102 protein-coding genes, 6 tRNA genes and 2 pseudogenes (2 of these 110 running past the window's edge) are annotated in these 115,343 nt (G+C 34.5%); 54 read left to right on the forward strand and 56 right to left on the reverse strand.

The window, feature by feature from the left end; all coding sequences use genetic code 11:
* The 3 genes in view from ISP73_00825 to ISP73_00835 are tightly spaced (at most 5 nt apart) and all read right to left on the reverse strand, a layout consistent with a single transcriptional unit that may run on beyond the window.
* Window positions 1–239, reverse strand: the 5' portion of a protein-coding gene (locus tag ISP73_00825; protein MBL6657131.1) for a transketolase family protein. Its footprint begins 697 nt before the window's first position; the window shows 239 of its 936 coding nt (coding positions 1–239); its start codon is at window positions 237–239; its stop codon lies off the left edge, out of view.
* Window positions 240–242: 3 nt separating this feature from the next.
* Window positions 243–1,622, reverse strand: a complete 1,380-nt coding sequence (locus ISP73_00830) for a VWA domain-containing protein (protein ID MBL6657132.1) — start codon at window positions 1,620–1,622, stop codon at window positions 243–245.
* 5 nt (window positions 1,623–1,627) lie between these two features.
* Window positions 1,628–2,467 carry a transketolase gene (locus tag ISP73_00835; protein MBL6657133.1) on the reverse strand — a complete coding sequence of 280 codons (840 nt, stop codon included), beginning with the start codon at window positions 2,465–2,467 and terminating at the stop codon, window positions 1,628–1,630.
* Between the two features lie 112 nt (window positions 2,468–2,579).
* Here ISP73_00835 and ychF point away from each other — a divergent pair, with 112 nt between their 5' ends.
* The 6 genes from ychF to ISP73_00865 all read left to right on the forward strand — a co-directional run bounded on the left by ychF (window position 2,580) and on the right by ISP73_00865 (window position 9,886).
* Window positions 2,580–3,677 carry a redox-regulated ATPase YchF gene (gene ychF / locus ISP73_00840; protein ID MBL6657134.1) on the forward strand — a complete coding sequence of 366 codons (1,098 nt, stop codon included), beginning with the start codon at window positions 2,580–2,582 and terminating at the stop codon, window positions 3,675–3,677.
* A 36-nt stretch (window positions 3,678–3,713) separates the two neighbouring features.
* Window positions 3,714–4,871 (forward strand): GlmU family protein, encoded by a 1,158-nt coding sequence (locus tag ISP73_00845; protein ID MBL6657135.1) that lies wholly within the window; start codon window positions 3,714–3,716, stop codon window positions 4,869–4,871.
* A gap of 118 nt (window positions 4,872–4,989) precedes the next feature.
* A complete protein-coding gene (gene lon, locus ISP73_00850) occupies window positions 4,990–7,386 on the forward strand; it encodes an endopeptidase La (GenBank protein MBL6657136.1) in 2,397 nt (798 codons plus the stop codon).
* 46 nt (window positions 7,387–7,432) lie between these two features.
* Entirely contained in the window at window positions 7,433–8,089 is a 657-nt protein-coding gene (locus ISP73_00855; GenBank protein ID MBL6657137.1) for a DUF3575 domain-containing protein, read from the forward strand.
* 110 nt (window positions 8,090–8,199) lie between these two features.
* Window positions 8,200–9,234: a type IX secretion system protein PorQ gene (gene porQ, locus ISP73_00860; protein ID MBL6657138.1), complete on the forward strand. Its 1,035-nt coding sequence runs from the start codon at window positions 8,200–8,202 to the stop codon at window positions 9,232–9,234.
* A complete protein-coding gene (locus tag ISP73_00865) occupies window positions 9,209–9,886 on the forward strand; it encodes a (d)CMP kinase (GenBank protein ID MBL6657139.1) in 678 nt (225 codons plus the stop codon). Before porQ ends, ISP73_00865 begins: the two co-directional genes overlap by 26 nt.
* Here ISP73_00865 and ISP73_00870 read toward each other — a convergent pair.
* Window positions 9,873–11,099, reverse strand: a complete 1,227-nt coding sequence (locus tag ISP73_00870; GenBank protein MBL6657140.1) for a 4-hydroxy-3-methylbut-2-enyl diphosphate reductase — start codon at window positions 11,097–11,099, stop codon at window positions 9,873–9,875. The two genes, ISP73_00865 and ISP73_00870, sit on opposite strands and share 14 nt — an antisense overlap.
* Window positions 11,100–11,159: 60 nt before the next feature.
* Between ISP73_00870 and pdxH the strand changes: the two genes are divergently transcribed.
* The gene (gene pdxH / locus ISP73_00875) at window positions 11,160–11,792 is read left to right on the forward strand and encodes a pyridoxamine 5'-phosphate oxidase (protein MBL6657141.1); all 633 of its coding nucleotides are present in this window, start codon (window positions 11,160–11,162) and stop codon (window positions 11,790–11,792) included.
* On the opposite strand, the pseudogene ISP73_00880 reads toward pdxH, so the two are convergent.
* The 6 genes and pseudogenes from ISP73_00880 to ISP73_00905 form a co-directional block, all read right to left on the reverse strand.
* Window positions 11,781–12,454 (reverse strand): annotated as a pseudogene (locus tag ISP73_00880) (RNA methyltransferase). The gene pdxH and the pseudogene ISP73_00880 sit on opposite strands and share 12 nt — an antisense overlap.
* Window positions 12,454–13,398 carry a methionyl-tRNA formyltransferase gene (locus tag ISP73_00885; protein MBL6657142.1) on the reverse strand — a complete coding sequence of 315 codons (945 nt, stop codon included), beginning with the start codon at window positions 13,396–13,398 and terminating at the stop codon, window positions 12,454–12,456. The pseudogene ISP73_00880 and the gene ISP73_00885 overlap by 1 nt, the downstream one beginning before the upstream one ends.
* Window positions 13,399–13,419: 21 nt before the next feature.
* Entirely contained in the window at window positions 13,420–15,324 is a 1,905-nt protein-coding gene (locus tag ISP73_00890) for a RecQ family ATP-dependent DNA helicase (protein MBL6657143.1), read from the reverse strand.
* Window positions 15,325–15,341: 17 nt separating this feature from the next.
* Complete coding sequence (locus tag ISP73_00895; GenBank protein ID MBL6657144.1) at window positions 15,342–15,848, reverse strand: ATP-binding protein; 507 nt, start codon at window positions 15,846–15,848, stop codon at window positions 15,342–15,344.
* On the reverse strand, window positions 15,848–16,558 hold the full coding sequence (locus tag ISP73_00900) for a ZIP family metal transporter (protein ID MBL6657145.1): 711 nt from the start codon (window positions 16,556–16,558) through the stop codon (window positions 15,848–15,850). The genes ISP73_00895 and ISP73_00900 overlap by 1 nt, the downstream gene beginning before the upstream one ends.
* Window positions 16,555–17,280 carry a class I SAM-dependent methyltransferase gene (locus ISP73_00905; GenBank protein MBL6657146.1) on the reverse strand — a complete coding sequence of 242 codons (726 nt, stop codon included), beginning with the start codon at window positions 17,278–17,280 and terminating at the stop codon, window positions 16,555–16,557. Before ISP73_00905 ends, ISP73_00900 begins: the two co-directional genes overlap by 4 nt.
* A gap of 77 nt (window positions 17,281–17,357) precedes the next feature.
* Between ISP73_00905 and ISP73_00910 the strand changes: the two genes are divergently transcribed.
* A complete protein-coding gene (locus tag ISP73_00910; protein ID MBL6657147.1) occupies window positions 17,358–18,509 on the forward strand; it encodes a class I SAM-dependent RNA methyltransferase in 1,152 nt (383 codons plus the stop codon).
* Between the two features lie 35 nt (window positions 18,510–18,544).
* On the opposite strand, the gene ISP73_00915 is transcribed toward ISP73_00910, so the two are convergent.
* The 5 genes from ISP73_00915 to rfbC are packed head-to-tail and all read right to left on the reverse strand — an operon-like array spanning window position 18,545 to window position 25,776.
* Window positions 18,545–20,674, reverse strand: a complete 2,130-nt coding sequence (locus tag ISP73_00915; protein ID MBL6657148.1) for an outer membrane beta-barrel protein — start codon at window positions 20,672–20,674, stop codon at window positions 18,545–18,547.
* A gap of 55 nt (window positions 20,675–20,729) precedes the next feature.
* Window positions 20,730–21,431, reverse strand: a complete 702-nt coding sequence (locus ISP73_00920; protein MBL6657149.1) for a TIGR00730 family Rossman fold protein — start codon at window positions 21,429–21,431, stop codon at window positions 20,730–20,732.
* A gap of 12 nt (window positions 21,432–21,443) precedes the next feature.
* On the reverse strand, window positions 21,444–24,269 hold the full coding sequence (gene uvrA, locus ISP73_00925; protein MBL6657150.1) for an excinuclease ABC subunit UvrA: 2,826 nt from the start codon (window positions 24,267–24,269) through the stop codon (window positions 21,444–21,446).
* The gene (locus tag ISP73_00930; GenBank protein MBL6657151.1) at window positions 24,262–25,233 is read right to left on the reverse strand and encodes a lytic transglycosylase domain-containing protein; all 972 of its coding nucleotides are present in this window, start codon (window positions 25,231–25,233) and stop codon (window positions 24,262–24,264) included. The genes uvrA and ISP73_00930 overlap by 8 nt, the downstream gene beginning before the upstream one ends.
* Window positions 25,234–25,776 carry a dTDP-4-dehydrorhamnose 3,5-epimerase gene (gene rfbC / locus ISP73_00935; protein ID MBL6657152.1) on the reverse strand — a complete coding sequence of 181 codons (543 nt, stop codon included), beginning with the start codon at window positions 25,774–25,776 and terminating at the stop codon, window positions 25,234–25,236.
* Window positions 25,777–25,948: 172 nt separating this feature from the next.
* On the opposite strand from rfbC, the gene ISP73_00940 reads away from it, so the two are divergent.
* Window positions 25,949–26,536, forward strand: a complete 588-nt coding sequence (locus ISP73_00940) for an FKBP-type peptidyl-prolyl cis-trans isomerase (GenBank protein ID MBL6657153.1) — start codon at window positions 25,949–25,951, stop codon at window positions 26,534–26,536.
* A gap of 72 nt (window positions 26,537–26,608) precedes the next feature.
* Here ISP73_00940 and lpdA read toward each other — a convergent pair whose 3' ends face one another.
* Together lpdA and mnmE are read right to left on the reverse strand one after the other, a co-directional pair.
* Window positions 26,609–27,997: a dihydrolipoyl dehydrogenase gene (gene lpdA / locus ISP73_00945; protein MBL6657154.1), complete on the reverse strand. Its 1,389-nt coding sequence runs from the start codon at window positions 27,995–27,997 to the stop codon at window positions 26,609–26,611.
* Window positions 27,998–28,134: 137 nt separating this feature from the next.
* Window positions 28,135–29,487 carry a tRNA uridine-5-carboxymethylaminomethyl(34) synthesis GTPase MnmE gene (gene mnmE / locus ISP73_00950; GenBank protein MBL6657155.1) on the reverse strand — a complete coding sequence of 451 codons (1,353 nt, stop codon included), beginning with the start codon at window positions 29,485–29,487 and terminating at the stop codon, window positions 28,135–28,137.
* A gap of 91 nt (window positions 29,488–29,578) precedes the next feature.
* Here mnmE and sucD point away from each other — a divergent pair, with 91 nt between their 5' ends.
* From sucD to ISP73_00980, 6 genes are all read left to right on the forward strand, one after another.
* Window positions 29,579–30,457 (forward strand): succinate--CoA ligase subunit alpha, encoded by an 879-nt coding sequence (gene sucD / locus ISP73_00955; GenBank protein MBL6657156.1) that lies wholly within the window; start codon window positions 29,579–29,581, stop codon window positions 30,455–30,457.
* An 85-nt stretch (window positions 30,458–30,542) separates the two neighbouring features.
* A complete protein-coding gene (gene fabG / locus ISP73_00960; protein MBL6657157.1) occupies window positions 30,543–31,289 on the forward strand; it encodes a 3-oxoacyl-[acyl-carrier-protein] reductase in 747 nt (248 codons plus the stop codon).
* A complete protein-coding gene (locus tag ISP73_00965) occupies window positions 31,289–33,313 on the forward strand; it encodes a hypothetical protein (protein MBL6657158.1) in 2,025 nt (674 codons plus the stop codon). Before fabG ends, ISP73_00965 begins: the two co-directional genes overlap by 1 nt.
* A gap of 21 nt (window positions 33,314–33,334) precedes the next feature.
* Window positions 33,335–34,180: a prohibitin family protein gene (locus tag ISP73_00970; GenBank protein ID MBL6657159.1), complete on the forward strand. Its 846-nt coding sequence runs from the start codon at window positions 33,335–33,337 to the stop codon at window positions 34,178–34,180.
* Between the two features lie 28 nt (window positions 34,181–34,208).
* Window positions 34,209–34,571 (forward strand): hypothetical protein, encoded by a 363-nt coding sequence (locus tag ISP73_00975; GenBank protein MBL6657160.1) that lies wholly within the window; start codon window positions 34,209–34,211, stop codon window positions 34,569–34,571.
* A 29-nt stretch (window positions 34,572–34,600) separates the two neighbouring features.
* Window positions 34,601–35,005, forward strand: coding sequence for a hypothetical protein (locus tag ISP73_00980; GenBank protein MBL6657161.1), 405 nt, complete (start codon window positions 34,601–34,603; stop codon window positions 35,003–35,005).
* Between the two features lie 2 nt (window positions 35,006–35,007).
* Here the strand turns inward: ISP73_00980 and uvrB are convergent, their stop codons facing one another.
* The 10 genes and pseudogenes from uvrB to ISP73_01030 all read right to left on the reverse strand — a co-directional run bounded on the left by uvrB (window position 35,008) and on the right by ISP73_01030 (window position 44,357).
* On the reverse strand, window positions 35,008–36,996 hold the full coding sequence (gene uvrB, locus ISP73_00985; protein ID MBL6657162.1) for an excinuclease ABC subunit UvrB: 1,989 nt from the start codon (window positions 36,994–36,996) through the stop codon (window positions 35,008–35,010).
* Window positions 36,996–38,783 carry a DUF349 domain-containing protein gene (locus ISP73_00990; protein ID MBL6657163.1) on the reverse strand — a complete coding sequence of 596 codons (1,788 nt, stop codon included), beginning with the start codon at window positions 38,781–38,783 and terminating at the stop codon, window positions 36,996–36,998. Before ISP73_00990 ends, uvrB begins: the two co-directional genes overlap by 1 nt.
* Before the next feature lie 58 nt (window positions 38,784–38,841).
* Window positions 38,842–39,561, reverse strand: coding sequence for a shikimate dehydrogenase (locus tag ISP73_00995; GenBank protein MBL6657164.1), 720 nt, complete (start codon window positions 39,559–39,561; stop codon window positions 38,842–38,844).
* Entirely contained in the window at window positions 39,558–40,538 is a 981-nt protein-coding gene (locus ISP73_01000; protein MBL6657165.1) for a DUF368 domain-containing protein, read from the reverse strand. Before ISP73_01000 ends, ISP73_00995 begins: the two co-directional genes overlap by 4 nt.
* Before the next feature lies 1 nt (window position 40,539).
* Window positions 40,540–40,836, reverse strand: a complete 297-nt coding sequence (locus tag ISP73_01005) for a rhodanese-like domain-containing protein (protein ID MBL6657166.1) — start codon at window positions 40,834–40,836, stop codon at window positions 40,540–40,542.
* A 12-nt stretch (window positions 40,837–40,848) separates the two neighbouring features.
* On the reverse strand, window positions 40,849–41,607 hold the full coding sequence (locus tag ISP73_01010; GenBank protein MBL6657167.1) for a phosphosulfolactate synthase: 759 nt from the start codon (window positions 41,605–41,607) through the stop codon (window positions 40,849–40,851).
* 5 nt (window positions 41,608–41,612) lie between these two features.
* Window positions 41,613–43,013, reverse strand: a complete 1,401-nt coding sequence (locus ISP73_01015; GenBank protein MBL6657168.1) for a hypothetical protein — start codon at window positions 43,011–43,013, stop codon at window positions 41,613–41,615.
* A gap of 83 nt (window positions 43,014–43,096) precedes the next feature.
* Window positions 43,097–43,357 (reverse strand): gliding motility-associated C-terminal domain-containing protein, encoded by a 261-nt coding sequence (locus tag ISP73_01020; protein ID MBL6657169.1) that lies wholly within the window; start codon window positions 43,355–43,357, stop codon window positions 43,097–43,099.
* A gap of 93 nt (window positions 43,358–43,450) precedes the next feature.
* Window positions 43,451–43,678: pseudogene (locus ISP73_01025) on the reverse strand (PKD domain-containing protein).
* Window positions 43,620–44,357 carry a hypothetical protein gene (locus ISP73_01030; protein MBL6657170.1) on the reverse strand — a complete coding sequence of 246 codons (738 nt, stop codon included), beginning with the start codon at window positions 44,355–44,357 and terminating at the stop codon, window positions 43,620–43,622. Before ISP73_01030 ends, ISP73_01025 begins: the two are co-directional and overlap by 59 nt.
* 106 nt (window positions 44,358–44,463) lie before the next feature.
* Between ISP73_01030 and glmM the strand changes: the two genes are divergently transcribed.
* Window positions 44,464–45,846, forward strand: a complete 1,383-nt coding sequence (gene glmM / locus ISP73_01035) for a phosphoglucosamine mutase (GenBank protein ID MBL6657171.1) — start codon at window positions 44,464–44,466, stop codon at window positions 45,844–45,846.
* Between the two features lie 10 nt (window positions 45,847–45,856).
* Window positions 45,857–46,987, forward strand: coding sequence for a cysteine desulfurase (locus tag ISP73_01040; protein ID MBL6657172.1), 1,131 nt, complete (start codon window positions 45,857–45,859; stop codon window positions 46,985–46,987).
* Here ISP73_01040 and ISP73_01045 read toward each other — a convergent pair.
* Genes ISP73_01045 through ISP73_01055 form a run of 3 tightly spaced genes read right to left on the reverse strand, consistent with a single transcriptional unit; the run spans window position 46,963 to window position 50,177 of the window.
* Window positions 46,963–47,973: a glycosyltransferase family 2 protein gene (locus ISP73_01045; GenBank protein MBL6657173.1), complete on the reverse strand. Its 1,011-nt coding sequence runs from the start codon at window positions 47,971–47,973 to the stop codon at window positions 46,963–46,965. The two genes, ISP73_01040 and ISP73_01045, sit on opposite strands and share 25 nt — an antisense overlap.
* Window positions 47,955–48,806 carry a lysophospholipid acyltransferase family protein gene (locus tag ISP73_01050; GenBank protein ID MBL6657174.1) on the reverse strand — a complete coding sequence of 284 codons (852 nt, stop codon included), beginning with the start codon at window positions 48,804–48,806 and terminating at the stop codon, window positions 47,955–47,957. Before ISP73_01050 ends, ISP73_01045 begins: the two co-directional genes overlap by 19 nt.
* Before the next feature lie 6 nt (window positions 48,807–48,812).
* Window positions 48,813–50,177 carry a GWxTD domain-containing protein gene (locus ISP73_01055; protein ID MBL6657175.1) on the reverse strand — a complete coding sequence of 455 codons (1,365 nt, stop codon included), beginning with the start codon at window positions 50,175–50,177 and terminating at the stop codon, window positions 48,813–48,815.
* A gap of 154 nt (window positions 50,178–50,331) precedes the next feature.
* Here ISP73_01055 and ISP73_01060 point away from each other — a divergent pair.
* A tRNA-Ser gene (locus tag ISP73_01060) sits at window positions 50,332–50,416 on the forward strand.
* Window positions 50,417–50,446: 30 nt separating this feature from the next.
* Here the strand turns inward: ISP73_01060 and ISP73_01065 are convergent.
* Genes ISP73_01065 through ISP73_01075 form a run of 3 tightly spaced genes read right to left on the reverse strand, consistent with a single transcriptional unit; the run spans window position 50,447 to window position 53,947 of the window.
* Entirely contained in the window at window positions 50,447–52,654 is a 2,208-nt protein-coding gene (locus ISP73_01065; protein ID MBL6657176.1) for a gliding motility-associated C-terminal domain-containing protein, read from the reverse strand.
* A gap of 42 nt (window positions 52,655–52,696) precedes the next feature.
* Entirely contained in the window at window positions 52,697–53,185 is a 489-nt protein-coding gene (locus ISP73_01070) for a 6,7-dimethyl-8-ribityllumazine synthase (GenBank protein ID MBL6657177.1), read from the reverse strand.
* A 33-nt stretch (window positions 53,186–53,218) separates the two neighbouring features.
* A complete protein-coding gene (locus ISP73_01075) occupies window positions 53,219–53,947 on the reverse strand; it encodes a tetratricopeptide repeat protein (protein MBL6657178.1) in 729 nt (242 codons plus the stop codon).
* A gap of 73 nt (window positions 53,948–54,020) precedes the next feature.
* Between ISP73_01075 and recF the strand changes: the two genes are divergently transcribed.
* Together recF and ISP73_01085 are read left to right on the forward strand one after the other, a co-directional pair.
* A complete protein-coding gene (recF, locus tag ISP73_01080) occupies window positions 54,021–55,115 on the forward strand; it encodes a DNA replication and repair protein RecF (GenBank protein MBL6657179.1) in 1,095 nt (364 codons plus the stop codon).
* Window positions 55,099–55,392, forward strand: a complete 294-nt coding sequence (locus ISP73_01085) for a DUF721 domain-containing protein (protein ID MBL6657180.1) — start codon at window positions 55,099–55,101, stop codon at window positions 55,390–55,392. Before recF ends, ISP73_01085 begins: the two co-directional genes overlap by 17 nt.
* A 49-nt stretch (window positions 55,393–55,441) precedes the next feature.
* On the opposite strand, the gene ISP73_01090 is transcribed toward ISP73_01085, so the two are convergent.
* A complete protein-coding gene (locus tag ISP73_01090; GenBank protein MBL6657181.1) occupies window positions 55,442–55,861 on the reverse strand; it encodes a nucleoside-diphosphate kinase in 420 nt (139 codons plus the stop codon).
* An 86-nt stretch (window positions 55,862–55,947) separates the two neighbouring features.
* On the opposite strand from ISP73_01090, the gene ISP73_01095 reads away from it, so the two are divergent.
* The 4 genes from ISP73_01095 (at window position 55,948) to ISP73_01110 (ending at window position 58,503) form a co-directional block, all read left to right on the forward strand.
* A complete protein-coding gene (locus ISP73_01095; GenBank protein ID MBL6657182.1) occupies window positions 55,948–56,943 on the forward strand; it encodes a bifunctional oligoribonuclease/PAP phosphatase NrnA in 996 nt (331 codons plus the stop codon).
* Window positions 56,944–57,048: 105 nt separating this feature from the next.
* Complete coding sequence (locus ISP73_01100) at window positions 57,049–57,633, forward strand: FKBP-type peptidyl-prolyl cis-trans isomerase (GenBank protein MBL6657183.1); 585 nt, start codon at window positions 57,049–57,051, stop codon at window positions 57,631–57,633.
* On the forward strand, window positions 57,633–58,370 hold the full coding sequence (locus ISP73_01105; protein ID MBL6657184.1) for a DUF1295 domain-containing protein: 738 nt from the start codon (window positions 57,633–57,635) through the stop codon (window positions 58,368–58,370). The genes ISP73_01100 and ISP73_01105 overlap by 1 nt, the downstream gene beginning before the upstream one ends.
* Before the next feature lie 59 nt (window positions 58,371–58,429).
* A tRNA-Met gene (locus ISP73_01110) sits at window positions 58,430–58,503 on the forward strand.
* A gap of 38 nt (window positions 58,504–58,541) precedes the next feature.
* Here ISP73_01110 and ISP73_01115 read toward each other — a convergent pair.
* The 3 genes from ISP73_01115 to ISP73_01125 form a co-directional block, all read right to left on the reverse strand.
* Entirely contained in the window at window positions 58,542–58,976 is a 435-nt protein-coding gene (locus ISP73_01115; protein ID MBL6657185.1) for a hypothetical protein, read from the reverse strand.
* A gap of 74 nt (window positions 58,977–59,050) precedes the next feature.
* Window positions 59,051–59,830, reverse strand: a complete 780-nt coding sequence (locus ISP73_01120; protein MBL6657186.1) for a class I SAM-dependent methyltransferase — start codon at window positions 59,828–59,830, stop codon at window positions 59,051–59,053.
* The gene (locus tag ISP73_01125) at window positions 59,830–61,104 is read right to left on the reverse strand and encodes a serine hydroxymethyltransferase (protein MBL6657187.1); all 1,275 of its coding nucleotides are present in this window, start codon (window positions 61,102–61,104) and stop codon (window positions 59,830–59,832) included. The genes ISP73_01120 and ISP73_01125 overlap by 1 nt, the downstream gene beginning before the upstream one ends.
* Before the next feature lie 43 nt (window positions 61,105–61,147).
* On the opposite strand from ISP73_01125, the gene ISP73_01130 reads away from it, so the two are divergent.
* From ISP73_01130 to ISP73_01170, 9 genes are all read left to right on the forward strand, one after another.
* Window positions 61,148–62,095, forward strand: coding sequence for a nitronate monooxygenase (locus ISP73_01130; protein ID MBL6657188.1), 948 nt, complete (start codon window positions 61,148–61,150; stop codon window positions 62,093–62,095).
* Window positions 62,096–62,115: 20 nt separating this feature from the next.
* Window positions 62,116–63,609, forward strand: a complete 1,494-nt coding sequence (locus ISP73_01135; GenBank protein ID MBL6657189.1) for a gliding motility-associated C-terminal domain-containing protein — start codon at window positions 62,116–62,118, stop codon at window positions 63,607–63,609.
* A gap of 63 nt (window positions 63,610–63,672) precedes the next feature.
* The gene (gene guaB / locus ISP73_01140) at window positions 63,673–65,136 is read left to right on the forward strand and encodes an IMP dehydrogenase (protein MBL6657190.1); all 1,464 of its coding nucleotides are present in this window, start codon (window positions 63,673–63,675) and stop codon (window positions 65,134–65,136) included.
* 33 nt (window positions 65,137–65,169) lie between these two features.
* A complete protein-coding gene (locus tag ISP73_01145) occupies window positions 65,170–67,272 on the forward strand; it encodes a peptidylprolyl isomerase (protein ID MBL6657191.1) in 2,103 nt (700 codons plus the stop codon).
* Between the two features lie 17 nt (window positions 67,273–67,289).
* A complete protein-coding gene (locus tag ISP73_01150; protein ID MBL6657192.1) occupies window positions 67,290–68,135 on the forward strand; it encodes a hypothetical protein in 846 nt (281 codons plus the stop codon).
* Complete coding sequence (locus ISP73_01155; GenBank protein ID MBL6657193.1) at window positions 68,122–69,447, forward strand: peptidylprolyl isomerase; 1,326 nt, start codon at window positions 68,122–68,124, stop codon at window positions 69,445–69,447. Before ISP73_01150 ends, ISP73_01155 begins: the two co-directional genes overlap by 14 nt.
* Window positions 69,448–69,453: 6 nt before the next feature.
* A complete protein-coding gene (locus ISP73_01160; GenBank protein MBL6657194.1) occupies window positions 69,454–70,407 on the forward strand; it encodes a MoxR family ATPase in 954 nt (317 codons plus the stop codon).
* Complete coding sequence (locus tag ISP73_01165; GenBank protein ID MBL6657195.1) at window positions 70,407–70,973, forward strand: peptide deformylase; 567 nt, start codon at window positions 70,407–70,409, stop codon at window positions 70,971–70,973. The genes ISP73_01160 and ISP73_01165 overlap by 1 nt, the downstream gene beginning before the upstream one ends.
* A 111-nt stretch (window positions 70,974–71,084) precedes the next feature.
* Window positions 71,085–71,158, forward strand: a tRNA-Arg gene (locus ISP73_01170).
* A gap of 53 nt (window positions 71,159–71,211) precedes the next feature.
* On the opposite strand, the gene ISP73_01175 is transcribed toward ISP73_01170, so the two are convergent.
* The 3 genes from ISP73_01175 to ISP73_01185 all read right to left on the reverse strand — a co-directional run bounded on the left by ISP73_01175 (window position 71,212) and on the right by ISP73_01185 (window position 75,328).
* Window positions 71,212–74,979: a gliding motility-associated C-terminal domain-containing protein gene (locus ISP73_01175; protein MBL6657196.1), complete on the reverse strand. Its 3,768-nt coding sequence runs from the start codon at window positions 74,977–74,979 to the stop codon at window positions 71,212–71,214.
* 128 nt (window positions 74,980–75,107) lie between these two features.
* Window positions 75,108–75,182 (reverse strand) — tRNA-Pro (locus tag ISP73_01180).
* Between the two features lie 59 nt (window positions 75,183–75,241).
* Window positions 75,242–75,328: transfer RNA gene (locus ISP73_01185), tRNA-Ser, on the reverse strand.
* Between the two features lie 149 nt (window positions 75,329–75,477).
* Here ISP73_01185 and ISP73_01190 point away from each other — a divergent pair.
* The 3 genes from ISP73_01190 to ISP73_01200 are packed head-to-tail and all read left to right on the forward strand — an operon-like array spanning window position 75,478 to window position 80,067.
* Window positions 75,478–77,232, forward strand: coding sequence for a hypothetical protein (locus ISP73_01190; protein MBL6657197.1), 1,755 nt, complete (start codon window positions 75,478–75,480; stop codon window positions 77,230–77,232).
* A 12-nt stretch (window positions 77,233–77,244) separates the two neighbouring features.
* Entirely contained in the window at window positions 77,245–78,741 is a 1,497-nt protein-coding gene (locus tag ISP73_01195) for an ABC transporter permease (GenBank protein MBL6657198.1), read from the forward strand.
* A 6-nt stretch (window positions 78,742–78,747) separates the two neighbouring features.
* Complete coding sequence (locus tag ISP73_01200; GenBank protein ID MBL6657199.1) at window positions 78,748–80,067, forward strand: ABC transporter permease; 1,320 nt, start codon at window positions 78,748–78,750, stop codon at window positions 80,065–80,067.
* Here the strand turns inward: ISP73_01200 and ISP73_01205 are convergent, their stop codons facing one another.
* A complete protein-coding gene (locus tag ISP73_01205; GenBank protein MBL6657200.1) occupies window positions 80,068–80,844 on the reverse strand; it encodes a TIGR00159 family protein in 777 nt (258 codons plus the stop codon).
* The gene (folP, locus tag ISP73_01210) at window positions 80,844–81,704 is read right to left on the reverse strand and encodes a dihydropteroate synthase (GenBank protein MBL6657201.1); all 861 of its coding nucleotides are present in this window, start codon (window positions 81,702–81,704) and stop codon (window positions 80,844–80,846) included. The genes ISP73_01205 and folP overlap by 1 nt, the downstream gene beginning before the upstream one ends.
* 23 nt (window positions 81,705–81,727) lie before the next feature.
* Between folP and ISP73_01215 the strand changes: the two genes are divergently transcribed.
* The 12 genes from ISP73_01215 (at window position 81,728) to ISP73_01270 (ending at window position 95,159) form a co-directional block, all read left to right on the forward strand.
* A complete protein-coding gene (locus ISP73_01215; GenBank protein MBL6657202.1) occupies window positions 81,728–82,261 on the forward strand; it encodes a DUF1599 domain-containing protein in 534 nt (177 codons plus the stop codon).
* Window position 82,262: 1 nt separating this feature from the next.
* Window positions 82,263–83,393, forward strand: a complete 1,131-nt coding sequence (locus ISP73_01220) for a DoxX family protein (protein ID MBL6657203.1) — start codon at window positions 82,263–82,265, stop codon at window positions 83,391–83,393.
* 1 nt (window position 83,394) lies between these two features.
* The gene (locus ISP73_01225; GenBank protein ID MBL6657204.1) at window positions 83,395–84,471 is read left to right on the forward strand and encodes an ABC transporter permease; all 1,077 of its coding nucleotides are present in this window, start codon (window positions 83,395–83,397) and stop codon (window positions 84,469–84,471) included.
* Between the two features lies 1 nt (window position 84,472).
* A complete protein-coding gene (locus ISP73_01230; GenBank protein MBL6657205.1) occupies window positions 84,473–85,225 on the forward strand; it encodes a triose-phosphate isomerase in 753 nt (250 codons plus the stop codon).
* Window positions 85,225–86,049, forward strand: coding sequence for a 50S ribosomal protein L11 methyltransferase (prmA, locus tag ISP73_01235; GenBank protein ID MBL6657206.1), 825 nt, complete (start codon window positions 85,225–85,227; stop codon window positions 86,047–86,049). The genes ISP73_01230 and prmA overlap by 1 nt, the downstream gene beginning before the upstream one ends.
* 3 nt (window positions 86,050–86,052) lie before the next feature.
* Complete coding sequence (locus tag ISP73_01240; protein MBL6657207.1) at window positions 86,053–90,480, forward strand: hypothetical protein; 4,428 nt, start codon at window positions 86,053–86,055, stop codon at window positions 90,478–90,480.
* 27 nt (window positions 90,481–90,507) lie between these two features.
* On the forward strand, window positions 90,508–91,137 hold the full coding sequence (gene plsY, locus ISP73_01245) for a glycerol-3-phosphate 1-O-acyltransferase PlsY (protein ID MBL6657208.1): 630 nt from the start codon (window positions 90,508–90,510) through the stop codon (window positions 91,135–91,137).
* Between the two features lie 56 nt (window positions 91,138–91,193).
* Window positions 91,194–91,267 (forward strand) — tRNA-Arg (locus ISP73_01250).
* Window positions 91,268–91,458: 191 nt separating this feature from the next.
* Window positions 91,459–91,689, forward strand: a complete 231-nt coding sequence (locus ISP73_01255) for a hypothetical protein (GenBank protein ID MBL6657209.1) — start codon at window positions 91,459–91,461, stop codon at window positions 91,687–91,689.
* A 101-nt stretch (window positions 91,690–91,790) separates the two neighbouring features.
* On the forward strand, window positions 91,791–92,468 hold the full coding sequence (locus ISP73_01260; GenBank protein MBL6657210.1) for a toxin-antitoxin system YwqK family antitoxin: 678 nt from the start codon (window positions 91,791–91,793) through the stop codon (window positions 92,466–92,468).
* Entirely contained in the window at window positions 92,461–93,549 is a 1,089-nt protein-coding gene (gene mnmA, locus ISP73_01265; protein MBL6657211.1) for a tRNA 2-thiouridine(34) synthase MnmA, read from the forward strand. The genes ISP73_01260 and mnmA overlap by 8 nt, the downstream gene beginning before the upstream one ends.
* A complete protein-coding gene (locus ISP73_01270; protein MBL6657212.1) occupies window positions 93,546–95,159 on the forward strand; it encodes a S8 family serine peptidase in 1,614 nt (537 codons plus the stop codon). The genes mnmA and ISP73_01270 overlap by 4 nt, the downstream gene beginning before the upstream one ends.
* A gap of 2 nt (window positions 95,160–95,161) precedes the next feature.
* Here ISP73_01270 and ISP73_01275 read toward each other — a convergent pair whose 3' ends face one another.
* From ISP73_01275 to ISP73_01295, 5 genes are read right to left on the reverse strand one after another with little or no spacing between them, the layout of a single operon-like run.
* Window positions 95,162–95,773 carry a fumarylacetoacetate hydrolase family protein gene (locus ISP73_01275; protein ID MBL6657213.1) on the reverse strand — a complete coding sequence of 204 codons (612 nt, stop codon included), beginning with the start codon at window positions 95,771–95,773 and terminating at the stop codon, window positions 95,162–95,164.
* A gap of 4 nt (window positions 95,774–95,777) precedes the next feature.
* Window positions 95,778–96,089 carry an SdpI family protein gene (locus tag ISP73_01280; protein ID MBL6657214.1) on the reverse strand — a complete coding sequence of 104 codons (312 nt, stop codon included), beginning with the start codon at window positions 96,087–96,089 and terminating at the stop codon, window positions 95,778–95,780.
* A gap of 46 nt (window positions 96,090–96,135) precedes the next feature.
* Window positions 96,136–96,900, reverse strand: coding sequence for a ribonuclease H-like domain-containing protein (locus tag ISP73_01285; protein MBL6657215.1), 765 nt, complete (start codon window positions 96,898–96,900; stop codon window positions 96,136–96,138).
* Window positions 96,901–96,909: 9 nt separating this feature from the next.
* Window positions 96,910–98,253 carry a 2-oxo acid dehydrogenase subunit E2 gene (locus ISP73_01290; GenBank protein MBL6657216.1) on the reverse strand — a complete coding sequence of 448 codons (1,344 nt, stop codon included), beginning with the start codon at window positions 98,251–98,253 and terminating at the stop codon, window positions 96,910–96,912.
* Window positions 98,254–98,307: 54 nt separating this feature from the next.
* Window positions 98,308–99,171: a glycosyltransferase family 2 protein gene (locus ISP73_01295; protein MBL6657217.1), complete on the reverse strand. Its 864-nt coding sequence runs from the start codon at window positions 99,169–99,171 to the stop codon at window positions 98,308–98,310.
* Between the two features lie 102 nt (window positions 99,172–99,273).
* Here ISP73_01295 and recR point away from each other — a divergent pair, with 102 nt between their 5' ends.
* The gene (gene recR, locus ISP73_01300; protein ID MBL6657218.1) at window positions 99,274–99,888 is read left to right on the forward strand and encodes a recombination protein RecR; all 615 of its coding nucleotides are present in this window, start codon (window positions 99,274–99,276) and stop codon (window positions 99,886–99,888) included.
* A 4-nt stretch (window positions 99,889–99,892) separates the two neighbouring features.
* A complete protein-coding gene (locus ISP73_01305) occupies window positions 99,893–101,299 on the forward strand; it encodes a sodium:solute symporter (GenBank protein MBL6657219.1) in 1,407 nt (468 codons plus the stop codon).
* Between the two features lie 52 nt (window positions 101,300–101,351).
* On the opposite strand, the gene ISP73_01310 is transcribed toward ISP73_01305, so the two are convergent.
* From ISP73_01310 to mtaB, 3 genes are read right to left on the reverse strand one after another with little or no spacing between them, the layout of a single operon-like run.
* The gene (locus ISP73_01310; protein ID MBL6657220.1) at window positions 101,352–102,335 is read right to left on the reverse strand and encodes a patatin-like phospholipase family protein; all 984 of its coding nucleotides are present in this window, start codon (window positions 102,333–102,335) and stop codon (window positions 101,352–101,354) included.
* Window positions 102,336–102,349: 14 nt separating this feature from the next.
* Window positions 102,350–103,510 carry a prolipoprotein diacylglyceryl transferase gene (locus tag ISP73_01315; protein ID MBL6657221.1) on the reverse strand — a complete coding sequence of 387 codons (1,161 nt, stop codon included), beginning with the start codon at window positions 103,508–103,510 and terminating at the stop codon, window positions 102,350–102,352.
* 9 nt (window positions 103,511–103,519) lie between these two features.
* The gene (gene mtaB / locus ISP73_01320; protein ID MBL6657222.1) at window positions 103,520–104,836 is read right to left on the reverse strand and encodes a tRNA (N(6)-L-threonylcarbamoyladenosine(37)-C(2))-methylthiotransferase MtaB; all 1,317 of its coding nucleotides are present in this window, start codon (window positions 104,834–104,836) and stop codon (window positions 103,520–103,522) included.
* Window positions 104,837–105,165: 329 nt separating this feature from the next.
* On the opposite strand from mtaB, the gene ISP73_01325 reads away from it, so the two are divergent.
* Complete coding sequence (locus ISP73_01325; GenBank protein MBL6657223.1) at window positions 105,166–106,743, forward strand: ABC transporter substrate-binding protein; 1,578 nt, start codon at window positions 105,166–105,168, stop codon at window positions 106,741–106,743.
* On the opposite strand, the gene ISP73_01330 is transcribed toward ISP73_01325, so the two are convergent.
* The 5 genes from ISP73_01330 to ISP73_01350 are packed head-to-tail and all read right to left on the reverse strand — an operon-like array spanning window position 106,740 to window position 111,446.
* A complete protein-coding gene (locus ISP73_01330) occupies window positions 106,740–107,729 on the reverse strand; it encodes an endonuclease/exonuclease/phosphatase family protein (GenBank protein MBL6657224.1) in 990 nt (329 codons plus the stop codon). The two genes, ISP73_01325 and ISP73_01330, sit on opposite strands and share 4 nt — an antisense overlap.
* A gap of 34 nt (window positions 107,730–107,763) precedes the next feature.
* Entirely contained in the window at window positions 107,764–108,594 is an 831-nt protein-coding gene (locus ISP73_01335; GenBank protein MBL6657225.1) for a rhomboid family intramembrane serine protease, read from the reverse strand.
* Between the two features lie 45 nt (window positions 108,595–108,639).
* A complete protein-coding gene (locus ISP73_01340; protein MBL6657226.1) occupies window positions 108,640–109,353 on the reverse strand; it encodes a rhomboid family intramembrane serine protease in 714 nt (237 codons plus the stop codon).
* A gap of 31 nt (window positions 109,354–109,384) precedes the next feature.
* The gene (mutL, locus tag ISP73_01345; protein MBL6657227.1) at window positions 109,385–111,187 is read right to left on the reverse strand and encodes a DNA mismatch repair endonuclease MutL; all 1,803 of its coding nucleotides are present in this window, start codon (window positions 111,185–111,187) and stop codon (window positions 109,385–109,387) included.
* 1 nt (window position 111,188) lies between these two features.
* A complete protein-coding gene (locus ISP73_01350; GenBank protein ID MBL6657228.1) occupies window positions 111,189–111,446 on the reverse strand; it encodes a hypothetical protein in 258 nt (85 codons plus the stop codon).
* 328 nt (window positions 111,447–111,774) lie between these two features.
* Between ISP73_01350 and ISP73_01355 the strand changes: the two genes are divergently transcribed.
* Genes ISP73_01355 through ISP73_01365 form a run of 3 tightly spaced genes read left to right on the forward strand, consistent with a single transcriptional unit; the run spans window position 111,775 to window position 114,007 of the window.
* A complete protein-coding gene (locus ISP73_01355) occupies window positions 111,775–112,107 on the forward strand; it encodes a helix-turn-helix transcriptional regulator (protein MBL6657229.1) in 333 nt (110 codons plus the stop codon).
* A gap of 32 nt (window positions 112,108–112,139) precedes the next feature.
* The gene (locus ISP73_01360) at window positions 112,140–113,174 is read left to right on the forward strand and encodes a quinone-dependent dihydroorotate dehydrogenase (protein ID MBL6657230.1); all 1,035 of its coding nucleotides are present in this window, start codon (window positions 112,140–112,142) and stop codon (window positions 113,172–113,174) included.
* Window positions 113,171–114,007, forward strand: a complete 837-nt coding sequence (locus ISP73_01365; protein MBL6657231.1) for a hydroxymethylglutaryl-CoA lyase — start codon at window positions 113,171–113,173, stop codon at window positions 114,005–114,007. The genes ISP73_01360 and ISP73_01365 overlap by 4 nt, the downstream gene beginning before the upstream one ends.
* Window positions 114,008–114,020: 13 nt before the next feature.
* Here the strand turns inward: ISP73_01365 and ISP73_01370 are convergent, their stop codons facing one another.
* Window positions 114,021–115,343, reverse strand: partial view of an Ig-like domain-containing protein gene (locus ISP73_01370; protein ID MBL6657232.1) — the 3' portion only. It continues 567 nt past the right edge of the window; 1,323 of the gene's 1,890 nt are visible here — the last part of the coding sequence; its start codon lies beyond the right edge, outside the window; its stop codon occupies window positions 114,021–114,023.

Genomic DNA, 115,343 nt, shown 5'->3' on the forward strand with positions numbered 1-115,343 from the left:
AAGTTTGCAAATGTTCCAGTAAACGGAATATGACCTCCGATAGTTAATCCAGCAGCAATGCCCATCATATTGGCTTCGGCAATACCAACTTGGAAAAAACGATCTGGATGATTTTTAGCAAAATCATTCATCTTTAATGAACCGGTTAAATCCGCACACAAAGCCACGACTTTATCGTTGGTTTTTCCTAGTTCGCTTAGTCCTGCTCCAAAACCTGAGCGTGTATCTTTCATTTCCATTTATTATAATTTTACTGAAACCGTTTTTATTGAACTTACTCTAAATATTTTTTCTTTGGTATAGGCACTTTGTAGGGCATTTTTAGCTCTGTACACTATCTTGTATTTCCCAGGTAAAAGGTAAACGTTTTGTCTGCCTTTTTTGGGCTTTAAATCGCATATCCACTTTAGCTCATTACCCATTTCGAAGATGCTTCCATAGCCCTGTGAGGAAAAGGATAGTACTACCAAGCCTGACTCAGGAATTTTCACTTCTGTTGTTTGGCTTTGTACGATATCTACTGTTTGGTGAATTCGTGGCAAAGTCAGTATTTCTAGGTCATAACTTCCTGTAATATATTTTTGGCTAGTGTTTAAATCCTGAATATTTAGGGTTTCCATTTCTCCTGATTTTCTAACGATGCAGCTCAAATTCGATTTATTATTTGAGGTTGAAATGGTGAGTTCTCCTTGTGGCGATTTAATGGGTATTATAGTATGCTTTCCTGGTGTTAATTTCCAATCGCCTTTAGCTTCAGTCTGCGGTATGGTATGGGCAACAACTCTATAACTAAGTACTGGGTCAATCGTTAAAGTATCAGGGTTTCCTTTACTGTTAATGGTGTGAATGAAATTGTATTGTAAAATACCTGAATAGGCATCGTAAAAACTTAAAGGTACATTCGTTTCAGTTGGTTTATCGTATTCATCCAATAAATTGACTTGAACTGTGGTGGAGTTAAGCACTTGAGAAATTACGACATCCAAAATGTTTTTAAACTGTTCAGGGTTTCTAGCATCGTAGAATGTTCCTACACACTCAAAATTCTTTTTGTATTCCTCACTTAATCCAATTCCAATGACAAAAGGTTTAAGAATAATCTTTTTTTCTTGGTATAATCTTGAAACTGCACATGGGTCGCCGCCACATTCTTCAATACCATCGGTGATGAGTATAACAACATTCCTACTGTCATCTGTATTGGCAGGGAAGTCAAGTGCTCCAGATTCTAACGCTTTTGCGATAGGGGTGGTGCCTCTTGGTCGTAAACTCTCTAGCCTTTTTTTTATAGCAGGAATATTATTTTTCCCAAACTTAACTTCCAGTCTTGTATCTCTACAGTCTTGTGGAGGCGAGGGCTTTTGGTGACCATAACACCTTAATCCTACTTCTATATTATCTCTATTGTCGAGACTGTCAAGCATATTAGAAAGTAGTTCTTTAGCAATCTCCATTCTGCTGTTTCCTTCCCACTGGGCATACATGCTTTGTGAGGCATCGAATATAAATAACACACTAGTAAGTGATGGAGATGCGTTTTGAGCAGTAGTAGGGATACAAGTAAAAACAGACAGAAAAGCAATTAATAAAGATGTAGCGATATGTCTGTGAAGTAAGCCCATTAAATTTAGTAATCTCCTAAGGTTTCGGCGTTTTGTGATAAAGCAATTTCTAATTCTTCATCGTTTGGAGCAACTCCATGCCATTTGTGTGACCCCATCATGTAATCAACTCCATTGCCCATTTCTGTGTGCATAATGATGCAGATAGGTTTGCCATTTCCGCTTAGGCGTTGTGCTTCAGTTATAACGTTAATAACTGCTTCGATGTTATTCCCTTCTTTTACTTCCAATACCTCCCAGCCAAAAGCAGTGAACTTTTCATTTAAATTGCCAAGAGAAAGCACTTCGTCTAAAGAACCATCAATTTGTTTTTGATTGTAGTCAATAGTAGCAATTACATTATCAATTTTGTTGGCAGCAGCATACATTACAGCTTCCCAAATTTGACCTTCTTGAAGTTCTCCATCACCATGAAGGCTGAAGACGAAAGAATCATCATTATTAAGCTTTTTGCTTTCAGCAGCACCAATGGCTACAGATAGTCCTTGACCTAATGAGCCTGAAGCTATACGTACACCAGGTAAATTATCATGTGTTGTGGGATGGCCTTGCAGTCTTGAGTTAATTGTTCTGAAAGTGGATAGCTCACTTACCTCGAAATAACCGCTTCGAGCAAGAACACTATACAGTACAGGTGAAATATGACCGTTGGAAAGGAAGAACACATCTTCGCCAATAGCATCCATTTTGAAGTTTTTGTCGTGATTCATAATTTTGAAGTACAGTGCTACTAAAAATTCAACACAACCCAAAGACCCACCAGGATGACCTGAACTTTGAGCATGAACCATACGAACAATGTCTCTTCTTATCTGAGAACAAATTGCATTTAAGTCGTTTTCCATCTGTAAAATATTATGTTTCAAATGTAAGTTTTTACAATAGGCAAAAAACAATTGTTAATATTTTTTCAAAAATGTTTAATTAGCTGATTATATTTGCCAAAAATCTAGAGATATGGCATTGAAATGTGGAATTGTAGGATTACCTAATGTTGGAAAGTCAACCCTGTTTAATTGTTTGTCTAATGCTAAGGCACAATCGGCTAATTTCCCCTTTTGTACTATAGAACCAAATGTAGGAGTGATTACCGTTCCTGATGATAGACTTACTCATTTAGAAAATTTGGTGAAGCCACAACGAGTAATGCCCACTACAGTGGAAATTGTGGATATTGCTGGACTGGTAAAAGGTGCTAGTAAAGGTGAGGGTTTGGGAAATAAATTCTTAGCTAATATTAGAGAAACAGATGCCATTATTCACGTTTTACGATGCTTTGAAAATGATAATATCGTTCATGTAGACGGTTCAGTTGACCCTATTAGAGATAAAGAAACCATTGATATTGAATTGCAATTGAAGGATTTAGAGGCTGTTGAAAAGAAACTTCAGAAGTATGAAAAACTGTCGAGAACGGGTGACAAAAACGCTAATGTTGTGGTTGATGTGCTGAAAAAGTATGTGAAGCATTTAGAGCAGGGTAAATCAGTAAGAAGTATTGAATTAGAGGAGAAAGAGAAAGAACATATTTCAGATTTAATGCTATTGACTGATAAGCCTATCATGTACGTCTGTAATGTTGATGAAGCGTCTATCAAAAATGGCAATGCCTATGTTGATAAAGTTAAGGAGATAGTAAAAAATGAAAATGCTGCCGTATTAATGATTGCAGCCTCTACTGAGGCAGATATTGCCGAACTGGAAAGCTACGAAGAAAGGCAAATGTTTTTAGAAGATATGGGACTAGATGAGCCAGGTGTTAGTAAACTAATCCGTTCGGCCTATGAGTTACTAGACTTGTCAACCTATTTTACGGCAGGAGAAAAAGAAGTAAGAGCTTGGACTATTAAGGACGGTATGAAGGCACCACAAGCCGCTGGCGTTATTCATACTGACTTTGAAAAAGGATTTATTAGAGCGGAAGTTATCAAGTATGCCGACTTTTTAGAGCTTGGCTCTGAATTAGCATGTAAAGAAAATGGTAAGATGTCCGTTGAAGGGAAAGACTATGTAGTTTCTGACGGAGACATTATGCACTTCAGATTCAATACCTGATAGAGTCATTGCCATCCTAATTGTTATATTTGTTTTATGAATTACATTCTATTTGATGATAATAGGCAACATTTATTGCCTTTGACATATACTCGACCAGTTGCTGAAATTCGTATAGGAATTCTCACGATTTCAGAAAAATGGCAAATTGCATTATCGTCAACAGTATCCCATTCAACCGAGGAGTATTTAAGCACTAAGTTTCCTTTGTCAATTAGTGATGATAATACATGGATAAATGGTAGTATTTGTCCAAATGAAAGCTTACTTAAAGCGATACATTCTTTAAAAAGTAATCAATCCTTAAAAAAGGATGATTTAATTCTAGCATATAGGTCAACAGACAACACTATTCCTCAAAACAATATTGATTATAAAGAAGATATTTTTCAATTAAGTAGATTGTGGCAAATATTCCAGTTTAATGCTGCTTGTATACATTCTGATTTTGAAATGCTAACAAAAGGAAGACAATCGCAAGCTATTAGTTCAACCAATTCTACAATATGTCCGGAAAAAATATTTATTGAAGAAGGTGCAGTAGTTGAACACGCTGTATTAAATGCTTCATCAGGCCCAATATATATTGGTAAAGAAGCTGAAATAATGGAGGGCAGTTTAGTTCGAGGACCTTTGGCAATGTGTGAACATTCTGTACTGAAAATGGGTGCAAAAATTTATGGCGCTACAACCTTAGGCCCTTATTGTAAAGTAGGAGGTGAGGTCAATAATTCTGTTCTTCTAGGTTATTCCAATAAAGGACATGACGGCTTCTTAGGTAATTCAGTAATAGGTGAGTGGTGCAACCTTGGAGCCGATACCAACAACTCTAACCTCAAGAATAATTATGCTGAGGTAAAACTATGGAACTATTCCATCAACAGATTTGAAAATTCCGGTCTTCAATTTTGTGGTTTAATTATGGGTGACCATTCTAAATGTGGAATAAATACCATGTTTAATACAGGGACTGTAATTGGTGTAAGTGCTAACATATTCGGAGCAGGTTTCCCTAGAAACTTTGTGCCTTCTTTTTCTTGGGGAGGATCTTCTGGTTACTCTACCTATCAATTAAGAAAAGTATACGACGTTGCTGAAAAAGTTATGGAGAGGCGATCAAAAGTATTCGATGAGGTTGAAAAAGACATAATTGATTCCGTATTTGAACTGACAAAGTCGTACCGAAAAGACTAGTATTGTCATACTATTACGCCAAAACCATTTGTGGCACGTTTCTTGCAACAGTTACCAATGAATATATACAACAAATAATCTGTCATATTGGCACAACATTTTTCAATGAAAAAAAAATATGTTTTTAGATTCTTATGTAGCAACTAACTTTGAAGACGAATCGGATTTTTTTCCTCTTCTTAGCAGTGTAGATGAAGACAAAATTAATAAAGAACAAATTCCTGATGTTTTACCTATTCTACCTTTAAGAAATACCGTCTTATTTCCTGGAGTAATCATTCCAATCACAGTAGGGAGAGATAAGTCTGTAAAGCTCATAAAAGATGCCAATAAAGGGACTAAAACTATTGGTGTTGTTTCACAAAAAAATCGAGATATAGAAAACCCTTCTTTCAACGATTTAAATAAAGTTGGAACAGTAGCTCACATTATGAAAATGTTGAGAATGCCTGATGGTAATGTTACTGTTATTATTCAGGGTAGAAAATTAATGCAAGTCAATGAGTTTGTTCAGCAAGAACCATATATCAAATCTACTGTTCAAGAACTGACGGAAAATAAGCCAGCCAAAGACGATGAACAATTTGTTGCTTTGGTAGATTCTATTAAAGATATTGCTTTGCAGATAGTAAAAGAATCGCCAAATATCCCTTCAGAAGCTCAATTGGCTATTCAAAATATTGAATCACCTTCCTATCTAGTTAATTTTGTTTGTTCCAATATGGATGTTGGCGTTGATAAAAAGCAAGAACTCTTAGAAGTTTTTGATTTGAAATTACGTTCTGAAAATACGCTTGAAATCATTAGTAAAGAGTTGCAACGCCTAGAGATGAAGAATGAAATTCAGCATAAGGTAAAGCACGATTTAGACCAGCAGCAAAGAGAATATTTCTTAAACCAACAGCTAAAGGCCATTCAAGAAGAATTAGGTGGCTCTGCAGACCAAGAAATTGAAGAGATGAGGTCTAGATCCAAAAATAAAAAATGGGCTAAAGAAATTTCTGAAAATTTTGAAAAAGAATTGAAGAAATTACAGCGTATGAACCCGGCCATGGCTGACTATTCTGTTCAACGTGCATATTTAGAATTGGTGTTGGATTTACCTTGGGGTGAATACACAAAAGATAAGTTTGACTTAAAACGTGCCAAAAAGATTTTAGACAGAGATCATTTTGGTCTTGAAAAAGTAAAGGAACGTATTCTTGAACATCTTGCAGTACTTAAGATAAAAGGAGATATGAAAGCACCTATCCTATGTCTATATGGACCTCCTGGAGTTGGTAAAACTTCTTTGGGTAAAACCATTGCAGAGGCTTTAGGAAGAAAATACGAGCGTGTTTCTTTAGGTGGGCTTAGAGATGAATCTGAAATTAGAGGTCACAGAAAGACCTACATTGGAGCTATGCCAGGTCGTATTATCAAATCGATTAAGAAAGCAAATTCCTCTAACCCTGTCTTTGTTCTAGATGAAATTGATAAGGTTAGTCGAGATTCACATGCAGACCCTTCTTCAGCCATGCTCGAAGTACTTGACCCTGAACAGAATAACTCCTTTCACGATAATTATTTAGAAATGGGTTACGATTTATCTAAAGTGATGTTTGTAGCTACGGCGAACTCTCTAAACACTATTCAGCCGGCTTTAAGGGATAGGATGGAAATTATCGAAATTACGGGATACACTCTTGAAGAAAAGGTTCAAATTGCAAAAAAGCATTTATTACCAAAACAGCTGAAAGAACACGGTTTAAGCAGTAAAGACCTTAATTTATCCACTAAAGTATTACGTGCGTTAGTTGAGGGTTACACTAGAGAGTCAGGAGTAAGAGGATTGGACAAAATGGTAGCGAAATTAGTGCGTTATGTTGCCAAATCCATTGCTATGGAAGAAGAGTACAAAATTGTTGTTGAGCCAATAGATTTGAAATCCATTATTGGTGCACCAACATTTGATAAATCAAAACAGCTCAATAATGATATTCCTGGAGTAGTTACAGGTCTTGCCTGGACACCTGTAGGAGGCGATATACTCTTTATTGAATGCAGTAAGAGTCCTGGTAAAGGAAATTTAACAATTACCGGTAATCTCGGAAAAGTAATGAAAGAATCATCAACCATTGCTATGCATTACATTAAGTCCCATGCCAAACAATTTGGGATAAAAAAAGAAGACTTAGATACTTATGACATACATATCCACGTTCCTGAAGGTGCTACTCCTAAAGATGGACCTTCAGCTGGTGTAACTATGTTGACAGCATTGGTTTCATTATTTACCAATAAAAAAGTCAAAGCAAAAATTGCAATGACTGGTGAAATAACTTTGAGAGGTAAGGTATTACCAGTAGGTGGTATCAAAGAAAAGATACTTGCAGCAAAACGTGCTGGTATCAAAGAAATTATTCTTTGCGAACAAAATTTAAAAGATATCGAAGAGATAAACGAACACTATTTAAAAGGCTTGAAATTTCACTATGTTTCAAAAATGAATGATGTGATAAACATAGCTTTGTAGTAGAACAAAATTTTTATACATTTGCTAACCAAAATAAATTAAAATTATGAAAAAAAATCTTTTGCTTACTTCAGCGCTATTTATAGCTTTTGCTTCTTTTTCACAAGATGCATTAGTAAAGATTAGCCCTTTCCATTTTGTTGATGGAACATTTCACACGACTTATGAGCGTGCTTTATCAAATAACAATTCTTTTGCTTTGTCAGGAGGTTACAACCTTACTGAAAATGGTGATGAATACGGATGGATGGGTGAACTCCAATTGAGAAAATATGTTTTTAAACCAGCTATAAACAGTTCTAGTGATTCACCTCTTTCAGGTATTTATGCAGGACTTTACGGAAACGGTAAGTACTTTGTGCAGCAATACGATCGTTACGTTTCTTCATGGGTAGTTGAGCCATATTATGAGTCAAATTACGATAGTAATGGAGACTACATAGGTTCTACTTATCATCCTGGTTCAGGGTATTCTAGCGATAGAAAAATCGATGAGTATGAGGTAAAACAGATTGAAGGTGGTGTCGTTATGGGTTTCCAATTAATTTTTGCTAAAAATCTTTCTCTTGATTTATTCGTTGGGGGTGGCTTACGTTCTTCTGTAATTGAAAATAAACCAGAAGGAATTGAGTTTTATGCACCAGAAAGAGGGTATACAGGTATAGTTCCAAAAATTGGATTTGATATAGGTATCTCATTCTAAATTAGTTATAATCTTCAACATCAAAAGAAAAGCACGGATTATCCGTGCTTTTTTTATATAATAAGTTCAAAAAGGTTCGTTATATCTAATAACATTTGTTTCTTTGTGTAATGAGAATTTTGGCTCTTTTTGTATGTGTGTTTTTGCTTAATGTTTCTACATTAGCTCAGTACGAAAATAACGCTTTCCAATCACTAGATTTATCATTGTCATCTAGACAAGCAGTACTCAATCAGCCTTTATCTATTTATGATGGAGATATAGAGAACGGTATAAACAATCCATCTATGCTGAATGACGGGATGTACAATAAATTATCCTTGAATTTTGTCGATTACTTTTCAGACATAAATTTTATTTCTGCCTCATACGCATTTCCTTTAAAACAATTCGGAACAATTGGTGTTTCAGTAAAGTCCTTGGGTTACGGAGAATTTACTCAGACAGATTATACGTCTCAAAACCTGGGAACATTTAACGCAAGCGAACAAATAGTTTCATTTGGAATTAGCAAAAGAGTTTCTGAAAAATGGGTTTTAGGTGCCAACTTAAAGACATTATTCTCAACTTTTGAAACTTACCAATCTTCTGCAATAGCTTCTGATTTAGCCTTAGCTTATACAGATGTAAAAAAGAATCTTTTCATGTCTTTAATAGCTAAAAATTATGGAAGACAATTGAGTACGTATTCAAGTTTAAAAGAAGAACTACCATTTCATCTTGATTTTGGTATGTCCAAACAATTAGAACATCTTCCGTTTCGCTTCTCTCTTGGCTATAAAAATATTGAACGTTGGGACTTAACTAATTCTTACGAAGAAAGTTCAAATGTCAGTGAAACTGCTTCTGAGAAAGGTTTTGGCGCTAAATTATTCAGACATGTTGACTTAGGTGGTGAATTGAGTATTGGAAAACGTATTCAATTACGAATGGGATATAATCCAAGGAGAAGGCAAGAGCTTAAAGTAAATTCTTATTTAGGTATGGTTGGTTTTTCATGGGGTGTAGGTATAAAATTATCACATTTTACAATAAATTACGGAAGATCAACATATCACTTGCACGGCTCACCAAATTACTTTTCCTTTATAACCGATTTTTCCAAGTTCTATAAAAAAGATGAAAAAAATAAACATAGCAATTGACGGACATTCCTCTTGTGGTAAGAGTACTATTGCCAAACAACTCTCCAATCACTTAGGTTACATATACATTGATACAGGAGCTATGTATAGAGCGATTTGTTTGTATGCTCTACGAAATAATATTATTGGTGATGGCATTATTAATGAAGAACTTTTATTGGAAAAGCTAGACGATGTTAGCGTCTCTTTTGAATACGATAAAGTAAATAACCTATGCCAAACCTATTTAGATGGTCAAAATGTAGAAAGTGAGATTCGTGGCTTATGGGTTTCTGAAAACGTTAGTAAAATCAGTAAAATAAAGGCTGTAAGGCAAAAGATGATTTCAATTCAAAGAGAAATTGGACGAAACAAAGGCGTAGTAATGGACGGAAGAGATATCGGTTCTGTAGTATTTCCTAAAGCTGAATTAAAGCTATTTATAACTGCTTCAGCAGAAGAACGTGCCAGAAGACGGTCATTGGAGTTAAAAGGTGTTAGTTTTGAGGATGTGCTCATGAATTTGAAAGAACGTGATGAGGATGATAGTACTAGAAAAGAAAATCCACTCATAATTTCTGAAAATGCTATTGTTATTGACAATACCAATATGACCAAAGAGGAACAGTTTGAAAAAGTTCTAGAATCTTATGAAAAGGCTATTTTGAACTAAAATCGTTCAATACTTCCTCAATAGGGTTTGCATCATCAAAAAACGTTAATAGTTTATTAAGGACTTTATCCACTTCTGAATCAGGGCAGGATGCACCTGAGGTTAAAATAATTTTTACATTCTTTTTATTAGGTAAAAAGTTAGTCGTTTCAATGATTTCTTTATTATCGTATTTGAAATGTCTAATGGTATCTTTTGATAATATTTCTTTGTATGATTTAATGAAGAATGTTGGAAGTTTATGTTCACACAACTCAACCAGGTGAGAGGTGTTAGAACTATTATATCCACCAACAACAATAGCAATATCTGCTGGTACATTTAGAAGTCCGTAAGTTGCTTTCTGATTTTCATTAGTAGCATAGCAAAGAGTATCTCTAGTATCAGCAAAATAGTCTTTATAATTTTCTTCACCGTGTTTATTGATGATGAAATCTTTCAAAAAATTAGAAATTTCTTCCGTTTCACTAGCCAGCATGGTAGTTTGGTTGACAACACCAATTTTTTGCAAGTCCCTTTGTAAATCAAAACCTTCAGAGTACTTATCTTTAAAGACGGTATAAAACTCCTCTTCAGGAAGTTTACCTTCAATAAATTCAACTAATTGTTTCGCTTCGTTCAAATCCTTAATGATTAGAGACGGAGCGTTTTGCATTGAATGTGAAAAAGTTGCTTTCGTTTCTTCATGCCTGTGTTTACCATGAATAATAATCGAATAATCATTTGTACCTATACTACTGGCTTTTTTCCATACTCTAGTTACAAAGGGGCAGGTGGTGTCGTATTTTTCGAGCTTAATATTTTTTTCTTCAAGCAATTGTTTGATTTCAATTGTGGTTCCAAATGCAGGCGTAATTACAACATCATCAGAATTAATTTCGTCCCAGTCTATTAGTTGATTTCCTTCAGTGTCCATTATAAATCGCAAGCCTCTGGAAATCAAATCCTCATTTACAATGGGGTTGTGAATCATCTGACTCAACAGGTAAATGTTTTTATCTGGATTTTCCTCAATAGCTTTATACGATATTTCAATTGCATTTTCAACGCCATAGCAAAAGCCAAAGTGTCTTGCAAGGTGAAATTTTACCGATCCAAAATCGACAATAGAAGGTGTGAAATCTTTCTTTTTAGGGTCAAGATTTCGTCGTTTTTCTTTAATTGAAGCAATTATAGAAGAACGGTAAAATTCTGGTACATCGAATTTTTTCATTTTGAGTAAAAACTAATGAATTAGTTAATTAAGCTCAACAAAAATAGGTAATTTTGATATATGAAAAGTATTAAAAATATCAGAACCGATTACGTCAAAAATGAGTTGAATTTTGACGATTTGACTACCCATCCTTTTGAACTTTTTAAATTATGGATGACTGATGCTCTTAAACAGGTTTCTGAACCAAATGCTTTTGTTTTTTCGACAGTAAATCCTGAAGGTAGGCCTAGTTCAAGAGTGCTTTTATTAAGGGATTTAGATGATAAAGGATTCAACTTTTTTACTAACTACAATAGTCAGAAATCACAAGATATTGAAAGTAATCCTTTTGTTTGTATGAACTTCTTTTGGTATGAATCAGAAAGACAAGTAAGAGTTAGTGGGCGTATTGAAAAGTTGCCAGTTGAGGCTTCTGATGACTACTTTCAAAGCCGTCCTTATGATAGTAAAATTGGTGCTTGGTCATCTCCTCAAAGCTCTGTAATCGAGTCAAGAGAGATTTTAGTTAAAAATGTAAAAGATTTCTCTTCTCAATACTCTGATGATGTACCTCGCCCTCCTCATTGGGGTGGATACTGTATTGTTCCTGATAAAATTGAATTTTGGCAAGGTAGGTCTAGCCGTTTGCACGATAGATTTGTATACAGTCTTGAGGGTGAAGAATGGAAAATAGAACGGTTAGCTCCTTAATCGATTTCTTATAAAATCTTTTTCTACAATTTCAGATTGGTCAATACTATAACGCAACCAGTTGAGAAGAATATGGTCTTTTTCTTCTTCATTTAGTTTCCAGTCAATTGTTTTTTGTTCTAATTTCATTCGCATTTGATATAGGTAAATGGCTGCCGATACGGATAAATTAAAGCTTTCAGTAAAGCCATACATGGGAGTGGTAATGCATTCATCGGCTGATTCCAGTACAGTATTGCTTAGTCCATCAACTTCGGCACCAAAAAATAGGGCTGTTTTACCTTCTGATAAATCAAACTTTTCAATTGGTTTTTTAGTGCTATCTGGACAGGCGGCTACAATTCTATAGCCTTATTTTTTAAGCAATGCAATACATTCTTCTGTGTTATTTTTTTCTTATTGTACCGATTAATGCTTAACCAGTTTGACGCTCCCATACCTACTTCTGTATCCGGCGAGAATTCGTTGTAATTTTCAATAACATGTACATCTTGAATGCCAAAGCAATCGCAAGATCGCAATACTGCACTAGCATTTAACGGTTGGTAAATATTTTCTAGAACTACCGTTATGTATTTAGTTCTCTTTTCTAAGTTTGAAAGAAACAGCTCTTTTCTTCTGTCAGTAACAAGATTTAATAAATGATGTGTTAAGGCTTTCATTATTTTAAAATTAAATCCTCGTCAAACCGATAACCTCTTAAAAAGTCATGGGTTTTCATTTTTTTCTTTCCAGAAAGCTGTATTTCATGAAGGTGAATATAACCACCATTTACTGCTACTTTTAATTCATTTTTTCCATCCGTAAAGATTTTTCCCACACGTTCAGAATGGCTTACTTTTTCGATAGAAGATTTGAAAACTTTTATGTTTTTTTTCTGCTCTTCATCAATAAATGTCCAAGCAGTTGGGTAGGGAGAAAGCCCTCTAATAAAATTATGAATGTCTTCTAAGCTATCTGTCCAATTAATTTTACAGTCTTTTTTAAATATTTTTGGTGCTTGTGTTGCCTTCCCTTTTTGGCTAGTTCCATCGGTAGTGCCTTTACTTATTTTGTCAATAGTTTTACAAACTAATTTACCACCAACGTCCATTAGTTTATCGTGAAGTTGCCCAGCATTGTCATCTTTCTCAATACTTACTTTTTCTTGTAAGATGATGTTTCCAGTGTCTATTTCTTTTTCAATGAAAAAAGTAGTTACACCACTTTCATTTTCGCCGTTTATGATTGCCCAATTAATGGGTGCAGCACCTCTGTATTTTGGTAATAATGAAGTGTGTAAATTAAGTGTGCCTATGGATGGCATATTCCAGATTATTTCAGGTAACATTCTGAATGCCACAACGACTTGAATGTCTGCCTTCAAGGTTTTTAATTCTTCTATAAAATCTGAATCTTTTAGGTTTGTGGGTTGCATAAGGTATAAACCCTTTTCAACAGCATATTCTTTCACTGAGGAATAGTTGATTTTCTGTCCTCTACCAGATGGTCTGTCTGGAGCAGTTATCACACCAACCACATTATATCCAGATTCTATGAGCAATCTCAAGGAATGGGTAGCAAATTCTGGAGTACCCATGAACACAATTCTAAGGTTTGATTTCATATGTTGACGAAATTACACTTTTTATGATACCCAATACAGTTTCTTTTCCTCGTTAAATGCGATTTGCCCGTTATCACTTAAAAACTGTAATACTTCTATCATTTTATCTTCTCTAAATTCTACAATTTTTAAGATGATTTGATCAACCGACATAGGCTCTTTTTCAATCAATTCCTTTATGGCATTCATAATGATATCAAATTCTTGGTTACTGATTTTCAACTTGTTTTTTTCAAGGCAAACATCGCACTTTCCACATTTCTCCAAAGTGTCATCTCCAAAATAATCTTGAAGAAAGCTACTTCTACAATAGTGTTGATTGCTGACATACTCTATAACCGAATTTGCTTTATATTCTTCGTTATTTTTTCTCTTTACTAAAGACTCTTTAGAAATGCTAAGGTTTTTTGCTTCAACTCTTTGTTTTAGGAATAGTATTTTGGGGTTGCTGTTTTGTGGTATATAATCCAAAATATCCATTTCCTTTAATTTCTTCAAAAGGCTTTTTACTTCTTGGGTAGTGAGTTGTGCTCGTTTGGCAATAATGCTCTCTTGTATTTTTGTGAAGGCTTCAAATAGCGTTCCATATGAACGAAGCAATATTTTAAGCATTAAATCATACGCTTTGTTAGCAATTTGAAATTGGTATAGTTCAGAATGAGAAACTTTAAAATGTATTCGTGAAGGTTGATTTATTGCTTCACTTAACTTAATATATTCTTCCCTTTCTAATAGTTTGAGCGTATTAAACGTTTTGAGATAATTTAAAGAATATTTTTCGCAGAACTCACTAATGTGGAAGGGGTGTTCAGAGTACTGTCCGCTACCACTTGCAATTCCATAGTAGTTTGCTAATTGTTGATAGACATTCCTTATTTCTTCAATATCAGGATAATGATTTTCAATGTCTTTTTTTAATTCGTGTACATCTAGTTTATTGCATATTACGATAGCATAGGAAAGTTTTTTATCTCTTCCAGCTCTTCCAGCCTCTTGGTAATATGCTTCCAAAGAAGAAGGGATGAAGTTATGTATAACGAGTCTGACGTCAGGCTTATCAATTCCCATTCCAAAAGCATTGGTAGCTACCATAACTCTGACATGATTAAGTAGCCATTGTTTTTGTTTTGACTCTCTATCAACGATGTCTAAGCCTCCATGATAGAAATGGGATGAAATCCCATGTTCTGATAAAAGAGTGTGAACTCTCTTAGTTTCCTTTCTAGTTCTACAGTAAATTATTGCTGACCCCTTTACTCTGTTCAAAACCTGAATAATCTTACTATCTTTCTCTTCTTGATCAAGTACTACATATGAAAGTTCTTTCCTGTAAAAACTACTTTTAACAACTTTTTTAGTTCTAAACTCTAGTTTCTCTTGTATATCTTCTACAACAGTTTTTGTTGCTGAAGCCGTTAAAGCCACTATTGGAGCGTCGCTTATCTTTCTAATGTTTGAAATTTTGAGGTACGATGGTCTAAAATTATAGCCCCATTCTGAAATACAATGGGATTCGTCTACAGCTATGAGGTTAATATTCATTTTTTCAAGCCTCACTTTCACCATTTCATTTTCCAGACGTTCTGGAGAGAGGTATAAAAACTTATAGTTTCCATAAATGCAGTTATCTAGAGTGATATCTAATTCAGAATGAGACATTCCAGATGTAATAGCAACAGCTCTAATGTTTTTAGATTTAAGTGTATTAACTTGATCATTCATAAGGGCTATAAGAGGTGATACAACTATACAAATACCTTCCATCATCATAGTAGGGACTTGAAAGCATATGGACTTTCCTCCTCCAGTAGGTAATAGCACAAGAGTGTCATTACCTTCAAGAATTGAATGAATAACATCAAGTTGAGAACTTCTAAAAGAATCAAAGCCCCAATATTGTTTCAATATTTTTTCTGGACTTAACATCTTTACGAAGATATGAATTAGATTCTATTTAGAATGAAATCAATTCGTTCTTCTAGTGTAGTTTTTGGAACCTCTATTAAAGAATAGTCGTATTTGGTGTAAGCTTCTATCAGATAACTATGAATATCAACGGCTTCCTTATAATCTTCAACCCTTTCATTGTCGGTTTCATAAATATCATGCCAAGGGGGTAAAATGAAAATTTTTGTAAAGTATTTGTGTTGTTTACAATCTTTGTGCATGTTTTCAGAAATGGTAAGCTTGTTTTTAGTCAAATAAGCTAAGTTATCAATCATACTTCTATCGTAGAATTGAAGTTCTTTTGATGCATCTAAAAAATCTTTTTTTCTATGGTTAAAGACTTCATCTTCAAAGTTAAAATCTTTGAAAGATGTTGATATTTCCATTCGTTTAATAAGCTGTCTTGAAACTTCTTCATAGCAAGGGTAACCTTTTTGTTTTAACTCGTCTATAAGACTAGTTTTACCACTACCAGGACATCCTGTGATAACTACCCTTTTCATTATAGGAATGTACTTAATAGGGCAATGCTTGTTCCTAATATAATAGCTAATATTTTTTGACTATTGAAGTGATGTCCTTCACTGCTTTCAAAAAGAATTGTAGTAGAAATATGAAGAAAAATTCCAATTACGATTGCCATTATTTCATGGTAATAACCTGAAATATTACTAATGTATTGACTAAAAAAAGAACCAAGAGGTGTTGTTAAAGCAAATATTACTACGAAAAGAAATATTCTAGCTTTACTCATTTTACTTTGTATGAGCATATGGGTTAGGACAATGCCTACAGGTATTTTATGTAATACAATTGCAGAAAGTAGAGAGTCGTGAGTGTGGGCATTTACATGGTTGTGGTGTGGTGTTCCTAAAGGCATTCCTTCAATAAATGAGTGAATACACAAGCCTATCATTATACTAATTGGTATACTTCCATGGATGTGTCCATGTCCGTGTTCAACACCTTGAGAAAAGTGTTCTAGTATTATTTGAATGAAAAAACCAATTAAAACGAAAAGACCAATGACATGGTTATTCTCATTATTAAATGTCTCAGGCATAAGATGAAGAACAGTTATAGAAAACAAATATGCTCCACTGAACGAAATCAACAATTTTGTTGTTTTATTTGAGATGTTTTTAAAATAGAAAGCAATAAATGCTCCTATAAAAACTGAGAGAAAAAGAACTATATAGTTGGTTAAACTCATTTCTGTAAAAGTAATATTAGTCGTTGTGAATTAATTGCGTCAAAGTCATTAAAATCATAATCACCCCACAAATTTATAAATTTTAATCCGGCTTTATCTACTAAATCTTTGAAATCGTTCAGTGTCAGAGCTCTAACCTTTTCCTCAAAGTGATACGATTGATTATTATCGACGAATTTTATGTCTTTTATGATGTAGCCCTTTTCCACTTTTCTGTTAATTTTAAACAGAAGATGTTCGACTTTTTTATCTTCTTTTTCAACTAAATTGGAAATGACTTTTTTTGCATTCATAAAGTCAATGACTATTCGGCCTCCCTTTTTAAGGTTCTCTGACATGGCTTTTATAGCATCTTCATTCTCTTTATCACTCTTGAAATAGCCAAAACTTGTGAATAGATTTAGGATAAAGTCAAACTCTTCTTTTTTGTAGACTTTTCTCATGTCATGAACATTAAAATGAAGGCGTTCATTAGAGAATGAGTTGGCGTAATCTATACTTTCCTTTGATAAATCTATTCCTTCTACTTTAAATCCTTTTTCATTAATAGATACAGAGTGTCTGCCTTTACCGCATGCAATATCTAAGAAAGAATGATTAGGAGAGGGGTTTAATTGCTCTATTAGATTAGAGATAAATTTATCAGCTTCACTAAAGTCGCGGTCTTTATAAAGAAGGTGATAGTATGGGCTGTTAAACCAAGTGTCGAACCAATTTTTCATTCCTCAAATATAAATTTATTAACGTATTATTTGACTAACTTCGCCCAATGATAAATATTACAAGAAATAACTTTCGGATGATTGCTAAAACTCAACTCGGTTTAGAGGAGGTTTTAGCAGATGAGCTTAAGCAGTTAGGGGCAATGGATGTTGAAGTTTTAAATAGAGCCGTTAGTTTTGTTGGTGATATTGGCTTTATGTACAAAGCAAATCTTAATCTAAGAACTGCTATTCGAATTCTTAAGCCAGTTTTTAACTTTACTGCTCGAAAGGATGTGGAGTTGTATGAAAAAGCTCTAGAACTTGATTGGCAAAAATATATAAGTGTTGATAATACTATAGCTGTAAGTGCTGTGGTTCACTCTGATTTTTTCAATCATAGTCATTATGTAGCTCTTAAAGTAAAAGACGCTATCGTTGATTATTTTAGAAATTTAACTAAGGGGAGAAGACCTGATGTTGATACTAAAAATCCTGATATCAGAATTAATATTCACGTGTCTAACGACAAATGCACATTGTCTCTTGATAGTTCGGGAGAATCTCTTCATAAAAGAGGGTATAGGCATGCAACTAATGAGGCTCCTATTAGTGAAGTGTTAGCAGCAGGATTGATTTTACTTAGTGATTGGGATAGACAAAGTGACTTTTTAGATCCAATGTGTGGTTCTGGAACGATTTTAATTGAAGCAGCTATGATTGCTTGTAACATTCCTCCAGCACTTCATAGAAAGAAATTCTGTTTTATGAATTGGAATGATTTTGATGAACCTTTATGGGAAAAGATTAAAGAAGTTTCCATGAAAAAGGTCTCTGATTTCGAGGGTAGGATTATTGGTTGTGATAGAGCCTTTGCTTCAGTTAGAAAAGCACAGGAAAACATTAAAGATGCTATGCTTGATGATATTATTGAGATTAAGCGATCTAATTTTGTGAGAAAGCCTGAGTTGCTTCCTAATGGTGGAACTATATTATTTAACCCACCATATGGCGAACGACTAAATGTGGACACTCATGAGCTTTATGCGAGTATTGGGGATACCTTTAAAAAGAATTATGCCGGTTGCTCAGCATGGTTAATTACATCCGATTTGGAAGCCGTTAATAGTATACATCTAAAGCATACTAGACGAATTAAAATATTCAATGGCAATTTAGAGTGTCGTTTCTTAAAATACGAAATGTATGATGGCTCTAAAAAACTAAGCAAACAAAAAGCGACTGAATAGTCGCTTTTTTATTTGCTTATAATTTTGATATAGGATTATAAACCAATTAATTCTTTAGCTTTTTTGATAGATATTTGCTCATTATTGTAGAATGCAATTGGGTAACATCCGTCATAGCCCATTTTAGTTACTTTCTCAAGTCTTAGCATAGCTGCCTGAATGTTTGTAAATGTGCCTGTAGTATATCTGAAAATACCATCTGATATTTCTGTTTTCTCAACACCTTCCAGTTCATTTATTTTGGCAATTTCTACAACTTCTTTATTACTGTAAATCCCAAGTTGTACCTTAAAGATTACATCACCATATACTGATGCGTTTTCTTCAGTATAACCGATATCCATATATTCTTTAGCATCTACTAATTCACCTTCTTTGATAGCTACAACTTTAGCGTTTTCATAGCTCATGAAGTAAAGCTCATTTCTTCTTTCTAGGGCTTCTTCATACGATGAGTAACCTTCAGTAAATACATGCTTGAATCCTTCATTATCTTCAAAGATGACTAATTCATCTAAATCATAGAAATCAAGGTCAACTTCTTTTAATACATCCAATTGAACTCGGAATACGATATCCTGAAGTGGAGGTAAGTCTTCAAGTTTAGCTGATGCTCTTAAGTTTTTCTCTCTTTTAATCTCTTCAGAGGTTACTTTTCTCAAATCACCTTGTCTGTCTTCAACAATATAGGTATTTGAATAACCACTATTGATTAGTTGTTTTTGACGTTGATAAGCCTTCATTAAATCCTCGAATTCACCAGAGTAGTAAGAAGTATGATCGCCTTCGATAGTACTCTTAATGTTGCTGATACTCATTAATCTATTTATCTCTGAAGCATCCATTCCTTTTGAATGTTTAGCCATTTGGATTTTGTAGTATGTTTTTGAGTTTAAATCAACGAATTGAGAAGGGGTTATTGTTTCTTCAAATTCTTTTTGTTGTTCAAAAATTTGCTGGAAAACTTTTGGTTTGAAAATATCTACTAATAGTGTATCTCCTTCAATATTTACGACCTCTTTTGTAATTTTAATGAATTTATCAGTAGGGTAGTTTTCATCAAAATAAGATGATGCATCTTTTCTAGATGTTGCGTTTAGGTAATTTAAATAAATAGCTTCACTCATTTTGTCTGTTAGCTGAACTCCATTAACACTAACTACCGCTCCTTTAGGAGTATTTGGTTCTTTATCTAGGTAATCTGGAACATCATCATTATCTGTGTCAATAGGGCAACCAACGGCATCCACTTTAACTCTTGATGGTGTGCCTATACAAAAGTCGTCAATATCTGGAACTCCATCACCATCTTCATCTTCTCTGTCTAAGCTTTCGAAATTTACTAGATAGTCGTCGTGCACTTGAGGAACGTAATCTTCTTCTTCACAGTTTTTACAGTATAAGTCATAAACTGCATGTACTGAATTAACGAAGTATTTATCTGATGAGCCATCAACAATATTATCAATATAATCAGAATTTGTATAGTGATATGCAGAACTAAAGTTTAGGTTTAATCTATCGTTTATCTTAAATTTTACTCCTAAAGTGACGGGAATTTCTATTGCTGTTTGGCTATATGCCTCTGTATTTTCAGGGTTTAAAAGCCAGTCGCCTAGTAAATCAATTTCATATTCATTATTACTATCATCATTTGAGCCCTTTGAGTCAAATTTTAGATAGTTTAAACCTAGACCAATGTAGGGGGTCAGTTTATTTTGTGAACTAGATTTATTTAAATTATAGTTAAATCTAAAACCAATTGAATTTAGTGTACTCTTGAAGTTTTTTGGTAAATCATCTCTGGAAATGCCATCTACTCTTACAACACCTTCTTGCATGATTAATGCTGCATCTAAATTCTCATTTAAACTAGCAGCTAAACCAATTTGAAACCCTGATTGCCCAATAAGTCCTGAATTACGTGTGTCAGAAATATCTCCTCTAAAGTTAAAATTACCAAAGCCAATATATAGTTTTGGTTCTAGTTTTTTAGGCTCATTAGGATTAGCATCAGTATCTAAAGCTTGGTTTGAAACACTGTCTTCAGAATTTTCTGAAACTCCAGATTGGTATTCAGAGGGTATATATTCTGGGTCTGGAATTTGTGCCCACGCAAGCGTAATTAAAGTACTTAAAATTGCTGTTGAAACGAATTTTTTCATCTAAATTCTTATTAGTTGTGATCGTCTGTAAAACTAAGAAAATTTCTATTATGAACTAGAAGTTTGGCTTCAGCAAATATTTAAAATAAAAGTTGTCAATACATTCAACGGCTTCATCAGCTGTGTCTACTAGATTAAAAAGGTCTAAATCTTCTGGGCTAATATTTTGTTCTTTTGCTAGCATTACTTCTCTTATCCAGTCAATTAATCCACTCCAATATTTTTTTCCGACCAAAACAATTGGAAAAGGAGCTATCTTTTTTGTTTGTATCAGCGTAATAGCTTCGAAAAGTTCATCTAAGGTTCCAACACCACCAGGCATTACAACAAAACCTTGTGCGTACTTTACAAACATCACTTTTCTCACAAAAAAGTAGTCGAAGTTAATGAGTTTGTCGTTATCTATGAAGCTGTTTGCCTCTTGTTCGAATGGAAGGTCAATGTTTAATCCAACAGATTTTCCAGCACCTTGTTTTGCGCCTTTATTACCAGCTTCCATAATACCAAAACCACCACCGGTTATTACTCCATATCCTTTTTTTGTTAATTTTTCAGCTATTTCTTCAGCTTGTTTATAGTAAGGATTTTCCGGCTTAGTACGTGCTGAACCAAAAATTGACACACAAGGTCCAATTTTTGATAGTGTTTCAAATGCCTTAACAAACTCAGCCATTATTTTAAAAATTTGCCAAGAATCATTTGTCTTAATTTCGTTCCAACTTTTTAATTTAAACGCTTTTTCAATTTTTTTCTTCATGTTTTATATGTGTTAGTTTATTAATTCATCTTTAAGAAAAGGTGCCGTATGCCCTTTTGTTGATTGTATAAGTTCTTCAGGTGTTCCTGTATTTATTACATTGCCACCATTTTTACCACCATCAGGGCCAATTTCAATTATGTGGTCAGTCATTTTTATAACATCAAGATTGTGTTCTATAACGACCACTGTATTTCCTTTATTTACTATTTTTTCTATTACTTGAAGAAGTACGTTTACATCTTCAAAATGAAGTCCTGTTGTGGGTTCATCAAGAATGTAAAATGTATTTCCAGTACTTTTCTTTGCCAATTCACTAGCTAGTTTTACTCTTTGGGATTCACCACCTGAAAGAGTAGTGGATTGTTGTCCGAGTTTTACATAGCCCAATCCAACATCTACTAAAGCACTTATTTGTCGTTTAATTTTCGGATGATTATCAAAAAATTCTAAGGCTTGGTTGAGAGTCATTTCTAGAACGTCTGAAATAGATTTTCCTTTATATCTTATTTCTAAGGTTTCTTTGTTGTAGCGTTTACCATTGCAGCTTTCACAATTGACATATACATCAGGCAAGAAATTCATTTCAATAGTTTTTACGCCAGCACCTTTGCAGTCTTCACATCTGCCACCACTTACATTGAATGAAAATCGACCAACTTTATACCCTCTTGCTTTTGATTCTGGGTGATTAGTATAAAGGGCTCTTATCTCTGAAAATACACCAGAATATGTAGCGGGGTTTGAACGAGGTGTTCGCCCAATAGGCGACTGGTCAACTTCAATGACTTTATCAATGTGTTCTAGTCCACTTATAGAATCATATTCAAGAGGTTTTTTTACACTATTATAAAAATACTGATTGAGAATAGGATATAGTGTTTCATTTACTAATGTGCTTTTTCCACTACCAGAAACGCCTATTACTCCTATAAATTTAGCTAGTGGGAAGTCAACATTAATGTTTTTGAGATTGTTTCCTCTTGCTCCTTTTATTGATAGTTTTTTGCCATTACCACTTCTTCGTTTAGAGTTTGGCTGAATCGATTGTACTCCTGTTAGATAGTCTATTGTTAAAGAACCTTTAGAAAGAAACTCTTTGATATTTCCTTGAGCAATAATTTCCCCACCATGAATTCCTGCGCCAGGTCCAATATCAATAATGTGGTCAGCGGATAGAATCATATCCTTATCATGTTCTACCACAATGATTGAATTACCAATATCTCGTAGTTTCTTTAAAGATTGAATGAGTTTATGATTATCCCTTTGGTGTAATCCAATGCTTGGTTCATCTAAAATGTAGAGAACATCTGTTAACTGAGAACCTATTTGTGTAGCTAGTCGAATTCTTTGGCTCTCACCACCTGAAATGCTTCTTGATGAACGGTTTAAAGAAAGATAATTTAGACCAACGTCTATTAGAAACTGTATTCGCTTGCTTAATTCTTTGATAATTTCGTTACCAATTATTTTTTGTTTTTCATTGAGTTTGCTCTCTAGACTATCAATCCATTTTTTTAGTTCAATGATATCCATCTCAGCGACTTCAGAGATGTTTTTCTCATCTATTTTGAAAAATAATGATTCCGTTTTTAATCGAGAACCATTGCATTTTTTACATTCTTTTTTAATCATGAATTCACTTGCCCAACGTCTTAATTTTGTGGATGATGAGTTCTTGAATTGGTCTTCAATGAAATTGATAATCCCTTCAAAGTTAATTTTATACGATTTGCTAAGTCCAGCTTCTTTTAGTTCAACATCAAATGTTTCATTTGATCCATATAGAATAGCGTCCATCCCTTTTTTAGGAATATCTTTTATTGGTGTGGATAAAGTGAAATTGTATTTTCTTCCAATAGTTTCAATCTGACCAGTAATCCATGTATTAGCATTCTTGGCAATGGGAGTTAGGCCACCATTATTGATGCTTAGATTTTCATTAATGATTTTACTTTTATCAATAACTGACTTAACGCCTAAGCCGTTACATTTTGAGCATGCCCCTTTCGGAGAATTAAATGAAAAACTGTTTGGTTCTGGTTGTGCATAAGAAATGCCTGTTTTGGAACACATTAAGTGACGACTGAAATAACGTTCATTACCACTTTCAATATTAAGAGTCATTATCAATCCATCTCCGTACTTCATAGCGGTTTCTATGGATTGTTTTAAGCGTTTTTCATTTTCTTTTTTGATGATAAGCTTATCGATAACAATTTCAATATCGTGAGTTTTAAAACGATCAAGCTTCATTCCGGGTGTTATTTCGGTTAGCTCACCATCGACTCTTACTTTCAAAAAACCTTGTCTGGCAGTTTGCTCAAAAAGTTCCCTATAATGTCCTTTTCTTGAAATAACAACAGGGGCAAGGATAATGGTTTTCTCTTGACTTAGTTCATTTGTAATGATGTCATTAATTTCATCATTGGTGTAAGAAACCATTTTTTCACCAGTATTGTAAGAATATGCATCAGATGCTCTTGCGAAAAGTAATCTTAAAAAGTCATAAATTTCAGTAATTGTTCCTACTGTAGAGCGTGGGTTTTTATTAGTCGTTTTTTGTTCAATAGAAATAACAGGGGAGAGACCACTGATTTTATCGACATCGGGACGTTCTAAACCGCCAAGAAATTGTCTAGCATAAGCGGTAAACGTTTCAATATACCTTCTTTGACCTTCAGCATAAATAGTATCAAAAGCAAGTGATGATTTTCCGCTGCCACTCAAGCCTGTAATGACTACCAATTCATTTCTAGGAATAGTAATGTCAATATTTTTAAGGTTATGCTCCTTCGCTCCAAATATTTGAAGTGTTTCTTTACTTTTACTCATCTAAAGGGTTACTTTCTGAACTTGTTTTCTGATTGTTTAAATTGTAAGCCCCGCTTAAGGGAATCTTAATATCATAAACTTTTCTAGAGGCATTGGTTAAGTAACTTTGCCTTAACCAAGGGTTATGAATTTTCAAAATTTTATAATTTAAACCTAAGTTATTTGAAAAGTCTGCCCAACTACCAACGCTTGAATCTACTTTTACAGTATATGTTGGTATATTTTTATAGAGGTCTTCATTTCTAAATTGAAAGCCATATTTTTTTGGGTTTTCAATAATTTCTTTGATGGCTAAAATTCTAAATACATATCTAGAAGTTTCATCATTTAACAATAAATTATAATAACCCTCACATTTTTGTCTGTCGAGTTGCTTTTGAAGTCCTGACCTACCCATATTGTAGGCAGCTGCAGCTAAGGTCCAACTCCCAAATTTTTTTTTGGCAGAAGATAAAAAATCACAGGCAGCTAATGTGGATTTTTCTAGGTGATAACGTTCATCAATTTCTGAATTCACCTCCAGTCCGAATTCTGTAGCCGTTGATTTCATGATTTGCCAAAATCCTTTTGCACCGGCTGGTGAGGTTACGTTTTCTAAGCCACTTTCTATTAATGCCAAATATTTAAAATCATCAGGAATATTGTTTTCTTTAAGAATAGGCTCAATTATAGGAAAGTATTTAGCAGCTCTTTTGTGTAGTAGCAAGGTGTTGGATTGCCAATAAGTATTTTTTAGAAGTTCTTTATCATACCTTTCCCAAATATCAGGATTTTCTATTGGTGCTCTTTCGTTCGCAAAATAAAGATTGTTTACAGGTTTTGGTAGGGCAAAAATTGAGTACTTTTCTTTGAGATTCTCAAGAATTGATAAATTATCTGCATGCTCTTTTGATGAAAAGGTAAAAAGAGAGAGAATAAGTACAGACACTAGAACTATTGAACTGAAAGTGATGTATTTTTTCATTTAGAAAGGGCTTTTAAAATGTTTAAAGTTTTGGGCTAGTTGGTCTTTTTCAGAAACAATAGGAGAAGAAACATTCCAATCTATATTTAAGTCCTCGTCGTTCCATAAAATTGATCCTTCAGACTCTTTGGAGTAAGGGCCAGTGCATTTGTAACTAAAAATCGTATTATCTTCAAGTGTTAGAAAGCCATGGGCAAAACCAGGGGGTATCCAAAACTGTAAATTATTTTCTCCACTAAGCAGGATACTTTTGTATTGTCCGTAAGTTGGTGAGTTTTTACGAATATCTACAGCAACATCTAACACACTTCCTTGAATGACTCGAACTAATTTTCCTTGTTCAAAGGGTGGGTTTTGAAAGTGTAATCCTCTTAACACGTCTTTGTGTGACATGGATTGGTTATCCTGAACGAAAGTAACAGTAGGTACTTCAGTATCAAATTTGTACTTATTGAAGCTTTCAAAAAAATAGCCTCTGTTGTCACCAAATACAGTTGGTTCAATAGTTAGTAATCCTTGAATATGACATTTTGTAATTTCCATAGAGTTAAATCTAAGGGTTAAAGATACAAAACTACAAGCAGAAATTACTCTAAACTATCTATATTTAAAGTATATTTGCCCCTCAAAATTAACTACGATGAAGAATATATTTTTATCCCTTATTGTGCTATTGGGATTTTCAAGTATTAATGCACAAAATTTAAATACCGAGATGGAAAAAGTAAGTTATAGTTTGGGTGTAAACGTAGCCAAAAGCGTTAAAAACCAAGGTCTAGAAAGCATTGATGCAGATGCAATTGCTAAGGCTTTTAAAGATGTTTTTGAAGGTAATACATTAGAAATTTCTGAAGAAGAAGCTAATATTGTTCTCCAAGACTATTTTGGAAAACTAGCTAATGCACAACAAAAGGCTAATGTTGAAGCTGGTCAGAAATTCTTAGATGAAAACGCTAAGAGAGAAGGAGTAGTTACTACTTCAACTGGTTTACAGTACGAAGTTCTTCAAGAAGGTAGTGGAGACTCTCCTAAAGAAACAGACAATGTAACTGTACATTACCATGGAACATTAATTGATGGTACTGTTTTTGACAGTTCTGTTGACAGAGGTCAGCCGGCTACATTCCCAGTAAATGGTGTTATTCCAGGATGGGTTGAAGCATTACAGTTAATGAACCCGGGCGCTAAGTACAAATTATTCATTCCTTCTAACCTAGCTTATGGTGAAAGAGGTGCAGGTGGAGCTATTGGACCAAATGCTACTTTGGTATTCGAAGTTGAATTAATTTCAATTGGTGGATAGTTTACTAACACAACAGTAAATAAAAAAGCCCCGCATTTGCGGGGCTTTTTTATTGTTTTAAGTATGTGTAAATTACATATGTATCACTTCGCCGTATGCTGCAGCAACAGCTTCCATTACCGCTTCACTCATAGTTGGGTGAGGGTGGACTGCTTTTAAGATTTCGTGACCTGTTGTTTCTAATTTACGAGCTACAACAGCTTCTGCAATCATTTCAGTTACATTGTATCCAATCATGTGGCAACCTAACCACTCGCCGTATTTTGCATCGAAAATAACTTTTACAAAACCGTCTTTGTGCCCAGCTGCAGATGCTTTACCTGAGGCAGAGAATGGAAATTTACCAACCTTTACATCATAACCAGCTTCTTTGGCAGCTTTTTCAGTATACCCAACGGATGATATTTCAGGTGAACAATACGTACACCCTGGAATGTTTCCGTAGTCCAAAGGCTCTGGATTATGACCAGCTATTTTTTCTACACAAATAATTCCTTCAGCAGAAGCTACGTGAGCTAATGCTTGAGTAGGCAATACATCACCGATAGCGAAGTATCCAGGGATATTTGTTTGGTAGTAATCATTCACAAGAATTCTTCCTTTGTCAGTAACGATACCAACTTCTTCTAGTCCAATGTTTTCAATATTAGCAGTAATACCAACTGCTGAAAGAACCACATCGCATTCAATTGTTTCTTCGCCTTTTTTAGTCTTAACGCTAACAACACATCCTTTTCCTGAAGTAACAACACTTTCTACTGAAGAATTAGTCATTACTTTAATACCAGCTTTCTTGAATGTACGAGCGAGTTGTTTTGAAACGTCTTCATCTTCAACAGGAACGATATTAGGCATGTACTCAACTACTGTTACGTCAACACCCATTGCATTATAGAAGTATGCAAATTCTACGCCGATAGCACCTGAGCCAACTACTACTAATTTAGATGGTTTTTTCTCTAATGTCATCGCTTTTCTATAGCCGATAATTTTCTTACCGTCTTGTGGAAGGTTTGGTAGTTCTCGTGAACGAGCACCTGTAGCAATGATGATATTTGAAGCACTGTATTCTGTTGTTTTACCATCAGCATCAACTACATCAATCTTCTTGCCAGCTTTTACGGTAGCGGTACCCATTATGACTTCAATTTTATTCTTTTTCATTAAGAAGTCAATACCTTTACTCATACCGTCTGCAACATCTCTGGAGCGAGACACTACATTATTGAAATCTGCTTCAGCACCTTTTACTGAAATTCCGAAATCTTCAGCATGGTTTATGTATTCAAATACTTGAGCAGATTTTAAGAGTGCTTTTGTTGGGATACATCCCCAATTTAAGCATACACCTCCTAAAGATTCTTTTTCAACAATAGCGGTTTTTAATCCTAATTGTGAAGCACGAATGGCAGTAACGTATCCGCCAGGTCCACTTCCTATAACAATGACATCAAAATTCATATTTTTCTTTTGTTTAAAATCGACCACAAATCTAATAAATTCTGTAACAGAAAACGAAGTAATTTATCAATACTTATATTAACAATACTCAATTGTTAAACTCCTCATTTTATATTAAAAGTTTAGTAAAGGATTGATTACTTTCCGATACAGAAATTTGAAAAAATATTATCCAGTAAATCGTCGGTTGAAATTTCACCTGTAATCTCTCCAATATGAAAAAGCGCTTGTCGGATATCCATAGCAATAAAATCACCACTTATTCCACTATTTAACCCTTCTGAAGTTTTTATCACAAAGTTTAGTGATAATTGTAGAGCTTCAAGATGTCTATTGTTACTGACTAAAGTATCGTTTCTGTCAAATTCATTGTCATGAACACATTCTAATAGTTTCTTTGAGAAAGCATCAATACCTTTTTTGTTTTTTGCTGAAATGGTTAATGCTTTTGGTAATTCATATGAAATACTTGGATTTAAGTCAACCTTATTTGCAATAATTAAAGGTTCTTTAAGTCCATTGGCTTTTAACTTTTCTAACTCATCAAGTTGTTCGGAAAGTTTTTGTGAGGCATCAATGATAAAAATAATGATTTGAGCATTTTGAGCTTTTTCAATGGCTTTTTTTATACCAATATTTTCAATTACATTATCCGTTTCCCTAATGCCAGCAGTATCAATAAAGCGAAATTGAATGCCATCAATAATTATGGTGTCTTCAATAGTGTCTCTAGTTGTTCCTGCAATCTCTGAAACAATGGCTCTATCTTCATTGAGTAGAGCATTCAATAGTGTAGACTTTCCAACGTTAGGTCGACCAATGATGGCTACTGGGACACCGTTTTTCATTACATTACCAACAGTAAAGGAGTCAATTAGTCGCTTTAAAACAACTTTTATTTTTTCAAGTAAAGCATTGAATTTCTGTCTATCGGCAAATTCTACATCTTCCTCACCAAAATCCAATTCAAGTTCTATTAATGAGGCGAAACTAATTAGTTCATCTCGTAATACTTTTAGCTCATTAGAGAAGCCACCGCGCATTTGATGCATGGCTACTCTGTGTGCGGATTCATTTTCTGAAGATATTAAGTCTGCAACTGCTTCAGCTTGCGATAAATCCATTTTACCATTCGAAAAGGCACGTAAAGTAAACTCACCTGCTTTTGCCATTCTAGCACCAGCACCAATAAACAGTTGGATAAGCTGATTTTGAATGTATTTAGAGCCATGACAAGATACTTCAATAACATCTTCACCAGTGTAGGAGTGAGGGTTTCTGTAAACACTAACCACTACTTCATCAATAATTTGTTGTTCTTTTCTAATAGTTCCAAAATGAAGAGTATGGCTTTTTACTGCTGAAATATCTTTTGAAAAAAAAGAATTACAGATGTCAATGGCTTTACTGCCGGACAGTCTTATTATAGAAATAGCACCTTTTCCAGATGAAGTTGCTAAGGCACAAATGGTATCATTGTTAATAAACATTTGACAAAGATAGAAAGTCTTTTACTTTTTTGTTTTCCTAATTCATATTTCATTTTAAATTTGCAAAAATAAATTTTACCAAAAAATCAATATGAGTGTATTAGTTGATAATCAATCGAAAATTATTGTTCAAGGTTTTACTGGAAGTGAAGGTACTTTTCATGCCGGTCAGATGATTGAATATGGAACCAATATTGTTGGTGGAGTAACACCAGGAAAAGGGGGGCAAGTTCATCTAGAAAAACCAGTATTTAATACTGTTGCAGAAGCTGTTGAAAAAGTTGACGCTAATACATCTATAATATTTGTGCCACCAGCATTTGCTGCTGATGCCATCATGGAATCTGCCGCTGCAGGTATAAAAGTAATTATTTGTATCACAGAAGGAATTCCTACTAAAGATATGATTACTGTCAAAGAATACATTTCTGACAAAGACTGTCACTTAGTTGGTCCTAATTGTCCGGGTGTTATCACGCCAGGAGAGGCAAAATGTGGAATTATGCCAGGATTTGTCTTTAAAGCTGGTAGAATTGGAGTAGTATCTAAATCAGGTACTTTAACTTATGAAGCTGCTGACCAAATTGTAAAGGCAGGAATGGGTATTTCTACTGCTATCGGAATTGGTGGTGATCCTATTATCGGAACAACAACAAAGGATGCGGTTGAATTGCTGATGAATGACTCTGAAACTGATGGTATTGTAATGATTGGTGAGATTGGTGGTCAGTTAGAAGTTGACGCTGCTCATTGGATTAAAGCTAATGGCACTAAGCCAGTGGTTGGTTTTATTGCTGGACAGACTGCTCCTAAAGGAAGAACTATGGGACATGCAGGTGCAATAGTTGGAGGGGAAGACGATACAGCTGAGGCTAAAATGAAAATTATGAGCCAATGTGGAATTCATGTTGTTGAATCGCCAGCAAGTATTGGTGAGAAGATGGCTGAACTAATGGGTGTAAACGCTTAACATTATTTAAACTTTTCTAGAAAGACGCTTCATGCGTCTTTTTTATTTTAATACACTATATTTATAATCTAAAATTAATGTCAATATGGAACTTTTAAAAGGTAAAACAGCAATAATTACAGGAGCATCCAGAGGAATTGGAAAGGGTATTGCTCTAAGCTTTGCACAAAACGGTGCAAACATTGCTTTTACGTATTTATCATCCGATGAAAAAGCAAAAGCATTAGAAGCTGAATTAAGTGAATATGGAATAAAAGCAAAAGGCTTTAAGTCTGATGCATCTAATTTTGAAGCTGCTCAAACTTTAGCTGATGATGTGATGTCAACATTTGGTTCTATTGATGTTTTGGTAAACAATGCTGGTATTACCAAAGACAACCTTCTTATGCGAATGAGTGAGGAGGATTTTGATAAAGTAATGGAAGTGAATTTAAAATCCATTTTCAATTTAACAAAAGCGGTATTACGACCAATGCTAAAGCAAAGAGCAGGTTCAATTATTAACATGAGTTCTGTTGTTGGTGTTAAAGGAAATGCTGGTCAAGCTAACTATTCTGCTTCCAAAGCAGGTATAATTGGATTCTCTAAATCTACAGCATTGGAGTTAGGTTCTAGAAATATTCGTTGTAACGTTATTGCTCCAGGATTTATTCAGACTGAAATGACTGAAAAACTAGATGAAAACGTTGTAAAAGGTTGGACGGACAGCATCCCACTTAAAAGAGGAGGAAATCCTGAAGATATAGCTAATGCTACATTATTTTTAGCGTCCGATATGTCTTCTTATATTTCAGGTCAAGTGTTGAATGTTTGTGGAGGAATGCTGACTTAATGAATGGTATTACAACTGAGTGGTCAATGTTTTGGATTCTAGGCTGTTTGGCTTTAGCATTCGCTTTATCATTCTTTTTGTACAATAAACGTTCATCGACTTCTTTCAAATCCACTAGAAGTATATTATTTGCTTTACGATTTATTACGGTCTTTTTAATATCTTTTTTTCTTCTAAAGCCTTTCATAAATAGTCAAAGTATTTTAAAAGAACAACCAATAGTTACTATTGGTATTGACAATTCTTCTTCAATTGTTGAGCATTCAAATAATTCTTTTAATTCAGACGATTTCAAAAACAACATTAATTCTTTGATAGGAGAATTATCGGATGATTTTGACCTTGAGTACTATACTTTTGGTGAACAAATAAAAAGAGATGGCGATATTAACTTTAGCGATAGATTGACAGATGTTTCAGCTTATTTGAATGAAATTTCTGATTTATATAGCAATAGAAATGTAGTCGCTAATATTGTAGTTTCAGATGGAATTTATAATTCCAACTCAAATCCATTATATGCTAAATATTCATTTGATGCTCCTTTATACACTGTCCTTTTGGGAGATACAACTCAAAAAAGAGACGTAGAACTCACCACAGTTTCATATAATGAGTTAGCGTATTTAGGAAACACTTTTCCATTAAAAGTAAGTGTATTAGCACAAAACTGCTTGGATGAGAATTTAAGTGTTAGTGTATGGGAAAATGATATTAAAATTAAAGAAGAGCAAGTAAAGGTAAACTCTACAAATGCTCAGTATTATTTTGATTTCTACTTGGACGCTAAAAAAATAGGTGTTCAGAAATATTCACTAAAAGTAAATCCACTAGAGAAAGAGAAGAATATTTTTAATAATCAAAAGGACATTTATATTGATGTTCTAAAAAGTAAACAGAAAATATTACTGCTTTCTGATATTACTCATCCAGATATATCGGCTATTAGTAATGCTATTGAATCCAATAAAAATTACCGTCTAATAGTTGAGTCAATTGATGATTTTGACGGCAATTACGAGTCTTATAGTTTGGTAATAGCTTTCCAAACAAACATCCCTGCAACAGACTTGCCTATTTTTTATTTTTTAGGCAATTCTATATCATCCATTCAAACGGATTGGTTTTCATACGAATCTAAGAATTCATTAAATGAAGTCATTGCTACCTATACGCCATTTTCATTATTCTCACTTGATGAAAAATGGAATGATCTTTTGCAGCAGTTACCCCCTTTGTATTCTCCTCTTTCTGTACTAGAATTTTATTCTGAACATTCAAGTCTATTCTTACAAAGCGTATTGGGAATAGAAACTGAAAAGCCGATTTTTTCCTTTTCAAAACAAAACGGTCAAAGAAATGCTGTATGCACAGTTGAAGGTCTATGGAAATGGAGATTATTTGAATTTATGAAAACAAAAGACCATAAACTTTTTAATGAGCTCATCAATAAGAGTATTCAGTTTTTGGCAGTTAAAGAAGATAAAAGGTCTTTTCGTTTGAGGTATGATAAATTGATTTTTGAGAATGAGCCACTATTGATTGAGGCTGATTTTTATAACTCAAATTTTGAACTCATTACCACTCCAGATGTGAGTATAACCATCACCGATGAAAATGGAGCAGATTTTCCATATACTTTTAATAAGCTTGACAATAATTACTTTTTAGAACTACAGCAATTAAGCGTTGGTAATTACACATTCACGGCATCTGTTCTTCATAATGGAGAAGAGTATGTGAATAAAGGACAGTTTTCAGTATTACAATTGGAAGTTGAAAAAATGAATTCAAAGGCTAATCATCAATTACTGTATTCTCTTTCTGAAAAATATAATGGTAAATCCTTTTATCTATCAAAATTGAGTGAGTTAAAGTCAGAACTAAATAAAATAGAATCTTCAATTTTGAGTTATGTTACTAAATCTCAAATTGATTTTATTAATTTGAGATGGATTTCCATTCTTTTATTTGTATTTTTGGTAACTGAATGGTTCGTGAGGAAAAGGAACACTAATATTTAACAATTAAAAAATTAAAACAGGATGTTTGAAAATAATGATTCAGGTGGATTTAACCCTAAACTACCTAGATTTTTTGTAATAGGATTTGTAGCAATTATATTTTTACTAATTACTGGAGGAAATATGTTTTATACTGTAAACCCTGGAGAAAAAGCGGTAGTATTTAAGCGATTTGGTGGAGGACTAGATAAAGATTTAGTAGTCCCTCAAGGATTTCACTTTATAGCACCATGGAACAAAGTCTATATTTATAACGTGAAAATTCAGGAAGACTATGAGGCAATGGAAGTGTTGTCTAAAAATGGTTTATCCATTAAAATTGATTTGTCTTTTCGTTTTACGCCAGACATGAGTCAACTTGGATACCTTCACGATTTAGTAGGAGAAGATTACTTAGAGAGTATCATTCGACCAGAAATTCGTTCTGTAACTAGGGAGGTAATTGGTGAGTACTTACCAGAAGAATTATATTCCACAAAACGTGAGGAAGTTGAAGATAAGATTTATGAAATTACATCTAGATCAATTGGTGATAAATACATTTTCTTAGATGCAATTTTAATTAGAGATGTAACTCTTCCAAAAACACTACAGGCAGCGATTGAAAATAAACTACGTCAAGAGCAAGAAGCTTTAGAGTATGAGTTCAAACTATTGAGAGAATCTAAAGAAGCCGAAAGAAAGCGAATTGAAGCTGAAGGTATTTCAGACTTCCAGAGAATTGTAACCAAGACCATTACACCTCAATTATTGAAATGGAAAGGTGTGGAAGCTACTCAAGAATTATCAAAATCACCAAACTCTAAAGTTATTGTTATTGGAAATGGTGATGGCGATTTACCAATTATCCTTGGCGGTAACGATTAATTAATAATAACCTAAACAATATAAGATTATGAAGAAAGTAATTTTAATGTTGGCATTTGTATTGCCATTAGCAATGATGGCTCAAACTAGACCAGCACCAGCAAAAAAGCCAGTTCCTGCTGAAAGAGTTTCTAAAAAAGTGAACTATATGGAAATGATATATTCGGAGGAAATAGCAGGAAAGAAAGGCAGTAAAGAGGTGAAAGCAACCTATACCTTTAATTCTACTAACCCTAGAATTGATAAAATGATGACTGAAACCTCTGGAAAGTTTAAAACAGTTGTAGATGCAATGAACTATCTTTCATCAATGGGTTGGGAACTAGTTTCGGTGAGTGATGAAAAGTATTATTTTAAGAATAGTAAAAGTAAACCACCGGTTAAAAGATAATTTTAAGCCTCTGAAAAGAGGCTTTTTTTATGAAACAATATCCAGAAAAAATACTATTAGCATGGGGAGAAGCTATCTCAGGTAACACTGAAATTAGAGATTGGCTTATGAAAAATAATTATCCTGAATTGGGCTTGTTTTGTTTTGCTCTTTATTTTGATAAAAAAGCATCCGATTGGCTAATGAAAAATGCTCCCCATTTGTTAGCTATGATAAAAGGCGTTGAAGGTAAAAAAGATGCCATTCGTTGGTTAGAAATCAATGGATTCACCTTACTATCTAGAATAGCTAAAGCAGCAGATGACGATAAAGAGCAAATGCGTTGGCTAATGACGAACGATAAACTTTTTGGTGCTATTGCTCAGCGAATTAAATTAGTGAAAGACGATATTGAAGAAACTAATAACGATGTACATCGTTGGGGCTATGAATAGAGCTATTTTTTCAATTTCTTTAGCTCAGTAAGCTTGTCTCTGAGCTTAACAGCTTCAAGAAAGTCTAAATCTTGAGCAGCATTTTCCATTTGTTTACGTGTATTTTTAATAGCCTTTTCAAGTTCTTTAGAGTTGGAATAATCGGCATTTGATTCTGCCGCCATACTCATGCCTTCTTTAATAGCGTAAGGATTTAGCTTTTTAGCTAATTCGTTGTCTTTTTTCTTATTGAGCGGGGTAGGTACTAGACCATTTTCCGTATTGTATGCCATTTGCTTCTCACGCCTTCTATTGGTTTCATCAACAGTGAGTTGCATACTGTTAGTAACTCTATCGGCATACATTATGACTAATCCATTTACATTTCTGGCAGCTCTACCTGCAGTTTGCGTTAATGAGCGTTGTGAGCGTAAAAAACCTTCCTTATCAGCATCTAAAATAGCCACAAGGCTAACTTCTGGTAAGTCAAGGCCTTCTCTCAAAAGGTTTACACCTACCAATACATCAAATAAGCCTTCTCTTAGTTCATGTAGTATTTCCACGCGTTCCAAGGTGTCCACATCAGAATGAATGTATCTACACTTAATATTGAATCTAGTGAGGTATTTTGTTAGTTCTTCCGCCATTCGCTTAGTAAGAGTAGTAACAAGTGTCCGCTCATTTTTATCTATTCTAAGCTTAATTTCTTCAAGCAAATCGTCTATTTGATTGAGTGAAGGACGCACGTCAATAATAGGGTCTAGTAATCCGGTAGGTCGAATTACTTGCTCTGCTACAACACCTCCAGATTGTTCTAATTCAAAATCGGCTGGCGTTGCACTTACATATATAAATTGGTTGTTTATGGTTTCAAATTCCTCAAATTTTAGTGGTCTATTGTCCATAGCAGCAGGTAATCGGAATCCATATTCTACTAAGTTTTCTTTTCTAGATCTATCGCCACCATACATGGCTCTAATCTGAGGAATGGTAACGTGACTCTCATCAATAACCGTCAAGAAATCGTTTGGGAAATAATCTATTAGACAGAATGGTCTGGTGCCAGCTTTTCTTCCGTCAAAATAACGGGAGTAATTCTCAATTCCAGAGCAGTAACCTAATTCGCGAATCATTTCTAAATCATAGTTTACACGCTCATCAAGACGTTTAGCTTCTGTCTTTCTATCCGTATTATGTAGAAATTGCACTTGGTCCATAAGGTCATCTTGAATTTGATGAATGGCACTTTGTATACGGTCTTTTGAAGCAACGAATATGGTAGCAGGAAAAATCCTCAAGTACTCAAACTTTTCAATGATGCTATTATTTACTGGGTCAAAACTTTCTATTTCTTCAATTTCATCACCCCAAAAATGAATTTTGTAAGCTATATCTGCATAGGCTGGGAAAATAGAAACCGTATCTCCTCTAACCATAAAATTTCCACGTTCAAATTGATTGGCTGATCTAGAATATAAGGATGTTACAAACTGATTTAGTAATTTATTCCTACTTAGTTTTTGTCCCGCGTGTATTTCAATGACATTATTATTGAATTCTTCTGGATTTCCAATTCCATAAATACAAGAAACGGATGCGACCACAATGATATCTTTTCTGCCTGATAGTAGAGTAGAGGTGGTGCTTAAACGGAGTTTTTCTATTTCATCGTTAATGGATAAGTCTTTCTCGATATATGTTCCTGAACTTGGTATATAGGCCTCAGGTTGATAATAGTCGTAGTAAGATACAAAATATTCAACAGCATTATTTGGAAAAAACTGCTTAAACTCACTGTAAAGTTGAGCGGCTAAAGTTTTATTATGACTTAATATCAAGGTAGGTTTTTCAACTTCCTTTATCACATTTGCTATTGTAAACGTTTTTCCAGAACCTGTAACTCCAAGTAGAGTTTGATGCTTTTCATCGTTATAAATCCCTTGAGCTAATTGTTTTATAGCTTGTGGTTGGTCACCCGTTGGTTTAAAATCAGAAAAAATTTCAAACCCCATTAAATTGAATTGATTAATTTAATTTTTGCCTTGAGTTCCTCAATGCTATCGTATCCATTTTGGATTTTTTTCAATACTTGTTGTTTGAGTTTGTCAGCACCTTTTGAATTACCAAAGAAGGCGACATTGGTCTCGTATTGATTAATTTCTTTTTGTAAGTCGTTAATTTTAGTTTTCAAAAATTGCTTCTCTTTATCAAGGGCAAGAGGGCTTGAGTTCTCCTTTAAACGATCTAGTTTACTATTGAACCTAACATTTTCAAGTTCTTTTTTATCGACTTTCATTTTTGAATAGAAGCCGTCAATAGTCTTTTTGAAAGTGTTTTCTATTTCGAAATTATCTCTAGGCACACTTCCAATGGCGTACCATTCTTTTTGAAAGAGTTTAAGGCTTTCAAAATTTGATGAGTTATCATCAGTCAAGTTATAAGCTCTCACTTTTTCTAATAACTCTTCTTTGAGTTTTAAGTTACCAGCTTTTTCTTTATCTAAGTCTGCGAAGAACGCTTTCTTATTCTTGTAAAACGTATTTACAGCCTTTTTAAAACGATTCCATAACTTATCTGAAAGACTTTTAGGAAGATGACCACTTTTCTTCCAGTCATCTTGTAATTTTATGAATTGTTGTGAGTGATGTTTCCAATCGATATTGTCTGATTGGATTAACTCTTCTGCTTTCTCACAAAGTTTTGTTTTAGCGTTTACTATTTCTTTATTTTCAACTTTCTTAGTTTTGTAAAACTCATTTTTTTTTGCGTAAAATAAAGATAAACTTTCTCTTAAAGTCTTCCAGGCTTCTTTGTTATCTTCTTTATTTAGGCCACCCTCTTTTTTCCATTTTAGTTCTAATTCTTGAACTTTCTCGGTGAGTTTATTCCATCTACTATGGTTGTCTGCACTTTCATTAGTTAGTTCGTTGATTTGTTGACAAATTTCTTGTTTGTTTTTGAAAGCTTGAGTGCCACGTTCTTTAAGTTCTACATAATGGTCATTACGTTTCTTATGAAGTTCTCTACTTGCATTTTTAAAACGTTCCCACATTTCTTCTCTAAGTTCACGTTTTACTGGACCAATTTCTTTCCACTTTTGGTGAAGCTCTTGTAGTTCATTGTGGATTTTATTTATTGATTTTTCATTCAGTAGAGCTTCAGTAGCTTCACATATTTGAAGTTTTTTCTCATAGTTTTTATTGAAGTCTAAATCTCTCAGTTCATTATTGATTTTTACATAATCATAAAATCGTTCAACCTGATAGTGATAGGATTTCCAAATTTCATTGCGATAACCTATAGAAACTTCACCTGTATTTCTCCACTTTTCTTGTAAAGCTTTAAACTTTTCGAATGTGTCTTTGAGAGTTTCTTCTGTATTAATTAAGGCTTCTATATCTTCGATTATAGCTGTTTTAATCTTGTGATTTTTAATATAATCGGACTCAATCTTTTCTCTTAAATCGTTCTTTTTCTTTTTGAAATTATTTAAGAGATTTTTAAATTCTTTCTCTAATGGGTGAGTGTATGAAAATTCTTCCTCAACGCCACCATCAGCTATGAAATCTGATTTTTTTTGTTCTTTTTCAGAGTTTACTTTTTTGTAGAAAACAGACTTTATAATATCAACGGTTTTAGCATTGCTAAATACATCTTCTGATTTGTTAAGCTCATTAACTTCATTTATTATTTCATCCAAAGTTAATTCGCTGTAATCTTTTAAAGGAGTTGTAATTTCATTAGTTACCTCATCTGAAATAACTTCTTCATTTGTATTTTCTGTTTTTTTTAGACTCATCTTGTTAATTAATTTGAACGTAACACAAATTTAATATTTATAATTTTAAATGCTAGATTTACTTAGACCAAATTATATATGACTTTTCTGCTTGTATTTGTAGCATTTCTAACCCATTTTTTGTTTGGCAATTATAATGTTTTCCTTTTTTTATGAATTCTGTTTCCTCAGGATTATACACTAGATCGTAAAGCAAATGATTTTCAGATAAGTATTCATATGGTATTGGTGGAAAAGAATGGATATCTGGATAGGTTCCAAGCGGTGTGCAATTAATAATGATTTGATGATTATTTATTGTTTTTTTATCAATTGAGTGATAGTTGAATTCTGACTTTCTAGAAATGACTTTATACTCTATTTTTAATTCTTTTAAAGCATAAATAATAGCTTTTGATGCTCCACCACTACCCAAAATCAATGCTTTTTTATGAGTATTATTTAAAAGAGGCTTGATGGATTTTTTGAAACCAATATAATCTGTATTATGTCCTATGAGCTTATCGTTTACTCTTTTTACGCAATTGACTGCATTAATTTCTTTTGCTGATTCATCAATATCATCCAAAAATGGAATTATAGACTCCTTGAAAGGAATGGTTACATTAAAGCCAGAAAGTTCAGACAGCAACTCATTTTCAAATAGCTTTTCAAGCTTTTCGGATTCAAAATTTATGTATTGAAAATGGCTTATATTCTCTTCCTTAAACTTTTTCTCAAAGTAATTTTTTGAAAAGGAATGTTTTAGAGGATAGCCAATTAAACCGAAAGTTTTCATGTTTGTTTCTTTGCTAATAATTCAACAGCGGTTATTGTTAGTACACCAAGAAACATTATTCCCAAAACTATGAATTCACTTTTAGTCCATGCGTTTGGAATATAGCGTTCATAGCCAACGAGTAGGGGTTCGCCGTGTCGATTTAATACTTCGAAATTGAATACTTCTTCTTTCCATGGCCAAATAATGCTTAATGAACCGAAGACAAAGCCTGTAAGTAAGGAAAGAGTTTGGTCATGAAAGCGTTTGAATATGATTGAAATAAGGTTTGAAAAGAGGATAATCCCTACAATTGAACCTACTAAAAATAGCATGAAATAAATAAGATATTCAAATTGTGGACTTTCTATAAAATTTATTACAGTGCCATTTAAAAAAGCTTCAACAAAGTCAGTTAGACTATTGATAGACTTTACCATCAAAAGGTGATAATTCCCCATTAGCATCAGAATGTATGAGCCTGATAAGCCTGGAAGTATCATGCCACATATTCCTATTAGTCCGCAGATAAAAATATATAGGTAGGACGTGTTTTCAGTAGGTGAGGGGGAAAGAAATGACAAGGCAGATGCGATGCCCAATCCAATAATGAACAAACTTATTGTTGTCCATTTCCATCTATTGATTTTTTTGCTGATGGGATATATTGAGGCTAATACAAGTCCAAAAAAATAACCCCATGTTTCTGATGGATATTCAATTAATAAATAGTCAAATAATTGAGCGAGTAATAAAACACTTAATACCATTCCAAATAGGATTGGTACAATAAATTTTAGATTGAGCTGAATTGATAAATCTTTAAATTTCCCTTTAGATAAAAGGCGTATTGATTCTATATTAAATGATTTTAGTGAGTTAATAAATTCTTCATAGATGTTTGTTATTAGAGCAATTGTTCCACCAGAAACTCCTGGCACAACGTTTGCTGCTCCCATTGCTAATCCTTTAAGGGTAAGTGTTATAAATTTTAGCATTTTAAACAGTTAAAATTTTTTCTTCCCAAGCAGCATAGCCTCCTTCCAAGTCTTGAATATTTGTTAAGGAATGCATTTTTTCTAGCATATATTTTAGTGAGCGGCTTCTTTTTCCACTGTTGCAGTATATTACAACTGGTTTATCGTTTGGAATTTCATCAATTCTATCCATAAATTGACTGAGTGGGATATTGAATTCGCTGATATAACCGTTTTCACATTCATAGGGTTCCCTAATGTCAATAATTACAAGAGTTTCGTTTGACTGAATTTTCTGTTTAAGTTCTTTGGCATTCATTTGTTTGAAGTTTTAAGGCAGATGGTCAAAAAAGGTGTCACCACGAAGTCCTAATCTGAGACATTCAAGTGGAATTACTTCATTGTGAGCAATATTTCCGAGATTTACATTTGGTCCCATTAGTTTAATAAACCAAACTTGTTGGTTTTTTTGAGGGGATTCCCAAATGATATTATCGTTATCAATCTTCGTCAAAATTTCTTCAATAAGGTCTGAGCGTACTTCACCACTACCTCTATAAATACCAACATTTCCGCCTTCTCTTGCTTCGGCAATTACTTTCCATGAACCAGCATCAATTTCTTTTTGCATTAGTTCAATCCATTTATATGGAGGAATTAATTTATTAGCATCTTTAGATCCAACTTCAGATAACACTCTGAAATTATTACATAGTGATTTAATATAATTACATTTCTCAACATGAGATATTTCAATTGAACCATCAGAAACCTCAATAGTATCAATGTTATATTTATCTAATATTCTTTTATAGTCATCAAACATATCTCTGGCTATAAAAGCCTCAAAAAGTGTTCCGCCGAAATAAATGCTTATGTCAGCTTCTTGATAAAGCTTAATTTTTTGTTCAAGATTTGTGCTGATTATAGAGGTGCCAAAACCAAACTTTACCAAATCAGTGAGGTGTCCAGCAGTTTCAATGAAGTCTTCAACTTGTCTGATACTTAGGCCATTATCCATCATCATTGTCAAGCCATTTTTTCTTGGCTTTGAAGCACGATTAGGCAAGTGTGTAATATTGAAATTCATGTAATTTATTTTTTGTGTTCGGTCAGCAAATTTAACAGAATTATGTTTGATTTTACACTTGGCATGTATCTAAAAAAATCTTCGTGTTTTTCATAGTTTATTATTAAGGCTTCTTTGAAAAATTGCAAGCCTAAATCATCGTTGCCAGATTTAAATAAATAAGCTGATATCCTATAAGATAATTCGGCTTTTTTAGGGTTAAGTTTAATGGCTTTTTTCAATAAGTCTATAGCTTCACTATATGATTCGTATTGAAATAACAAGTGCGAATAGTTTAGCCATGTTTCAGAATCAAATTCATCAAGCTCTAGTACTTTTCTGTATGCTATTTCAGCTTCTTTGATAAAGCCCACTTTTTCATGTATTTGAGCATAAGAAAATAAATAGTCAATATTTGATGGGTTTATATCAACGGCTTTCTTTATATGGTAAGATGCTTCAATGTGTTGTCCCTGTAAATCCATAATTAGAGCAAGAGCAAACCACGATTCATCGAAATTTTCATCTTTTTTTATGGACTTATGAAAGTATGATTTTGCTTTTTCAAGTTTATCAAGCTTTTCATAGTAATCACCTATATCATAGAATAAAGCAGCATTTGGTTCTCTGTATTTTACAGAATCTAAGCAGCAATCAATAGCGTTTTGATAATACCCTAGTTCAGAAAGAGAGTCAGCTTTATTTATGTATGCTTTTATATAATCTTCTTGAATATAAATGGTGTAATCAAATGCTTCAATCGCATTTATGTGATCTTCTTTTCTTTGATAGGCTGCTCCTAAGTAAAACCATGCTTCATAATCGTATGGATTTGAACACAAATATTTTTTAATAAATGTTATAGCTCTATTTGAATTTTCTTCAATTTCTGATGAAATAATATATGTGTACCAATACAAATCGTTTTTAGAATCTAACATTAGCAGTTTTTCTAGCATGTCGTTAGACTTTGAATAATCGTCTACAAATTGGTATTCATTAGCTAAAGAGGAAATGACTTCTTCATTAAATGGATTTGTAATTAAAAGCTCTTCCAAAATCTCAATGGCTTCGGTGTGCTGTTTTAATTTACTATGAACAATGGATAATGTATAGAGATAATCTTCATTTTTTGAATAAGAAATTTCGTTTAGCTTATTTAAAGCCTCCTGTGGTCTGTCAAAAAAGATTAAAACTTGTGCTTTTTTAAGATTAAGTTGAAATGAAAACGGAAAAAGCTTTTCATATAAAGTGAAAGCTTTAATGATTTTTTTCTTGTTTTCCTTTTCGCAGTAATGGTCAATAATTCGCTCAACTTCTTCTGATTCAAAATATTCGAAGCGTTGGCTTTCAAGCATTTTGTTAAATCGATTAATTAAGTTTTTAGTATTGTTATCCTCCCGCGGGGTTAAGTCGTCTTCATTCATACTATAAAGATAATTTTAAAGTATTTATTTTCAAAAATATTTTTGATTAGTTTATGAACAAAGAAATCAACACAGCAGTTTTTTTACCTAATCAATGTAACTTGACCAACTAACTTTTGCTCTTCACCATTTAGGAAAACTACATGTATTTTATAAACGTACACATCAGTTTGACAAAGTTCTCCTTTATAATATCCATTCCATCCGACTGACATTTTTTCTGTTGAAAAAATATGCTCTCCCCATCGGTTGAAAATATCTAGTTTGTAATTTTTTGCGCCTAATATTACTGGATGAAAGATATCGTTTATTTCATTGTTTTGATGAATGTTTCCATTATTCATATTATGAGAATTCGGTGTAAATGAATTAGGAATTATGATATTTCCTTTAGAGTTGTTTGTAACTGAAATTGTCCTGTAACTTGTGTCTGAACACAGTTCATTTTGAGCGATAAGTACAATATTATAATACCCATTCTCATCATAGGTATGTGTTGGATTAATTTCTGTTGTAGTTGTTGAATCCCCAAAATCCCAAATGTAATTCGTGGCAAATTCTGATTGATTATTTGTTTCTAGAATTAGGCCAGGCTCATCGAATAATTCAGTATTTACTGTAAATCGTGATATTGGTGTTTTGAAAACTAACCAATGTATCTGGATAACATAAAAGGCTAGAAGATGGGCTTATAGAAGCATCGTCTATGTCCCAAATTCTTAAAGGTGTAAAAGTAGCTAAACTTGCCCCCCCTTGAAGAGTATTGCATTCATTTTCAGCAGTAAGCGTTACTTGTGTGGCGCAATTTACTGTGCCTTTTTCATAAGTATGAGTAATATGTTGTCCTGCATTATTGAAATCATATGTTTCGTTATTTGTACCGTCAAAAAAACTCCATATAAAAACTGTATTTTCTGATATATCTGTTGATGAATTTATAAACTCTAAACTACCAGGAGCACATGTGCTTGTAAGACCACCAAATGGAATTTGAATGGAGGCGTTTGTGGGTTCTTCCATAATTAGTTCACCCGTTATCACACATGTGATGTCAGTTAAATTTATGGTTATTGTATAATTTTGAACAGTTGATAAGTAAATATGGCTAATTGGTGAATTAGCAGTCCAGCTTGTTCCAGTTGTAAATGTACTACCATCACCCCAATCAATAGAGTAATTCCCAATATTTGAATTAGATTGTAAAGATAAATTATAATCGTTTCCATCACATACTATCCATTTTGGAGTAGAAGATAAATTACCTTCAAAATCATAAAAATCAGGACACTGAGCAGTACAATAACAAGTAATTATACATAGGATGTATGTAAGATGTAATTTCATAGGCTTTATCAACATCAAAGGTCATTAAAATTTGTTGAAAATGAATTTTTTTGTAATTGTATTTATCTAAAGTATTACATTTGTAATCTTATTAAAATGTGTATAAATGACATTGATAAAATCCATTTCTGGAATTAGAGGTACGATTGGAGGAAAAGTTGGTGAAGGATTATCTCCAATTGATACAGTAAGATTTACGGCAGCATATGGTAGTTGGATAAAATCAAACACCACACATTCAAATGTCAAAATTATAGTAGGTAGGGATGCGCGTATTTCAGGAGATATTATTCGTCAATTGGTAGTAAGTACGTTACAATCTCTGGGAATTGATGTGCTTGATTTAGGACTATCAACCACACCAACGGTTGAAGTTGCTGTAGAAATGGAAAATGCTGATGGTGGTATTATTTTAACAGCTAGTCATAACCCAAAGCAATGGAACGCCCTTAAACTATTAAATAGTAAGGGAGAATTTATTAATGGTAAAGATGGGGCTGAGGTACTAGAAATAGCAGAAGCCGATAATTATATATTTTCCGATGTTGATAGTTTGGGTAAGTACTCACAAGATAATGCATACATTCAAAAACATATCGACAGTGTATTGGCTTTAGAATGGGTAAAGCCAAATATTATTAAGGAAGCAAAATTTAAGGTCGTTGTAGATGCTGTAAATTCAACAGGTGGCTTAGCTATTCCACAATTATTAGAAGCTTTAGGTGTTGAGTGTATACCTCTTTATTGTGAGCCTAATGGTCACTTTCCACACAATCCTGAGCCATTACCTGAACATTTAACTGAGATATCAAAACTCGTCGTTGAGCATTCAGCTGATTTAGGTATTGTAGTTGATCCTGATGTTGATAGATTAGCTATTGTAAATGAAGATGGCAGTATGTTTGGTGAAGAATATACTTTAGTTGCTGTAGCAGATTATATATTATCTAAACAAAAAGGGAACTCAGTATCAAATTTATCATCCTCAAGAGCTTTGAAGGTTGTTACAGAAAAGTATGGAGGAGAGTATTATTCATCTGCAGTAGGAGAGGTGAATGTTGTTGATAAGATGAAATCTTGTGAAGCAGTTATTGGTGGTGAAGGAAATGGAGGGATAATTTATCCTGATTCTCACTACGGAAGAGATTCTTTAGTAGGAGTGGCACTTTTCTTATCTCATCTTGCAGAAAAAAAGTTAAAATGCTCAGAATTAAGAGCAACCTATCCCAATTATTTTATGTCAAAGAATAAAATTCAATTGACACCAGAGATTAATGTAGATGTCATTTTAAATACAATGTCTGATAAATATTCTAATGAGGATGTTACTACTATAGACGGTGTTAAAATTGATTTTGAAAACGAATGGGTACATCTCAGAAAATCAAATACTGAGCCGATTATTAGAATATACACTGAAAGCACCAGCCCTGACTCTGTAAATACCTTAGCATTACGTTTTATGAATGAAATTAAAGAATTGACTTAAATTTTTAATCATGAAAGTATACTTAGATAACGCTGCTACTACAAAAATTGACCCTGAGGTAATCGAGGTTATGTTGCCAATTTTAAATGAAGGTTTTGGAAACCCATCATCTATTCATTCCTTTGGAAGAGAGTCACGTGCACTCGTTGAAAAAGCTAGAAAAAATGTCGCTCGTCATTTGAATTGTAACCCCGGAGAAATATTTTTTACTTCTGGTGGAACAGAAGCCGATAATATGGCTATCAAATGTGGTATGCTTGATTTAGGAATTAATCATGCTATCACCTCTAAAATTGAACACCATGCAGTTGGGCATACTCTTGAAGATATGTCTTCTAAAGGCTTAATTAAGCTTTCTTTTGTGAATCTTGATGATAAAGGGAATGTTGACTTAAAACATTTGGAGGAATTATTGAAAACCAATAAACGTTCTTTTGTTTCTCTAATGCATGCTAACAATGAAATTGGCAACCTTTTGTCTTTAGGAGAAGTTGCTAATATATGTGAAAAATATAATGCTGTATTTCATTCCGATACAGTACAGACAATGGCTCATTACACATTTGACTTAAAGACAATAAACATTCATTTTATAACTGGTGCTGCTCACAAGTTTCATGGTCCTAAAGGAAATGGGTTTTTATATATAAATGAAAATATCAAGATTAAACCTTTGATATATGGTGGTGGACAGGAAAGAAACATGAGAGCTGGCACTGAAAATGTTTATGGAATTGTTGGTTTATCAAAGGCTATGGATGTTTCTTATTCAGATTTAGAAAATCATAGAAAACATATTGAGTCTTTAAAAATACGGATGATTGAAGGCTTAAAGAAATCTATTCCTGGAGTAGAGTTTAATGGTGAGAGTGCCAATATTGAAAAATCATTATATACTGTCTTAAGTGTAATGTTCCCAAAGACTGACATTGGAGAAATGCTATTCTATAATTTAGATATTATGGGTGTTGCTTCTTCTGGAGGGAGTGCATGCTCTTCTGGTAGTAATTTAGGTTCTCATGTTCTTCGTAATATAGGATCAGACATGAGTAGGCCTTCATTACGTTTTTCGTTTAGTAAATTTAATACAGAAGAAGAAATCGATTACACTATAAGTCAACTAAAGTCATTATTTAGCTGATTGAATTCTCGTTTCTTAGCAAAGAAATATGAAAATATTATACTATTCTGAGGTAGAGATATCTTGTAGTCTTTTGGTCTTTTCTTTCTGAACTGTTTTAGAAAAGTGTAGTAATGAATATGAGCTTTGAGTATAGCAAAAATATGATGAGGCTTTTTATCTAAAATCATTTTTACACTAGAAAGACCATCTAGTAACATTCGTGTAAAAAGTATTTTGAAACGGTTTTTTGGCTCTAGGTTTTTGTAAAGCATTAAAAGGTTGTTTCTATAATTTAAATACGTTTTAAAATAGCTTCCGTTTTTTAGAGTACCACCGCCAACATGATAAACGGTTGATTTTGGAATACACATGATTTTATAGCCTTTGTTTTTAAGTTTCCAACAGAGGTCAATTTCTTCCATGTGAGCAAAGAAGTCCCAGTCAAAGCCACCCACTTCATAAAAAGCTGTTGAACGTAAAAATAAGCATGCACCACTTGCCCAGAATATTTCTATAGGATTATCGTATTGTCCTTTATCTTCTTCTAAATTGTCAAAAATCCGACCTCTGCAATAGGGGTATCCATATTTATCTAAAAATCCACCACATGCGCCAGCATATTCAAAGTGAGTTTTTTCGTCGTATTTTTTGATTTTTGGTTGACAAGCCGCTATTGACTTATCTTTTTCCATTTGTTCAATAATGGGCATTATCCAATTATCCGTGACCTCTACATCTGAATTCAATAGTACGTAGTAATCTGCACAAATGTGTTGAAGAGCATTGTTGTACCCCCCTGCATAGCCAGTATTATCTTTATTTTCCACAATTTTTACAGAGGGAAAATTCTCTTTCACATAATCCAATGATTTGTCAGTAGAAGCATTATCAGCAACATAGACCTCTGCTTCTTTACTTTTTAGAATTACATCTCCTAAAAACGTTTTGAGCCAATGAAGTCCATTATAATTAAGAATTACTACTGCTACTTTTGGTGCTTCCATCTTCTATGCGACCACAACCAAAAGGCTGGGTTTTTATTAATATCTTCTTCTAGTTTTATGAAATGTAAGTTGGTTATTTCTCCTTCCTTAGTTTCCTTAGGATGTTCTGTTATTAGTTCAAATACAATTTCATAATAACCATGACTTTTAGGGCTTACTGTTGCGAAAAATACAGGACTATCTAATTTTTTAGCCAATTTCTCTGTACCCAAAAATACAGGAGTTTTCTGATTTAAAAAATTAATCCAGTAATTTATCTCTTCAGATGATGGTGTTTGGTCACCAACGATACCTATTAAACGGGCATTATTCTCTTTTTTAAGCAAAAATCGTACACTTTCTTTCATACTTACCATTCTAGCACTTAGTTGTCCTCTAATGCTCTTCATTTTAGTATTCCAAAAATTGGATGATAGCTCTTTATATATCGCTACCATTTGGTTATTAAAATGCATAGAAGTTGCTAGTAAACCCCATTCCCAATTTCCGTAATGTCCCATTACAACAATAACATCTCTATTATTATTGAGATAGTCGTTTATCAATTCGTCATTTTTAAATGATACTCGTTTTGATAAAATACTTTTATTAATAGAAAATAGCTTTAAGGATTCAGCCAGTAAGCGTCCAAAATAACGGTAGAAATCGTTAGCGATTTTATTTATTTCTTTTTTCGATTTATGAGGATAAGCATTAGATAGATTGGTGAGGACTACGTTTTTCCTATATCCAAATATTCTCAGAAGCAATGTGAACTTCCAGGACAGTATATTTAACCATTTTAGTGGATAATATGAATAGAGTTTTATAATGAAATACAGTATGCTATTCAAAAGAAATTAGTTTGGAGTTTTGAAGTAATCAAAAGGAGATTTTTCCCCATCATCACCACTATCATAATAATTTTCTTCAAATCGGTTAAGCCAATCGGTATCAGAAACTTCACCAGACTTATTAGAATAAACTAATCGGTATTCATTAGGCATATTTTTATTGCTAAAAATGAACTTTATATTACGTTCATTTCCAATATTGTAATAGTGCCAAACTTCAAATGGTTGAAATTGATTTGGTAAAACTTCTTCAGATATTGAATTTGGTTGCCCGTATGATAAATATATTCTACCTCTATCTGATAAATACCCTTTTTGAAGACCATTGCCAAACTTATTATTAACCGCTTTTACTTTATTTCGATAGGTAAGCCAAGAAGATTCCGAATCAAAAGGGTTTCTTTCTTTCCAGAAGTTGTAGAAGTAGTTTTGAAGCATTTTTAAATCATCATAGTTTAGTTGATTGTCCGCAAAAATACTTTCTTTAGTAGTTTGAATGGGGTATAAATAATTAATGAAGAGTTTAAGAGAATCTTTATTAGTAATGCGTGAAACAAAAGTTCCTTCAACTGCAGTAACAGTATCAATAATGTCTTTATTCACTTTATAAAAAACTTGATTTTTGGAATGTAAGGTGTTGTTGTTTTTGTCTATGGCAGTAACTTCCAAATAATAGGTGCCAGTAGGAATGTCATTCAAGGAAAAACTCGCTAAAATTGGCGTTGTCTTTTTGTTGCTTTTTTTATTTAGCGCCAAATTATTAACAATTTTATTAGTCGATTGAGAAATGACTTTAGTCTGTAGTAGAACAGCCTCTTTACTATCGTTATAATACTCGTAATAGAATGTGATTTTTTTATTATTACTATTGTAAAAATTAGAGATGAAAGGCACTAAATCATAGCCTGATTTACTTAAAATGTTTACTTCTTTGGTGTCAGAATAACTATCTATTAACTGAATATTTGAAAAGCCGTTTGTTGTTTTTACAGTCAAGTCTTGTTGATGGCTTATTTCATTATCACTATCATTATTGTCTTTTATGTTTAGTTTCAATTGATAATTACCGTCATTTAAAAAATACCGTTGTTGGTCAATAAATACAAAATCGATATTTGATGTATCATCTATCTCTGGACTATTAAGATTATACTTGTCAAAAACGGTCTTATTGTCATTTGAAATTATCTCTATGGTAACTACTAGTGAGCTTTGAAATTTTCTATTGCCATTTAACACATAATTGACGCTATTTCCATCTATTGAAAGATAGGTTTCAATGTATGTTTTATTTTCAGATTGGAATTTCCCAACATCAAATTGAGCATTTACAGACTGTGCATGGGATAAATGGCTCAGAAAAAACATCATTAAAAATGTGTATATACTAGAAGAGATGAATGATGTTTTCACTATAAATGAGGCTTAAAAATTAATCTTATGCTAAGTTACGAAAATATAATCAGTAATTTTTGCGGTTAATGTGTGTGTGAAAACCAAAAATATTTTACTTTTGCCCTCCGCAGGAGAGATGGCAGAGTGGTCGAATGCGGTGGTCTTGAAAACCATTGTACAGCAATGTACCGGGGGTTCGAATCCCTCTCTCTCCGCAAAAACCAGCACCTAAGTGCTGGTTTTTTTTATTTAAAAAGGTGAATTGTTCCCGTTAATATTCTGGTGTTGTAAATAATCTTGTAGGTGTATAATCCGTGAGATACTTTATTTCCTTTAAATGTCCCATCCCAGTAGGTGTCTATATTATCAGTGCTGAAAATTAATTCACCCCACCTATTAAATATTGAAAATGTGTAGTCTAAAGGGGTAAAGTTTAATACAGGTTTTAATCCGTCATTAATAGAATTTTCATCTGGTGTGAAAGCAGTTGGCACATGAACTATTTCATTTATAGTTTTACTAATTTTAATATTTTTATAAATACTATCTCTACAGTAATTAGAGTTTTCTGCAAACAAAATTACTTGTAAAATAGTGTCTAATTCGCTAGTGTAAGACTTCTCAACAGAGTAAGCATTGCTTACTTCTCCATTTCCCAACTTCCAAATGAAGTTATTGTCAGTTTTGTTTGATATGTTTTCAAAGTACATTTGTTGAGAGTTTTCTGAATTACCTAAATAGTGTACATTGAAATTAGGCTCGGGTACAGGGAAAATAGTTACATAAAGTGAATCGGTTATATGACAACCATTTAATGAAGCGAAAGCTGTATAGTATCTATCATCATAAACTTTTTCTATTGTATTATTTGGCAAAATACCATCCCAAACTACTGTACCGTTTGATTCTGCATTTAAGAGTAATAATTCACCTTCACATATATTTTTATCATTTTCAATGCTTAGTGATGGTGTAGGTTTAATATAAATATTTATTGAATCAACCTCTACACAGCCGTTGTTATCGGCAGTTACTTTGTAAGTTCTTGACTGAGTCGGATAAAAAGAAGTGTTGTTATTAATATTGTTATCCCACGAAATGGTGGTTCCTGACGAAGAATATGCAGAAAGCACTACTTCATCTCCTTCACAAATAGAAGTGTCCCGTTTAATATTCAAAGATAATTCTGGTCTTGATGAGACTGATATTTTAACACTATCTTTGTTGGTGCATCCGTATTTTTCAGAAAAAACGGTGTACGTTTTTGTTGCTATTGGTGTAAAGGGTATGCTATCAGTTACATTATTATTCCAATTTATAGTTGCATTAGAAGGGTTTTCTGCTGATAAAACAATTTCATCGCCATTACATATAGTTTTATCTAATCCAGCATCAACATAAGCATTCGTATAATTAACAAATACTACTGTGTCGTCCTTACACGTGCCAGACTCATAATACACTCTAAGTCTGAATGTTCCAGTATCTTGAGTAGTATAAAATACACTTTGACCGTCTTGATGAATAAATATGATGGTATCGCCAACACATAAATTAGTACTTCCATGTGTAAAGCTAGCCGTAACGGTTGGGCAGTAAGGATTCATGTTTGACTCTATATCAGACCAATCGTTAACAATATTTGTATTTTCATCAATAATTAATTGGTAATGCAATGCTGCCACAGATGAGTCTAATTCCGTATTATAAATAGTAAAAGGTTGTGCACCACCCCAAACTGTCCACGGTTTCATAGGATTATCAATTTCTGATGATATAATTATTGAGCCTTCATTAGGTTTTGGTCTTCCTGGAAATATAGCCAAGGTTGTATGAGTACATATATCAAACATATCTCCAGAAAAATCAAAAGAACCACTTGTATATAGTTTGTTGCAATTCGGCACATCAACCATTGTTGCATAGCTGCCTGATGAGAAAATAGTTTCAGTAGGTGAAAGCCCAGCAGGTCCAATACTGGGATGTATTCTACTCATTTCAGGAGAGCCAAAACCGCCATTATTATAATATGTGCCATTACTCACTATTGTACCATAAATATTATTGACTGTTGTAAATGGACTTTCACTGGTAGAGCCACTTTCAAAATTTTCAGATAACCAAACGACATGACCGCCTTCTTCAATAAAGTTTTGTACTATCTGTCTTTCAATTTCTTGAACGGGCTCCAATTCCCAGTTTTGAGTTGTACTATTAAAGAAATATCCTTCAGCGATATATGCAATATCAAAGTTACTAGTATCCAGACTGTTATTGATGTTAGATTCTGTCATGTGTATTTCTACAAAGCCAACGGATGAATAAACAGTTTGTAAATAGTTAGTATCAACCTTATTTGATGAGTTAAGTATAAAAATATTAACTTCTTGAGAATACAAATAAGAGAAAGAAAGCGACAAGAATACAAAGAAGTAATATTTGATGATATTCATGGCAAAATTTTAAGTACAACAAAGTTAAGAAAACTTTACAAACTATAAATTTTTTCTAAGGTTTACCATTTTAATGGCTGTAATACTAGCTTCTACACCTTTGTTGCCATGTTTGCCGCCAGAGCGGTCTATAGCTTGCTGCATTGTATTGTCAGTTAGCACACCGAAAATAACGGCTTTATTATATTTTAGAGACACGTCTTTTATGCCATTTGCAGTAGTCTGGCATACATAGTCAAAGTGTTTGGTTTCGCCTTGAATAACACTTCCTAAGCAAATAACGGCATCAACGTTTTTTGATTCTAATAAGAATTGAGCAGCAAGAGGAAGCTCAAAGCTACCAGGCACATTCTTTCTAATAATATCCTCTCTCTTACACCCACATTCTACAAGTGCTCCGTAAGCACCTGAAAATAAGTTTTCAGTGATATTTGCATTCCATTCCGAAACAACAATACCAATCTTCATGCCCTTAGCTGAAGGCACATCTTCTAGATTGTAATGAGATAAATTTTTATTTTCTGTTGCCATTAAAAAAAGCTCGATAAACGAGCTTTAGTTAGATTATTTTCTTAATTCAGCTCGATTAATATACTTTTCTATATCTCTCGCTTCATCAGAGGTAGAATACTTAGTTTTAATTAATGTATAGTATTCTACTGCTTTGCTGAACTTTTCTTCTTGCTCCAATGCCATTGCAGCTCTTTTAAGATAAATAGGAGCGGTGAATTCATTTTCACTGTTGAATGCTGCTTTAGTCCAATAGTTTATAGCTTCATCAACTTCGTCAATATTCATATAAGCATCACCTAAACTTCCATAGCATATAGAAGATATGATTTCATCGTCACTTGAAAAATCACTTAAGTATTCAATAGCAGACTCATTATCGCCTGTACGTAAATAGCTGATTCCAGCGTAATAGTTTGCTAAATTGCCAGCATCTGTAGAACCGTAATCGTCTATAATGTCTAATAACCCTAAGTTATCATTAATACCATTTAATGCTAGATTGAAGGAATCTTTTTCAAAATATTCTACAGCAACAAACAATTCAGTTTGAGCTTCTTCATTAATTGATTGAACATAAAATTTATCGTAGGCAAGATAAAGTGCAATCACTGCAACAACACCAAACACAAATGTAGAGAGTTGTTTTTGATTATTCTCCACCCACTGCTCAGTACGTGTTAGCGTTTCTTCAACAGCTGCAAACTGCTCTTCCGTTTTATTTACCTTCTTTTTAGCCATTTGTTTATAAAATTGAGCCACAAAAATAACTTTTTTTTCCATTTGAAAAACTTTACAGACTATAGCTTATTTTAAGTTAAATTTTAGATAACTTAGTGCTAGTTAAGATACGCTGATGTTTTTAGAAAAATTATCCGTTTTAAATTTCAAAAATCATGCTGAAAGTCGTTTGGATTTGAATCCAAACGTTAATTGTTTTGTTGGTAATAATGGTTCAGGAAAAACTAACTTGCTAGATGCTATTCATTACCTTTCTTTTACAAAGAGTTTTTTTATTAAACAGGATAGTTTCAATATTCTTTACAATCAACCATTTATGTCTATAGAAGGCATTTTTGATAAAGACAATACTAAAGATATAATTCAATGTGCTGTAAAATCAGGTTCAAAGAAGGTTATAAGAAAGAATAAAAAAAATTATGACAAACTCTCTGAACACATTGGATTGTACCCATTAGTGATGGTGTCGCCAACGGATAGCGAACTTCTTCTTGGTGGCAGTGATGTCAGAAGAAAATACATGGATAGTGTCATTTCTCAGTTTGATAAAGAGTATCTAATCTCGGTTATTCACTACAATAAACTCATTGCCCAAAGAAATGCATTACTAAAAACAATTAAATCCGATTATTCTTCACTATCTTTATATGATGAACAGCTTGCTCCACTCACACAGACTATTTTTGAAAAGAGAAAGTCTTTTTTAGATTTATTGTTACCAATTTTCTTAAAATATTACAATGAAATTTCTGCTACAGATGAGAGAGTTAGCATTGATTACAACTCTCAGTTAACTGAGGGTAATTATTTAGAATTATCAAAACTTAATTTTGAAAAAGATAAAGTCGTTAAATTTTCATCAGTTGGAACGCATAAAGATGATTTAGTATTTAATTTGAACGATCATTTGATTAAAAGAGCAGGTTCTCAAGGTCAGCAAAAAACCTATTTATTAGCACTCAAATTAGCTCAATTTGATTTTATGCAAGATGCTTTAGGCTATAAACCAATGTTACTATTAGATGATATCTTTGATAAATTAGATGACAATAGGGTAGAACACCTAATGTCCTTGGTTCATCGCCATCATTTTGGGCAGATATTTGTAACCGACACTCATCCTGAGAGAACAAAGCAAATCTTTAACAAGATAAATGCTGACTTCAAATTGTTTCACATTAAAAACGGAGCCGTTGAAAAGGAAGAGTAACCAACAGTCATTAGGAGATGTAATTAAAGATTTTCTTAGAGAAAGCGGTTGGGAACAAAAGCTTGATGAAGTAAAGATAATTACGGAATGGGATAAGTTATTGGGAGCTTCTTTGGCAAAGTATACGGATGAAGTATTCATATCCAATAAAAAACTACACATAAGGCTAAATTCATCAACATTACGCCAAGAACTATCTTACCAAAGAAGTGAGCTTATAAAAAAGCTAAATGATGCTGTTGGTAAAGAAGTGATTGTTGATATAATCCTAAAATAAAAAAAGCCCTAATCCTGAAGGAAAAGAGCTTTCTAATGCATTTATTTAATTATGAACGCTCTTCCTCTGTAAAGAAGAAATCAGCTTCAATAGCAGCATTTTCGTCAGAGTCAGAACCGTGTATAGCATTTTTTGCTTTACTCTCAGCAAATTCTTTCCTGATAGTGCCATCAGCAGCTTCTGATGGATCAGTAGCGCCAATAAGTGCTCTGAAATCAGCAACAGCATTATCTTTTTCAAGAATTGCAGCTACAATAGGGCCAGAACTCATATAGCTTACCAATTCTCCATAGAATGGGCGTTCCTTATGAACTGCGTAGAAAGTACCAGCAGAATCAGTAGATAACTGTGTTTTTTTCATTGCTGCAATTCTAAAACCTGCAGCGTTTATTCGTTCTAAAATAGCACCGATGTTTCCTTTTTCTACGGCTTCGGGCTTAATCATTGTGAATGTTCTATTAGTTGCCATTTGTATAGTCATATAATTTGTTGGCGCGAATTTATAAAATTCCTTTGCTAAATACACTCAGTTTTATTCTTATTTTAGCAAACTTTATGAAAGCAGAAGAATTAAATCAATTAAAATCGTTTTTGTCATCCCCAAGACGAATTGTAATAACTACTCACAAAGGGCCTGATGGTGATGCTATGGGTTCCTCTTTGGGCTTAGCTAATTATCTTCAAATAAAGGGGCATACAGTTTCAGTTATTACACCCAATGATTACCCTAGTTTTTTGAAGTGGATGAAAGGAAATGATAACGTTATAGAATTCTGTTATCATGAAGAAAAAGCTAAGCGAATTACAGAAAAAGCAGAACTTATATTTTGTTTAGATTTCAATATACTTAGTCGAATTGACACCTATGCTCCAGTAGTAGAGTCATCCAAAGCGCCAAAGGTTTTAATAGATCATCATCAACAGCCAGATACTTTCGACTTTAATTTTTCGGATACTACAGCTTGTTCAACCGCTCAATTAATTTTTGAATTCTTAGAGCTTTTGGGTGACCAACACTTAATTAATCAGGATATAGCAGAGTGCTTATACGCTGGCATAATGACAGATACTGGGAATTTCAGGTTTAATTCGGTAACCTCAAAAACACATCAGATTGTTTCTACTCTTATAGAAAAAGGAGTGAGGAACGATTGGGTATATGACAAGATTCATGATAATAATTCTGTAAGTAGATTAAAGCTTTTAGGCTATTGCTTAAACGAAAAATTAGAGGTCTTGCCAGAATTTAATGCTGCATATATCTGTCTGACCGAAGAGGAGCTAAAGCGATTTAACTTTCAAAAAGGAGATACTGAGGGCGTTGTAAATTATGCACTATCAATAAAAGGAGTTAGAGTAGCGGCCTTTTTTGTTCAAAGAGATGATATAATTAAAATATCATTTAGGTCAAAAGGGGATATTTCAGTAAATCAGCTTTCTAGAGACCATTTTGGTGGTGGTGGACACATAAACGCTGCTGGTGGTGCTTCGACAGACATGGATTCTGCTATTCAAACATTCAAAAAAGTAATATCAAATTATATAAACTAACTAAAAATCAATTTAATGAAAAAAATCGTTATAATTTCCGGAGTAACTGCACTTATATTTTCATGCAATAGTGTGGATACAATGAACACTGAATTAACTACAAAAATGGACTCTGTAAGTTACAGCTTAGGAGTGAGTCTTGCCAATAATTTAAAGACTAGCGGCTTTGAAACTGTTGAATCTGATGCTATTTCGTCAGCATTTAACGATGTTTTTTCTGAAAATGATGTGAAGATAAGCGAAGAGGATGCTAATGCTTTAATACAAGATTACTTCATGGAATTAAGTCAAAAGAAAAGTCAAGAAGCGATTAGCAAAGGACAAGCGTTTCTTGATGAAAACGCTAAAAAAGAAGGTGTGGTCACAACAGCATCAGGTTTACAATATCAAGTTTTAACGCAAGGACAAGGTACTAAGCCAGCTGCAAGTGATGAAGTAACAGTACATTATCATGGCACATTAATAGATGGCACTGTATTTGATAGCTCTGTTGATAGAGGTCAGCCAGCTTCATTTCCAGTAGGTGGTGTAATTCAAGGATGGGTAGAGGCTCTACAATTAATGAATGTAGGCTCAAAATATAAATTATTCATACCATCCAATTTGGCATATGGCGAGAGAGGGGCAGGAGGTTCAATTGGTCCCAACGAAACACTTATTTTTGAGGTAGAATTACTATCGATTAATTAATGGCATTAATAAACGAATTAGAAAAGCAAGGTAACTTCTTGTTTAAGTATAGAGGGCAATTTCCTATTGTCCTCTTTATTTTGGCTATTCCTTTCATCTATGTCACTGAGGATATACCCCCTTTGCTAGCAGAAAATTATACTTTTTTGGCTATCGGTTTATCTGTTATAGGATTTGTCATTAGAGCTTACACAATTGGCACAACCCCTAGAGGGACATCAGGAAGAAACACTAAAGAACAAGTTGCTGAACAACTCAATAGTACTGGTATTTATTCCATGTTAAGACACCCACTTTATCTAGGGAATTATTTTATGTGGATTGGTATTGTATGCTTTACTTATAATTGGTGCTTCGTTGTTATAGTTAGTCTTTTGTACTGGGTATATTACGAACGTATTATGTTTGCTGAAGAGCGATTTTTAGAACAAAAATTTGGTCATAACTATTTAGATTGGGCAAAAACATTACCAGCTTTTATACCTAAATTTTCAAACCTTAAGAAAAGCGAAATCCCATTTTCTTTTGTGAGTGTTTTAAGAAGAGAGTATTCTGGAGTATTGGCTACTGTTATTGGTTTTGTATTTGTAGATTTTTTGAGAAATTACTTTGCCGGTGATGATGTACTTATTTCCAATTTTTCAATAGATATACTAATTGTTTCTGTGTTGCTAAGTTTAATTCTTAGAACGCTTAAAAGACACACTAAACTTTTGAATGAAGAAGGGAGGTCTTAAAAATTACAAAAGGCTATTTGAGGAGTTGACAAAAATAGTATATTTGCCGACCCAACAATGGCGAGGTAGCTCAGTTGGTTAGAGCGTCGGATTCATAACCCGGAGGCCGAGAGTTCAAATCTCTCCCTCGCTACTCTAAAAAAGCCCCTGCATTTGTAGGGGCTTTTTATTTTAGTTGTTTTCAGTTTGTATAGGCACTCTATTGCTAAGCATTAAGAAAGTCGCTAGACAACAGAAAATCACAAATAATAAATGATAATACATGCATACATCAGGAATGTTAGGGTCATTTTTTACAATAAAAACACCAATAACATTTATTATAATAAGTGCTAAAAATGTTTTAACAGCAAAAGACTTAAAGACTTTGGTGCCGTCATAATTCAGTTTATTTGGAAAAGAAATAATAATCTGAGCCATCCAAAGTGCTGCAACGATTAGGTGTGAAAGCTCTCCAGTTGAAAAATAAGAATTCATTTCAGCAGGAACTACTAAGAATCCGTAAAGAGTAAATCCTAGTAAAAAGAAAAAACGTTTTCGGGCAATAACGCCATACAGTGTAATTAGTACTGGAATGGCAGGAACAATATGCAATAAAGTATCCATAAAATAACTTGTTAAGATTAGACATCTAAGTTATAATTATTTTAATAGAAATGGATAATAATGATTAATATGCTTTATTTTTTGGTTGCTTTCAATGAGAAAACATATGGTAAGTTTTGATGTGCTCTATCTTTTAAAACATGTTTTCCAGCTTCTCTTTCTACCATTCCTTTAAGCAGATAAGGCGTGTAATTATATTCTTCAAAAGATTGAAGCTTTAGGCCATTAGATTCAAGAGCTACAAAAATTTCTGTAAGCGAATGGTTCCACCAGTAAAATTCACTATCCAAATTTTCTCCACCGTCTGTATAGCTTCCTTTTTCTTTTTCAATCCTCATATCTTTGTCAAAGAAATAATCATGTCCTTCAAGAATACTTAAAAAAGGATGAGTTTCAACTAATAAAAAGGTGCCGCCTTTTTTAAGGTGTTTGGCAACAACCTCACCCCATTTTTTGAGATTAGGAAGCCATCCAATAGCGCCATAAGAAGAGAAAACAATATCAAACTCTTCTTCCAAATCAAGTTCTAATACATTAGACTCAATGAAGCGACAAGGCACATTAACTTCATTAGAAAGTTCTTTTGCAGCTTTAATGGCAGAAGGCGAAAAATCCACTCCCGTTGCTTCAGCACCTAGATTAGCCCATGAGATAGTATCTTGACCGAAATGACATTGTAAGTGCAGCATAGACTGCTTACTAACATCTTGCAATATAGATCGTTCAATATCATTTAAGCTGTATTTGCTCGATTTAAATTTTTCATTGTTGTAGAATCGAGACTCCATATGTACAGGCGTTCTATTCTCCCAAGACTGTAAATTCTTTTTGAAATGTTGGCTGAAATCACTCATTAGTATGTAAAAAGCGGAAACTGTCCCATAAGGTCATTGACTTTCTTGCGCACATTTTGAATAACTTCTTCATTGTCAATATTCATAAGTACTTCGTCAATTAAGTCTACTATTTGAGGGATAGTATCTTCCTTCACACCACGTGTTGTTATTGCTGGAGTTCCAACTCGCATACCTGAGGTTACAAAGGGCGAATTATCATCAAATGGCACCATATTTTTATTTACAGTTATATCTGCCTTTACTAAAGTGTTTTCTGCGTCTTTACCAGTAATGCCTTTTGATCTTAAATCCAACAACATACAGTGGTTTTCAGTACCGCCAGAAATTACTTTATACCCTTTATCTATAAAGCATTGAGCCATTACTTTCGCATTTTTGATCACTTGAAGTGTGTATTCTTTAAATTCTGGCTCTAGAGCTTCTCCAAAAGCAACGGCTTTAGCACCAATAACATGCTCTAGTGGCCCGCCCTGGGTGCCAGGGAATACTGCTGAATCCAATAAAGAGGACATCTTTTTAACTAAACCTTTTGGGGTTTTCAAACCCCAAGGGTTTTCAAAATCTTTCCCTACCATTATTAAACCACCTCTAGGTCCTCTCAACGTTTTGTGAGTGGTAGTAGTAAGAATGTGGCAGTAGGGAGCAGGATTGTTTAAATGTCCTGCAGCAATAAGTCCTGAAGGATGAGAAATATCACCCATTAAAAGAGCGCCTACTTTGTCGGCAATTTCTCTAAATCTTTTATAGTCAATATCTCTTGAGTAAGCTGAGGCACCGCAAATAATTAACTGTGGTTTTTCTTCAATTGCTGTTTGCTCTAAAGCATCGTAATCAATTAAGCCATCCTCTTCCTTAACAGAATAGAAACTAGTCTTATAAATTTTACCAGAAAAATTAACAGGAGATCCGTGAGTAAGATGTCCTCCATGAGCTAAATTGAAACCTAGGATTTTGTCACCCGGCTTAAGAACAGCTAAAAAGACCGCTGCATTAGCTTGAGAACCTGAATGAGGCTGTACGTTGGCATATTCAACACCAAATAATTCTTTCACTCTATCAATTGCTAATTGCTCAACCTTGTCAACAACTTCACAACCACCGTAATATCGTCTTTTAGGAAAACCTTCAGCATATTTATTAGTTAATACAGAACCCATAGCTTCCATAACCTGTTCACTAACAAAGTTTTCCGAAGCAATCAACTCAATGCCGTGCATCTGACGGTTTTTTTCTTCTTCAATTAATTCAAATATTCTTTCGTCTCTTTTCATTGGTAAAATTTATCTAATTTCGTAACGCGAACAAAGATAGTTAATGAACAATAATATTACTCAATTATTTGGTATAAAATATCCACTAATCCAAGCAGGTATGATTTGGTGTTCTGGCTGGAGGTTAGCATCGGCTGTGAGTAATGCCGGCGGACTAGGAGTTATAGGTTCAGGCTCAATGTATCCAGATGTGTTGAGAGAGCATATTCAGAAATGTAAATTACACACTTCAAAGCCTTTCGCAGTCAATTTACCATTATTATATCCTCAGATTGATGATCATATTAATATTCTGATTGAAGAAGGGGTAAAGGTTGTTTTTACCTCTGCTGGAAATCCTGCTAAATGGACGTCACACCTTAAAAAGCATGATATTACTGTGGTACATGTTGTAAGTAATGTCAAATTTGCCAAAAAAGCTTTAGAAGCCGGAGTAGATGCAATTGTAGCTGAGGGTTTTGAAGCCGGAGGTCATAATGGACGAGAAGAAACAACTACTATGTGCCTGATTCCTCTTATAAGAAAATCAGTTTCTCTGCCACTTATTGCGGCTGGAGGCATTGCGACCGGAAGTGGAATGTTGGCAGCAATGGCATTAGGTGCCGATGGTGTTCAGATAGGAAGTAGGTTTATAGCTTCGCCAGAATCTTCAGCACATCAAAATTTTAAAGATTTTATTCTTAATTCTAAAGAGGGTGATACCCAATTAATGCTAAAAGAAATTACACCAGTTAGACTACTAAAAAACGAGTTTTATAATCAGCTTATTGAAGCTTACAAAAATGGAGCGAAAAAAGAAGAACTTATCTCTTTATTAGGAAGGGGGAGAGCCAAGAAAGGAATGTTTATGGGAGACCTAAATGAAGGTGAATTGGAAATAGGACAAGTTTCTGCACTCATGGAAACTATAAAACCCGCTGCCGATATTGTTCATGAAATTATTGAAGAATTTAATTTGGTAAAAAATAAAATGTCAGAAATGAAGTTTTAGACACAGAATAGTTGATGGTAATGAAAGTTTTTCGATGTTTTATATTAACCTTGCTTGTTTGCAACTCCTTTGTAGTTTTTGCTCAAGACCCTAATCCACCCTTAATTACTAGAATTAGTGTTAACCCCGTAAGTGAACAAGTGGATATTTATTGGGTTAATAATTCTAACCAGGTTACAGGTTACATCATTTATTTTGAAGATATCTCTGGATTATGGATACCGCTTGATACCGTCTTAGGTCTAACAAATACCAACTATACCACTACCAATGCAAACCCACAAAATAAAATCGAAACCTTTAGTGTAGTTGCATTTGACGCAATGGGAAACAATAGTATTAGAAGCACTGCCCATTCAACCATTTTTGTAAACAATTCTTATGAAGAATGCGATACCTCTGTTTTTTTAGATTGGAACCCTTATCTCAATATGGTAGGAATGGAAGCTTATCAGCTTAAAATTATTAGAGAAGATTTGACAAGCGGGACGATTTTTCCTGAAGAAACATTAGATTTAGAAAAAGAAGATACTTCTATTTTTTTAGCTGTGGATTATTCAAGTAAGTACACAATGTGGTTAGAAGCAACAAGTACAGCATCTTATGTGTCAAAATCAAATAGAATATCATTTACATCTACAGATATAGACATTCCAACCTTCAGCTACGTTAACAGGGTAACGGTGGAGGGAGAAACTAATATTAAGGTTACAGCATTATCTAACTCTGTTGACCTAAGCCATTTTAATATTTATCGATCGTTTACAGCAGATGGATTTCAGTTTTTTTCAGGAAAAGCAGAATTATCGCCTAATGGATACTTATTTACAGATGATTTGGTTTTACCTTACAGAAACTTATATTATTACAGAGCTAAGCCAGTAGATATTTGTGGTAAAGAATACGATTTAACGACTCTAACTAATCTAAGCGATACCTCAATCGTACATAACCTGAAGCTCGACCCTCAGAGTATTAATAAAGAAAGTATTTCAGTAATTACTGGAGAGTATGATGGTTTTATCAGTGCATCACATTTAGAAATATGGAAAGAGGTCAATGGCGAGCGAACGTTTTTACAAAACGTGTACACTTTTACACCTTATGACATTTCCATTGAAAACGATTTTGGCAAAGTGTGTATCTATCAAATTTCTACAGAAGATGACTTTAATGAATTAGGAAGGAAAGACACTGTTTTTTCAAACCAAGTTTGTATTTCTAAATCCCCTTTACTGTACATACCAAAAGCCTTTACACCAGATAATGGTGATATTAAAAATGACGTTTGGAACATTACAGTCAATCAGTCAGAATCCATAGACTCTTACAAATTACAAGTCTTTTCTAGATGGGGGCAATTGGTATTTGAAACCAATTCATTGCAAGAGGGTTGGGATGGAACATTTGCAAATAATATTGCGGCAAACGGCATGTATATATTTGATATTCAAATCCAATTTGCACAAGGGCAAACCCTAAGAGAAACAGGGCGTATAGTTTTACTAAGATAATCCTAGTTTAAATATTATTGATTTACAATAGAATTTACTACTTTTGCCATTCTAAATTCGATTATGGATTATAGCAAGAAAATAATAGGCGAGGGATTAACTTACGATGATGTGTTGCTTGTGCCAGATTATTCTGACATATTACCCCATCAGGTAAATGTTACCACTCAATTTTCCAGAAATATAAAACTTAATATCCCCATTGTTTCTGCTGCTATGGATACAGTTACAGAAGCAAAGATGGCAATTGCATTGGCACAAGATGGTGGCATAGGTGTTCTTCACAAGAATATGTCTATTGCCAATCAATCTGCAGAAGTAAGAAAAGTAAAACGTTCCGAAAGCGGAATGATTTTAGATCCCATTACACTTCCTCAAAATTCTTCTGTAAGTGATGCGTTAGCCATTATGAAAGAAAATAAAATTGGTGGTATACCAGTAGTGAAAGAAAACTTAGACTTAGTTGGTATTGTAACTAATAGGGATTTGAGATTCGAAAAAAACCACGACAAGAAAATTGTTGAGGTTATGACTACTATTGATGACTTAGTAACGACTCAACTAACGGATTTAGAAAATGCTAAAGACATTCTCCAAGCCAATAAAATTGAAAAACTTCCTGTTGTTGACGAACATGGTAAACTGGTAGGTCTAATTACCTACAAAGACATCATGAAAAATAAGACTCGACCAAATTCGTGTAAAGATATATACGGTCGTTTAAGAGTTGCTGCTGCCGTTGGAGTGACTACTGATGTTTCGGAGCGAGTTCAAGCGTTGGTTGACGCAGGTGTAGATGCTATTATAGTAGATACCGCTCACGGACACAGTAAGGGAGTCATTGACACAGTTAAAAAATTAAAGTCTGAATTTGAGATTGATATTGTTGCAGGCAATATTGCTACAGAAAAAGCGGCATTAGCACTAGCGGAGGCAGGAGTAGATGCTGTAAAGGTAGGTATAGGTCCAGGTTCAATATGTACAACTAGAGTTGTTGCTGGCGTTGGGCTACCTCAATTATCAGCAATTATTAGTGTTTCAAAAGCTCTAAAAGATAAAGGAATACCCATCATAGCAGATGGCGGAATTCGATATTCAGGTGATATTGTGAAGGCCATAGTTGCCGGAGCAAGTTCTGTTATGTTGGGTTCTATATTTGCCGGTGTTGAAGAAGCACCAGGTGAAACCGTAATTTTTGAAGGAAGAAAATTCAAAACATACAGAGGAATGGGTTCTGTTGAAGCTATGCAAGCAGGATCAAAAGACCGTTATTTTCAAGCCAATGAAGATAATGCCAAAAAACTCGTTCCAGAAGGAATTGTAGGAAGAGTTGCATTCAAAGGAAACCTTGATGAGGTAATTCACCAAATGATAGGTGGATTAAGAGCTGGTATGGGATACTGTGGCGCACATGATATATCTACACTAACCGAAGCTAAATTTATACGTATCACATCAGCAGGAATGACTGAGAGTCATCCTCACGATGTTAATATTACTAAAGAAGCCCCTAATTATAGCCGATAATAACTAAAAAACTAATTATTAAATCTTAGAAAAATGAACAGAATTTTAATTTTACTTGCCCTTGCATTTTCCTTCTCAACAGTGAATTATGCTACAGCTAGTAACCCAGGTGATGACAAGTCCGATGATGTTGTAATGTCAGTAGGACCAGAAAATGTACCTTTGGGTGAATTTGAAACTATTTTCAGAAAGAATAATACTGAAAATGAAGTCAACCAAGAATATTTAGATGAATATGCTGATTTATTCATTGACTTTAAAAGAAAGGTATTATATGCACAAGAAAATCAGATGGATACTTCAGCTAGCTTCAAAAAAGAATTAGCTGGATATAGAACTCAATTATCTAGACCATACCTCACCGATCAAGCAGCTGAAGATGAGCTCATCGAAGAAGCCTATGAAAGGATGAAATATGAGCTTAGAGCTAGTCACATTTTGTTAAATGTTGCTGAAAACGCTTCACCAGAAGATACTCTTAAAGCTTACAATGAGATTAAAAACCTCAGAAGCCGTATCCTAAAAGGAGAAGACTTTGCTTCAATTGCAAAATCATTCTCAAATGACCCTTCAGCTAAAACAAATGGTGGAGATTTAGGGTATTTTTCAGCCTTTAGAATGGTTTATCCATTTGAGACAGCAGCTTACAATACAGCAGTGGGTGATTTATCACAACCATTTAGAACTCAATTTGGCTATCATATATTAAAAGTAGTTGATAAACGTCCTAACAGAGGTGAGGTTAAAGTTGCTCACATTATGATTGAAGAAAGAGACGATGCAACTCAAGAAGAAATACAAGGAAATCAAGAAAAACTAAGACAATTATTAGAATCTTTAGAAAACGGAAGTTCTTTTGAAGAGATGGCTAAGTTTTCTGATGATAAAAGCTCAGCATCTAAAAGAGGTGAATTACCATGGTTTGGTGCTGGTCAAATGGTGCCAGAGTTTGAAAATGCTGCATTTAATTTGCAAAATACTGGAGATATCTCTAAGCCTGTGAAGTCTATGTACGGATGGCACGTTATTAAGTTGTTAGATAAGAGACCTATTCCGTCATTTGAAGACTCTAAAGCTGAAATCCAGAGAAATTTAAAACGTGATACAAGAAGTAACAGAGGTGTTGAATCTTTAGTTGCTAAAATTAAAGAAGAGTATAATTTTACTGAAGTTAGAGGAATCAGCTCTAGAACATCAAGCAATCATGATTTTTATATCACAAGATTGAATTTACTAACATTAGACTACGGTGGAAAAGGGGCTTCAAATCTTGATCCATTTTGCAAAATTAACTACAAAAACTGGGATAGAGACTTTTACAAAACTCAGGGCAGAACAATGTTTACACTTGATGGTATTGAATACACTCAAGATGACTTTGCTGACTATTTAGCTGAGAATAAAATTACTACTGATTCAGCTAACACCTGCCCAATGGTGAAAAAGCGTTACGACGAATGGGTAACAAAAACGTGTTTGGATTATGAAGATTCTCAATTAGAAAACAAATACCCAGAGTTCAAAGCTCTAATGAAAGAATACCACGATGGTATTATGTTATTTGATTTAATGGATCAGAAAGTATGGTCTAAAGCCATTAATGATTCAGCAGGCCTTATGAATTACTACAACCTAACAAAGGAAAATTACCGTTGGGATGAAAGAGCGATAACTAAAGTATATACTTCAAAAGATGAGGCTACTGCAAATAGAGTACGTACCCTAATCAATAATCGCTACAATTCTAAAGTTCTTAATTCTGAAGAAATTTCATATTTAAGACTAGGTAAAGGAGAGTTTTTCTTGAGTGATGATAGAATTCTTTCGTTGATGAATCGTTACGAGTCTAACAGACTTAAAATTTCATCTAGAAACTTTCAAAAAGAAGAAAGTACAGTAGTAGATAACCATTGGTTCAATGGCTTAACTGCTAATGAGAGTAACCTTGACGGATCAGTATTCTTTGCAGATGTCAAAGAAGTTAAAAATGGTGGTTTAAAAACCTTTGAAGAGGCTAGAGGCGAGGTGATAACCAATTATCAAAATTATTTAGAGGCAATTTGGAAACTTGAATTGGAAGAAAAGTACCCAGCTTCAGTTAACAAAGACGTATTGTACTCTATAATAGAGAAGTAATAATTAGTATTTAAATTATGGGAAAAAAGGCTTTAGTATTCATTTTATGTTTAGGTCTTTTTTCCTGTGATTTTTTTAAAGACGAATCAGAAATATTTCTTGTAGAGGTTTACGGCAATGAACTATTCTACAAAGATATTGAGCATTTAGTTACACCAGGACTAAATGAAACAGATAGTCTTAACCTTATCAACAATCTTCGTGAAAAGTGGGTGAAAGAACAATTGCTATTGCAAAAGGCAAGACTTAACTTACCCCTTATTCAACAAAACGTTACGGCACAAGTTGAGAGTTACGAAAATGCACTTCTCATATATTCTTACCAACAAGAACTACTTAACCAAAAACTAGATTCAGTAATTTCAAAGGAAGAAATTCAAAAGTTTTATTCAGAAAATAAAAATAATTTTCTTCTCAAAGACGATGTTGTTACTGTAAATTATATAAAGTTAAAACGAGAAGTTCCTTATTTGTGGAAGGTAAAGTCTTTATACAAAAATAATGACGAGGACAGCAAGGTAAGTTTAGAAGATTATTGTTACCAATTTGCACAAGATTACTTTATTGAAGATAATTGGCAATACGTAAAAGATGTTTTTTTAAGTTTACCAAATAATGAATCTTCAAAAAGGTATCCTCTGAGAAAAGGAAAATCTCTAGAATTTACAGACGAAGAGTTTCATTATTTTTTATATGTTAAAGAATATAAAGCGAAGGGTAGCGTTTCTCCATTGAGTATGATTGAAAATCAAATTCGTTCAATTATACTTAACAGAAGAAAAATTAGTTTTCTTGAAGAAACCGAAATGAAACTGTATAAGACAGCATTATCAAAAAATCACATTCGATATGAAAAGAAATAGCATTTTAATTGCTTTATGTCTACTAAGTTTTTTGGGAAATTCTCAAAATTCTGTTGAAGGTATTGTAGCTGTAGTAGGAAATAAAGTTATTCTTAAATCTGCTGTTGAAACCCAATACTTGCAAATGCGTCAGAGTGCTGTAGTAGGAGAAGAAGCTAAGTGCCAGATACTCGATGAAATGATGTTTCAAAAACTCTTATCTCACCATGCAGAAGTAGATAGTTTAGAAGTTTCGGAAGATGAAGTTGACAAAGCCATTGAGCAGCGAATAGACTTTTTTGTTAGCCAAATAGGATCTATTCAAAAATTAGAAGCATATTTTGGTAAAACCATTTCTGAACTTAGAGAAGAGTTTCAGACACTATTCAGAGAGCAAATCTTAGGACAACGTATGGAAAGTAAGGTTACATCAGGAGTTAAAGCTACACCAAAGGATGTTTTGCAATTCTACAATAGAATTCCTGAAGATAGTTTACCTATTTTCCCTGAAGAAATTTACCTATCTCAATTAGTTGTTTTTCCAAAAGTAGATACTAAAGAAAGAGAACGTATTACCAATAAATTAAACGGATTTAAACAACGTATTAAAGACGGTGAAGATTTTGCCTTTTTAGCCTCTTTATACTCTGATGATCCTGGCTCTGCAAAGTTAGGTGGCGACTTAGGTTTTGTGAAAAAAGGAAAGCTTGTACCAAAGTTCGAATCAGTAGCTTTTAGACTGCAAGAAGATGAACTTTCAGAAATCGTTGAAACTAAGTTTGGTTTCCACCTAATCCAAATGGTAAAAAGGAGAGGAGAGCAGTTTAAGATAAGACACATCCTCATTAAGCCAAAAATTAGTACACAAGCTATTATAAATGCCAAATCAACACTCGATAGCTTAATAAATTTAATGGATTCTGATACTTTGAGTTTTGAGCAATTAGCTGTAAGGTACTCAGAAGATGAATCTAAAAATAATGGAGGAGTCATGGTAAATCCACAAACAGGTTCTTCCTCTTTTGTTTTAAAAGAATTAGACGCCTCAGTATCATCCACTATTGATGGCTTAAGCCAGACAGAGATGTCAAAACCAACCGTTTTTGAAACTTTTGATGGTAGAAAAGCCTGTCGTGTTATTCATGTGGATAGAATCATTGAAGAGCATAAAGCTAATTTAAAAGAGGACTACGATAGAATACAATCGGTAGCTTTACAAGAGTTGAAGGCGATAGCCTTACAAAATTGGAAAAAAGAAAAAATAGAAGAAACCTATATTGATATCAAAGATGACTTTGATTGTGTATGGAGTGATAATTGGAAAAAGAAGTAAGAGAAGATGTCAGAAGTGCAAGAGTTAGATAATTTTAAGAAGTCATATGAAGATTTTAGAGCTGAAATAGCCAAAGTCATTATAGGTCAGGATGAAGTTGTTAAAAACGTATTAATTTCCATTTTTAGTCAAGGACATTGTTTACTAGTAGGAGTGCCTGGATTGGCAAAAACACTACTCGTTCAAACGATTGCTCAATCCTTAGGATTAGAATTTAATAGAATACAGTTTACTCCAGACCTCATGCCATCTGATATAGTTGGCTCTGAAATTTTGAATGAAAACAGACAGTTTACCTTCAACAAAGGACCTTTGTTTGCAAATATTGTACTAGCTGATGAGATTAACAGAACGCCTCCAAAAACTCAGGCGGCATTGCTAGAAGCTATGCAAGAACGATCAGTTACAGCAGCAGGTACTCGATATGAACTTGCAAAGCCATTCTTTGTATTAGCTACTCAAAACCCAATTGAGCAAGAAGGGACTTACCCATTACCAGAGGCTCAGTTAGACAGATTTATGTTTAACGTGGTTTTAGATTACCCTTCTTACGAAGAGGAATTAGAAGTTATTAAAAGCACAACCTCTGATAAAGAAGTTAAACTCAATAAAGTACTTGATGCTGAGCAAATTCTTAATTATCAGAAGCTTATTCGTAAAATACCAGTTGCCGATAATGTGATGGAGTATGCCGTTAAGTTAGTTGCTAAAACACGCCCTAACACCGAACATGCTTCGGAAAGAGTAAATAAATTCATTTCTTGGGGAGCTGGACCAAGAGCATCTCAGTTTTTAGTTGTAGGAGCAAAGTGCCATGCTGCAATTAATGGTAAGTATTCTCCAGATATTGAAGATGTAAAAGCTGTAGCAGAACCTATTTTACGTCATCGTTTGGTAAAAACGTACCAAGCAGATGCTGAAGGTATTAGTATCGAACAACTCATTCAAGAACTACTGTAATGATTTTGCCTATTGTAGCTTACGGTGCTACTGTTTTGAAGAAAAAGGCGGTAGAGATTCCACAGGATTATCCTCAACTGGAAAAGCTAATTGAAGATATGTTCGAAACCATGTATGAAGCCAATGGTGTAGGCTTAGCTGCACCTCAAATAAATAAAAGCATTCGTTTATTCATCGTTGATGGCAGTCCTTTTGCAGAGGATGAACCTGATATGGAAGACTTCTGCAAGGTATTTATCAACCCAACAATTTTGGATGAAGAAGGCGAGGAGTGGAATTTTAACGAAGGTTGTTTATCTATTCCTAACATTCGAGAAGACGTTAGCCGAAAACCTAAAATACGTATTCAGTATCAAGATGAAGACTTTAATACTTTAGAAGAAGTCTATGAGGGTACTAAAGCACGAATCATACAACATGAGTATGATCATATTGAAGGCGTACTATTTACAGATTATCTTAGTGGTATAAAGAAGCGTCTGCTAAAGGGTAAACTCATGGATATCTCTAAAGGAAATATTAAAGTGGATTACCGAATGAAGTTTCCACTTAAAAAAGGAAGGTAGGTTAATCAAGTTTTGACCGTATTATTTCTTTGCTATTATGTTTTGGAATGTCAATCCAAAATATTTACATTTGCCGACACATTTTTTTACTGGTTGAATTCCGTAAAAATTGGTCGAGTAGCTCAGCTGGATAGAGCATCTGCCTTCTAAGCAGACGGTCACAGGTTCGAATCCTGTCTCGATCACATTGATTATGCCCTTTTTCTCTTTCAGAGATTAAGGGTTTTTTTTAATCCAATTAACGCAATAAATGTATTTCACCGTCAAAGAAGTGCTTTTTACCAATAAGGTCAATTACTTCAACTCTGTAAGAATAAACACCATTCATACATTCCGTACCTTTTTGGGTTTTTCCATTCCAAGACTCATTAATATCATTACTAGTGTATATAAGTTCTCCCCATCGGCTAAATATTCTAATAAAGAATTCACTTATTCCAAAGCCTTTACATAAAAAGACGTCATTTACATCATCATAATCAGGAGTAAAGGCAGTAGGGATGAATAATTCAAATTCAGGATTAATGATAACTTCATTTCTCATACTGTCCATACATCCGAATTCATTTTCGACTAACATAAGTATATCAAAAGTGCCAATATCGTTATACAGATGTGATGGATTACAGTCCGTATCAGAATAAGTGCTATCGCCAAACCACCACTGACAATAACTGACATTTGAAGTGAAATTATTCATTTGAATCTGTGGACTAAGAATAGACGTTTCTCTGGGATAAACGGTAAAGCTAGCCAAAGGATTTTCCCTCACATATACATTGATTTCATCTGAAGAATTACCCAAACAGTAGTTGTCAGCATAATTTACAACTTTGTAATGTCCTACTTCACTTATAATAAAAGTGTCAATAGAGTTGAATGAGGTGTAATTCAAAAGAATTTCATTGTCTACCGTTAACTCGTATTTAAAAGGTGCATTTCCATCATTGGACACATAAATCTCCATTGTTGTATCATTCTCACAAAGGAAATTATCGGTATAAAGATTAGTTACTGGCAATTCTTTGATGCTTATAATTACTGTATCAGTATCGGTACAATCATCTAGTGTAGTTGTGAAATAGACTTGAACCTCTCCAAGCTCAATATCGGCTTGGCTATAATCGTAAATAATAGCGTTGGCAGTAGTTAAAAAATCTCCACTTCCGTTAGTTGTCCATTCTGGATTAGCAGAGTTATTTGATGACCCATTGAGAAGGACTTCCTCATTCTCACATATTTGAATAAAGTTTGTGCTTAATGTTATTTCTGGGGTTTCCAGAAAGTTAATGGAAACAGCATCAGTAAATGTACATCCAAACGCATTTGTTTCTGTCCAACTAAAAGTATACAGGCCATAATCAGCTACGCTCACAGTAGTTTGTGGAGTATTTGTATCAGCAAATACAGCAGATGCATTGCTCCATACTGCTGAAATACCATTGTCTGTTGCAACTAGCTCAGTTTGTTTCCCACAAACATCTTGATCGTTACCAGCAAAAGGAGTAGGGTTAGGGTTGACGTTGATGTTAACGGTATCGCTATTAAAGCAATTATCAGTACTTTCTCCAAAAAGAATGTAAGTATTTAGACCAACTGAAGGAGTAAAGGCTAAATTGTTTTGCACACCGTTATCCCATGAATAATTCATGCCACCACTTCCACTAAGAGTTATACTTTCGCCAAAACATATAGTTTGATCTTCACCAGCATTAATATTTGGCAAGGGGTGTATGGTTTGAACAGCTGAAGAAAAATCACTCACGCAGTTGTTGATGCTAGTTTCATTTAGATAAACGGTTGTAGTGCCTAGAAAGTAAGGAATAGCATAGGCATTAGAACTCTGAATAAAATCTGTGAGTGAAGAGTCGGAATACCAGCTAATCATAGAGCCGCTTTCAGATGGTGTTATAATTATGGGTAAAATACTTTCCCCATCACAGTATTCCGATGGCGACACTATAGGGCTAGCCGGAATAGTGAATACTTCAACATCTTCTTGACTACTAGTAGAACAGCTTGTTAAAGAGCCTGGAGTAGTGTATTCTATACTATAAAGGCTTCCTTCTGTTACATTGGATAGAGCGCCTGTAATAACGTCTATTTCAGCACCATTTGGATTAGAAGAAAATGAAAACTGACCGCCAGATGTTCCAGAAATGATAACAGAATTGTTATCGCCATAGCAAAAGTCAGTAGTAATAAATGAAGGGTCTTCAAATGCAAGAGCAGTTGTTGACTCTACCGAAATACTAGGACAGTTGCCTGAAGTAGAATATTGAACATCATAAGTAGTACCAACCGTTGCATTACTAATATTGGCATTAAGTGGATTTATTGTGGCTCCATCACTACTGTTTAATAAGGAAAAATTACCACCTGTAGTACCATTAATTGTTGCTGTATTTTCAGTATCAATACAGAAATCACTAATGCTAAAAGAGGCATCATCCAAAGCGTTAATAATAACATTAATTGAGTCTGAAACTACATCGCATTCACCAATTTGACCACTAAGAACATAGGTTCCACTATCAGAAAGACTTAGGACTCCAAATGTGAAATTATTACCTGAAGCTGTAAAGCCACTAGGTCCATTCCAATTATAATCTGTGTTATTAATAAATTCCCCATTTAAAACCAACACATCGCCTTCACAGTAGGTTTCAGTTGAAGTAGTAATTTTATGTTCGAATTTATTGAAATTACTAAAATAGCCGTATCTACTTGATGAATTTCGCCCCATAATTATTCCCACATGGAAAAAAGATGAGTCATTAGAGATGTTAGAGTTTGTAAGAACATTTACAAATGAAGGTTCAGTTATAGATGCAAATTTCCATTCACCAGATGTGTTAGGAACATCCTCAAAATCAGTATCCAAAATAATTCCACTTGCCCCATTAAATAAAAAGTCGTCTTCCCCTCCAGATTTAACCAAAATATTCAATTTAAAAAATGGATTGTTGACGGAACGAATAAAGGAAACGTTTTGTGAACCAGTACAATTAATAGGTGGCAGGATAGCACCACAAACTTCTGAGCCATAGCCAGTCATGTGCAGAGCAACTACAGGTTTAGTACTCGTAAAATATATGCATGGATCAAATAAATCCATTTGATATGTTTCGCTGGTATTAATGTTAGCAACAACCGCTCCATTTACTAATATATCTGTATTGTCTTCGGAGGCAGTAATGTAAATTTTATCTTCTTCATTTAATTCCCCCTTTATAACAATATATTCTAACCCCATTTGCTCAACAGGAATAAGCTGATCAGCCATTAAATCGAAAGCTGTTGGACCATAGTAAGGGTTACCAAGAACAGAATCATCACTAACAGAAACAGCAATAGGTTTATTGCTTAAAATATGAGTACCTGAAGGGTGTAAAGAGCCAAAAACACTACTCGCCCTTAAAGAATATGTTTCACCCATATTAAGTGTAATAGTAAAGGTAGTATTTGCTAAATAGCCCTCTAAATCTTGTGTTGGAGTAATTTGTATTTCGGTATTGTCTTCAGTTGCAACAATATCAATACCAGCTTTACTCTGAGTATAATTATTGTTCAGAAACGTTTGGAAAGGTGTATAAAATTCAAGACCTAGAGCATTTTGCCCTTTTAAGGAAAAAATATCAGGGTTGTTAGTTGAGCCTTCTTCGTAATAGGCAGTTACTAGAGAAGTCGAGGAGATATAAATGCCATAGTTTAGAACTTCATTATAGGGCTTGTTTTCAATGATATCTATCCAAGCAGTTAGGTCAATGGATGCAGCATCATTGGCACTCAAAGTAACTGTCTGATTGGGGAATAAAGCATTTGCGGGTTGACTTATTGTTATTGTTGCGGGCTCATCAAAGGAAGCAAAGCGTAGGTATATAGGCCTATCATCGTGTCCTATCCATACCTCTGGAGCAACAAACCAAAAAGAAGTATCACTTTGGGAGTAGCTAGAAGAAACACAACACAAAAAAGCGATAAATATGAACGCTATCCTTTTCAATTAATAAGGGTGTTAAGATTATTAAAGTAATTGCAAAACTACATTATTATACGGAATTTTATACTTAAAGGTTATGGATGAAAAATGGATTAAAAAAAAGGATTGAAACTAATCAATCCCTTTTGTAGTCGGGGTGGCAGGATTCGAACCTGCGACCTCCTGCTCCCAAAGCAGGCGCGATGACCGGGCTACGCTACACCCCGAGTGTAGAGTCTGCAAAACTAAACAAATAATGCAGACAGCCAAACTGTATTATTTTATGCGGAGAGAGGGGGATTCGAACCCCCGATACCGTTACCGGTATAACACCTTAGCAGGGTGCCGCTTTCAGCCACTCAGCCACCTCTCCAAAAAAGAACGAGGGCGCAAATTTATACGATTTACATCGTTTCACAAAACATTTTGTTTTTTTATTTACAATGGAAATAAATTCAGTATTCAGGTTGTATTTAAATCGTGCGGAATGTTATATTTGCATCACTACTCAAAAAAATGATTATGTATAACAAGATACTTACGGTCATAATTTCAATAGTTCTACTCTCAGCATGTGTTGATAATAGAGATTTATCAAAAAATATTGTAATTGCTCATATATCGTCAAACCCAGATGGTCTACATCCATTCAATGACAATTCAGTGATGCGTTCCTTTATATTTGAGCACACTCAAAAAACATTGGTTAAGTTGGACTTGCAAAGCTTGGAATATACGCCTTCTTTAGTGAAGACACTGCCAGAAATTTCGGAAGACGGCTTACGTTACCATTATGAATTAAGAGACGATGTAAGATGGGAAGATGGGAGTGAACTAACCGCTGAAGATGTAGCTTTTACAGCAAAACTTCAGATTTGTCCATTAACTGACAACGCTAATGTAAGAGGAAATTACTCTTCCGTTATCAAAAATGTTATTCTTTATCCTAATAACCCTAAGAAATTTACAATGGTGGCTTTTGGTAAAAACGTTACTAATGCAAACATTTTCTCAGAAGTTTATATTCAGCAAAAATCACATTGGGATCCAGAAGGAATTCTTGACGACCTTACATTTGAAGAGATACACAATCCAAATTTTAAAGAAAAGAAAGAATGGTCTGAATGGTTTAACGCCTTTAATCATGGCGATAACAGGTACCAATCAGAACGTTTAGTAGGCTTAGGACCTTACCAAATTTCAGAATGGGAAACAGGTTCGTACATTATTGCTAAGAAAAAAGAAAATTGGTGGGGTGATAATGATACATCTATCTACAACCAAAACTACCCTGAAGAAATCATTTTTAAGATTATTACCGATGATGCTTCTGTATTCTTATCACTAAAGAGTCAGGAATTAGATGCTACCAATAGAGTAGGAACATCTAAGCTTTTTAAGCTTCAGAAACACGATTACTTTAATGAAAATTACCATTCTGACTTTTTAAACCAGTATTCATATTACTACGCAGGTCTTAATACACGACCTGATGGTATAAAGAGAAAGAAATTCTTTACAGATGTTAAAGTACGTCGTGCTATGGCCCACTTAGTACCTGTGGATGAAATTATAGAAGTATTACTCCACGGAGAAGGCTCCAGACAAGTAGCTCAATTATCTAATCTTAAGAAGAACTATAACGATACGCTTAAACTTATTGAATTAGACGTAGAAAAGGCTAAGCAGCTTTTAGATGAGGCTGGTTGGGTGGATACCGATGACAATAATATCAGAGATAAAATGGTTAATGGTGAAAAACTTCAGCTAAGTTTTGAACTCAGTTATATGAGTGGTGCAGCTTCAAAAGAAACTGCACTTATGATAAAAGAAAGCATGTGGCGTGCAGGAGTAGAAGTTAACCCAAATCCAATGGATTTTACCTTGTTTTACAAAAACGCTCAGGAGCATGACTTTGACATGATGTTAGGCGGATGGGGTGGTTCAGCATCTTACTCTAACCCTTATCAGTTATGGCATACCTCATCTTGGGCAAATAAAGGCTCCAACTTCTGTGGATTCGGTGATGCCTTTAGTGATTCTCTAATTGATGCTGCAAATGCTGCCATTGACCCTGAAGAACATAGACACGCAATCTGGCAACTACAAGCAAAAATATATGAAGACCAACCTTACGTGTTCATGTATAGCCCAAAACGAAAAATTGTGATTCATAAGCGTTTTGATAATGCGAATATGTATTATGAAAAACCAGGTTTTGTACTACATAACTTTAAGTTAAAAGAAAGTTATATGAACCAAACTCCAATGCCTTAATTAATCTAGAATATGTTAAAATATATAGCAAAACGAATACTTATTTTTATACCAACATTATTGGCAATTTCTTTGTTGGCATTCATCATAAGCATCAGTGCACCGGCTGATCCTGTTGAGAAGTTATCCAATTCTGCAGACAAGGAAGGAGCAGCCAATCAACAGTCTAATGCATCTAAGAAAACAAAGCAAGACCTAAGAAAAAAACTTGGTCTTGACTTACCTGTTTTCTATTTCAGCTTTGGTTCTATTAGCGATAGTGATACCTTGTATAAGGTAGCTGATAAAGATCATTCGGCTACTTTAAGTGAGCTTTCACACTATTATGGAAACTGGGAAGATGTCTCTGACTATTTCAATCAGATGTCGAAAACACAAACAAGTCATTTTTCATTGGACTTAGAGGATATTTTTAAGATGAATATAGATCAAGATAGTATTCCTTTGTATTCTAAAAATGAAATTAATGATGTTATTACTCAATCTAATTTTGAGATAAACGCCATGCTGGAAACAGCAAACCCCAGCGTTTTAGAGTCAAAATTCAACTCACTGGCTGATCTGTACGCTAAATATGGTTTTTTATCAGGAGTTAAGAAAGAATTTGATTTAGCTAAGTCATCCTATGAAACTATGCTTAGCCAACAATCTTCTTGGAAAAGTTATGTGCCAAAGATTATCTGGTACGGTTCTAAAAACCAGTACCACTTTTGGTTGTTTGGTGATGGCGAAAATAGAAAAGGGGTTGTAAGAGGAGATTTTGGATACTCTTATATTGATAGTCAACCCATTAATACAAAAATATGGTCTAAGGTTTGGATTTCCTTTTCATTTTCAATCTTATCGGTATTGTTTGCATACATTATTAGTATTCCGCTTGGAATTTATTCAGCATATAAGAAAGACAGTAAGTTTGATAGAATTTCATCAATCATAGTATTCGTATTATACTCTATGCCAGGATTCTTCATTGGTGTATTGTTAATTTATACTTTTGCTAACCCTGATACTTTAAGATGGTTCCCAGTATCTGGAATTCAAGACCCAACTTTATTTAATCCAAATTGGTCTTTTTGGGAAAAGACTGCCCATAGAGCACCTTATTTCATCTTACCTCTTATTACCTATACATACAGCTCTTTTGCGTTTTTAAGTAGGATTATGCGAGTTGGTGTAATTGATGTTTTCGGACAAGATTATATCCGAACAGCAAGGGCTAAAGGGCTAGGAGAGGGTAAAGTTGTTATGAAGCATGCTTTGAGAAACTCATTGCTACCGATTATTACGGTGTTCGCTAATATTTTCCCATTAGCAATTGGTGGTTCAGTAATTATAGAAACCATTTTTACCATTCCTGGAATGGGATTTGAAATATATAACTCTATTCTGAATTCGGACTATCCTATGATTGTTGCAGTATTTACAATAATTGGTTTTTTAACCATGATTGGTTATTTAGTTGCCGACGTACTCTATGCAGTTGTTGATCCACGAATTTCTTACAAATAAACAGATATGGAACAGAATAATTTTTCGTTTAAAAAATACGCTTGGCAACAATTCAAAAAGAATAAGCCAGCACTTGTATCATTATATATCCTTATCGGACTCGTATTCATTGCATTATTTGCGCCAATTATTGCCAATGACCAACCCTTATACTGTAAATATAAAGGTGAAACATTTTATCCTGCTTTCTCAACTTTAGTAAACCCTTCGAAGGTAGATTCAATTAAGAATGATGCAGGCCTTGTTGAAATGCTACAATTTGATATCACTGACTGGAGAAAGTTAGATTTAGAAAGTGTAGTGTGGGCACCAATCCCTTATTCACCAGATAAAGGCGACAGATATAATAGAGAATATGTTTCGCCATTAGATGAGCAGCGCTATAAAAATAGCGATAATGAAATTGTTGCCATTCCTGGTCGATTAAGACATATTATGGGAACTGATAATATCGGAAGAGATTTAGCTTCTGGACTTATTCATGGAACTAGAATTTCCTTATTAGTTGGAGTATTGGCTATGGGTATAGCTAGTATAATTGGTGTCTTTTTAGGTGCTTTAGCCGGCTTCTTTGGCGATAGAAATTTATTGATGCCTAGGGTAAAATATATCTTTACATTGTTGGGTGTTTTCTTAGCCTTTTTCTATGGTTTTGGAGTACGAAAATATACCCTTTCAAATGCTTTTTCCACTGGTAATGGCGTTATGGAGTTGATTATCAGTTTATTGATAATCGTGGCTATTCTTGTGGGTATGAGGCTATTGTCTCGTTTATTTACTTTCGGATGGTTAGGGAAAGAAATAAGTGTGCCAATTGACACCTACATTTCTAGAGGGATTGAAATATTAAATTCTATTCCAAGGCTGATTCTAATCATTACTATTTCTGCTATTTTTGTCAGAAGTATTTGGCTGATAATGGTCATTATTGGACTGACTTCATGGACTGGAATTGCTCGTTTTACTAGAGCAGAATTTTTAAGAATTAGAGAGTTGGAATATATTCAAGCTGCTAAATCTTTAGGCTTTTCCAATTTTAGAGCCATTGCAAAACATGCATTACCGAATGCTCTAGCACCAGTTTTTGTATCCATAGCCTTTGGTGTAGCCTCAGCTATACTCATTGAAAGTTCACTATCCTTTCTAGGAATTGGTGTGCCAGATGATGTGGTAACTTGGGGTTCATTATTGAATTTAGGTCGTCAGGAGTTTGAAGCATGGTGGTTGGTAATGTTCCCTGGATTTGCCATTTTCATTACAATTACAATTTATAATCTTATTGGTGAAGGTCTGAGAGATGCCCTTGACCCAAGGTTGAAGAGCTAATTACTTTTGGTGCAATTCCTTTTGAAGTAGTTCTTTAAGCTGTTCGGCAGATAAGCTTATTTCGAGTTGACCTTTTTGAGCAACCGAAATTTTTCCTCTTTCTTCGGAAACGATAATCGCAATACAATCTGTATTTTCTGAAATACCTGCTGCAGCTCTGTGTCTCATTCCAAGATTAGATGGAAAATTTTCATTTTCAATAGAAGGAAGCACACACCTTGCGGCTTTTACAGTATTACCCGTAATTATAACAGCACCGTCATGCAATGGACTATTTTTAAAGAATATACTTTGAAGAAGAATACTAGAGGTTTTTGAATTAATAGCTTCCCCAGTTTCAATGTAGTTTGGTAGTCCGTTTTCTCTAGTAATTACTATAATAGCGCCAGTCTTTGTACTTGCCATTTTCTCACAAGCATCCGTAATTGCTGATATATTTACTTCAGCACCAGTCTCATCGTTTATCCAATTGAATTTTAACACCCCATCTTTTGAGAAAAATTTAGTGTTTCCAATCATCAAAAGAAAACGCCTTACTTCTTGTTGGAAAACAATAATTACTGCTAAAACACCTACACCAATAAATTGCCCAAGTATTTCACTAAGTAAGTCCATTTGTAAGGCTTCAACCAACTTCCACAGGAGATATATTGCTGCAATTCCGATAAAAATCTTAATGGCAACAGTTCCTTTAATTAATTTATACAATTGATATAAAAGTATAGCCACCAAAAAGATGTCGACAATATCAAGTATGTTAAATTCGAGAAAACCCATTACAAATTCGTTTTGGCGAAGTTAGTTAATTTTACACATTCCATAGCTTCCCAAACGTCATGTGCCCTTAAAATAGATATGCCTTTCTCTAGACAAATTGTGTGAATAACGCTAGTGCCATTCAGTGCGTGCGCTGCATCAGTCTCCAGGGGTTTGTAAATCATAGACTTTCTAGAAACACCAGCTAGAAGTGGCAAATTTAGAGTATGTAAGTGCTCTAATCGGTTAAGGAGTTGGTAATTGTGCTCTAAGCTTTTGCCAAATCCAAAACCCGGGTCAATTATTATATTTTCAACACCTTTTTGTTTAAGCTGCTTAATCTTTTTTTCAAAATAACGTTTTACTTCATCTTCAATACAATCATATTGTGGATTATCTTGCATGTTTTGAGGTGTTCCTTTCATGTGCATCATTATATAAGGCACTTTAAGTTGAGCAATAGTGTCGAACATTTTACTGTCAAGTTCACCTGCAGAAATATCATTTACAATGTCTCCACCAGCCTCAATAGAGCGTTTTGCAATTTTTGAACGGAAGGTGTCTATAGATAAGATAGCGGAGGGGAATTCGTTGTTAATATTTTTCAGATTTTTTTCAAGTCTTTGCCATTCTTCCTCTTCAGAGATGTGTTTGGCATTAGGCCTAGAAGAGTAGGCGCCAATATCGATAATAGTAGCCCCGTCTTCGAGCAATTTTTCAGTTTGATAGAGTGCTTTTTTTTCAGAATTATGTTTTCCACCATCAAAAAATGAGTCATCAGTAAGGTTTAAAATACCCATGACTATTGGTGTTGATAAATCAAGCAATTTTGCTCCGCTTTCTAACGTTATTGCTGTATTAAATTTTTTATTTTTATTCATTATAAAAACGACTGATTTAACGCATGGAACAGACCATTCAAGAGTACGATGTGGCGTTTGCCAAATGTAAGGATATTTTTATCAAAAAAATGAAAGACTATGGGTGTGCATGGCGTATTCTTCGTTTATCTTCCTTAACTGACCAAATTTTTATTAAAGCCCAACGCATCAGAAGTATAGAGATGAAGGGTTCTCAAAAAGTAGGTGAGGATATTAGAAACGAGTTTATAGGCATTGTAAACTATTCCATCATTGCGCTCATTCAATTAGAGAAAGGCATCGCTGAGCAACCTGATATGGAAAGCGAAGAAGTTCAACAGCTTTACGAGAAATTTTATATAGAAGCTAATGAACTTATGCAGTCTAAAAATCACGACTATGGTGAGGCTTGGCGCGACATGAGAGTAAGCTCTTTAACTGACCTTATTTTGCAAAAACTTCTTAGAGTAAAGCAAATTGAGGATAATGAGGGTAAAACGCTTATTTCTGAGGGGATAGATGCCAATTACTTTGACATGATTAACTATTCAATTTTTGCACTTATAAAATTAAACTAAAATGAAATTTATAACATTCATATCTCGATTATTAGTAGGAGTTTTATTCATTATTTCGGGTCTAATAAAAGCCAACGATACAGTAGGTTTTTCCTACAAGCTTGAAGAATACTTTGCCGCTGATGTGCTTAACTTAGAATTCCTCATTCCACTGGCTTTAGTTATGGCAGCCGGTTTATGTATAGTAGAAGTTATATTAGGGGTTATGGTATTGATAGGGTCTCGACCTAAACTAGCCAACTGGTCTTTAATGGCTATGACTGTATTTTTTACTTTTCTGACTTTTTATTCGGCATATTTCAACAAGGTAACAGATTGCGGATGTTTTGGAGATGCTATAAAGTTAACACCCTGGGAATCCTTTGGTAAAGACATCATTTTGTTAGTATTAATCGGAATTTTATTCCTTGGTGAAAAATACATCAAACCCCTTTTCAATGAAAAGAAAGAAAATATGTTGATGGGTATAGTTACCTTTTTCTGTTTTGCTTTTGTAATTCACACTTATAGACACCTTCCTGTTGAAGACTTTAGACCTTATGCTGTTGGAAACAATATTATTGAAGGAATGAAAAGCTGCGATGAGTTGGGGTTGCCATGTACTGAAGAAGCACTTTATTATATCGTAAAAGATAAAAGTACTGGAGAAATTTCAGAAATGCTATCAACGGATTACCAAAACAAATGGGAGCAATTTGACTTTGTAGAGGCTACTGAAAAATCCATTGTATTACAAGAGGGCTATGAGCCGCCCATTCATGACTTTTCAATTTCACAAAATGGAGTAGATTATACCTATTCTATCTTAGAAGAGGACAATGCATTTTTATTGGTGTGTTATAATATCACTAAAACATCTTCTTCAAAGCAAGAGGAGATAAATGCATTTTATGAAGAATGTCAAGCAAGGGGGATTTCCTTTTATGCTTTGTGTGCCTCTAGTGACGACAATATATTAGCATTTCAAGAAGAAAATAATATCGACTATCCATTTTACTTTACGGATGAAACTACATTGAAAACAATGATTCGTTCAAATCCTGGTTTAATGCTTCTTAAGAAAGGCACAATTCAAGGAAAGTGGCACCACAACGATTTTCCTCATATGGGAGATATAGAAAATCTATTTTAGATTGTTAAATTTTATTACAAAACGGTTAGCTTACGGTTTTCTGGTCATGTTTGGTGTGATCAGTGTTGTTTTCTTTCTGTTTAATATTTTACCTGGAGACCCTGCACGTATGATGCTCGACCAAAGAGAAGATGCACTACAACTTCAAAATATCAGAGCTAAGTATGCTTTTGACAAATCCTATTCAGAACAATACCTCTTGTATTTGAACGATTTATCACCACTCTCCATTCATTCTCAAAATCCTTCATCCTATACCAATCTATATTCAAAAGAATACCACTATTATCACTTAATTTCACTAGGGAGTTATAATGTTGTTCTAAAGTATCCTTATTTGAGAACGTCCTTTAAAAAGTCTGGGAAAACGGTTAGTTCCATTATTTCAGACACCTTACCAAATACCATTATATTAGCAATAAGCTCTATCCTTATTGCCATTATTCTTGGACTGTTTGTCGGAATTATAGCAGCCATTTTTAAAGACAGTTGGATTGATAAACTTGCATTATTGTTTGGGGTATTTGGAATGTCAATACCGTCTTTCTTTTCAGCCATTTTAATTGCTTGGATATTTGGCTTTGTATTGCACGATTTTACTTCTTTGAACATGACTGGTAGTTTATATTCTGTAGATGACTATGGGAGAGGAGAATACCTTAGCCTATCGAATTTAATCCTTCCGGCATTTACCTTAGGTATTCGGCCATTAGCAGTTATTATTCAATTGACTAGAGCATCCTTTTTGGAAACATTATCTAAAGATTTTGTGAGAACGGCAGTAGCCAAGGGCCTAAGCTTTAAAAGAGTTTTGAGTAAGCACGTATTAAAAAATTCTTTAAACCCAGTTATAACGGCTATTTCAGGCTGGTTTGCAAGTCTTCTTGCCGGAGCAGTATTTGTAGAGTATATATTTGCATGGAACGGATTAGGAAAAGAAATTGTTGACGCTTTAAATCAGCTCGACTTACCTGTAGTAATGGGCAGTGTATTAACCATTGCAATAATGTTTATTAGTATTAATATTTTGGTGGATTTAATATACGCAGCCTTAGATCCTAGAATAAAAATGAATTAGAATGAGAAAAAAAATAGTTACTGGAAATTGGAAAATGAATAAAACACTTGAAGAGGGCGTTTCTTTTTCTGATGATTTAAAACAAAAAATAAAAACTTCAGACAGTGAAGCGTTAGTTGTATTAGGTGTGCCATTTACCCACCTAGATCGTATGGTTCAACTTTCTGATGACTTATATTCGGTAAGTGCACAGGATTGTAGCACTAAAGAAAGCGGGGCTTTTACTGCTGAAATATCAAGCTCTATGGTAGCATCTACTGGAGCTAAATATGTGATTCTTGGTCATTCTGAAAGAAGAGCCTACCATGCAGAAAATAATGCTGATTTAGCCATAAAGGTAGACCGTTCTTTGTCGGATGATTTAACGGTTATTTACTGCTGTGGTGAGCAATTACATGAACGAGAAGCAAATACTCATTTTGAAATAATAAAAAGCCAACTCTCAGAAGCCTTATTTCATCTGACAGCTGAGCAAATGTCATCCGTAGTGATTGCTTATGAACCGGTTTGGGCAATTGGTACTGGAGTAACAGCTTCATCTGACCAAGCACAAGAAATGCATGCATACATACGCTCTCTGTTTGAAGAGAAATACGGTAAAGCTATTTCAGATGACTTATCCATTCTATACGGCGGAAGCTGTAAGCCATCAAATGCCGAAGAATTATTTTCAAAAGAAGATGTTGATGGTGGTTTAATAGGAGGAGCATCCTTAAACCCATCGGATTTTATTCAAATTATAGATTCTATTTAATGAATTACAATCAAGTCATATTTAGCTTTGAACTATTAGAACCTTGGTCTGAAATTCTGATAGCTTATCTTTCAGAACTCAACTTTGAAAGTTTTGAGGAAACCTCTGAGGGTATCATTGGCTATATACTTGAAAATGAATTCTCGAAAGACGATATACAAGAGATTTGTGAGAAATTGGACTGCGCCATTTCTTTTGACTACAAAACCGTTGGTCAAGAAAATTGGAATTCAAAATGGGAATCGAGTTTTAACCCCATTGTTATAGATGACTTTTGTGGTATCAGAGCCGATTTTCATTCTCAAATAGAAGTAGAAAACGAGATTATAATTACCCCAAAAATGTCATTTGGCACAGGTCATCATTCCACTACTAAAGGGATGATAAAAGCCATGCGACACATTAATTTCGAAAGTAAAAACGTTCTAGATATGGGTTGTGGCACGGCTGTTTTGGCCATTTTAGCCGAAAAGCTCAACGCCCATAGCGTTCAGGCTATTGATATAGAAGAGTGGGCGTATAAAAACGCTATTGAAAACACTCAGAAAAATGAGTGCAATAACATTACCGTTTTGTTCGGGGGAAGTGAGAAAATTAAAGGAGATTTTGATATAATCTTAGCTAATATCAACAGAAATATTTTATTATCTGATATGTCTATTTATGCCTCACATTTAAAAGCCGACGGATTGATTTTATTTAGTGGTTTTTATGAGAAAGATTTGGACATCATTAAAGATGAAGCCACAATACATAAACTAGATTATATTGAGCATTTCACCATAAAGGATTGGGTAATCACAACTTTTAGAAAACGTACTTAAATTATGAAAAAACTATCTATTCTATTATCATTCGTCATTCTTGTAAACCTGTCTTATGGACAAGCTAACAAGAGGTTAAAAGAATTCTCTAATGACCACACTACTTATATAGAGGAGCTAAATACATTTATGTTGTCCGGTTCAGCATCTGAAGAAACCAAAAAGATGATGAAAACGATTACTAAACTATGGAATGGAAGTACCTTTTCAACAGACAAGAAAGAAATCCTTGTTGATGTTTCAAACAAGATGCTGAAAGCCAGAAAAAGAGTCTCACACTTTGAAGCCTTACTTTCAGCAGTTTTATCATTTACGGATTATCAAGACTTTAACACGCAATTTAATAATTGGTCGAGCATTGTCATTCACCTTATTGAAAATGAGCCTACTTCCAGACAGCTTAAATTTTTCAATTACACCAGTGATTTATTCACTGAAAACGTACTGTTCAAAAATCGTTCTCTGAGTTGGTATCCCTCAAAAATGGCATTCTCATTCTCTTTAAATGACAGTGTCCCAGAGCTTAATTTCAGACAACCAATTGATTTATTCTGCGTAGCAAGAGGAGACACCTTAAGGATAAGTCAGACACAAGGGGTTTTCTATCCTATGACGGGCGAATGGAAAGGGCAAAACGGTTTAGTGGATTGGAAGAAAGCCGGTTATAACTTAACAGAAGTCTATGCTGAATTATCCGATTATAACATCGCTTTGAAAACACCAAACTTTAAGGCGGATTCGGTCAAGTTTTACAACTACAATATCTTTGGTGAAAAGGCCATTTACGGAAATCTAGAAGACAAACTCATCAACAGAAATAAAAGCGATGATAAGGTCAGTTACCCAAAGTTTGACTCTTACGAAAAAGACATAATACTCTCTGACCTCATTGAAGACGTTGATTTTCAAGGCGGATATTCTCTATATGGAAATCGGTTTGTATCCACCGGAGGAAACGGCCAGTTAGCAAGTCTTATTTTTTACAGAAATGGCTCGCAATTTGTAAGGGTTTCTACAGAGAGAATTGCTATAGTAGGTAAGCGCGTATTGGGCTCAAATGCCTCGGTAAAAATACTCTTTGCCAATGATTCAATTATTCATCCAGGATTGAGTTTAATCTACGACCAAGACGAACGCCGTTTAGATTTAATCTCTGATGATGAGGGTGTTTCCTCATCGCCCTATGTGAATACCTATCACAATCTAGAGATGAAATTCCAAAAGCTAGAATGGAAAATTGACGATGATAAAATTACCTTTGGAACTATTGCTGGAAACAACAATCAGCCTGCCTTTTTTGAATCCTCTAAGTATTACACTTCTTCTAGATTTGATAACCTCATGGGTATTGATGCCAAGCACCCGTTGTTGACTATTAAAGAGTTCAATAAGAACTATGGCATTAACAATAAGTTTTTTATTGAAGATTTCATGAGAATATCGCCTTATTCTGACGATCAAGACATTCGCTTTTTAATGAATTTAGCCAAACAAGGCTTTTTGGATTATAATTCAAACCTTGGTACTGTGTATGTTAAGGACAATGTGGAACGCTACATTATGGCGCGTTCAGAGAAAATAGACCATGATGTTATTAGTTTAATATCCACAAAACCAGAAAATAATGCCAATGCCATACTAGATTTGAATACCATGAATTTGGATATTTTTGGTATCAATAAGATAAATGTAAGTGAGGTAAGGGATGTTGTTGCTTTGCCTTCAAATAAAAAGATTGTCGTTCAAGAAGGACTTAACTTTTCAATGGAAGGGCGATTGATAGCTGGTTCAGGTGGAAGGTTTAGAATAAAATCCGATGATATAACCTTTAATTACGAAGATTTTAGAATGTATTTTAAAGATGCAAGTACTGAAATATGGATTCCAAATAACCAAGAAAAACGCGATGAGAAAGGGGAGTTGATACTCGAGCCTTTGCACAGTGAAATTACTATTTCTAATGGAGAGTTATTGGTTGATACAAGCATAAACAAATCAGGGATTTGGAAAGAAGATCATCCTCAGTATCCTATTATCAGAAGTTATGACAGGTCTAAAGTATATTATGACCAAGAAGAGATTTTTGCAGGAGTATATAATAGAGACCGTTTTTATTTTGATATTGACCCTTTTGAGATTGACTCATTAGATTCTTACGACAGAAGCTCTTTATCTTTCCCAGGAGAAATGTATACGGCGGATATTTTCCCTTCTTTCAGGCAAGAATTAAGAGTTCAAAAAGACAATGCTCTTGGTTTTGAGATTAACATTCCCGAAGGCGGTTACCCTTTGTATGTCGATAAAGGTAAATTCTTGGGTGACAATTCATTAAGTTTAAATAAATCAGGACTAATAGGAAGTGGGACATTTGAATACCTCAGTTCAACAACGCAGTCCAAAGACTATATTTTCTTCCCAGATTCTATGAATACCCATGCCAATTCTTTTGCACTCGCTAAAACATCAGGAGAAATGGGCGTTCCACAAGCCAGTGGTAATGATATATATGAACATTGGCTACCTTATGAAGAGGTGTTGAACGTTCAGAAGAAAACGGAAGACCTGGTACTCTATTCAGCTAAAGCCACCCTAGATGGTCAATTTTTCTTGAGACCTTCTGGGCTTACTGGTGGAGGTAAAGTGGCTCTGGATGAGTCTGAGTTGGTTTCTAATCTATATTATTTCAATTTGGAGGAGTTCAATTCAGATACTGCTGACTTTGTGCTTCACCGTTCCGATGACTTTGATGCCATTGCCTTTGAGTCGGTTAACCTAAGAACAGAAATTAACTTAGTAGAACGTACTGGTACTTTCCAGTCGAATGGAACAGGCTCTTTTGTGTCTTTCCCTGAAAACCAATACATCTGTTACATTGACGAGTTAAAATGGTATATGGATAGAAGCCTTGTTGAATTGGGCGTTTCTGATGGTGGAGCTGGCTCTAAGTTTGTTTCGGTACACCCAGAACAAGATTCATTGTCTTTTGTCTCTAGAAAAGCCTCTTACAGTTTAAAGGATTATATTATTCAAGCAGAAGAGGTGGACGAAATACAAGTAGCCGATGCTGCCATATACCCAGCCGATGGGGCGGTAACTGTAGAAACCGGCTCTATCATGCGTACCTTATACAATGCGACTTTGTTGATTAACAGAGAAGAGAGGTACCACGAGTTGTTTGACGCTACCATAGATATTCAAGGGGGCAATAGTTATTCGGGACGTGCTTCTGTCAACTACAAAGGACGAGGTATAGACGAGCAAATTATTCAGTTTGATACTTTATATGTGGATAGTACTTTACAATCGGTTGCTTTTGGAGAAATTTCAGCAGAACGTGAGTTTAAGTTCAACCCACAATTTTCTTACAAAGGATTGGTGAAAATGGAAGGCTCTCAAAAGGAGTTTTTATACGACGGTTCTTTTCAAGTACAGCACGAATGTTATTTGGTTAATGACGGTTGGGTGAAGTTCAACGACTATGTTGGAGTGGATGAAATTAAACTACCAATAGGGGATAATGTACTGGATGAAGAAGGCAAAAACCTATACGTTGGACCCATTATGTCTGAAGACCGAATTTACCCTGCATTCCTTTCTGCTTTGGAGCAAGAAACAGATATTGTGATGATGCCTATTAACGGTTACCTATCGTATAATGCCTCTCGTTCTATGTTCATAGTAGAAGACAAAGAAGATTCACTTGCTAGCCGCTTTACCATGACCAATGAAGGTTGTGTGATGAAGGGTGAAGGCGACTTTAATTTAGGCTTGGATTTAGGAAGAGTTGATATTTCTACAACGGGTAATTTTAACTTTAATGCCGTTAATAATACCTTCAAAACTACTTGTATGCTTTCTCTTGACTTTTACATGAGCAAAAAGTCAATGGATTTTATGGGTGATGACTTGTATAACGACCCTATGGCGGATGAGCTGGAGATGAGTGAAAACTTCTACATTCCTAACTTCAACAGGATTTTGGGTGATGAAGGTTTAGCCTTTGAATACGAGATGTATGGACAGTTTGAAAAGCTACCTAATGAATTGAAAAAGACCTTGTATTTCTATGAGGTTAATTTGGAGTGGGATCAAGAGAATTCCAGTCTAATGTCCAAAAGGATGTTAGGATTGGGTAACATCAATGATTTCCAGATTAATAAACTGTACAAAGGAAGACTTGAGCTGAACAACGACTATGCAGGTGACCTATTTAATATTTACCTAGAGACTGACATAGGCGAGTGGTACTTCTTTAACTACTCAAACGATGTGCTATTGAGCCGTTCGTCCATAAAGGAGTTTAACATTGAAATTATGGAAGTAAAGACCCAGCAAAAGAAATTGCCGGCTGGAAAAGGAGAGACCCCATATCAGTACGATTTATCTTCAGAAACGGATGTTGATAACTTCAAAAAGCGATTTTTTAGATAGTAGTCAAACTTTGTATTTTAGCCGACTATGTTAACAATAACAAACATTCTTTTACTGCTTTTAGCCTATCTAATTGGTGCTATTCCATTTAGCATAATAGCAGGGAAGGTGTTGAAAGGCATAGACGTAAGAGAATATGGCAGTGGTAATGCCGGTGCTACCAATACCTTTAGGGTCTTGGGCAAAAAAGCCGGTATTCCAGTCTTGTTATTGGATGTGTTCAAAGGCTTCTTGGCGGTAGACTTGGTTTGGTTTACCTCTTATGTGCCGTCCACAGAGATTTACATTAACTTACAATTGGCATTTGGTATAGCTGCCGTATTAGGGCATGTATTCCCCATTTATGCCGGTTTCAGAGGAGGTAAGGGCGTAGCCACTTTGCTTGGCTTTATGATTGGCGTATTTCCAGAAGCAGCAGCGATTTCAATTATCGTATTTGTGATTACTTTGGTGTTTTCCAAATACGTTTCTCTCTCTTCTATTTTTGCGGGTTTATTCTTTCCCTTTGGGGTTTATTACCTTTCGGAATATGTGGTGCCAACCATGATGATATTCGCCATTTTTGTACCAGTATTACTCATAGCTACCCACCAAAGAAACATTGAGCGATTGGTAAGGGGCGACGAAAACAAGGTAAAACTGAGAAAGAAGAAATAATTTGACACTTTTTTCTTTAGATATTCGAATAGCTCTTTATATTTGCAAACGAATTTGGACTCGTAGCATAACTGGATAGTGCACTAGATTACGGCTCTAGAGGTTGGGGGTTCGACTCCCTCCGAGTTCACACATTTTAAAATCCCCTTGAGAATTTCTGTTCTTGGGGATTTTTTTATGCTCCTTGGTATCGATGAATTAAGCATTGGATTTTTGGGTGATGTAACAAATTAAAATGAACTAAAATGAAAGAGCAAAATTTAATACCCCCTGACTAGCGAGAGTATCTTGCTCGTGTTAAAACGGTTAAAAGCCATAAAAATGAATACTTCAAAAAGATTAATTAGAATATCATTAGGACTTGGAATAATTACTCTAATCGCCTTATTTTTTTCGGTATTGGCACTGACAGATATATATCATAATAATGAATCGAATTTAAAAATGGAATGGAACATTATCAGAGTAAGTTATCTATTTACCATAATATTTGTGGTCATATCGTCAATAACCATTTGGAGAGTTAGTAAGAAATTAAAAACAAAAATTTAGAATCCTAACACCATACACCTCAAAACTTAAGCCGTTCCCTGTACAATTTTTCTCAAAAAAGAAGGTTTTAGAATACACTATATTCTTAGTAGTTTTGCACTATGTATAAAATCATTTTCTTTTTATTCCTTTCAGTTTTTACATTTGCTCAGAACAGCACTGACGAATTGGGCAGAAAGCAAGGGAAGTGGACGCAAAAGCACGATAACGGCAATCTGCGTTACGAGGGTACTTTCGTGAACGATGTCCCTACAGGTATATTTTTGTACTACACTGAGCGTGGTGTTTTAAAAGCCAATTTGGAATACTTCAATGATGGTAGTTCGGCAGCAGCACGTTTGTATCATCCTAATGAAACGGTAAGTGCAATAGGAGTTTATGAGAATGAGGAAAAGGTACAGCTCTGGAAGTATTACGACCAAAACGGAGTGCTAATCCGCGATGAAAACTTTAAAGAGGGCAAATTGCATGGTGAAACAAAAGCCTACTACTTAGATGGCAAATTACTAGAGTCGTCCAATTATTCAGAAGGAAAGAAAGAGGGTGAAAACACCCAGTATTACAGAAACGGTAAGCTAAAATTAGTTTCCAATTATGCCAATGGAAAACTAGAAGGGAAATACGTTCTCTACAATTCGGCAGGCGTAAAGACCTACGAAGGCAAATACGTCAATGACCTCAAAGAAGGCATATGGAAGTATTACAAAAGCGATGGTTCTTTTGATTACAAAATAGATTACGAAAACGGCATACCACAAACACAAGACAACAATGAGTAAAGGAAAGGTACTGGTAGCGATGAGTGGGGGTATAGACAGTACCGTTACGGCACTAATGCTTCATGAAGAAGGCTATGAAGTGGTAGGCATAACTATGAAAACTTGGGATTACGTTAATTCTGGCGGCTCTAATAAAGAAACAGGCTGTTGCAGTCTGGATTCCATCAACGATGCTCGTCAGTTGGCTGTGGACTGCGGATTTCCCCATATCATACTGGATATTCGCGATGAGTTTGGTGATTACATCATCGATAATTTTGTGGATGAATACATTGCTGGACGTACGCCAAACCCTTGTGTCTTGTGCAATACCCACATCAAATGGGAAGCCTTACTCAAACGTGCCGATCAATTGGGTTGCCAATACATTGCTACTGGACATTATGCTCAGGTTAGAGAAGAAAACGGACGCTATGTGGTCTCTAAGGGGTTGGACGAATGGAAAGACCAATCCTACGTGTTATGGGGTTTGTCCCAAGCTTGCTTGAGTAGAACCATCTTTCCTATGGGGAAGTACCACAAAGAAGACATTAAGCAAATGGCGATTGACAGAGGCTATGAGGAACTGGCAAAGAAACCAGAGAGTTATGAGATTTGCTTTATTCCTGATAACGATTACAGAGGCTTTTTAAAGCGTAGGGTTGACGGATTAGAAGAACGTGTTAAAGGCGGTAATTTCGTGAATACTAAAGGCGAAGTACTCGGTCAGCACGACGGTTATCCCTTTTATACCATAGGTCAGCGAAAATTGGGTGTTTCCTTTGGCTTAGAAGCTTCATATGTCATTGAGATAAAACCAGATACCAATGAAGTGGTAATTGGCTCAAAAGAAGATTTAAATAAACAAGAGATGTTCGTTAAAGACATCAATTATATAAAATACGACCACATTCCAGAAGATATGCAGTCTTTAACCAAGGTGAGGTACAAGCACCAAGGTGAAATGTCAACCCTTAGCATGGAGGCCAATGAGGTGAAAGTACTCTTCCATAAAAAAGTAGAAGGCATCGCACCAGGACAATCTGCTGTCTTTTACGAAGGCAATGACGTGGTAGGCGGTGGATTTATAGCTAAAAAATGAGAATACTTATAACCTTACTTTTTATACCGTTTTTATCTTGGTCACAAGAGGGTGTAGGCTATAAATTATGGATTGGTTTTAGTGATAAAGGGAGTATAACGAATACAAGCTATTCTGCTTCGGACTTACTCTCAGAACGTTCCATAGCCAGACGAGACAAACAAAACATTTCCATTGACTATTCCGATTATCCTCTTTCATCAGACTACCTCAATACACTTAAAAATCTAAATTTTGAGGTGCTGAACAAAAGCAAGTGGTTCAATGGTGTAACTGCTTTACAATCAGACTCTAATGCTATAGATTCATTAGTGAAAATGAACTTCATTCAGCGTATAGATACTTTGGGTTATTTCTTTGTAGATACTGCAAGTCGCTATTCCTCCAAATTCGATGATATTGTCATAACTGAAAACACCCACGATGCAGCAAAAAATCAAATTGAGATGATTGGAGGCATGTCTTTACATGCACAAGGCTATCAAGGGCAAGGAATGCATATAGCGGTCTTTGATTCTGGTTTTAGAAATGCCAATACCATTGATGCCTTTAGCCATTTGTACACTAATAACCAGATACTGGGCACTTGGGATTATGTGGATAGAGAATTTTCTGTTTATGAAGACAATTACCACGGTATGTCGGTACTATCAACTATGGGTGGCTATTTGGAAGATGAGTTTTTAGGAACAGCTCCCAAAGCCAGTTATTGGCTCTTACGTACGGAAGATGTTAGTTCAGAAACTTTAATTGAAGAATACAATTGGGCAGTAGCTGCCGAGTTTGCCGATAGTGTAGGGGCAGATATTATCAATTCCTCTCTAGGCTATACCACTTTTGATTACCCTTGGCAGGACCATTCTTATGCGGATATGGATGGTAAAACAACCGTCATTAGCAGAGCAGCTACTATGGCGAGCCGCAAAGGAATAATCGTTTGTAATTCAGCCGGTAACTCTGGCAATAGCAATTGGAAATACATTGGTGCACCTGCCGATGCTGATAGCATCTTAAGTGTAGGCTCGGTAGATGGTATGCAAGAGGTGTCTTCCTTTTCTTCTTACGGTCCAACGTCTGATGGCAGAGTAAAACCTAGCGTATCAGCACAAGGAGGGAATACAGCCATTATTACGCAGTACAACAGCATTGCCACGAGTAATGGAACGTCTTTTTCCTCTCCAGTCATTGCGGGAATGACGGCTTGTTTGTGGCAAGCCCATTACGATAAAAGCAATATGCAAATTATAGACGCCATTATCCAAAGTGCCCATTTGTATGAATACCCCGATGAGCAGTTAGGATTTGGTATTCCCAATTATGCCTTAGCAAATGCTTTATTACTAGATTTGGAAGATGTAAATATGCCATCACTAGAGATTTATCCAAATCCTACTTATTCCGATGCTACAGTCTATATCTATTCTGCCAATGAAAGTGAAATCACTTATAGAATTCTCGATTTACAGGGAAAGCTTGTGGACAAAGGGGAAATTCCTTGGTCATATTCTCGAATAGCCATTGATTTACCTTCTCTGAAAAGTGGGGTATATGTGGTGGAAGTGAAAGCGGGAGCTTCAACACTTACCGAACGCTTAAGTGTTATTCAATAAACCTATTTGATATTCACTCTGAACATCTTCTCATCTTCAATAAAACCTTCTAGTGTATCGCCATTTTTTACAGGCCCTACACCAGATGGTGTGCCAGTATAAATTAAGTCCCCAATTTTTAGGGTATAGAATTGTGAGAGGTAGGCGATGATACCGTCAAAATGAAATACCATATCCTTAGTATTGCCGGACTGGACGGTCTCACCATTTTTTGCCAATGAAAAGTTTAAATTCGAAAGATTTAAATCGTCTTTAGAAATAAAATTTTTACTAATTACTGCTGAACCGTCAAAGCCTTTGGCTTTTTCCCAAGGAAGACCATTGGCTTTTACTTCTTCTTGAACATCTCTGGCAGTAAAGTCAATGCCTAAGCCAATTTCACTGTAGTATTTGTGGGCAAAACGTTCTTCAATATGCTTGCCAAGACGATTAATACGAATGACTACTTCAACCTCATAATGCACATTATCTGTAAAGTCAGGGATAAAAAAGGGATGACCTTTAGGTGAAATGGCGGTATCTGGCTTTAGGAAAAATACAGGCTCATTAGGAGTGGCATTTCCCAATTCTTTAGCGTGATCAGCGTAATTTCTTCCTATGCAAATGATTTTCATACTACTATTTTCTGTTACCGTCTTTGTCAAAAATTGACCGCAGTTGTTTTTCAATAAATAAAACACCTATTATCAATCCAACTACGAGCAAAATAGTAGCGTAAAATATGGTTGTTTCTTTATTGACTTTGAAAACAATTCCAATGAGTTGAAAGATACAAGTTAAAGCAGAAACTAGAAGCATCATTAAAGCACTTCGTTTGTTGGCTTCATTCCATGTATCTTGATTTTTCATGGACAAAGAGGTTCTGTGTCCATAAAGGTGATTGATTTTCTTAGCAGGGAAATAAAGATAAATTAGACTAAAAAGCATCATTAAAGGCCCAATTAAAAGGTGTAAAAAAATGCTAGAATCATCCATTCTAGAAATCCCTTAGTTTAATTTGTGTCAATACCTTTTTGGTATAGAGTGGAAAGTCGGCTTGTTGTATCCATGAAAAATAACCAGGGTTAGATTGCAATACACTCACTACCGTTTGTCCTTTATATTTTCCAAATGAAAAGCATTCTTCATTGTCATCATTGTAAACGATAAATCCTGCCATATCTACAGACGGGTTTCCTTTAGTAGAAAATTCAGCTAAGAAGTCAATATCGTTTTCCAATTCATCGTATTTATCCAATTGAGCGGTTAGAATTTCATAGGTCGCCATGGTATCTGCTTCTGCACTGTGGGCATTTTCCAAGTCTTTTGCACAATAAAACTTATAAGCTGCTGATAAGGTGCGTTGTTCCAATTTATGGAAGATGTTTTGAACATCAACAGCATTATGCTTTTTCATATCAAAATCCACATCGGCTCTCAAGAATTCTTCGGCCAGTAGGGGAATATCAAATCGGTTAGAATTATATCCAGCAAGGTCGCAGCCTTCCATAATGTTTTTAACATCGTGTGCAATTTCTTTAAAGGTAGGTGAGTTAGCCACTTTAGCATCGTCAATACCATGCACGGCTGTTGTTTCAGCAGGGATAGGTATAGTAGGGTTAACCAACCACGTCTTACTTTCTTTATTGCCGTTGGGATACACTTTGAAAACAGATATTTCAACGATTCTGTCCTTAGCAACAGCTACTCCTGTCGTTTCTAAATCAAAGAAAACAATAGGTTTTTTTAATGATAATTCCATTATACTATTTTAGATAGATGTTTTGTCGTCAAATTGCTCGAGGTAATTGGCTACTCTTCTTAAGAAGCTACCGCCTAAGGCACCATCAACAACTCTATGGTCATACGATAGGGAAAGGAACATCATGTGTCGTATCCCAATCAAATCGCCTTGAGGAGTTTCAATAACCGCTGGTTTCTTCTTAATTGCACCAACAGCCAATATGGCAACTTGAGGCTGGTTAATGATAGGAGTTCCCATTACATTACCAAAAGATCCGACATTGGTTAGGGTGAATGTACCACCTTGAATTTCGTCTGGTTTCAACTGGTTATTTCTAGCTCTGTTGGCTAAATCGTTAACCGTTTTGGTGATACCCATTAAATTCATTTGATCTGCACCCCTTACAACCGGTACAATAAGGTTTCCTGATGGTAAAGCAGCTGCCATACCTATATTTATATCTTTTTTAACAACGATATTAGTGCCGTCAACAGAGACGTTTATCATAGGGAAGTCCTTAATAGCTTTGGCAACGGCTTCAATAAAGATAGGGGTGAAGGTGATGTTTTGCCCTTCGCGTTGTTTGAAATCTCCTTTAATTCTATTTCTCCAGTTTACAACAGTAGTAACGTCAGCTTCTACAAATGAAGTAACGTGAGGAGAGGTTTGTTTGGACATCACCATATGGTCAGCAATGAGTTTTCTCATTCTGTCCATTTCAATGATTTCAGAATCACCACTAACACTTACTTTTGGTGGTGTAGTTACTTTTGGAGCAGGTGATGGAGGAGGTGTATTTGTTACTGGCTTAGCAGTAGGAGTAGCCTGTTGTTGACCAGATGTTCTATTTTCTAGGTGTAGCAGTAAATCGTTTTTAGTAACTCTACCGTCCTTTCCGCTACCGTTAATAGTATCAAGTTCTTCAATAGAAATACCTTCTTCAGAAGCAATGGAACGCACTAGAGGAGAATAAAATCTATCTCCTGAATTTTCTATCTTTTGTATGCTCTCAGTGACTTGCTCAATTTGTTCTTCTACTTTTTGAGCTACTTCCTCTACTTTTGGAGCTACTTCCTCTACTTTTGGAGCTTCTTCTTGTACGGTAGGTGCAGGAGTGTCGCTTTCTTCAGCGTCCGTTTCGATAATAGCGAAAGGCTCGCCAACTTTTACTACGGCATCCACTTCAAATAATTTTTCTACAAGTTTTCCTTCTAGTGATGAAGGGACTTCTGAGTCTACTTTGTCGGTTGCAATTTCGACAATGGTTTCATCCATTTCTATAGTTTCGCCAACTTCTTTGTGCCAACTGATGATGGTTGCTTCTGCAACGCTTTCGCCCATTTTAGGCATGATTAACTCAACTTTTGCCATGTAAAAAGATTGTTTTTTCTGTCGGCTAAATTAGTAAAATATTCGGCTTATTAGCTAGGCTTTTTTAAGAAGACTTAATCGTATGTAAAGCAATGCTTTCTTATAAATCATCATAATTCCTATGGCTAAATGGTATATGGGGTAGGTGAAAGGCTTATGTTTTTTAGTGAAAATTTTCATTGCTCCGTAGAAGCGATTGATGTATTCGGTGCTTAGTGTATCGTTAGATTTCCCCTTATAATGCAGTATACTTGTTGTTCCTAAATAGTAGTTTTGGTAATTGGCTTTCTGTATTTTATAGGATAAATCTATGTCCTCTCCATACATGAAGAAGTCATTGTCAAAACCGCCAACTTCAGTGTAAATACTTCTCTTAATCCATATGAAAGCTCCAGCTAAAACATCTACTTTGTGGCAACTATCTGTATTTAAATGCCCTAGATAGTATGGATTGAAAAGAGCAGATTTTGAAAACAATTTGTAGAGTTTTGTTCCTCTGCATATTGTCGCCCATAAACTAGGGTATCCTCTTTTAGATTCAGCGAGGAAAACGCCTTTTTCATTTAGCATTTTTACGCCAATTCCACCACAATTCTTTGTTGATTGGTTAAATGTTAGGCAGTCTTGTAAGGTGTTTTTATTAAGACGGGTATCTGGATTTAGAATAAGTAAATATTCTCCTTTTGCCTTGGCAATGGCTTGATTATTGGCAACTGAAAAACCTTTGTTTTCTGTATTTACAATGATATTGACTTTAGGAAATTCTTGCTGAAGCATTTCAACAGAGCCATCATTAGAGTGGTTATCGACTACCCATATTTCAGTATCTAAATGTTGAGCAGCTATTTCAACACTTTTAAGGCAATCTCTAAGTAGATTTTTGACCTTATAATTAACAATGATAACCGTTAATAGCATGTTCGCAAAGATAGAATTATTGTTCGGATTCAGTAATTTCTCTTGTCAATAACTCTCTGTTTCAATTCGTGTTTTATTTGTCTAATCTATTATTTTTGTATAATGAACTTTTCCTCCAAACTCATTCAGGATGCAGTTGAGCAATTTTCTAGGTTACCTGGAATAGGTCGCAAGTCTGCATTACGCCTTACTCTTCATTTGTTGAAGATGGACAAAAACGAGGTTCGTGATTTTGGAGAAGCCTTCATCAATCTTAGAGAAAACATCAATTATTGTAAAGAGTGCCACAATATTTCGGATATAGATATCTGTGAGCTGTGTTCTAATCCGAATAGGGATGAGCATACGGTTTGTGTAGTCGAAGATATTCGCGATGTAATGGCGATTGAAAATACCCATCAATTTAAGGGCAAATACCATGTATTGGGTGGTGTTATTTCCCCATTGGATGGAGTTGGTCCCGATGATGTTACTATTGATTCCCTAGTGGAAAAAGTAGCAAAGGGTAAGATTAAAGAAATTATATTGGCATTAAGTACTACTATGGAAGGAGATACCACCAACTTTTACATTTTTAAGAGATTGAAAGATTACGATGTTAAAATGACGGTGATAGCTCGTGGTATATCTGTTGGTGATGAACTGGAATATGCTGATGAACTGACGCTCGGTCGCTCGATAGTGAACCGAACACCTTATGAAAACTCTTTAGCTTAAAGATATGTCACCAATTTTAATCCTTACTATAATTGCCTTATACTTTGTGGGGCTTATTGTAATTTCTTATCTGACAGGTAAAAACGATAGTAATGAAACCTTTTTTTTAGGGAATAAACAATCGCCATGGTATATTGTTTCTTTTGGAATGATTGGGGCAAGCTTATCTGGTGTTACCTTCATTTCTGTTCCGGGTTGGGTAGCGGATAGCCAATTCAGCTATATGCAAATGATTTTGGGTATGACTGCTGGTTATTTGGTTATTGCCAACGTTCTGATGCCTATCTATTATCGGATGAATTTAACCTCTATTTATGCTTATCTGGGTGATAGGTTTGGTGAGGTAACGCATAAAACTGGGGCTTTCTTCTTTTTGCTTTCTCGAACAATAGGAGCCTCTTTCAGATTGTATTTGGTAGCAAATGTGATGCAGATTGCCATTTTTGACGCTTGGAATGTGCCTTTTTGGTTAACGGTTTCTTTAACGATAGTACTGATATGGATTTACACCTTTAGAAGTGGTATCAAAACTATTATTTGGACGGACACTTTACAAACCCTCTTTATGCTGTCGGCAGTAGGTGTGAGTATTTGGCTTATTTCTGATAAGATGGGTTTAGGTTTTGTGGAACTAACGCAGACTATTAGTCAGAGTGAATACTCTCAAATCTTCTTTTTGGAAGGCAAGCAGCACTTTATCAAGCAATTTTTATCAGGTGCTTTTCTGGCGATTGTTATGACTGGATTAGATCAGGATATGATGCAAAAAAACTTATCGTGTAGAAGCCTATCTGAGGCTAAGAAAAACATGTATTCTTTTAGTGCTGCTTTGATTGTGGTGAATGTCTTTTTCTTGGCTCTTGGAGCTCTCTTGTACTTATACGCTCAGCAAATAGGTTTAGATATCCCTAAAGGCGATGATTTATTCCCCTTGGTAGCTTTACAAGGTGATTTAGGATTGGGAGTAGGGATCTTCTTTATTTTAGGTCTAATAGCAGCGGCTTACTCTAGTGCCGATTCAGCACTTACCTCTCTGACCACATCCTTTTGTGTGGACTTTTTGGATATTGAAAAGAAGGAAAACAGCCAGAAAACTAGAAAATACGTTCACATTGCGTTTTCATTGCTTTTAGTGGTGGCGATACTAATCTTTAAAGCCATAAATGACGATAGCGTTATTTCGGCTTTATTCAAAGTAGCAGGTTACACTTATGGACCTCTCTTAGGCTTATTTGCCTTTGGTATTTTTACCAAGTGGAGTGTTAGGGACAAAGGAGTTCCTATTGTGGCTTTTCTGTCGCCAGTAGCGGCTTACATATTACAGCTCTATATTCCGTTCGGTTTTGAACTGCTTATGATTAATGGAGGAATTACCTTCTTGGGGCTGTGTGTGTTTATTAAAAAGGTTTAAAAGCGGTTGCCTATACTTTACCATTCTAGGATAGAACATTATACTTAATTATTTATTCAAAGTGCTGTTGGCTATAAAGCTGTCCGCTTTTAATTAGACTGCTTTTTTGTTCATTGCTCAAGCGTTTTATTTTTGGGCTTATTCCTTCAGATGAAATAGAAATTGTTCTTTCTCTATCTTTTTCAGTAAAATCGTGTCTATTTAGGCTTTCCATAACGTAATTGTACAGAGCAGATACATAATCGTTGAACCTGCTTATTTCAATGGGTGCAATAGTCCCTTTTAATCTGTCTTGCTCTATTTGTTCTTCTCTATCAATTTTAAAACCCAAAGTATGTGGGTTTTCTATGCGTTTGCCATCTATGATGGTGTCAAATAAGAAAATAGGAAAGTTTGAGGTAATACCACCATCCACTACTATATCAAGATGGTTATCTCGTTTTGGCTTTGGGTGTATGGTGCCAATACTATCAATAAATACGGCTTCAAAATACAATGGGATTGACATGGATATCTTTACAGCATCTTTGACTTTCATATTAGGGTATTGTTCCTTTCCAAATACCACTTCCTTTTGCTTGTTCAAACAGGTGGCAGTAACGTATAATTCCTTGAAATTTCTTTCTGCAAGTTCTTTAAAGGTAATGTTCGGATTGGCTGTTTTATTTTCAATTATCTTTGATAACCATTTGTCAAAGCGTTTGGCTCTGTACCACCCAAAGCGTTTGTTTAAACGGTAGATGCCACCCACAAAAAGGTATTTGCCATCATTGAATTTATTAAGTTTTGTTTGACAAATTATCTGTCCAATTTCTGTGGAGTTATAGCCTAAAGATACTAGCATTGCGGTAATGGCTCCTGCAGAAGTGCCACCTACTTTTTGGATATTATCCATAAGGTTTTTTTTCTCTAGTGTTTTGATGGCTCCTGCATAGGCAATGCCTCTAACGCCAGCACCTTCAAATACTAGGTTTTTAATGATAGGTTGAGCTATTATCTGATTGGAAAGTAAGAGAAGTAATAGTATTTTTTTCATGGCAAGATATTTTACTAGGTTCTTACTTTTTTACGATGAATGGAATACAATCGATACACGATAATCATTCCAGTAATGATTAGTCCAAAGGAAATTAGTTCGGCTTGGGTTATCTCTGTTTCAAAAATAATGTATTTGGTATTGACTCTTATTTTTTCAATGAAAAATCGTTCTAGACCATTCATAATCATATATATACCGAACAACATGCCTGCAATGTTGATGCGTGTACGCAATGTCCATAATAACCCAAATAAAGCCAAAGCCATAGCAATTTCATAAATAGGAGTAGGGAATACAGGGTATAGTAGTTCATTGCAATAATTACCTACACAACCCTCAATAGGAACGCCTGCATTGATTACGTTATTGGGGTATGTATATGCCCAAGTCCAATCTGGTAAAAAGCTCATCCATTCAGGTTTAGGAGCAAGGTTAGTTATTCCCCAATCACCATCACCAGAAAAGTGACAACCCATTCGTCCAATTCCGTATGCCAGCATCAGTCCAGGTGCAGAAGCATCACTAATTATCTTATAGTTAATACCGTATTTTTTGGTGTAATAAATAACAGCAATTGCCCCACATATCAGACCACCGTAAAAGGTTAGGCCGCTAAAAGATAATAATTGACCAATGGGGTCTGCCATAAACTCGTTTATGTTTTCTAAATTGTGAAATATCTTGGCGCCTACAATTCCAGAAATAGCAGCTATCATGGTAATATTACCAACTAATTGATAGGGGTGAATAGTTTCAGTGATGGTTTTAGGCTTCTTTAACTCCTCTTTTTTCAATTCTCGGTATTTCAAGTAGGCATTAATGAATGCGCCTATTAAACCGCCTAAAAAGTGTCCTTCACCAGAGAGTATAATGTGTTGAGGATTGCTCGCGAAGTCGCTGTAGTTTAGTCCGGCATAGAGAAGTTTATAACCCACCAAAAAGCCTATAATTACTTGAATGATTAAATCTTTCAGCTTTACTTTTTCTCCAATAACTTTTTTGCGATTGGTAGCAGCAATTAACCCTTCCTTTTCTTTTCGTTTCAATTCTAGCGAAAGTGTCCAGCTAGAAAGCAAAAAGGCGATTGCGACAAAAAAACCAAAAGTTTGGATGGGTAGGGGAATGTTAATTCCAAAAAGGTCATTCAGTAAATAGCTAATGTTTGGATACATAATCTTATGTTATACTTCTTCAAAGATAAAAACTCCGCTTTCATCCATTTGGTTTAATTCTGTTTTTTTTATGGTATTTATCCAGCTCGATTGGAAAGGGGTTTTTACCCTGACGTAATTCTCTGTAAAACCGTACATAAAACCATCTTTATTTTCACCTTCAAAAATGACATTCCTCTTGCTGCCAATTTGTTGTTCGTAGAAATACCTTTTCTTTTTGGCTGATAAAACTCTTAGCATTTTACTGCGTTTGTGTCGCGCGCCTTTATCAACTGGATTGTCCATTTCTGCTGCCTCTGTATTAGCACGTTCAGAATAAGAAAAAACATGTAAGTATGAGATGTCTAACTCATTTAGGAAATTGTAGGTTTCAAGAAAATGCTCTTCGGTTTCACCTGGAAAGCCTACAATGACATCTACGCCAATACAACAATGTGGCATTAATGACTTTATGTAAGAAACTCTATCTGTATATAAATCAGTAAGATAGCGTCTTTTCATTTTCTTTAGAATTTCATCTGAGCCCGACTGCAAAGGAATGTGAAAGTGGGGTACAAATGCTTTAGATTTAGCTACAAAATCTATGGTTTCATTTTTCAGTAAATTGGGTTCAATGGAGGAAATACGAAGTCTGTTAATTCCATTCACTTTGTCTAGTTCTTTTACTAAGTCTAAGAAAGTATGTTGGTGTTTTTTGTTTCCAAATCCACCCTTACCATAATCGCCAATATTTACTCCAGTCAGAACAATCTCTTGAATACCTTTGTCTGATATAGATTTAGCATTATTAATGACGTTTTCTAACTTATCACTTCTACTAATACCTCTAGCTAATGGAATCGTACAGTAAGTGCATTTATAATCACAACCGTCTTGTACTTTAAGAAATGCTCGAGTACGGTCTCCAATAGAATAGGCGTCTACAAAAAAGTTAGCATCGTTAATCTCACAAGAGTGGATTTCAGTAGATTCCTTTTTACTTAAATCGTTCAGGTAATGGTTGAGTTTAAACTTTTCCGTAGCACCAAGAACTAAATCGACTCCGTCAATTTCAGAAATTTGCTTAGGTTTTAATTGAGCGTAGCAACCAACAATCACTACAAAAGCTTCTGGAGAGGTTTTTAATGCTGAGCGAACAATGCGTTTACACTCCTTATCAGCATTTTCGGTAACAGAGCAGGTGTTAATTACATATATGTCTGCTTTGTCTTTGAAATCAACCTTTTGATAGCCTTCATTAACCAATTGTCTGGAAATGCTAGAGGTCTCAGAAAAGTTAAGTTTACAACCTTGTGTATAAAAAGCTACTGTGGATTGATTTTCCATACGCTGGCAAAATTAGTTTTTTATATCGGATAATTAAGCTTTTGAAAATGTCAAATGATATTTTTTTTACTACTGGTGTAACTCTTTTTTATGTGTTCTCGAAAAAATAAAGCAAGAGTGTCATTTAATAATTGTTTTTAATTTCATTTTCCAGTCTGCAAGGAACTCAATCATTTGTTTAGCGCTAAAAAGTTAAAATCGTTTATCGCAATAATGCTAACCATTACACAAAGTTTGAGAATAGATTGAACCCTCCGACAAGTTCACTTTATAATCCTTCTAGGCTGGAATTTGAATGTTTATTGATATAGTGTATTTTTATACCCTAAATGATACGACCTCTAATCCATTACTGTTTATTTATTTGTATTCTTTGCCTGTCGATTTCGTGTAGCGATACTAGTGATGACTCCGATTTGAGTATCTTTAAATACAATGAGTCGGCTGGTATAACGAGTCTTGACCCTGCATTTGCAAAAGATCAAGCGAATATTTGGGCCACTAATCAGTTGTTTAATGGTTTAGTTCAATTGGACTCCAACCTTAATGTTCAACCCTCTATAGCTCGTTCTTGGGATGTTACTGAAGATGCTTTAAAGTATACGTTTCATTTGAGGAATGATGTTTATTTTCACGAACATTCTTTGTTTTCTTCTAAAGAAAGTAGAAAAGTCACTGCACACGATTTTGTATATAGTTTTGGTCGATTGACGGATAAATCTGTTGCTTCTCCAGGTGCATGGGTAATGAACAATGTTGACAGCTATGAAGCGATTGACGATAGTACACTTAGGATTTCATTGATACAGCCTTTTCCACCTTTTCTAGGCTTATTGTCCATGTCTTACTGCTCCGTTGTTCCAAAAATAATTGTAGAAAATACGTCTTTTAGAGATGCTCCTATTGGAACTGGTCCTTTTCATTTTCAGTTTTGGAAGGAAAATGTAAAATTGGTTTTTAGAAAGAACACCACTTATTTTGAAGATGGACTTCCGCTTTTAGACGCTGTATCTATAACTTTTATAAAAGATAAACAAACTGCCTTTTTAGAATTTTTAAAAGGAAATATTGATTTCATTTCAGGTTTAGACCCATCGTATAAAGATGAAGTGTTGACTTCTGATGGAGAATTGAGGGGTGAATATATAGGTAAAATACAACTTCAATCCTTGCCGTATCTAAATACGGAATACTTGGGCTTTTTGATGGATGATAATAATGTATCGTCTACTCAACATATTGAGGTAAGGAAAGCTATTAATTATGGTTTTGATCGCGAGAAAATGATTACTTATTTGAGGAATAATATTGGCACTCCAGCTGTGAATGGATTTATTCCAAAAGGTTTACCTTCATTCTCTGATACTTTAATGGGTTATAACTATAATCCAGAGCGATCAAAAGAATTAATTAGAGCATCCAAACTAGAGGATATAAAGGTTACGCTTAATACTACAAGTTCATATCTTGATTTGTGTGAGTTTATTCAAAATCAGCTTTCAGAAATAGGCATATCGGTTTCAATAAATATTAATCCACCATCGACACACCGTCAAATGGTAGCAACTTCTAAATTGGATTTTTTTAGGGGTTCATGGATTGCCGATTATGCCGATGCTGAAAATTATTTAGCTTTGTTTTATTCCAAGAACTTTTGTCCTAACGGACCAAATTACACACATTTTTCAAGTGATAAATACGACGGCTATTATGAAGCGGCAATGCTAGAGGTTTCATTAGAAAAAAGACAGCATTATTATCAGTTAATGAATCAGATGATAATTGATGAAGCTGCTATTGTTCCTCTATATTATGATCAAGTTATTCGATTTGTTCAAAATAATATTTCAGGTTTTGAATCTAATGCCATGAATTTATTGCAGCTAAAGAGAGTGAAGAAGGATTAGTTGAAATGGCTAATTATTGGATAATGGTCTGAAAAGTTACTATCGAAGGTTTTGAATTTATTTAAATTAATTTCAGGACTGTGAAGAATATAATCAATGCGCAATGCAGGAAATTTTCCATTATAAGTTTGTCCAATTCCTTTACCGCCCTCCACAAAACTATCCAAAAGACCCTCTGAGAGTTGCTTATATGCGTATGAATTAGGAGTGTCGTTGAAATCTCCACACAAAATGATAGGGTAAATGGAAGTATTCATATGTTTTTTGATGGCCTTTACCTGTTTTGAACGTTTTGAAAATGAAATCCTTAGTCGTTCAATTATGTTTTCAGCTCCTTCTACCGTAGGCTTATTTAAAAATTGATAATCTTCTTTTTGAAACCAATTAGAAGCTAAATGTACGTTGTAAACACGTACAGTATCTGAATCAATGATAATATCAGAAAAAATGCACACATTATTTTGAAATTCACCATTTATGCTAACGGTTCCTTTTTTCAATATAGGGTATTTAGAATAAGTAGCCATCCTCCAGCTTTTTCTATCACTTTGGATACCAATATGAGTGAAGGGGTAATTTAATTTTGGTAATTCGTCAGGGGCATAAAACTCTTGAAAACAAACTACACTTGTGTTGGTGGTGTTAATATAGTTTATGATTTCGTCTTTTAAATTATCGTCTTCAATCCAATTGTAAGCATTAAACAGACGTACATTAAAACTCATGATAGAAAATTTATCTTCCACTGACGACTCATTCTCTTGAATTCTAATTAGGTTTTCTATGTGTCCATAACCTAGAAGTATCACAATCAGGTTAGCCCAAGCGTGTCTTTTAAAACATATGGTCCAGTAGATTAAAAATAAACTGTTTGTTAATAAAAGAAAAGGATAAATGAGTCCAGTAAAAGCAATGGGCCATAAAAAAGAATCTGGACTTATATGAGGAGATAAGTAAGATAAAAATAGAGCAAACAGCACTAACATATTGATTATGTAAAGAAATGTGTTTAGCACGTTTTTATTTTTTACTGGCTTTAAATAAGGTATCTTTTTCCTCTTTATTTAGACTGTCGTATCCTGATTTAGCAATTTTATCTAAAATAAGATTTATTTGCTTTTGCTCAGAAGATTTATTTTCTCTCCATTGGTCATCGGTCTTTGGTCTTTTGTAAGCTGTCTTTAGAGGAGTTGAGGGTTTTAATGCAGATGCCAAATAATCCATGAGCCTATCGAAACTTCTAGAAATATCTTTCCCTTTTAATAATTGTCTGCTAAATATAAATCCATAAAATGCTCCGCCAATGTGTGCAATATGTCCTCCAGCGTTCCCTTTGGGAATAAGTATTAAATCAAGAACAATAGATACTATGGCAATATGCTTTAGTTTCACATTACCAATAAAAGTAAGGTTTACGGAATAACTTGGAACATATGTAGCAATTGCAACTAGAATTGCTAATACTGATGCTGATGAACCAACTGCCATAGACTCTGCTAATGAGCTATTAAATGCAGGAAAATAATTATAGGCAGTAATATAAAATAGACCTCCGCTAAGCCCTCCTATAATATAGGTGCTTACAATTTGTTTATTGGATAAATATCTTAAGAAAATTGAACCTCCAAAATATAACCACAAAAGATTGAATGCTAAATGAATAAAACCATTGTGAATAAACATGTAAGTTAGTGCACTCCAGGGCTTTGAAAGTAGTGCTGAAGGAGATGCTGCCAAGCCTAAATAGTTTAATATTTGATAGCTAGGCACCTTAAAAAGAAAAAAGAATACGTTAAGCACCTCTAATAGAATAAACACGCCAACGTTTAAATAAATTAAACGACTTAGCATACTGCCATTCTTGAAACTAGTTTTTAAATCCTTTAAAATCATCTATTAATAAAAATGCTGACTGTTTTTTCTCCAGTATTTAATCAGAAAATACCCAAATAACATACCGCCTAAATGAGCGAAATGTGCCACATTATCGCTAGCACTATTTTGAATGCCTAGCCATAATTCTATAAGTCCATATCCAGCTACAAAGTATTTTGCTTTGATAGGTATAGCAAAATAAAGGTAGATTAATGTATTTGGAAAAAGCATACCAAAGGCAAGAAGTAATCCAAAAACTGCACCAGATGCTCCAACTGTAGGAGTGTAGTAAAGTAGGTTTAGTCTAGCCATTAATGGGTCAATAAAGTTTTGGCCGTTTTGCAAAGCATCATAACCGCTAGATGTGACTCTATTAATTTGTTCCAAAGCCATTTGAGCTTCAAGAGCTGATATTTGAAATTGAATAACAGCTAAATGTAAAACAGCTGCTCCTAAACCGGTAATCATGTAATACACTAGAAAACGTTTGCCTCCCCATATGTTTTCCAATTGGTTTCCGAACATCCACAAAGCAAACATATTGAACAGTATATGAGAAAAACTGCCGTGCATAAATAAATGCGTTACAAATTGGTGTGGTCTGAAGTCTGGCGATTCCCAATGGTGTAGTGCCAAGTGTTGGTCAAGATTTATACCGAAATTAGTGCCTAACACATATTTTGCTAGAAAAAACAATCCGTTAAGGATTAGTAAATTTTTTACTACCTCAGGCAAATAACTAAATCGTGCAGGTTGTATATTCATCTTAAAACTTTTTTGCTATTTCTTCAAAAGTTAGGGTTATCAGTGTCGGTTTACTATTGGTAGTTGCATTTGGTGTTTGGCAAGCAAAAAGATTATCAATGATAGAGTTCATTTCTGTTTTACTCAATGTTCGTCCTTTTTTTATACACATACTTTTAGCCATTGAAAGTGCAAAATTATCTCTTTTTTCTAGAGATGATTGAGTTTTGTATTGTTCAATTAGTTCTTCAAAAACACTTTCCAGAGTTTCCATTTCTATGTCCACAGGGCTACCCAATACGACAATGCTATTTTTATTAAGATAATCAAACCTAAAGCCTAAATTGAAAAGCTCATCACTTATCTCTTTTAACAATTCAATGTCAGAAGGGTTTAGGTTAATGGTATTTGGGAACAGCAACTGTTGGGACTGACCTTCTACTGCTTGTGAGTTAAGATAGTATTCATACAATATTCGCTCATGAGCCCTTTGCTGATGAATAATCATCATTCCAGATTTTATGCTTGATACAATGTATTGATTGTTCAATTGAAAAATTGCCGATTCAGTAGTTTCAGAATCTTCACTCCAACTTGTATTGATTGTTTCAGTTTGCTGGGAGTTGTTTTCAGGAACTGGCAAATCTTCGAAAAGCTTTTCCCAATTGTCAGTTTTTACTTTAGGACTTGGGGTATAACTTCTTTCTTTTTGTTCTTTTTCCTCGAAGGGGTTGTATGAAGAGTCCACTTTTAGAGAGGGTTGACGTACTTTATTATTTGACTTTGGTATATTGCTGAATGCGGGATCTTTATCAAAATCCAGTGTAGGTACGATATTGTGTATTCCCAATGCTCGTTTTACACAAGAACGAATGATTGCATAAATGGATTTCTCATCTTCAAACTTAATTTCAGTTTTTGTTGGATGAATATTAACGTCAATGAACTTAGGGTCAATATCAAAAAATAAAAAGTAAGACGGGTGATGACCATCTGAAATCAAATCTTTAAAGGCGTTGTTTACAGCATGGTGTAAATAGGGGCTTTTTATAAATCGATTATTCACGAAAAAATATTGCTCGCCCCTAGTTTTCTTTGAAAATTCTGGTTTCCCAATAAATCCTGAAATAGTAATTAGAGTAGTTTCTTCAGAAACTGGCACAAGTTTTTCATTGTATTTAGCACCAAAAATCCCAACAATTCGTTGTTTAAGTGTAGATTTAGGAAGGTTAAGTACTTCCTTATCATTCTGGTAGAATGAGAATGAACAATCTTCGTTTGCTAGTGATACTCTGTAAAATTCATCAAAAATATGTCTGAGTTCTACATTATCAGATTTTAAAAAGTTTCTTCTAGCAGGAACATTAAAGAATAGGTTTTTAATAGATATTGAGGTGCCATTATTAGAGGTGCAATTTTCTTGAGAAATGAGTTCGCTTCCTTCAATAATGATTTTAGTGCCTAGCTCATTATCGTGAAGTTTTGATTTTAATTCTACGTGTGCAATTGCTGCCATAGATGCCATTGCTTCGCCACGAAACCCCATTGTTCGAATACTATGAATGTCATTCGCTTCTCTGATTTTTGAGGTAGCGTGTCTCTCAAAGCACATTCTGGCGTCCGTTTCGCTCATACCACAACCGTTGTCAATAACCTGAATTAATGTACGTCCAGCATCTTTAACAATTAGCTTAATATCGGATGCTCCAGAATCAATGGCATTTTCTAATAATTCCTTTACAGCAGAAGAGGGGCGTTGAATAACTTCGCCGGCAGCAATTTGGTTAGCTACATGATCAGGTAAAAGTTGAATAATGTCGGACATATTAAAATTTCAGTAAAGCAAAGCTAAATAATAGTAAAATGAAAACGATAAGAATTATCCTTTTATTTGAATAGTTAATTTCTTTGGAGCGTTTGCTCTGTTGCCAATTTTTGGAAAAGTCTAAATTAGAATTACCACTTTCGGCAGATTTCACTCTTTTTTCTAAATCTTCTTTTCGAGCATCGTAGTACCTTGACTTAAAATCGAACTGACGGTGTCTAGCTGTTTTAAAAAAGCTCGGAAGTTTGGGTGCTTGCATAAAGCAAAAATAAACAAAATCATCATCAAAAGAGTAGGGGTCAATTTCTATAACATGAATGTTTTTTTTGTCTGTTAGTTATTCATCATCATTCAAATGATGAATGTATAGTTTTTACTTATGTAAACATCATTAGGTGTAAAAAACCACTTAAAATTTTACAAATATCAACAAAATTCTAATTAAAATCATAAAATACTATTTATCAGTATTTTACAATACTCTTCTAAATAATAATTGTATATAAATTAATAGTGTAAATGTCTTTTTTTGATAGTTTATTTATCCGGTATTAAAAAATATGTTTACATTTGTAACGTAGTAAAATATGGAGAAACGCATCCAAAATATCATAGAAAAATATGGCTTAAGCCCTAATGCTTTTGCACAAGAAATTGACGTTAATCGGTCAACGATTTCGCATATTTTGTCTGGACGTAATAAGCCGAGTATTGATGTTTTACAAAAAATTTTAAAGCGATTTTCTGAGGTTTCGGCTTCTTGGCTTTTATTGGGTCGTGGTGATATGTTTGCTAACGAACCTGTAAGTCAAGCTCCAAAAGCTACTACAGATGAGTCTTCGGTTAAATCCAAAGAGGTTAAGAAAATAGTTGTTTTTTATTCTGATAATAGTTTTGAGGAATACAAGCCAAATAAATAATCTTTATACTTTTGTAGGGTAATTCATTGATGATGTACAGATACCTTATTAAACCCCTTCTTTTTCTTTTTAATCCTGAATTCATACATCATTTTATTTTTAATTTAATCAAGTTAGCTTCTTGTATCCCCTTTAAACTAAAGGCTTGGGACTCAATTTATAGAATAAAAGATGAACGTTTAAAGAGAACAGTTTTTGGTTTAACCTTTGATAACCCTGTTGGTTTGGCAGCTGGTTTTGACAAGGATGCTAAATTATTTAATGAACTGTCTTCATTTGGTTTTGGTTTCATTGAAATTGGTACGCTTACACCATTAGCACAGTCAGGTAACCCTAAGCCTCGCTTATTTAGATTGCCTCAGGACGAATCTCTAATAAACAGAATGGGATTTAACAATGGAGGGGTAGAAGATGCTGTAAATCGCTTAAAATATCGCCATACAGGTATTATTATTGGTGGAAACATTGGCAAAAATAAGCTAACGCCTAATTCTGAGGCTGCTAAAGATTACGAATTAAGTTTTGAGGCTTTATTTGATTATGTTGATTACTTTGTGGTTAATGTAAGCTCGCCTAATACTCCAGGTTTAAGAGAGTTACAAGAGAAAGAACCCTTGACGAAGTTGTTGCTAAAGTTACAAGATTTAAATTCTAAAAAAGAAAATAGAAAGCCGATTTTATTGAAAATTGCTCCAGATTTAACAGATAACCAATTAGATGATATTATTCAGATAGTCATTGACACTAAGTTGGATGGCCTGATAGCAACCAATACCACTATTGATAGAAGTGGTCTTAAAACTTCTGACAATGAACTAGAGCGTATTGGAAACGGAGGGGTAAGTGGTAAAGCAGTTAAAAACCGTTCAACAGAAGTGATTAAGTATATTTCGGAAAAATCAAATCAGTCTTTTCCAATAATTGGAGTAGGAGGTATTCATTCTGCTGAAGATGCGATTGAAAAGTTGAAGGCCGGAGCAAGTTTAGTTCAAATCTATACAGGATTTGTTTATGAAGGTCCGTCAATTGTTAAGAAAATTAATAAAGGTATTCTAAACAGTTTATGAAAATTATTGAATGTCCTAGAGATGCAATGCAAGGTTTTGAGCGATTCATTCCTACTGCTCAGAAGATCTCTTATTTAAATGCTTTGTTGAAAGTTGGTTTTAATACTCTTGATTTCGGTAGTTTTGTATCCCCAAAGGCAATTCCTCAGATGAGAGATACTGCTGATGTTCTTAATCAATTGGATGAATCATCGACAAAATTACTAGCTATCATTGCAAATCTGCGAGGTGTGGAGGATGCTTGTCAGTTTGAGCGGATTGACTTTTTAGGTTATCCTTTCTCAGTTTCTGAGACCTTTCAAAAAAGAAATACCAATTCATCCATTGATGAGTCTTTAATTTTAGTTGATAAAATCCAAAATGCCTCTGTTAAAAATAATAAATCATTGGTAGTGTATTTGTCAATGGCATTCGGAAACCCTTATGGTGAACTCTGGCATGAAGATATTGTCTCTAAATGGGGCGAAAAGCTTTCAGATATGGGAATAGAAATCATTGCTTTATCTGATACTATTGGCGTTTCAAATTCTGATAACATAAGTCGATTGTTTTCGCAGCTAATAGCTGAGTATTCAGACGTAGAATGGGGAGCGCATTTACACACTTCTTTAGAGAGTTGGAGAGAGAAGGTGGAGTCAGCTTACAATAGTGGCTGTCGCCGTTTTGATGGCGCTATTAAAGGTCTAGGGGGTTGTCCAATGGCGAAAGACGATTTGGTAGGTAATATGCCGACAGAAAAGCTTATTTCCTTTTGTAATGAAAAGAAAATAGATATTTCACTAGATTCTTTAGCTTTTGAAAGTGCCTACAACAAAGCTGTAGACACTTTCTAAATTAGCGGTTAGCTTAGTTTTTAATAAGTTGGTGATATTCTTTACTTAAATCAGTATTCAATAACTCAATTATATAAATCCCATTTTTAAGTTCACTGATATCAATTATTCTATTACTGAATTTCTCCCTCTTTACCAATTCACCTGCTAATGATAGTATTCTAAGTGTTTGGATTTGATTAGTTGATTCAATTTGAAAAAATCCATCAATACTAGTGTTTGGGTATACACTTGAGGCAAACAATTCAGTTTCTTCAACTCCTACAACCTCTGTAATTGTAATTTCTTTTTCACCGCTTACATTAGAACCGTCTTGCGCAACTGCTTTTACTGTTACGTTTCCAACAGAAGTGGGGGATAGTAATCCAGAATTATCGATTGTGGCTGTACCAGTTCCATTTAAAATAAACCAATCAAAGTTTGTATTGGTGGCGTTGGTTGGTAAAATATTAGCCTGCATTTGTAAATTTTGATTTAATGGTACATTAGTTTGGTTATTTTCTCCTTTAACCTCAATTGAACTTACGTAAATAATTAATTCAATAACAGTAACCTTTTGAGTATCTGAAATATTTGAACCATCTGTTGTAGTTGCCATAACATCTACATCTCCAATAGTCTGCCCTGTAAGTAGTCCACTTGTGTTAATTGTTGCAGTACCAGTACCATTTACAACAGTCCAATTTACATTTTGATTCGTTGTATTATTGGGCAATACTGTAGCATTAAGTTGTATGCTTTGGGTTTCGGCTACTTCATCGCCTGAGCTTGATGAAATTGATATGGAGTTAGCAAGAATAGGTTTTATGGTAATTTGTAGTGAATCAAAAATATTAGTGCCATCATTAGCTGTAGCATATGCTGTAACGGTACCTACTGTAGTAGGGGTAAGCAAACCACTTGAATTTATAGTGGCTGAACCTGTACCGTTAACTATTGACCAACTTACGCTAAGGTTTGATGCATTATTAGGCTGAATTATAGCATTGAGTTGAAGAGTTTCATTTATAAAAATATCAGTTACTCCAAGGTAAGCTATCACATCTATTGAGCTTACGTTTATGGGAGCAGATGAAGTAATAGTCATCACTGCCTCCCCAAAAACATTTGAAAAATCTGTTGCACTAGCTTTTACTGTAACTTCACCAACAGTTTGTCCAATTAGGTTACCATTTGAGTTAATAGTAGCTGATCCTGTTCCGTTTGTAACAGACCAAATTAGATTTTGATTAGTTGCATTTTGGGGTAGTATACTAGCTTCCATTTGAACGGATTGCCCTTCGTTAACAGATACAGCCCCATTTTGACCATACACATTAATAGAGGTAATTTGAAT

Source organism: Flavobacteriales bacterium (assembly GCA_016779935.1).
Lineage (GTDB): Bacteria > Bacteroidota > Bacteroidia > Flavobacteriales > UBA7312.

Coding starts and splice junctions, on each gene's coding strand:
- ISP73_00830 (MBL6657132.1), bottom strand. CDS start 1,622: ATGGGCTTACTTCACAGACATATCGCTACATCTTTATTAATTGCTTTT.
- ISP73_00835 (MBL6657133.1), bottom strand. CDS start 2,467: ATGGAAAACGACTTAAATGCAATTTGTTCTCAGATAAGAAGAGACATT.
- ychF (MBL6657134.1), top strand. CDS start 2,580: ATGGCATTGAAATGTGGAATTGTAGGATTACCTAATGTTGGAAAGTCA.
- ISP73_00845 (MBL6657135.1), top strand. CDS start 3,714: ATGAATTACATTCTATTTGATGATAATAGGCAACATTTATTGCCTTTG.
- lon (MBL6657136.1), top strand. CDS start 4,990: ATGTTTTTAGATTCTTATGTAGCAACTAACTTTGAAGACGAATCGGAT.
- ISP73_00855 (MBL6657137.1), top strand. CDS start 7,433: ATGAAAAAAAATCTTTTGCTTACTTCAGCGCTATTTATAGCTTTTGCT.
- porQ (MBL6657138.1), top strand. CDS start 8,200: ATGAGAATTTTGGCTCTTTTTGTATGTGTGTTTTTGCTTAATGTTTCT.
- ISP73_00865 (MBL6657139.1), top strand. CDS start 9,209: ATGAAAAAAATAAACATAGCAATTGACGGACATTCCTCTTGTGGTAAG.
- ISP73_00870 (MBL6657140.1), bottom strand. CDS start 11,099: ATGAAAAAATTCGATGTACCAGAATTTTACCGTTCTTCTATAATTGCT.
- pdxH (MBL6657141.1), top strand. CDS start 11,160: ATGAAAAGTATTAAAAATATCAGAACCGATTACGTCAAAAATGAGTTG.
- ISP73_00885 (MBL6657142.1), bottom strand. CDS start 13,398: ATGAAATCAAACCTTAGAATTGTGTTCATGGGTACTCCAGAATTTGCT.
- ISP73_00890 (MBL6657143.1), bottom strand. CDS start 15,324: ATGTTAAGTCCAGAAAAAATATTGAAACAATATTGGGGCTTTGATTCT.
- ISP73_00895 (MBL6657144.1), bottom strand. CDS start 15,848: ATGAAAAGGGTAGTTATCACAGGATGTCCTGGTAGTGGTAAAACTAGT.
- ISP73_00900 (MBL6657145.1), bottom strand. CDS start 16,558: ATGAGTTTAACCAACTATATAGTTCTTTTTCTCTCAGTTTTTATAGGA.
- ISP73_00905 (MBL6657146.1), bottom strand. CDS start 17,280: ATGAAAAATTGGTTCGACACTTGGTTTAACAGCCCATACTATCACCTT.
- ISP73_00910 (MBL6657147.1), top strand. CDS start 17,358: ATGATTGCTAAAACTCAACTCGGTTTAGAGGAGGTTTTAGCAGATGAG.
- ISP73_00915 (MBL6657148.1), bottom strand. CDS start 20,674: ATGAAAAAATTCGTTTCAACAGCAATTTTAAGTACTTTAATTACGCTT.
- ISP73_00920 (MBL6657149.1), bottom strand. CDS start 21,431: ATGAAGAAAAAAATTGAAAAAGCGTTTAAATTAAAAAGTTGGAACGAA.
- uvrA (MBL6657150.1), bottom strand. CDS start 24,269: ATGAGTAAAAGTAAAGAAACACTTCAAATATTTGGAGCGAAGGAGCAT.
- ISP73_00930 (MBL6657151.1), bottom strand. CDS start 25,233: ATGAAAAAATACATCACTTTCAGTTCAATAGTTCTAGTGTCTGTACTT.
- rfbC (MBL6657152.1), bottom strand. CDS start 25,776: ATGGAAATTACAAAATGTCATATTCAAGGATTACTAACTATTGAACCA.
- ISP73_00940 (MBL6657153.1), top strand. CDS start 25,949: ATGGAAAAAGTAAGTTATAGTTTGGGTGTAAACGTAGCCAAAAGCGTT.
- lpdA (MBL6657154.1), bottom strand. CDS start 27,997: ATGAATTTTGATGTCATTGTTATAGGAAGTGGACCTGGCGGATACGTT.
- mnmE (MBL6657155.1), bottom strand. CDS start 29,487: ATGTTTATTAACAATGATACCATTTGTGCCTTAGCAACTTCATCTGGA.
- sucD (MBL6657156.1), top strand. CDS start 29,579: ATGAGTGTATTAGTTGATAATCAATCGAAAATTATTGTTCAAGGTTTT.
- fabG (MBL6657157.1), top strand. CDS start 30,543: ATGGAACTTTTAAAAGGTAAAACAGCAATAATTACAGGAGCATCCAGA.
- ISP73_00965 (MBL6657158.1), top strand. CDS start 31,289: ATGAATGGTATTACAACTGAGTGGTCAATGTTTTGGATTCTAGGCTGT.
- ISP73_00970 (MBL6657159.1), top strand. CDS start 33,335: ATGTTTGAAAATAATGATTCAGGTGGATTTAACCCTAAACTACCTAGA.
- ISP73_00975 (MBL6657160.1), top strand. CDS start 34,209: ATGAAGAAAGTAATTTTAATGTTGGCATTTGTATTGCCATTAGCAATG.
- ISP73_00980 (MBL6657161.1), top strand. CDS start 34,601: ATGAAACAATATCCAGAAAAAATACTATTAGCATGGGGAGAAGCTATC.
- uvrB (MBL6657162.1), bottom strand. CDS start 36,996: ATGGGGTTTGAAATTTTTTCTGATTTTAAACCAACGGGTGACCAACCA.
- ISP73_00990 (MBL6657163.1), bottom strand. CDS start 38,783: ATGAGTCTAAAAAAAACAGAAAATACAAATGAAGAAGTTATTTCAGAT.
- ISP73_00995 (MBL6657164.1), bottom strand. CDS start 39,561: ATGAAAACTTTCGGTTTAATTGGCTATCCTCTAAAACATTCCTTTTCA.
- ISP73_01000 (MBL6657165.1), bottom strand. CDS start 40,538: ATGCTAAAATTTATAACACTTACCCTTAAAGGATTAGCAATGGGAGCA.
- ISP73_01005 (MBL6657166.1), bottom strand. CDS start 40,836: ATGAATGCCAAAGAACTTAAACAGAAAATTCAGTCAAACGAAACTCTT.
- ISP73_01010 (MBL6657167.1), bottom strand. CDS start 41,607: ATGAATTTCAATATTACACACTTGCCTAATCGTGCTTCAAAGCCAAGA.
- ISP73_01015 (MBL6657168.1), bottom strand. CDS start 43,013: ATGAATGAAGACGACTTAACCCCGCGGGAGGATAACAATACTAAAAAC.
- ISP73_01020 (MBL6657169.1), bottom strand. CDS start 43,357: ATGAATAATGGAAACATTCATCAAAACAATGAAATAAACGATATCTTT.
- ISP73_01030 (MBL6657170.1), bottom strand. CDS start 44,357: ATGAAATTACATCTTACATACATCCTATGTATAATTACTTGTTATTGT.
- glmM (MBL6657171.1), top strand. CDS start 44,464: ATGACATTGATAAAATCCATTTCTGGAATTAGAGGTACGATTGGAGGA.
- ISP73_01040 (MBL6657172.1), top strand. CDS start 45,857: ATGAAAGTATACTTAGATAACGCTGCTACTACAAAAATTGACCCTGAG.
- ISP73_01045 (MBL6657173.1), bottom strand. CDS start 47,973: ATGGAAGCACCAAAAGTAGCAGTAGTAATTCTTAATTATAATGGACTT.
- ISP73_01055 (MBL6657175.1), bottom strand. CDS start 50,177: ATGATGTTTTTTCTGAGCCATTTATCCCATGCACAGTCTGTAAATGCT.
- ISP73_01065 (MBL6657176.1), bottom strand. CDS start 52,654: ATGAATATCATCAAATATTACTTCTTTGTATTCTTGTCGCTTTCTTTC.
- ISP73_01070 (MBL6657177.1), bottom strand. CDS start 53,185: ATGGCAACAGAAAATAAAAATTTATCTCATTACAATCTAGAAGATGTG.
- ISP73_01075 (MBL6657178.1), bottom strand. CDS start 53,947: ATGGAAAAAAAAGTTATTTTTGTGGCTCAATTTTATAAACAAATGGCT.
- recF (MBL6657179.1), top strand. CDS start 54,021: ATGTTTTTAGAAAAATTATCCGTTTTAAATTTCAAAAATCATGCTGAA.
- ISP73_01090 (MBL6657181.1), bottom strand. CDS start 55,861: ATGGCAACTAATAGAACATTCACAATGATTAAGCCCGAAGCCGTAGAA.
- ISP73_01095 (MBL6657182.1), top strand. CDS start 55,948: ATGAAAGCAGAAGAATTAAATCAATTAAAATCGTTTTTGTCATCCCCA.
- ISP73_01100 (MBL6657183.1), top strand. CDS start 57,049: ATGGACTCTGTAAGTTACAGCTTAGGAGTGAGTCTTGCCAATAATTTA.
- ISP73_01105 (MBL6657184.1), top strand. CDS start 57,633: ATGGCATTAATAAACGAATTAGAAAAGCAAGGTAACTTCTTGTTTAAG.
- ISP73_01115 (MBL6657185.1), bottom strand. CDS start 58,976: ATGGATACTTTATTGCATATTGTTCCTGCCATTCCAGTACTAATTACA.
- ISP73_01120 (MBL6657186.1), bottom strand. CDS start 59,830: ATGAGTGATTTCAGCCAACATTTCAAAAAGAATTTACAGTCTTGGGAG.
- ISP73_01125 (MBL6657187.1), bottom strand. CDS start 61,104: ATGAAAAGAGACGAAAGAATATTTGAATTAATTGAAGAAGAAAAAAAC.
- ISP73_01130 (MBL6657188.1), top strand. CDS start 61,148: ATGAACAATAATATTACTCAATTATTTGGTATAAAATATCCACTAATC.
- ISP73_01135 (MBL6657189.1), top strand. CDS start 62,116: ATGAAAGTTTTTCGATGTTTTATATTAACCTTGCTTGTTTGCAACTCC.
- guaB (MBL6657190.1), top strand. CDS start 63,673: ATGGATTATAGCAAGAAAATAATAGGCGAGGGATTAACTTACGATGAT.
- ISP73_01145 (MBL6657191.1), top strand. CDS start 65,170: ATGAACAGAATTTTAATTTTACTTGCCCTTGCATTTTCCTTCTCAACA.
- ISP73_01150 (MBL6657192.1), top strand. CDS start 67,290: ATGGGAAAAAAGGCTTTAGTATTCATTTTATGTTTAGGTCTTTTTTCC.
- ISP73_01155 (MBL6657193.1), top strand. CDS start 68,122: ATGAAAAGAAATAGCATTTTAATTGCTTTATGTCTACTAAGTTTTTTG.
- ISP73_01160 (MBL6657194.1), top strand. CDS start 69,454: ATGTCAGAAGTGCAAGAGTTAGATAATTTTAAGAAGTCATATGAAGAT.
- ISP73_01165 (MBL6657195.1), top strand. CDS start 70,407: ATGATTTTGCCTATTGTAGCTTACGGTGCTACTGTTTTGAAGAAAAAG.
- ISP73_01190 (MBL6657197.1), top strand. CDS start 75,478: ATGTATAACAAGATACTTACGGTCATAATTTCAATAGTTCTACTCTCA.
- ISP73_01195 (MBL6657198.1), top strand. CDS start 77,245: ATGTTAAAATATATAGCAAAACGAATACTTATTTTTATACCAACATTA.
- ISP73_01200 (MBL6657199.1), top strand. CDS start 78,748: ATGGAACAGAATAATTTTTCGTTTAAAAAATACGCTTGGCAACAATTC.
- ISP73_01205 (MBL6657200.1), bottom strand. CDS start 80,844: ATGGGTTTTCTCGAATTTAACATACTTGATATTGTCGACATCTTTTTG.
- folP (MBL6657201.1), bottom strand. CDS start 81,704: ATGAATAAAAATAAAAAATTTAATACAGCAATAACGTTAGAAAGCGGA.
- ISP73_01215 (MBL6657202.1), top strand. CDS start 81,728: ATGGAACAGACCATTCAAGAGTACGATGTGGCGTTTGCCAAATGTAAG.
- ISP73_01220 (MBL6657203.1), top strand. CDS start 82,263: ATGAAATTTATAACATTCATATCTCGATTATTAGTAGGAGTTTTATTC.
- ISP73_01230 (MBL6657205.1), top strand. CDS start 84,473: ATGAGAAAAAAAATAGTTACTGGAAATTGGAAAATGAATAAAACACTT.
- prmA (MBL6657206.1), top strand. CDS start 85,225: ATGAATTACAATCAAGTCATATTTAGCTTTGAACTATTAGAACCTTGG.
- ISP73_01240 (MBL6657207.1), top strand. CDS start 86,053: ATGAAAAAACTATCTATTCTATTATCATTCGTCATTCTTGTAAACCTG.
- plsY (MBL6657208.1), top strand. CDS start 90,508: ATGTTAACAATAACAAACATTCTTTTACTGCTTTTAGCCTATCTAATT.
- ISP73_01255 (MBL6657209.1), top strand. CDS start 91,459: ATGAATACTTCAAAAAGATTAATTAGAATATCATTAGGACTTGGAATA.
- ISP73_01260 (MBL6657210.1), top strand. CDS start 91,791: ATGTATAAAATCATTTTCTTTTTATTCCTTTCAGTTTTTACATTTGCT.
- mnmA (MBL6657211.1), top strand. CDS start 92,461: ATGAGTAAAGGAAAGGTACTGGTAGCGATGAGTGGGGGTATAGACAGT.
- ISP73_01270 (MBL6657212.1), top strand. CDS start 93,546: ATGAGAATACTTATAACCTTACTTTTTATACCGTTTTTATCTTGGTCA.
- ISP73_01275 (MBL6657213.1), bottom strand. CDS start 95,773: ATGAAAATCATTTGCATAGGAAGAAATTACGCTGATCACGCTAAAGAA.
- ISP73_01280 (MBL6657214.1), bottom strand. CDS start 96,089: ATGATGCTTTTTAGTCTAATTTATCTTTATTTCCCTGCTAAGAAAATC.
- ISP73_01285 (MBL6657215.1), bottom strand. CDS start 96,900: ATGGAATTATCATTAAAAAAACCTATTGTTTTCTTTGATTTAGAAACG.
- ISP73_01290 (MBL6657216.1), bottom strand. CDS start 98,253: ATGGCAAAAGTTGAGTTAATCATGCCTAAAATGGGCGAAAGCGTTGCA.
- ISP73_01295 (MBL6657217.1), bottom strand. CDS start 99,171: ATGCTATTAACGGTTATCATTGTTAATTATAAGGTCAAAAATCTACTT.
- recR (MBL6657218.1), top strand. CDS start 99,274: ATGAACTTTTCCTCCAAACTCATTCAGGATGCAGTTGAGCAATTTTCT.
- ISP73_01305 (MBL6657219.1), top strand. CDS start 99,893: ATGTCACCAATTTTAATCCTTACTATAATTGCCTTATACTTTGTGGGG.
- ISP73_01310 (MBL6657220.1), bottom strand. CDS start 102,335: ATGAAAAAAATACTATTACTTCTCTTACTTTCCAATCAGATAATAGCT.
- ISP73_01315 (MBL6657221.1), bottom strand. CDS start 103,510: ATGTATCCAAACATTAGCTATTTACTGAATGACCTTTTTGGAATTAAC.
- mtaB (MBL6657222.1), bottom strand. CDS start 104,836: ATGGAAAATCAATCCACAGTAGCTTTTTATACACAAGGTTGTAAACTT.
- ISP73_01325 (MBL6657223.1), top strand. CDS start 105,166: ATGATACGACCTCTAATCCATTACTGTTTATTTATTTGTATTCTTTGC.
- ISP73_01330 (MBL6657224.1), bottom strand. CDS start 107,729: ATGTTAGTGCTGTTTGCTCTATTTTTATCTTACTTATCTCCTCATATA.
- ISP73_01335 (MBL6657225.1), bottom strand. CDS start 108,594: ATGCTAAGTCGTTTAATTTATTTAAACGTTGGCGTGTTTATTCTATTA.
- mutL (MBL6657227.1), bottom strand. CDS start 111,187: ATGTCCGACATTATTCAACTTTTACCTGATCATGTAGCTAACCAAATT.
- ISP73_01350 (MBL6657228.1), bottom strand. CDS start 111,446: ATGCAAGCACCCAAACTTCCGAGCTTTTTTAAAACAGCTAGACACCGT.
- ISP73_01355 (MBL6657229.1), top strand. CDS start 111,775: ATGGAGAAACGCATCCAAAATATCATAGAAAAATATGGCTTAAGCCCT.
- ISP73_01360 (MBL6657230.1), top strand. CDS start 112,140: ATGTACAGATACCTTATTAAACCCCTTCTTTTTCTTTTTAATCCTGAA.
- ISP73_01365 (MBL6657231.1), top strand. CDS start 113,171: ATGAAAATTATTGAATGTCCTAGAGATGCAATGCAAGGTTTTGAGCGA.